Here is a 112,889-nt window from a genome sequence, read left to right as displayed (position 1 = left end):
AGGTGTCCGCCGCCTGCGAGCTGGAGGGCACCACGGACTACTTCCTGCGGGGCGTCGCCTGTGCGTTCGGTGAGGCGCTGGGCCGTCTCCGCGAAGAGCCGCCCGGGGTGCGGGAGCGAGGAACCGCACACGCCCTCGCTCCGGCCCCGGTGCTCTTCGCGGCCCGCGACGAGTGGCTGCCGGCCCGCGCCGCGTACGGCGGCCTGACCGCGCGCTTCCACCACGCCCACCTGGGCACCGGCCCCGCGCAGGCGGCGCTGACCGTGCTGCGGTGGCGGGACGACCCGTTGCTCTGCCTGGATTTCGCGCCCGCTGTGATCCAACGCGACGCGGCCGTACGCCTGGTGGCCGAGGTGCGCCATGTCCTGGAGGCCCTCGTGCGCGCCCGGGCGTGGGCGCCGGTGGACGACCTGCTGGCGCGCTCCGGCGCACCCGGCACCGCCCCGTTCCCGGCGGCCGGGACGGTGCCGCTCCCCCTGTGCTGAGGATGGCCCGGTGCGCGCGGCGGGGGACACAGCACGCACACCGGGGTCTGGGAGGGCGGTCAGCCGGCGAACTCCGCGAGCCGCTTCACGGTCTCGGCCGGCAGCGGCATGGAAGCGATCTCGTCGGCGACCTTGCGGGCACCGACCCGGGCGCTCTCGGAGGCGAGCAGGCCGCGCGCCGCCTCGGTGACCGCGTCGGCGGTCAGGTCCGGGGCGAAGACGACCTCGCCGGCGCCCGCGTCGCGCACCGCGCGGCCGTTGGCCGGGCCGTCCGCGCCCTGCGGCAGCACCAGCTGCGGGAGCCCGGCGGCGAGGGTGGCGAGCGTGGTGCCGGCACCGCCGTGCTGGACGACGAGCGACGCGCTCTCCAGCGCCTTGGCCTGGGCGACCCACGGCACGGCCACCACCCGGTCGGGCAGCTCGCCGAGCTCCTCGACGGGGACCACGGGGCCGGCCGCGACGAGCAGCGGCACGTCCAGCGGGAGCAGGCCCCGGACGACGGTGCGCAGCACGTCCGCCGAACCGAGCGCGGTGCCGAGGGTGACGTAGAGATACGGCTCCGAGCCGCTGCGGAACGGCTCGGGCAGCTCGCCCGGCTCCGCGTACGCGACCGAGCGCTGCTCGATGCGGGGCAGCGGCGCGGCCAGGAAGTGCGGGTCCTGAATGGACGGCGGGCAGATGTCGATGTACGTACGGGCCAGGGCCAGCAGCTGGCCGCCCGGCACGTCGACGCCGAGGTCGGCGGCGGTGGCGAGCAGCTTCTCCTGGACGGCCAGGTCCTCGGGGCCCTGGGCCATCAGCCCGACGCCGTGCGCGACGGCGGGGACACCCGCGAGGCGGGCGGCGAAGGAGGCGCCGGGGTTCAGCGCCTCGTAGACGACGAGGTCGGGGCGGAGCCGCTCCAGCTCGGGTGCCAGGTCGGCGGCGACCCAGCGGGGCAGCACGGAGCCGAACACCTCGACGTGCAGGGCCGCCAGGACCTCCGGCGGTACGTCCTGCGCGCCGAGGTCGCCGCCCTGGTGGCCCATGGCGCGTACGGCTTCCATGAACGCCTCGGGGACCGGGCGCCCGGCCTTGACCGGGTCGAGACCGGCCCGCACCAGGGCGGGATGCAGCTGCTCACCCGTGGCGAAGGAGACCTCGTGGCCCGCCGCCTTGGCGGCCGTCGCCAGGGGGATGAGGGGATAGACGTGGCCGAAGTTTCCGGCGCCGGCAAAGAGGATTCTCATACCGCCTCAGCATAGGGACGCCGACCCACGTTGTCTAGTGACGCTAGAAAATTTATCACTGACAACATCGCGCCATACAAAGTCGGTTGTTCGAGCCGGACTCAAGGACTCCTGTGGGGTCTCTCCAGCGCAAGCCCATCGCGACGGCCCATCGTCGTGCTGCGGCCGCCTGCCCCGGCTCGCGGGACACGGCATGGCGCTCGCGGGAAACGGCCTACCGAAGGAGCTCTCGATGACCATCACCCAGGCCGCGCCCCCCGGCGTCGCCACCAGCGCGGCGGGGCGGTTCACTCTCTCCGCCCAGGCCCTCGACAGCGCGGTGACACCGAACGCGGTGTTCCGCGACTGGTTCGACGCCCAGCGCCGTACCAACCGCTACGACGTACGCCGCATCCCGTTCTCCGAGCTCGTCGGCTGGCACTTCGAGGACGCCACCGGGAACCTCGTGCACGACAGCGGGCAGTTCTTCTCCGTGGAAGGGCTGAGCCTGCGCACCGAGTGGGACGGGCACGAGCACTCCTGGTCCCAGCCGATCATCAACCAGCCCGAGGTCGGCATCCTGGGCATCGTCGTCAAGGAGTTCGACGGCGTCCTGCACTGCCTGATGCAGGCCAAGATGGAGCCCGGCAACGTCGACACGGTCCAGCTCTCCCCCACCGTGCAGGCCACCCGCAGCAACTACACGGGCGTGCACAAGGGCGCCGCCGTCCGCTACATCGAGTACTTCACCCCACCGCGCGCCCGCTCCCGGGTCCTCTACGACTCCCTGCAGTCCGAGCAGGGCTCCTGGTTCCTGCGCAAGCGCAACCGGAACATGCTGGTCGAGGCCGTCGGGGACGTACCGCCGCACGAGGACTTCGTCTGGCTGACGCTCGGCCAGATCAACCAGCTCCTGTACGAGTCCAACGTCATCAACATGGACGCGCGCACCGTCCTCTCGATGATCCCGGCACTCACCGGCAGCGGCCCCTCGCTGCACTCCACCGAGCACGTGCTGAGCCGGCTTACCGAGATCAAGGCCCGCCGGCAGCTCGTCCAGCGCACCATCCCGCTGAACCGGGTCCAGCGCTGGCGGCGCACCGACCACGAGATCGTCCACGACACCGGGCACCACTTCACGGTCATCGCCGCATCCGTGGCCGCCGCGAACCGGGAGGTCAAGAGCTGGACGCAGCCGCTGCTCGCCCCCGCCGAACAGGGGCTCTCCGCGTTCCTGATCCGCCGGATCGGAGGCGTACCGCACCTCCTGGCGCACGCCAGGTCCGAGGCCGGCGTGCTCGACGTCGCCGAGCTGGGTCCGACCGTGCAGTGCCAGCCGGGCCGGGCGCTGTCCCTGCCGCGCCACCAGCAGCCGCGCTATCTGGACGTCGTCCTGGGCGCCGATCCCGGCAGGCTGCTGTACGACACCGTGCAGTCCGAGGAGGGCGGCCGGTTCCACCACGCGGGCAACCGCTATGTGCTGATGGAGGTCGGGGAGGAGTTTCCGCTCGACGTGCCCGAGGACTTCACCTGGGTGACCGCGAGCCAGCTCTCCGGCCTGGTCCGGCACAGCAACTATCTGAACGTCGAGGCCCGCACGCTGCTCACCGGCCTGCGCGCGGCCTGGTCACTGGGCGGGGTGTACGCGTGACGGGCGCACGGGTACTGCGGCTCGGGGTGCTGGGCTGCGCGGACATCGCGTTGCGGCGTACGCTGCCCTCGCTGGAGCGGCAGCCGCTGGTCGAGGTGACGGCGGTGGCCAGCCGCCGCATCGAGCGGGCCCGGGAGTTCACCGAGCGGTTCGGCGGCGCGGCCGTCGAGGGGTACGAACAGCTCCTGGAGCGCGACGACGTGGACGCCGTCTACATCCCGCTGCCGCCCGAGCTGCACGCTCGGTGGACGCTGCGGGCGCTGGCGGCCGGCAAGCACGTCTGGTGCGAGAAGCCGTTCGCAACGGACCTCGCGGAGGCCGAGAAGGCGGTGGCGGCGGCGCGCGAACGGGGGCTGCTGCTGCTGGAGAACTTCATGTTCCTCCACCACTCCCAGCACGCCCGGGTCCGCGAGCTGGTGGCGGACGGCCTCATCGGCGAGGTCCAGCTCTTCGCCTCGGAATTCGGCATCCCGCTCCAGCCGGCGGCGGACGGCTCCGGCGGGCTGCGGCGGGCCAGCACCCTGCCGGAGGTCGCCGCGTATCCGCTGCGCGCGGCCCAGCTGTTCCTCGGGCCGGGCCTGCGGGTCGCCGGTGCGCAGGTGCGCCCGGCGAGCGCGCACGGGCCGAGCCCGGCCGGCAGCGCGCTGCTCGAGTCGCCCGACGGGGTGGCCGCGCAGCTCTCGTACGGGGTGGAGCACGCCTACCGCAGCGGGTACGAGCTGTGGGGCAGCCGGGGGCGGATACGGCTGGAGCGGGCGTTCAGCACGCCCGACGAGTACACCCCCGTACTCAAGGTGGAGCGCGACGGGCGGGCCGAGGAGATCGCGCTCGCCCCCGACCACCACTTCACCAACACAGCCGGGATCTTCGCCCGCGCGGTGCTCCAGGGCCAGGACTTCGCCCCGCACGCCGACGCGATCCTGGCGCACGCGCGGCTGGTCGAGGAGGTCCAACGGGCCGCCGGCTGAACGCCATTACACGCGGGGCGGCCTCGATTATTACGGCGTAATAATCGAGGCCGCCCCGCGTGGTGCCGCCGTCCGACGGGACGTCAGGCGGCCGCGCCCTGCATGGCGTAGAAGTTGACGCCGAGCTGGTGGAACATGCCGCCCATGTCCAGCTGGTCCCAGTGCTCGGCCAGCAGGCCGTCCTCCACGCGCCAGATGTCGATCGACTGGAACGTCAGCGTGCGCCCGGTCGCCTCCACGCCGAAGAAGGCGCCCCGGTGGGTGCCCGAGTACTCGAAGCGCCCGGAGACGCGGTCGCCGTCCGAGATCACGTCGTGCACGGCGATCCTGATGTCCGGGAACGCGGCGAATATCTGCTTCCAGAACTCGGTGTTGGCCTCGATGCCGTCCTCGACCACGGGGTTGTGGTCGATGTGCCCGGGCGCGGTGTGCTCGCTCATCCGGCTGATGTCGTGATCGTTGATCATGTCGACGAAGGACTGGATGAGTGCGCGGTGGTCTGCCATGGGTGTGCCTTCCTCGTGCTCGCCTCAGGGAACGCTTCGAGGATCTGCACGGGTGGTCGAGCCGCCCTGGAGGCGGCCTGTTGGCGCGGCCGATCCCCCATCTGTTCTCAAGTGCCCGCTCCTAGCGTCGGGGCCATGAAGGCTCTCGTACTCTCCGGCGGGGCCGGAACCCGCCTGCGCCCCCTCACCCACACATCCGCCAAGCAGTTGGTGCCCGTGGCCAACAAGCCGGTGCTCTTCTACGGCCTGGAAGCGATCGCGGACGCCGGCATCAAGCAGGTCGGCATCATCGTCGGGAATACCGCCGACGAGATCATGGAGGCCGTCGGAGACGGCTCCGCGTTCGGCATCGAGGTGACCTACATCCCGCAGGAGGCACCCCTGGGCCTGGCCCACGCCGTGCTGATCGCACAGGACTTCCTCGGCGACGACGACTTCGTCATGTACCTCGGCGACAACTTCATCGTCGGCGGCATCACCGACCTCGTCGACGGCTTCCGCGCCGACCGGCCCGACGCGCAGATCCTGCTCACCAAGGTCTCCGACCCGAAGGCGTTCGGCGTCGCCGAGCTGGGCCCCGACGGCCGGGTCACCGGTCTGGAGGAGAAGCCCGAGCACCCCAAGAGCGACCTCGCCCTGGTCGGCGTCTACCTCTTCACGCCCGCCGTCCACGAGGCCGTCCGCTCCATCGAGCCGTCCCTGCGCGGCGAGCTGGAGATCACCCACGCCCTCCAGTGGCTCATCGACAACGGCCGCGACGTGCGCTCCACCACCATCTCCGGCTACTGGAAGGACACCGGCAACGTCACCGACATGCTGGAGGTCAACCGGTCCGTCCTGGAGACCTCGGAGCAGCGCATCGACGGCAGCGTCGACGAGAGCAGCGAGATCATCGGCCGCGTCCGGATCGAGGAGGGCGCCTGTGTCGTCGGCTCCCGCATCGTGGGCCCGGCGGTCATCGGTGCCGGCACCGTCGTCACGTCCTCGTACGTCGGACCCTTCACGTCCATCTCGCGCAACTGTGTGATCAGCGACAGCGAGATCGAATTCTCCATCGTGCTCGACGACTCCTCGCTCAACGGGGTCCGGCGCGTGGAGGCGTCGATCATCGGGCGGAACGTCGTGGTGACACCCGCCCCGCGGATGCCCGCGGCCCACCGTTTCGTCCTCGGCGACCACAGCAAGGTGCAGATCTCCTCATGACCGACACACGCATCCTCGTCACCGGCGGCGCCGGCTTCATCGGCTCCCACTACGTCCGTACGCTGCTGGGCCCCGAGGGCCCCGGCGACGTCACCGTGACCGTCCTCGACAAGCTCACCTACGCGGGCAACCCGGCCAACCTGGACGAGGTCCGGAGCAACCCCCGTTTCTCCTTCGTCCCGGGCGACATCTGCGACCGCGAGCTCGTCGCGAGGGTGGTGGCCGGGCACGACCAGATCGTGCACTTCGCCGCCGAGTCGCACGTCGACCGCTCCATCCAGGGCGCCGCGGAGTTCATCACGACCAACGTCCTGGGCACGCAGACCCTCCTGGACGCGGCGCTGCGCCGGCCGGGCGGCCCGGCCCGGTTCCTGCACGTGTCGACGGACGAGGTCTACGGGTCGATCGACGAGGGCTCCTGGCCGGAGACGGACCCACTGCGCCCCAACTCCCCGTACGCCGCCTCGAAGGCCTCCTCCGACCTGGTCGCACTGTCGTACCACCGCACCCACGGGCTCGACGTCCGGGTGACCCGCTGCTCGAACAACTACGGCCACCACCACTTCCCCGAGAAGGTCATCCCGCTGTTCGTCACCAACCTCCTGGACGGGCACAAGGTGCCGCTGTACGGGGAGGGGCTGAACGTGCGGGACTGGCTGCACATCGACGACCACGTCCAGGGCCTGGAGCTGGTGCGCACCGGCGGCCGCCCGGGCGAGGTCTACAACATCGGTGGTGGCACGGAGCTGAGCAACAAGGAGCTGACCGAACTGCTGCTGGAGCTGTCGGGCTCCACCTGGCAGAGCGTCGAGCACGTGGCCGACCGGCTCGGACACGACCTGCGCTACTCGGTCGACTGCACCAAGATCCGCGAGGAGCTGGGCTACCGGCCGCGCAAGGACTTCACGCAGGGGCTGCGGGAGACCTTCGACTGGTACCGGGACAACCGCGCCTGGTGGGAGCCGCTGAAGAACAAGGCCGCCCTGTGACCCGCTGGCTGGTCGCGGGTGCGCGGGGGCTGCTCGGCCGGGAGCTGCTGCCGGCTCTCGACCGGGCGGGCCGGCCGTACGTCGCCCTGGGCCACGAGGACCTGGACGTGACCGACCCCCGTGCCGTACGGGCGGCGATGACCGCGCACCGGCCGGGGGTCGTGGTCAACGCCGCCGCGTACACGGAGGTCGACGCGGCGGAGGCCGAGCCGGCCAGCGCCCTGCGGGTCAACGGCACGGGCCCGCGCCGGCTGGCCGCGGCGTGCGGGGAGTTCGGCGCGCTGCTGCTGCACGTCTCGACGGACTACGTGTTCTCCGGCGAGGCCCGCACGCCGTACGCCGAGGACGCCCGCCCGGCCCCGCTCGGCGCGTACGGCCGCTCCAAGCTGGAGGGCGAACGCGCGGTCCTGCAACTCCTCCCGTGGACCGGTTACGTGGCCCGCACCGCCTGGCTGTACGGGGACGGCGGCCGGGGCTTCGTCGGCACGCTGATCCGCCTGGAGCGCGAGCGGGAGTACGTCGAGGTCGCGGACGGGCAGTGCGGCCAGCCCACGTGGAGCGCGGACGCGGCGGACCGGCTGGTCGCGCTCGGCCTGGCGGCCCTGGGCGGCGCGGCGGCCCCCGGTGTGTACCACGCGACGAACGCCGGCTTGTGCACCCGCGTCGAGCTGGCCCGCGAGGTCTTCCGCCTCCTGGGCGCGGACCCGTCCCGCGTCCGCCCGGTCCCGGCCGCGTCCTTCGCGGCGCCCGCGCCCCGGCCGCGGTTCTCCGCGCTGGGCCATGCGCGGTGGGAGGCGGCGGGGCTGGGGGCGATGCGGGACTGGCGCGAGGCGCTGGCGGCGGCGTGGCCGGCGCTGCGGGCGGGGGTCGCGGTCGCCGGGTGAGGAGGCGGCGGGCCGGCCGCCGTCGCCGGGTGAGGTGGTGGCGTGGTGGCCAACTCGGCTCAGTACAGGCTGAGTCGGTGACCGGACCGCACTCCCCTGGTTAGGGTGCGCCCATGGCCACCGCGCGCGCCCACGAACCCGCCCTGCTCGATCCCAAGGGCCCGGGGATCACGGCCATCGCCTGCACCGTGGGCGCGATCCTGCTGCTGGGCGCCGGCGGGGCTGCCGTCTACGTCGCGGTCCGTACCGTCTCCGAGATCGGTGAGACCGGCGCCGGGTGGACATGGGCGGGCGCCGGTCTCTTCCTGGTCGCGGCGTTCGTCGCCTGCGTCGGTTGGTCGACCCTCTTCTCCGCCCGCTGGGAACGCCGGCTCACCGTCCGGCTCGCCGTCACCGGTGTCGATGCGACCGCCCTGGTCCTGTCGGTCTCCTCCGCCCCGCCGTCCCCGGCCGACGACCGGCAGGTCCGGCTGCTGATGCGTGTCGACGGCCCGGGGTTCGAACCGTTCGAGTGCACCTGCGACGTCCTGGCGTACCGGTTCGGAGACGCCGCACAGGGAACGGCGCTGTCGGCCCGAGTCGACCCGGTGACCCGCGTCTTCACCCTCGAACGAGCGCCCGCGCCGCCGGGCCCCGGCGCCGGGGGTGGCTGAGCCCGCCACGCGTACGGCGGGACGGTCACGGCCGCTGGAAGGTGACCTCCGGGTTGACGGCCGTCGGCCCGGCGAGCAGCGGCTGCGGTACGCCCTTGAGGTGCAGGTCGAAGAAGGCGGCGACGTAGTCGCGGGTGATGTCGCTGGAGCGGTCGGCGGGCAGCGGGGCCGAGGGGTCCTCGATGCCCAGTTCCGCGCCGAGGACCGGCATGTCGGTGAACGTGAAGTGGCCCGCCCCGGCGACGGTGAGCCACCGCTTCCAGCCGTCGAGGCGCTTCCAGTCCCGGTCCCAGGTGGTGTCGAAGGTACCGCCGGACGCGTGGTCGATGTCGGTTCCGAGCATCATGAACGGCCGGCCCCGGAGCCCCGCCGCGGGGACCGGGTCGTAGAAGGTCCCGTCCATGTTCACGCCCGCGCGCACGCGCCGGTCGGCGGCCATCGTGGACGCGGCGGAGTCACCGCCGATGGAGTGCCCGGCCATGCCGACGCGCCGCCGGTCGATCATCGAGGCGTGCCGCCAGGCGGGGTGGGCGCCCGTCAGCCGGTCCAGCAGGAACGACACGTCCTTCGCCCGGCCCCGGGCGACCTCCGCAAGGCCCGCGTCACCGACCCGCTCCACGTAGTCGCAGGCGGCACAGGGCAGGACGCGCCCTCCGGGGAAGACGGTGGCGACGGACTCGTGGGCGTGGTCCACCGCCGCGACGACGTAACCCCGGGAGGCCAGGTCCGTCGCGAGGGACGTCAGCGTGAAGCGGCTCTGCCCGAACCCGGGCGACAGCACGACGAGCGGGAACCGCCCGCGCGCGGGCGCCGCGCCGATCCGCGCGCGCGTCTCGGTGGCCGCGACCACCCCGGGCTCGACGAGCCTGCCGAAGCCCCGGGACTCCAGCAGTAGTTCCGCCTCCTTCGCGCTCATGTACGGCGCGGGCACCCCGCTCCCGGCGCGTGCCGGGTAGAACACGGACGCCAGCAGCTCGCGTGCGCCGGCCTCCGGTACGTACGGGTCGGCGCGGCCGGTGTCCCGCAGGTGCAGGGTGTTCTCGCCGACGGCGTACGGCCCGCTCGGCGCGGGCAGCCGAAGCTGCGGGGCGGTGGCGGTGTGCGCGGTCCTGCTCTCGGCGGGTGCCGGGGAGGAGGCGACGGCCGGGGCGACGGCGGTGGCACCCAGGGCGAGGACTAGGAGCGAGGCGGCAAGGCCGCGGTGACGAGTTCTCATGATCGGAACGCTAGGCGCGGACCGGGTACCTCAACGTCCGCCCACAGGCTGCCGTTTGGTACCTCCGTGGTCGCATGTACGCGGCTGCGCGTCGTACCACGGGCCTACCGGCGGCCCGCGTAGTACGCGTGCAGCGCGGCCTCGCTGCCGGAGCCCAGGGCGGTCATGATCCGCTGGTAGCGCGCGGAGCGGAGGTCGCCGGCGACGAGGACGCGGGGGTGCTGGTCGGCGGGCGGGCAGTACCCGTCGGCGCCCCGGACCAGGTCGCCTGCCGGGGCGGCGGGCGCGCTGCCGAGGCTGAGGTACACGGCGTCCGCCGCGAGCCTCCGCCGTACGCCGTCCGCGCCCACCGCCTCCACCGCCCCGCTGTCCGCGAGCGTCAGGTGCTCCACGGGCAGGAGCGTGACCCGGGGGTCCTCGCGGATCTCCTCGGTCTTGTACGCGTCGGCCGCCGGGTACGCCACGAGGAGCCGGGTGCCGGTGTCCGGACGGGCGCGCAGGAAGGTCCCGATCGGGCGGTCGCCGCCGAGGACGAGGAGGGTGAGGCCCTCTTCCGCTTCGGCCTGCCAGAGCGGCGGCAGCGTCAGCCCCTCCGGTGCGGTGATCCAGCCGGCGTCGCGCGGCTGGAGCGGCCCGACCCCGGTGGCGTGATCCAGCCGGCGTCGCGCGGCTGGAGCGGCCCGACCCCGGTGGCGACGACTGCGTACGGGGCGGTGATCCGGCCCCCGCTGTCGAGCGTCACGGCCACGTGGTCGTCGTAGGCGCGAAGCTCTCTGACGCGCCGCCCCAGTTCGACCCGGCACAGCTCCGTGCCCCTGGTCGGTGTCGTACAGGTGCCAGTCCACTGAGGCGCGTCCACTCTGCGGGTCGGCCGGGTTGTGGGCAGGCGCTGTCGTGGGCCTGGAGCGGGTCCACTCGGTCACTGCAACTCCTCGCGGGCAGAAAGCTCGATCGCGTCGGCAACCCTGGTCAGAACCTCAGTGCTCGCCGGGACGTCGTGGTTGAGCCTGACCGCTCGGTGCGGCAGCCCAGCGAGCCGCGCCGCGACCTCGGCTCTCGCGCTCTCACGGCCGCCGGCGTCCACGCCCTGCGCCTGCCCGAAGACGTCGGGGTACCGGTCCTCGGTCGCCCCCGACATGAAGTCCGCCTCGCTCAGCGTTCGGGTGCCGGCGGTGGTGTCCGGGGACGCGTCGGCGTCGATCCGGGGGAAGAGGAGGCCGGCTGCCCGGCCGCCGGTGGCCAGCGGCACGCCGAACAACCCCGGGAACTGGTCCGGGAACACCTGGACCTTCCGTTCCCGCTTCACGTTCTCCCACAGCGGCGTGTGATCGCCGGCGAGCAGCGCCTCGGTCACCGACTTGTGCTGAGTCGGGTGGAAGCTGCCCCCCTTCTGCAGTTGCTCCCGCGCGGTGACGTCCCAGCCGAGCGAGTGCAGCAGCCCCAGGCCGACCGCGGCAGCGGACGGCCACGGCACCACCTCGACGCCCTTCTCCCCGCTGGGCCGGACCCATACCCGGTCGTTGGCGAGGAGCTGCCAGCCGCATGAGGCAAGCAGCAAAGCCGTGGTGGTCTTCCCGGCCCCCTTGCCGCCCAATGTGAGGAGGGTCGCGCCGTCCTCGGGCCGCACGACGGCTGACGAGTGGAGCACGGCCCACCCATCGCGGAGGAGCTGACCACGGATCGCCTCCCGCGCGATGCGCGCGGCGGCCAGAGCGAGCGGCTGAACGTCGATACCGGCCAGAACGAGACGGCCCGACGACGGTGTGCTGCGGTACGCGATGCCCTCGCTCGACGACATCGCGACGATGTCCTCTCCGTCCTGCGCCACCAGCAGCTCGTGCTTCGCGTAGTCGACCGTGTGCGTGGGCCGGCCGTCGTTGACGAGGCAGGCGACCGCCTCGTCCGCGGGGTCGCTGCATCCTCCAGAGCGGCCCGAAGCGCCGCTGCGTCGGTGAGGAGCCTGTCGTCCACCGGACCGACCCGCCAGTGCGGGCCAGGCCCGGAGGTACGTCTCGGAGGCGGGAATACGACATGAGCGCCAGGCCCGAGGATTCGGGCACCAGGCACATCGGAGGGCTTCCATGTGGCCGCCGACCCGGGGGTGATGAAGAAATACATGCACCCCTCGTGCGGGTCCTGAAGGGCTGCTCCGACGCGGCTTCCAAGGACGGAGACCGCGTCACTGCCAACGCTCCGTGGCACGCGGACCGCGTCCCAAGTCTGGCCGGCACCTTCTAACCGGCAGCTCTTGATGGTGGTGGTCATGGACGACAACTTGGCCTCCTGGCAGCTGAGCGACCGTCCTAGGTTGGCGGGTCCCCCTCTCAATTCCGAGGACTCCCAGAGGACTCTTCTCGTCATAAAAGAGGGCCTTCATGCACCCTTCCGGGGAAGGGTGGTCAGCCAGGAGGGCTTGGTGTGACACTGGCAGCATTGCCGTGAGGGAGGACTACCATGCCACCGAAGCCCAGCAACATCCGCCTGAAGTCTGCTCGCCTCGCCGCCGGCTACCACTCCCAGCAAGCCCTCGCCACTGCGCTCGGCGTCGGTGTGCGGCAGGTACGCCGGTGGGAGTCCGAGAACCCGCCCTGGCCACACCCCGACCTCGGGGCAGCCCTCACGCGGACCCTCGGTCAGGACCTCGACGCGCTGGGGTTCACCCCTCCCGGCGGACGCGAGGGCCCAGGCGCAAGGCGCCGCGGCCTGGCAGGGGCCCAGGTCGGCCTTACCACCGTTCCCTCCCAAGCGACCGCCACCATGCAACCAGCCTCCGTTGCCGCCGACTTCGAGGCCGTGACCCGGTCGCATCGACGCCTCTACTGGTCAGTCGCCCCGGCCACCCTCCACCCGGCCGCAATCGCGCATGCCAACCTCGGCTGTGCTCTTCTTCCAGAGGCGGCTGGACAGACCCGCCAAGCTGTGGCGACGGCGCTCGCAGAGACGTGGCTGCTGGCGGGGCGAATCGAGTTCTTCGACCTATGCGAACCGGACCGAGCGAGCACTACCTACCTTCGCGCCCTTCAGGCCGCGGGCGAGGCCGACGCCCCTCTGCTCGGCTCCGCCGTCCTCGCTCACACCGCTTTCATCCCGGCTTGGGCCGGCAAGCGGGACGAGGCGGCAGAGCGGATGGTCGCCGCCCGGACCTACGCCCGTCGTGGTGCGCCGTCAGCGGAGTTCCTGGCATGGCTGGACGCGGTCGAGGCCGAGTGTGAGACCCGGTGCGGCAACACCAGGACGGCTCTCCACCTGATTGGCCACGCAGAGGACGTGCTCGCCGCAGGGACCGAACACCCGTCGCCCGACTGGCTGGACTGGTTCAGCCCGGTGCGCCTGGCTGCCTTCAAGGGGAACACCCAGCTGAGGGCCGGCCACCTGCCGCAGGCCCGGACGACGCTCCTCGGGGTTCTCGCTGAAATGCCGGCCGCCGAGGACAAGCAACGCACCGTGGTCTACGGAGACCTGGCCGCGGTCGAGGCGGCGGCGGGGAACCCCGACGGTGCGTGCGAGTACGCCCGGCGCGCCCTCGATCAGCTGGAGGCGACCTGGTACGCGACAGGAATGGACCGGGTGCGGGAAGTGCGACGGGCACTGGCCTCGCACCAGCACGAGCAATGCGTACGTGACCTCGATGACCGGTTGTACGGGTGGTCGACGACGGTCAGCGCCCTCGCGCGTTGAACTCCGCGATCTTCGGCGAGAGTTCAAGGAGGGATTCTACGCGGAACGTTGGAAGGTCGAGGGCCTCGTCGGTGTTCCACTGGATCGTCGCCCACGGGCCACGATGCACCAGTGCGGTGAGCATCCCGGCAGACGCGCCGGGGCGCAGATCGTTGTCCACGCGATCTCCGACGTAGAGGATCTCCCCAAGGGCGGCGGGCACTGCCTCGGCCACGCGGTGGAAGAAGGCCGGGTCGGGCTTGCTCGCGCCCCAGTCGTCGGAGGTGCCGATCAGGTCAACGTCCTTGGAGAACAGTTCGCGAAGGATGGTGCCGGCCCGGACTGTCTGGTTACCGGCAACGCCGAGCCACAGACCGTCGGCTCGCAGAGTGCGCAGGGCGCCTCGGACATCGGGGTACAGGTCTTCCTCCCCGAAGTGTTCCGGCTTGCCGGCTTCGGCGCGGCGCTCGCGTTCGGCGTACAGGTCGAAGCCGGGCCGGAACTCCTGGAAGACGTCTCGGTAATCGCGGCCTTGGGCGATGACGGCCCCGAACATGGCCGCGAAAGTATGACGCGGGACGTCAAGCCAGTCGGCCCAGGTCCCGTACTCGCGGGTCTCGTCAACCAGACACTCACCGACGTCGAATACGACTGCGCGAATCATGCGCCGATCCTACGTGGGCCGATTGTCAGCTCGGCATACGTCACTCAGCCTTCGAGGCAACGGTCAAGCTTCGGCGACCAGAGCACTGTGGCGTCGCAGGGCAGGTCCGCGCCGCGCCTGCAGCTCACTCGAACATGGGCACGACACACTGCCGCCCGATCCGCTTCCCCACCCTGCACACCTGACGCGCCATGTGGCTGACGCGCCTCGCGGGCGCGTGCGGCGGGACGCTCTCCAGCACCAGCGACCTCAACCGGTTCCTGACCGCCCTCCAGGATGGCCGGCTGCTGAAACCGGCGCAGTTCAGGAGGATGATGGGGAGGCGGTCTGTATCTCTGCGGTGGCCTGGGACCGGGATGTCTTAGCACCGGCCACGCCCACGTCGATGGTCCGGGGGTCGACGGCTTCGAGCGGTGAGCCGACCGCGTAAGGGCCATCGGGGTCGTCGGGTCGGTTGGGGCGGTCGTGCGGCAGGAGGTAGAAGGTACGGCGGACGAACAGGCCGCTGTCTGGCAATGCCCGCGCCTTCGGCGTGAGGTTGGTGTAGCCGACGAGCCGGCCGTCGCGTTCGTAGCGGGGCCTGCCCCGGCGAGTGGTGACCTTGTCGAGGGCCTGACGAACGTAGTCGAGATCCTCGGTGTTCTCCAGCCAGACGACTTCGGCTTCCTGGGCGAGATCGCCTTCTCTCGGGATCGCGCTCACGTCGCCTCCTGATTGTCCACGGCCGGCTGCCCGCCGCCTGGGGTTGCGTTCATACCACCGCACCTTCGGTGGAGCGCGCGGGAGCGCTGATGACGATCCCATCCATCGTACGGTTGTTCTTCCCTCAGCCTTGGAGTGCCGGTCGTCGTCATTGCGGTGTTCCGTCCTCGTCGCCGCTCTCCGTGAGGAGGGCGAGGCCGGGGTAGAGCTTGGTCGCGTTGTTCTTGATCATGTCCGCCGGTGAGGCCAGACCGAGCTCCTGGCGGATGCGGGCGGCGAAGGCCCGGCTCGTGGAGGGGCGGATCATAGCGAAACTTATCGGCGTAGAGCCGGGCGAACAGCTTCGCGTTGCCACGGTCGGTCAGCGCGCCCGGCAACACCCGCTCGTCCGGGGCCGGATAGCGGCCTTCCAGTTGCTGGGCGGGCAGCACCGGCTGCTCCGCCACCAGGTCGCGGTCGCGCTCAAGGATTTGTTCGGCTGCGCGCTGCGCGTCGAAGCGGTCCGGCTCGGCGTTCATGACCGTCCTCGGAGATGGACTCGGTGCTTGGCTTACGCGCACGGCACTCGACGGACGGTCCTGCCCCCTGAAGGCCCGGGCCAACGACGTGGCCGGAAGGTGCTTCCGACCAGCAGCGCCGTCGTCCGGCACGGCGGGAACCGTCGACGGAGTTCCGGGCTGAGGGTGCAACGGCTGTCCTTGTCGCATACGTGCTGGGCCGTGTCGCCCCGACGCAACCCGCCTGCCACGGCCTCACTGGGAGGTGCGGGCTCAACGGGACTGACGGGACTGAGCTGTCGGCATTGCGAAAGAGAACGTAGTCCACTTCCCCGACCTCGGAAGTGCTCCTTCCTCAAGTCCCGGAACTTGAGTCCCGTCAGCCGCTGAGGACTTCAGTCCCGTTCCACATCGATACAGGTCAGGAACTTGTGGACCTCCCGTACGGGACTGACGGGACTGAATGCGTCAGTTATGAGCTACACAGAGCACTGCTCGTATGTGCGCGCCCGCGCGTACACGACAGTACATATGTGGGTGATAACCCCCAGGCTCAGCCCCGTCAGTCCCGTGGATGAGGTGGTTACCTCAGCTGACCTGGCTTTTCTCCGTACGGGACTGAACGGGACCGAAGCGTCACGGGAGCGACCACGCTGCTTTCCGGCCCGTACGGTGCCCCCGCCGGCACAGCCTGATGGACGACCTCGCGGTGGACGCACCGGTGCCCCTGACCATGACCAGTCCGGGGTACCGGGCCCGGGACTGCAACATCAAGCGGGCGCTGGTCCGCCGTATGGCAGGCCACCGGCACAGGCATCGCCTACGCTGCCCCGCATGCCCGAAATCACCGCACCCGTGCCGCGCGACGACCGTCCCGAGGACTCCCGGCGGGAGCGGCTGCGGCGGACGTTCGACGAGGACGCGGAGCTGTACGACCGGGCCAGGCCGGGATATCCGCCGGCGCTCTACGACGACCTCGTGGAACTCGCGGGGGCCCGTCCCGGCAGCCGCGTGCTGGAGGTGGGCTGCGGGACCGGTCAGGCGACGGTGCCGCTGGCCGGGCGGGGCTGCCGGATCACGGCCGTCGAGGCGGGGCCGAGCATGGCCGCGGTCGCCCGGCGCAATCTGGCCGGGGCGGCGGACGTGGAGGTGGTGACGGCAGAGTTCGAGAGCTGGCCGCTGCCCGCGGAGCCGTACGACACCGTGCTCGCGGTGACCTCGTTCCACTGGATCGACCCGGCGGTGCGCGCGTCCAGGGCCGCCGACGCGCTGCGCCCCGGCGGGGCGCTCGCCGTGGTGCGCACGCAGCATGTGGCGGGCGGCACCGGGGAGTTCTTCACCGAGGTCCAGCGCTGCTACGAGCGGTTCGACCCGGACACGAAGCCCGGGACCCGGCCCCCGCGGCCGCCGAGGTCGGCAACGCGGACCACGCGGAGGAGGTGGCGCGCAGCGGCCGCTTCGGCCCGACGGTCTTCCGGCGCTACGAGCACGACGTCACGTACACCGCGGCGGAGTACCTGGACGTGCTGCGGACGTACTCGGGCCACCGGGCCCTTCCGGAGGACGCCCGTCGCGGGCTGCTGGACTCCATCGCGGAGCTGATCGACGAGCGCCACGGGGGGGCAGGGTGACGAAGCGTTACCTGTTCGAGCTGGGAGTCTCCCGCAGGCGGTAGCCGCTAACCGCTCACGCCCGCGATCCCCCAGCCCCGGCGGGCGGCCTGGGCCAGGACCTCGCCCCAGCCGGTCAGGAGGCGTACGAACGCGTCGAAGTCGGGGATCCACCCCTCGGGCAGGGCGGCGTGCTCGTCGAAGGGCGCGCGCAGCTCGTCGAGCCGGGGCCGTACGCGCTCCCAGGTCGCGAGCAGTTCCCGTACGCGCTCCGGCGAACACGCCACCAGCACGCTGTCGTGGGAGAAGAAGGCGCGGTCCTCGCTCTCCTCGTCGTCGAAGTCCGGCCCGTCCCAGGTCAGCCCGCCGAGCAGAGCGTCCAGCTCCGCCCGCACAGTCGGGCCGACGTGCTCGCGCGTCCTCTCCCAGCCCTCCCCCACCCAGAAGTGCGGCTTGAACGAACCGGCGGTGCCGGGGAACTCGTACACGCCGAAGCGCGCGCGGTGCGGCCCGCGCGGCCACTCCCAGCCGCCGTCGGTCCCGGGCGCCTCGTCGTCCCACAGCCCGGTCTCGTCGCCGTACCAGGCGTTCCGCAGCCGCGACAGCCGCTCCCGGGGCGGGACCTCGGCCAGCCACGGCCAGTCGGCGATCAGCGTGGTGATGTCGAGGCCCATGCGGTGAGCCTATCGACCGTCAGGCCCCCTCCGACGAGGTCACCCGAGCCAGCACCACGCCCCCGATGATCAGGGCGAGGGCGGCGACGCCTTCCGGGCCGCCGCCGACGCCTCGCGGGACGCGTCGGTGACGCCGGACCGGGCGAAGGCTGCGCCGGGATAGCTGCGGGGTGACGGGGCGCAAACGTCAACCAGTCGCAGCTTGATAGATCTGACGATTTACCCCGATCGGGGCCAATTGGCCCGTTTCACCGGGCTACCGGCCGGGCGGCGTGGATGATCCCGGACGAGGTGCCCTCCGCCCCGGAGGAGCCGACCGGCCCCGGGGCGCCCTTCGCCCACCCTGGAGAAACCATGCGACACCGTGTGTCCCGCCTGCGCACGCGCGCCCTGGCCGTCGGGCTCGCGCTCGCGGCGTCCGCGCTGATGCCCTCCGGCTCCGCCGGTGCGGCCGACTCGTACGAGTGGGCCGCATTGGGCGACTCGTACACCGCCGGCGTCTTCGTCGGGACCCCGCAGCCCGCGCTGGGCGACGCCTCACGCGACGGCTGCGACCGGACCACGGACGCGTACCCGGACGTCGTGGACCGGGAGCTCGCCGAGTTCCCGCCGGGCAAGCCCGTCCACCTGACCAACGTCAGCTGCGGCGCCGCCGTCATCTCCGACATCACCAAGACCCGGCAGACCCCGATCAGCCCGGTCCAGCCGCCCGCCGCCGGCTGGCCGTCGGTGGACCCGCAGATCCAGCGGGCCGCCCTCAGCGAGAGCACCGACGTCGTCACCATCGGCGTCGGCGGCAACAGCCTGCCCTTCGGCGGCATGCTGCTCAAGTGCCTCGAACAGGGCGCGGCCGGCACGTCCTGCCGCGACCACTACACCAACCCGCCCGCGGGCGAGGAGAGCATCAACGAGAAGCTCGCCCGGGTCCAGGACGAGTACATCGAAATGCTGGCCGAAGTACACCAGGCCGCGCCCAACGCCAAGGTCGTCACGGTCGGCTACCCGGCCGTACTCCCCGACAACAGCGGAGACTGCAACCGCCTGTCGCTCACCGAGCTGGGTTCGATCAGCCACTCCGACATCGACTGGCTCCGCGAGGACGTCCTCAAGCAGCTGAACAGCACGATCCAGCGGGTAAGCAACTTCTTCGGCGACCGCTACGTGGACGTCTACGCCTCCAGCGTGGGCCACGACGCCTGCCAGCCGGCCGGCACCAAGTGGGTCGAGGGCATCTGCGGCGACGCCGAGGCCTACTGGCCCGCCAAGCTCCCCGGCACCCTGCTGAACTGCGGCATCATCAACAAGCGCGCCACCCTGGTCCACCCCAACGCCGCCGGCCACGCCAACACGGCGGCCCACGTCGAACGCGCCATCCGCATCGCTCTCCTCGAACGCTGACCGTGCGGACGTGACGGTGGCTTCTCACTTCCCTCTCCTCGGTCCGGGGCGGAGGGAGCCACCGTCGGCGGTGAAGTACTGACGCGCCCTACGGGCCTTCGATGCCGATGACCGTGCCGAACGGGTCGCGCAGCTGGGCGATCCTGCGTCCCGGTTCGATGGTCAGCGGCCCCCGATGGTGCGCGCACCCGGCCGCCAGCAGCCGCTCGCGTACGTGATCGAGGTCCTCCACGCCCCAGTACACGACGGGGCTGCCGCCCCGGGGATTGCGCTCGTCGTCCACGGGGTGGAACCCGAGCTCGACTCCACCGACCACCACCCAGGCGTAGACGGCCCCGCCTTGACCGACGTCCTTCTCCACGGGTACGCCGAGGAGCTCGCCCCACCAACGGGCCGATGCTTCGGGGTCGACGGCGAAGGTCATCACGGTACGGACGGCGCTGAACAACGGCCTACCTCGTCAGTGCTCTGCGGATCGCTGGGGGCGGAGGATCACTTCGCTGCCGATCGGAGTGAATCCGCAGGCCAGGAAGGCGCGGAGCGATCGGGCGTTGCCGGGGGACACGGCGGCGAAGAGCGGTTCGCCCGCCGGAACGAGCGTGAGGGCGTCTGCGAGGAGCCCGCGTCCGTGGCCCTGGCTGTCGTGGTGCGGAGCGTGCAGTTCGATGCTCAGTTCACGCCGTCCGGCGAGGCCGTCCGCCAGCGTGATCAGCCCCCGTTCGTCGCCGTAGACCTTGATGTCGGTCCTCAGTTCGCGGGCGTGCAGGACGCGTGGGTGATCGTGTGCTTCGTCCCCCAGTTCGGCCAGTCGTGGCGTTCCGCCGGTGCCGCGGGCCGTCAGGGTGGCGTCGGTGACGCCGATCGTCCCCTCGGGGCCTGCGAGGTGGCGGAGGAAGTCGGGGGCCAGGGAGGCACCGAAGCCGTCTGGCCTCAGGGCGAGCACTTCCGCGGCGCCCAGGGCGGTGGCGATCACCGCGTGTCCCGTGAAGGCGACGGAGGCCTCCAGGCCGTCGAGCAGCGGCGGCAGCACCGTCACGCCGCCGTCGCAGGGCGGGAAATGACCGTTGGCGGCGTCGGTGAAGCAGGCCAGGAGCGGGTGCGGCTCAGCCACGGGTGGCCACCCGGGCGGTGAGGAAGTCCAGCAGAGCGGCGTTGAAGGACTCGGGCTGCTCGGCGCCGGGCAGGTGGCCGGCCTTCTCGATGACGGCCAGAGTCGCGTCGGGTACGAGGCCGCGGATCGCCTCGGCGTCCGCGACCGGGGTGTACGCGTCGTCCGCGCCGACGACGACCAGTACCGGCTTCCGGACCGCCGCCAGCGTGTCCCGGTAGTCGGGGCGTTCGGCCCGCCCGCGCAGGGCTGCCGCCGCGCCGTGGGGGTCCGTGGCGCGCATCATGCCCAGGACGCGCTCGGCGACGTCGGGCATCGCGGTGACGTTGTACCCGGCGAGCATCTTGCCGATCACCTCGCTCGCGTAACCGTCCATGCCCTCGGCGAGGAGCCGGTCGGCCAAGCGGTTGCGGAACTCCTTGCCCTCCTCGGTCTCGGCGGGGGCGGAGGTGTCGGACAGGACCAGGGCCTCCACCCGCTGCGGGTGGAGACGCTGGAACTCCATGCTGATCTGACCGCCCATCGAGACACCACCGACCACGGCCCGCTCGATACCCAGGTGGTCGAGGAGCGCGGCGAGGTCATCGGCGAAGTCGGACAGGAACACCTTTCCCCCGGTGACGCTGCTGTGGCCGTAACCACGCAGATCAGGGGTGATGACCCGGTATCCCGCCTCGGCCAGAGCCCTGCCCTGGGGTGCCCACAGAGTGCGGTTGAACGGATGGCCGTGAACCAACAGGACCGGCAGCCCGGCCGAGGGACCGAAGTCGTCGTAGTGGATCGTGGCTCCACGCACCGCTATCGCGTTCATGGCCGGCACCTTAGCCGCCCTGAGCCAGGCTCGGCGCCGCGCAGCAGCCTGGGATTCAGCACCCCTTTCGCTACTCGCCCGGCCCGCCACCTAATGCGCCTCCGAGCCCGTCGTGACGGCCGGGGGACGCCAGCCGTTGGCCAGCATGTCGAATACTTCCTCCACGGCTGCCCTGCGGTCCTTCTGCCGTTGAGCCAGGACAGGGACCTCCAGAACGAAACGGGCCAGAACCGCACAGGCGAGGTCGTTGTGATCCACGCCGTACTCGTCAGCGATGGCCGCGCTGAGGGTGTCGGTGTGTCGAGTCCACATGCGTTCGGCGTAGGCGCGCAGCGCCGGGGTGGTGTTGACCAGGCGGAAGAACTGTGCCGACTGGGGGTGCGCGGCGATCGGCAGCCAGGTGGAAATCACATGCTCGCGCAGAGCGTCGAGGACGGTCTGGTCCGCACGCCGTCCTCGCACGGCCGCGGCCAGGTGCGCGTCCGTGCTCTCCTCCTGGTCGAACACCAGGGCTTCTTTGCCGGTGAAGTGCTTGAAGACGGTGGCAGTGGAAACGTCCGCCGTTTCGGCAATGTCCTTGATGCTCACATGGTCGTAGCCGTGCTCCAGAAACAGCTGAAGTGCGGCGTCGGCGATCGCCTGCCTGGTGGCGGCCTTCTTGCGCTCGCGGCGGCCGAGAGTGGGCTGAGTCATGCCACCAGACTATCCGAACGTACTATCCGGCAAAACGTTTACACATTCTACTTTTCTCTGTACTCTACTTTTGGATGTTGCGAGGCGACCGTTGTGAGGCGACCGCCATCCTGCGGGTCGCTGCCCTGCGCGGACGAGACGCCGCGCGGTCCGACCGCGGCAACCGATCCGCCGATCGCCCCCACCGTGAGACGTCGAGCCTCACCGCGCTTCGGCTCCGCCGCCACCTCTCCACCCATCCCTCAGCGAAGGACGAACACATGGCTTCCCCCAACCCCGCTCATGCCCGGATCAGCATCGTCGGAGCCGGACCGGGCGGGCTGACCTGCGCCCGCATCCTTCAGCAGCACGGCATAGCGGTCACCGTGTACGACCGCGACGCCGGCCCCGACGCACGCGACCAGGGCGGCACCCTGGACCTGCATGCCGACAACGGCCAGATCGCCCTGCGCGAGGCCGGCCTGCTCGACGAGTTCCTCCGGCTGGCTCGCCCCGAAGGGCAGGAGATGCGCCAGATGGATCCGTCGGGCACGATCACCTCGCATCAGATCCCCGAGGCCGGAGAACTGTTCAAGCCGGAGATCGACCGCGGCCTGCTTCGCGACCTGCTGCTCGACTCCCTTCAGCCCGGCACAGTGCGCTGGGGCCACAGTCTCGATCGCGTCGGCGGACCCGCGAGGGGGCCGCGCCTGCTGCACTTCGCAGACGGCACCACCGTCGAGACCGACCTGGTCATCGGAGCCGACGGCGCCTTCTCCCGCGTACGCCCGGCCATCTCGCCGGCCGTCCCCGAGTACAGCGGGATCAGCTTCCTGGAAGCATGGTTCTCGGACGTCGAAGCCCGCCACCCGGACATCGCCGAACTGGTCGGCCAAGGTGGCGCGCACGCCGCCGATGGTGAGCGCGGTCTCTTCGCCCAGCGCAACAGCAATGACCGCATCCGTGTCTACCTGATCCAGCGCGTCCCGGCCGATTGGATCGTCGCGAGTGGCCTGACGTCCGCGGACACCGGCGCCATCCGCGCCTTGCTCCTGAAGCGTTACGCCCGCTGGTCGCCCCGCATGAACCAGATGATCACCAACAACGAGGGCGCCTATGTGGACCGCCCGATCTTTGCGCTACCCGCGCCGCACCACTGGGAGCACAGTCCGACGGTGACCCTCCTCGGCGACGCCGCCCACCTCATGCCGCCCTTGGGCGTCGGCGTCAACCTCGCCATGCTCGATGCAAGCGACCTCGCGCTGGCTCTGGCAAGTGCGGCGACCGTCGACGACGCCGTCCACACCTACGAGAAGACCATGCTCGCCCGCTCGGCCGAGATGTCCCTGGCCCTCGAAGGCGGCGCGGAACACCTTCTCGCCACCACGTTCCCCGACTTCAGCGACGACGAACCCCCGCGCTGAACCCGATGACCGTGCCGAACGGGTCGCGCAACTGGGCCATCCTGCGCCCCGGTTGGGCGGTCAGCGGCCCACGATGGTGCGCGCACCCGGCCGCCGGCAGCCGCTCACGTACCCGGTCGAGGTCCGCCACACCCCAGTACACGGCGGGGCCGACGTCCTTCTCCACGGGTGCGCCTTACGGGTGATCAAAAGGGATGAGGCCGGGCGGACGACCGGAAGCAGTCAGGAACCGCACTGATGCAGCACACGTCTCCCACCTCATGACCTCCGACGAGCACCAAGAGCACGCGAGCGCCACCCGGCCCACCTCGTCGTCCGCGGTGACTGTGGATCCACCGAAGGTCAACGACTACAACGGCTTCGCCGAGGCGTACACGGCCGAGAACGAAACCAACCTCCTCAATGCCACTACGAGCGGCCCGCGATGCTGACCCTCGCCGGCGAGGTGTCCGGCCGGCGCATCCTCGACGCCGGCTGCGGCTCCGGCCCCTTGTCCGAGGCGCTGCGCGAGCGCGGCGCCGTTGTGAGCGGCTTCGACGCGAGTGCCGGGATGCTGGAGCTGGCCCGGCGACGACTCGGCGACAGCGCGGACCTTCAGGTGGCGGACCTGGGTGGCCCGCTCCCCTATTCCGATGACACGTTCGACGATGTGGTCGCCTCACTGGTGCTGCACTACTTGGAGGACTGGGGTCCGGCACTGGCCGAGCTGCGTCGCGTACTCAAGCCCGGCGGACGACTGATCGCATCCGTCGACCACCCCTTCGCCATCAACCTCATGCACCGCCAGGCCGGCCGGGAGGCCGAGTACAACTACTTCGACACCACGAACTGGTCCGAAGAGTGGACCATGGCCGGCCGCACCGCGCTCATGAGCATCTGGCACAGACCGCTGCATGCGATGACCGAGGCGTTCACGGAGGCCGGTTTCCGGATCACGGTCATCAGCGAGCCGGAACCCGATCCAGCCGCCCGCAAGCTGTTCCCCGAAGCCATCGCGGCCCGGCCGCGCTTCCTGTGCTTCCTGTTCTTCGTCCTGCAGGCGGAGTGACACCCGGATACGCCCACAAGAAGCGGGCGGCGGCCCCTCTCCGGCTCAGAGGGGCCGCCCTTCTCGGGTCCGGATCAGCGATCAGCTGCTGAGATCGGTGGTGAAGGCGGTCCATGCCGCCTCCGAGACGTTCAGGCCGGGGATGGCGATGTCCTTGGAGTCGCGGACGCGAACCGTGGCATCGGCGGTGGCAAGGGCGACCTCGACGCAAGCACCACCGGAGTCGTTGCTGTACGAGGACTTGAACCAGGCGGGCTCGGCGGACATGGCGGGGTTCATGGCATGTGTATTGATGGCTATTTCCACTCTCGCGCTAGTTGTTGCAGATATCCGGCTGTGCGTGCCGGAGGCAGGGCGCTGTCGCGCATGGCATCGAAGCGGCGGATGTTCCGCTGCACGTCGAACCGCTCGTCGGTGACACTGATCGTGTTCCACATGTCGACCTGGACCACGGGATCGAGTGCGCCCGCGAAGTCGAGCAGGATGAAGTTGCTCTCGGAGCGGTAGGTGACCACGTCGTGCGTCAGGATCTGGATCGTGACGTTGTCCAGCTCCCCGAGTTCCGCGATCTCCTTGTACTGGCCGAGCATGACTTCCTGGCTCCCGACCATCCGTCGGACAGCCGTCTCGTCCATGATGACGCGAAGCTCCAGAGGGTCTTCGGAGCGGTTGATCAGCGGGTTGAGACAAGAAGCCCGACCACCCGGTTACCAGCCCTTCGCGACCATGTCGTCCTACCGGCTCGGGAACGGTTCGGCCTCGGCCACAGAACGGAAGCTCAGATATGAGTTGACTGGGCACCGGCATGCGGAGGTACCTGAGCCGTTCGGCCCCCGGGCCGGACGGCGGAACCCGGCAACATCACCAGCCACTCCTGCTGCTGCTTGTCCGTCACGGTCCGGGCCACCCGAGACTCAGAGCCGCTGATGCCCCCTACGGCCCGTACGGGCTCACCGGCCCGCACGCGAAGCAGCCGCAACCAGGGCAGCCCGGGGGCCAGACCGGCCCGAGGGCAGCAGCGAAGCCGCGGCGTGTCGGTGCTTGATCGTGGATGTTCTGAGCGGTATCACGCGCGCGCACGCTCTATAGAGAAGAGTCGGGCGTTTTCGCAGGTCAGAGCGTTGGAAGCAAAAAGATATGTCAGCCCTGGACTGACATATCTCGGGCTGGACGTCAGCTGTTCCTGACCCATCGACAGCGTTTCGTGGCACTATTGCCACGGAACTCCAGGAGGTGTGTCAGCGGCCAGTCAGGCATGGAGCTGATTTCCGAACCACTTTCGTGTCATCACTGCTGGGTTTTTGTGTCAGAAGCGCCACGAATCTCTTAGAGTCCTGACGTCACGTTGACCAAGGAAGGCAGCGACCCCATGAGTTCAGGGCCCCTGGACAACAGCTCGGCGCCAAAGCTGCCCGGTATGCCGTCCCCGCGCCGACGCCGCCCGAAGCCTCCGCCTACCGCATACAACCGAACCTTGGGTTCCACGATCGACTTACCGGCCGGGCATGCCGCCCAGGTCTACCCGATCGGGGCCAGTACCGGCTTCATCGGCGAGGCGTTCTCCATGGACAGTCTGGAGTTCATGCGCTGGGCCGCTGTGCACTACGACAGCGACCGATTCGTGCTCGTGGTCCTGTTCACCCTCATGGGATCTCAGAAGCCAGGAGGACTGATCGAGGCAACCCACGAGGACGTTGCCAACGTCCTCGGGTACAGCCGCCCCCATATCAGCCGAGCCTTCGGGGTCCTGGAAGACGACGGGGCGATCCGACGGCTTCAGCGGGGCTGCTACCAACTGAACCCCGCCGCTTCGCTCAGGGGAGGCCTCAGGGAGCCGCGCGAGGGCGAGAAGAAGCGCTCCAAGGCAGGTATGGGCGACAGGGTGGAGCAACTCGACCTGCTGCGCGAGATCATGGATGATCCGGACATCCCCGGCGCGTTCCGGGCGATGGCCGCTCCCGGCGCGAAACTTGAGGCGCGCAAGGGATCGGACAGGGAAAGGAAGGCCACGTCATGATGCCCGCTGCCGAGGAATGGGTTCCGCGTCGCAACGTGCTGTGGGGCAGCTTCAACGGTCTCGCCTACGTGCCCCGGCTCCCTCCCACCGCGTACACCCTGCTCCTGCACATGATGACCGAGCAGGAACCCGGCGGACTCGTGGCTGCCACGCACGAAGAGTTCGCAGTCGGCCTCGCCATGGAGCGCGGCATGATCAGCCGCGCCATGCCGCACCTCGTCGCCGCCCGCCTCGTCACCGTCATCCGCCGTGGACGGTTCCAACTCCACCCGATGATCGCCGCGTTCAACGACCCCCGCGAACAACAACGCGCCATCAAGGCCACGCCGGACGACATGCGACTGGACCTGGGCGACTTCGAGGACGAATACGAACGCCGCTTCCAGCTCCACCTGGACGAGAAGGCTCGCAAAGCCGAAGCCAGAGCCAAGGGAAACGTCACGCCCATCAATAGGCGAAGCCACCTCAAGCCCGTCGACTGACATCGGCCACGCGGCCGTTCGCGCGCTGGTTCATGACGAGACGGAGCGCGGGACGAGCTTCACGAGGAGTCGTGATGAAACTCGGAGTTCCTGTGCGACGCCAACTCGTCAGGTGAAGCGTCGGTCACATGTGGCTGATTCCCAATCGTCGTCGTCAAGCAGTCGAAGTGTGGTGCGGGAGGACGAGCTCGTGATCAGGGACGTGTGCCGTGGTGGTCCTCCGTGCCAAGGCCGAGAGCGGTTCGGGCATCAGCCAGACGCTCCTTGGACTCGGCTATCCACTCCTCGCGCATGTCGAGCGGCACGGAGACGACGATCTGGGTGCCGCTGCCGTCATGGACTTCGACCACGTAGGGGTCGTCGGCAATGAATCGGAGGTAGGCAGTGCGGCCGGATCGGGGCCAGTCCGCCGTGAACGGCTCGTCAAGGTCGGCCTCCTGTTCGGCTTCCTCGATAGCGTCCAGAAGCCGACCCCAGTCTGAGAGGTCATCGGAGTCGAACCCGAGATAGACGGTTCCGTTCACGAAGCCGCTTGTGACGACGGCTTCCGCGTCGTAGTACCGGACGCCCAGGCTTTCGAGGGTGGGCTCGGTAGAGCGCAAGCGAACGGCGACGCTCTGGCAAGGGTCGGCCAACCGGATCAGCTCAATCGCATCGGGCTGTATGTTCGTGTCCATGGGCGGGAACCTACGGCAGACGCTCAGCAACGACTCCGACGGGTGTGTGTTCCGCGTCCGCTGACAAACACGTGATTGTCATGCCGCGGCTGGTATCGGTTGCGGCGGCTGGGCTATCCATTGGCGTTGGTCGTGGATGAGTGCCCACAGAACGTCGAGACGACGGCGGGCGAGCGCGAGAATCGCCTGCTTGTGGCTCGTGCCCTCGGCTCGTTTGCGGTCGTAGAAGGTCTTGGACATAAGACAGAAGCGGGCAGCGATCTGGGCCGAGAGATAGAAGACGCGCAGGAGGTGGCGGTGGTAGCGGTGTGGTCGGCGCATGTTGCCGCTAACGCGACCGGATTCCCGTGGAACCGGAGCGAGACCGGCGACGCCAGCGAGCCGGCCCGCGCTGCCGAAGGCGTCCATGTCACCCCCAGTGCAGGCGATGAACTCCGCCCCCAGCAACGGGCCCATGCAGGGCATGCTGAAGGAGCGCTTCACCTGACGGCCATGGCGGGGAGGGGGCGCCAGTCGGCGGGGACGTCGCGCATGATCAGGGCGCAGTCCAGGGTTGCGGTCCCTGGTGGGAAGCGGTCCGGGTCGTCGAAGAAGGATGACGCGGCGGAGCGAACCCGGCCGGCTTCCACGTGCCAGGCGTCGGTGTGCAGTTCCATGCCGTCCAGGTGGCGGCCGGAGCGGGTGGCCGAGTAGCCCTTGGCCCCGTCTTGGAAGAAGCGGGAGGCCTCGGCGAGATCGGCGAAGAGTTCGCTGCCTCGCAGCTCGCGGGACGGCTCGACGGTGACGTCCACCCGGGTGTCGCCGTCCCCCGTCGCGAAGGCGACACGTATCTGGCCGGGTGTCTCACGCACCTCGAAACCGGCGTGGCCGTGTTGGCCGGGGAAGATACGGCCTCCGGCCCAGACGTTGAGCCGCGAGGCGGTGTCGCGACGCGGGATGTAGACGCCGGTCTCGACGCCGTCCGGCCCGTCCCATTCGACGGCGATCCGGTGCGCCGCGTTCTCGCTGCGCAGCCCGAGTGCCTTGGGGACCCGGACCGGCCGGACGCTTCCCAGCCGCAGGAGGCAGATGCCTGCGACCGCGTGGCCGTGCACCAGTTGCGGGCGCAGCGGCGGGGGAAGCAGGCGTGCCGCAGTGTCCGGGTCGACTCGGTAGTTCACCAGAAGCCGTCGTTCAACGACGCTGGAAAGGCGTGGTTGTCTCATGATCCCTCGCTCTGCGCCCCGGGGCGGCGCCATGTGGTGTGGCGCAGGACGATCTGCTCGGGGCAGACGGCGCTGAGAAACCGGCCGATGCTCGTGGCCAGGCGGTCCTCGGCCAGGGTGTAGAGGATCCGGTTGCCTTCCCGGCGCTCGGTGACCAGTCCGGCTCCTTTGAGCACGCCGAGATGCCGTGAAATGGACGGCGCGCTGATCGCGAACCGGCTCGCGATCTCCCCCGCCGCGAGCTCACCACCTCTGAGGTCTTCCAGGATCTGGCGCCTCGTGGGATCGGCGAGAGCACGGAAGGCCCCCGCCTCATCCTGAGCTTCTGTCATGTTAGGTGTTTAGCATATGAGCTAAGTACCTAACAATGGTTCGGACGGTCTGTGCCGGCATCGCCGCAGCGGTCGCCGACCTCTTCTCGCAGCGCTCCGCTCGCCGAGTCTGTCGCTCACGGTCACAGCACCCATCCCGGCACCCAGGCCCCCTCCGCCCCGTACTCCCCCGTCGCCGCCAGGTACGCCCGCAGCGCCCCCAGCCCCGGGTGCGGGTTGTCGCGGTGCCAGAGGAGGGAGTGGGGGTAGACCGGGGTCGGGGCCGTGACGGGGATGCGGCGGAGGTCGTGGTCCGTGGGCCAGATGAGGCGGGAGTGCTTGCCCATGAAGGTGGCCAGGGACGGGGTGTCGGCGATGGTGTCGAGCAGGGCGTCCGAGCCGAAGTTGGGGCCCGTCGCCTCGATGGTGAGGCCGAAGTCGGCGACCAGGTCGTCGTAGTAGGCGCCCCACTCCGTACCGGGGGCGATGCCGGGCATCCAGATGCGGTGGCCGGTGAGGTCGGTAAGGGTGACCGCGCGGGCGTCCGCCAGGGCGTGGGCGGGGCCGGTGAGGAGTTCGAGGGGTTCGTCCAGGACTCGGGCGGACTCGATGTCGTCGGGGAGGGGGCGGCCGGGGGCCGTCACCGCGCGGAACGTCGCGTCGAGTTCTCCGGAGCGGAGGGCGGCCACCGCCGTTTCCATGCTGACCAGCATCATCACGTCCAGGGCGACCTCGGGGTGCGCGCCGTGGAAGCCGCGCATCGCGCTCGACTGCGCCGTGCGTGAGGCGATCACGTCGACGCGGAGCGCACGGCTGCCGGGGCGTACGGACGCGCTCGCGCGCTCGGCGGCGCGCAGGAGTTCGCGGGCGTGCGGCAGGAACGCCCGGCCGTCGATGGTGAGCTCGGCGCCGCGCGGGGCGCGGGTGAACAGCCGGACGCCGAGGGTCTGCTCCAGCGCGGCGATCCGCTTGGAGACGGCCTGCTGGGTGACCGACAGGTCGGCGGCGGCCTTGAGGAACCCGCCCGCTTCCGTGACGGCGACGAAGGTGCGTACTGCTTGGAGGTCCACGTCGGCCCACCTTAGGGAACGTTGCGCGCAGACGGCGCCCGGGAGGGGAGCGCCACAGGGTGGCGCTCCCCTCCCGGGCGCCGGCGAGGGCGGGACCCGTCGTCATGCGGCCGTCGTGAGGGACTTCCCGGTGTCGGCGGCGGAGGCCGGTGCCGCCGCGGACGCCCGCTTCGCCGCTCGGCGGCCGTACACGTTGTTGGCGATCACGGCCGCGAGGGTCAGCGCGACACCGGCGAGTTCTGCGGTCGTGGGCCGGTGGCCGCGTACCGCTTCGATGGCGAAGGCCGTGATCGGGACCAGGTTGATGAACAGGACGCCGTTCGCGGGGCCGAGGGTGCGGGTCGCGTGGTTGAAGGCGAGGATCGCGACGGCGGTGGCGGGGATGGCCATGTACAGGATCTGCCACCAGTCGGCCGCGTAGTCGGCGGCGGACGGGGTGGGGATCCAGTCCGCGGCGCCGGCGGTGAGGGTGACGACCGCGATGGTGACGGTGCCCAGGACGCTGGTGAGGGCGGTGTAGCGCAGGACGGAGAAGGCCGGGAAGGCGGCGGCGCCCGTGGTGTAGACGACCCAGCCGATCACTCCGGCCAGGATGAGGAGGCCGCCGGCGCCGATGCCGCCGGTGAGGACGACGAGCGGGTTGCCGTTGCCCAGGACCATGGCGACGCCGGTCAGGGCGAGCAGGACCAGGCCGAGGGTGATACCGGTAGGGCGCTTCCCAGTGCGGGCCCACATCACGATGACGGTGATGGCGGGCATCGCGGCCATGATCAGCGAGGCCGTGGAAGCCGGGGTGGACTGGAGGCCCACGTACGTGAGGAGGTTGAAGGCCGCGAAGCCGAGCGAGCCGAGCCCCCAGAGCTTGAAAAGCCTGCCTTCCGTACGCAGCGCCCCGCGGCCCTCGACGGCCAGCAGGGCGATCACGAAGATCGCGGAGCCGAGGGCGAAGCGGGCCAGGGTGAGGTGGAAGGGATCCACGTGGCCGAAGGCGGACTTGGCGACGGCGAACATGCCGCCGAAGGCGAGGGCGGTAACCAGGCCACCGGCGGCTGCGGCAGCGGTCTTCATCTCGGCCATGAGGGTCTCCCAGCGTGCGGAAAGCACGGATTCGTCAGTTCGGGTGTTCGCTTATTGGCGAACACGTCGGCTAACGTATACACAGGATCGAGAGCCGGTCAACCGGTGTTCGCCAACTAGCGAACACACGCCTCACGAACACATCGCGTCCGACCCGGGAGAACAGCACCGTGAAGCCGCTCCAGCACCCCCGCGCCGCAGACATCAACATCTACGCCGTGCTCCACGCACTGGCAGAACCCGCCCGGATGCAGATCGTGCGGACCCTCGTCGAGGCCGGCGGCAAGCCGTGCGGGACCTTCGACATCAACCTGAGCAAGTCAACGCTGTCCGCGCACTTCAAGGTGTTGCGCGAGGCCGGGATCATCCGCCAGGAGACCGCAGCGGGCAACTCCCGCGTCAACACCCTGCGCCACGAGGACCTCGACGCCCGCTTCCCCGGTCTGCTCACCGCCGTCCTCGTCGCGGTCGAGCGGACCGAGGCCGCGCTGCCGCCCCTCTGAGTCCTCCGGCCATTGGGTGCCGTGTCCACCGGGCATGACAACCAATGGTTGTGACCGTTCGGCGCGTCGGTTGTTTGACCTGCCCTTCTCCTGAGCGATTGGCTCTCACCGGACAATTCCGAGTTGTATGGGTGAGGTGTGGTGGGCAGAAGAGCGCTGGGCCGGCCGTTCGGTTGGCTGTGGGCGGCGTACGCGGTGAGCGCGTACGGGTCCGGGCTGGGGTTCGGGGCGTTGCCGCTGCTCGCCGTGCTGGTGCTGGACGCCGGGGCCGCCGAGGTGTCCGCGTTGTCCGCCGTGGGGCCGGCGGTGGGGGTGCTGATCGCGGTGCCGCTCGCACCGTGGGTGGAGTTCCGGCGCAAGCGGCCGGTCATGATCGGGACGGACCTGGTCCGGTTCGCGGCCATGGCGTCGATCCCGGTGGCGTACGCCTTCGGGGTGCTCGGGTTCGTCCAGCTGCTGGTGGTCTCGGCGGTGATCGCAGCGGCGAAGATCGCGTTCGGCGCGGCGAGCGGCGCCTATCTGAAGGCGCTCGTACGGCCGGAGGACCTGCTCGTCGCCAACACCCGCTTCGAGTCCACGAACTGGAGCTCCATCGCGGTCGGCCCACCCCTCGGCGGCGCGGCGATCGGGCTGTTCGGGCCGGTCACGACCGTGGTGGCCGACGCGCTCAGCTATCTGCTCTCCGCGCTCGGCATCACCGCGATCCGGGGCAAGGAGGAGGCGCCACGTCCCAAGGAGGAGCGCCCGCTCGGGGCGGGCGCGCTGCTCGCCGGCTGGCGGCACATCCTGGGGCACCCGGTGCTGCGGGCGCTCTACCTCAACCAGGTCCTCGTCGCCGGTCTGATCATGGCGACCGAACCGCTGCTGGCGGTGCTCCTGCTGCGCAGGCTCGGGTTCCCGCCCTGGCAGTACGCTCTCGCCTTCGCCGCCCCGTGTCTCGGCGGGCTCATCGGCTCGCGGCTGGCCCGCCGGGTCGTCGCCCGCTACGGCCGCGACCGGGTCTTCCGGACCGTGGGCACCCTGCGTGCGGTCTGGCTGATCGGGCTGGTGTTCGTACGGCCGGGTGTCGTCGGGCTCGTCACGGTGATGGCCGTCGAGCTGGCGATCATCGTCAACATGAGTCTGTACGGGCCGGTGCTCTCCACGTACCGCCTCGAACACACCCCGAAGCACCTCGTCGCGCGTACGCTCACGGCCTGGTCGATCGGGCAGCAGGCGTCGATCGCCGTCCTCACCGCGCTCGCCGGGCTGCTCGCCGACGTCACCGGTCCGCGCACGGCGCTCGCGGTGGCGGGGGTGCTCATCCTGGCCACGCCGCTGCTGCTGCCCGGGCGACGGGACCGCGCGCCCCGGCAGGAACCGGAGGCGGCCCCCAGCCGCTCATGAGGAGCGGGAGGCGGGCCGGAATTCCAGCAGCCGGCCGACCAGCCCGTCGACGTACTCCGGGCCGAGCGGGCCCATACCGAACAGGACGCGGATGTACATCGGGGCCAGGACGTGGTCCAGCACCTCCAACGCGTCGGGTGCGTCCTCGCCGCGTTCGCCGGCGCGGTCGAGCATCGACTGCAACTGCCGGGTGCGGTCGGCGCGGAGGCTCTCCTGCGCCCGCACGCCCTGCTCCCCCGTGCCGGACAGGGCGACGGCGAGGTGCAGCAGCACCGGGCCGTCGGGTCCGGTGATCTCGCGGGCCACCTGGGCCGCGTACGTACGCAGGTCGCCGGCCAGGCTTCCGGTGTCGGGCATCGGCGACCGTACGTTCAGCCGGTTCAGCACCACGTCGCTGAGCAGCGCCTCCAGGTTGCCCCACCGCCGGTAGATGCTGCTGTCGGCCACGCCCGCGCGGGCCGCCACCTCGCCGACGGTGAAGTTGCCGTAGCCGCGTTCGCCGATCAGTTCGGTGACGGCCTGGTGCACCTGCGCGCCGACGCGGGCACTGCGCCCGCCGGGCCGCCGGGCCCGCTCCTTCTCGTTCATGCCGCCACTCTAACGCAGTTCCCACTTGCGTTTAAGAGGCGACCCGCCTTACAGTCACCAAACGCAGTCACTGGCTGCGTTAAAGCGTCGGGTGTTCCGCCGGGCGCGCATGTCCGTCGATCGAGAGGAATCCCCATGGCGGCTTCATCCGCGGCCGTAGGCAGCCGTTCGCACCGGGCCGTGCTGCTCACGGTGACCTGCCTGGGCCAGTTCATGGTCCTGCTCGACAACACGATCGTCGGAGCGGCGCTGCCCGACATGCAGCACGGGCTTCACATCGAGCTCACCGGTCTGCAGTGGATCGTCGACGCGTACGTCCTGCTCGTCGCGATGCTGCTGCTGTCCGGGGGCGTCTTCGCCGACCGGTTCGGCCGCAAGCGGGTCTACCTGACCGGCGTCGTGGTGTTCACCGCCGCCTCGGCGCTCTGCGCCCTCGCGCCCTCGCTCGGCTGGCTGATCGTGGGCCGGGTGCTCCAAGGTGTCGGAGCCGCCGCGCTGAGTCCGGCCTCGCTCGCCCTGCTCGCCGCCGCGTATCCCGTGCCGCAGGAACGCATGAAGGCGATCGGGCTGTGGGCCGGGCTCAGCGGGATCGGGCTCGCCGCGGGCCCGGTGGCCGGCGGCGCGCTCACGGACGCGTTCGGGTGGCCCGCGATCTTCCTGGTCAACCTGCCGATCGGCGTGATCCTGCTGGTGGCCGGTGCGCGCAGCCTGGACGAGAGCGGCAACCCCAAGGCCCCCGCGATCGACGTCCCGGGGACGGTGCTCTCCGTCCTGGGGGTGGGCACGCTGACCTACGGGATGATCGAGGGCGGTGCCCGCGGCTGGACGTCGCCGCTGATCCTGGGCAGCTTCACGGCCGGGGCGCTCCTCCTCGCGGCCTTCGTCGCCGTCGAGGCGCGCCGCTCCGCGCCGATGCTGCCGCTGCGGCTGTTCCGGGAGCGCCTGTTCACGGTGTCCAACACCGCGATGGTGGTGGTCGGGTTCGCACTCATGGGCTCGTCGTTCTTCTTCTCCCAGTTCTTCGTGTACGTCCAGGGCAGCTCGATCCTGCGCGCCGGTCTCCAGACGCTGCCGATGTCCCTCGCGATGGTGGTCGTCAGCCCGTACGCGGGCCGGCTCGCCGCCCGGTACGGTTTCCGCGTCGTGGTCACCGCAGGGCTGACCCTCGCCGGCCTCGGGTTGCTGGCGCTCGGCGCGGTGCACGCCGACACCGGTTACGGGACCGTGTGGTGGCGGCTGGCCGTCGTCGGCACCGGCTTCGCCCTGACCATGTCCCCGCTGACCGGGGCCGCCATCCAGGCCGTCAGCGCACAGGAGGGCGGCCTCGCCTCGGGCATCAGCAGCACGACCCGGCAGATCGGCGCGGTGCTCGGCGTGGCCCTGCTCGGAGCCGTCGTCCGCACCCGGCAGTCGGGCGGCGCGTCCTTCGAGGCCGGCCTCGACAGCGCCTTCACGGCGGCCGGGGCGGTCACCCTGGCCACGGCCGTGTTCACCGGCCTGTGGCTGGCGAAGTCCCGGCCCGCGGAGGCCGCTGCGGCCCCGGAGGAGGCCGCCGCCTCGCTGGAGGTCTCCGCGCCCGGCCGGAGTTGAGCGCTTCCCCGAGGCGGCGGGCGCCGGTCAGCCCACCAGCGCCTTTTCGAGCAGCGTGAACGACTTCGGCGTACCGCCCGGCTGCGGCTTGCCCTCCTTGCGGCCGACCACCCGATAACCGGCGTCGAGGTAGTACGCGGTCAGGGGCTCGTTGCCGGCCAGGCAGTCCAGGCGTACCAGCGTCCGCCCCGCCTCGGCCACGCAGCGCTCGGCGGCACGCAGGAGCCGGCGTCCCGTGCCGGGCGGGGCGCAGGCGCGGTCCACCATCAGCCGGTGCACGTAACCGGCGGGCACCCGCTGCGGTCCCCAGGCGTCCTCGTCCTGCCACCACAGCTCCCAGGCCCCAACGGCCCGGCCGCCGGCCTCCGCGAGCCACACCTCGCCGGTCTCCATGATCCGGCCGAAGTGGTCCTCGCCCAGCTCACCGGGCTGCCACTGACCGGTGACGCCCAGGGCGTGCAGCCAGCGGGCCGCGTCGTCGCGCAGCCGTACGAGGGAGGCGAGGTCGGCGTCACGGGCGAGGCGGAAGCGCAGGTCGTCGAGGCGCGGGTTCACGTCGTTCACGGCGTGATCTTCGCACGCGTGTACGTGTACGGGGCCGGCCGCGCGGAGAGGCGGGGGCTCGCCGCGCGCCCGGTCACCTCAGGCCGAGCCCTCCCGCGGCTTCGGCGCGATGACGGAGAACGCCCCGCCCTGGGGGTCGGCCAGAACCGCCATGCGGCCGGCGACCATGTCGAAGGCGGGGGCGAGGACCTGGCCCCCGGCACGGACGGCGGCGGCCTGGATGTCGTCCACGCTGTCCACGTTGAAGTACGGCTGCCAGTTCGGCGGGACGCCGGGCGGCATCTTGCTCATGTCCATCATGCCGCCCACCGCCCGCCCGTCGACCTGGAACTCGACGTAGCCGTCGGCGCCCTCCATCTCGGAGCGCGCCGTCGTCACCGGCAGGACGGCCGAGTAGAACGCGGAGGCGGCCGCCAGGTCGGGCGCGGTCAGCTCGCTCCAGATCAGCGCGCCGTGCTCGTTGACGATGGCCGCCCCGTCGAACGTGCCGGGCTGCCAAAGGCCGAAGACGGCGCCCGCCGGGTCGGAGATCACGGCCATCCGGCCGAGGTCCATGACGTCCATCGCGGGCACGACGATCCGGCCGCCCGCGTCGGTGACGGAGGCGACGGTGGCGTCGATGTCGTCCGTCGAGAGGTACGTCGTCCACGCCGTCGGCGGCATGGGGTCCGGCACCGTACCGTCCGGGTTCATCGCCTTCATGATCCCGGCGACCGCCTTTCCCTTCAGCGTGCAGACGGTGTAGCCGCCCTGCTCGGGCGGGCCCACCTCGCCCTGCCAGCCGAAGAGGTCGCAGTAGAAGTCGATGGCGGCCTGCTGGTCGGGGACCATCAGGTCGATCCAGCAGGGGGTGCCTGGCTGATAAGGGCTGTTCACTTCGGGCACGTTTGCCTCCGGGAGGCGCTCGGGGACGGACGGGCCGTCCTTACCCGCACCGTGCGCGAGCGGAATCGGGCCGTACGGGTGATGCGCGAGTGGCCCCGGGAATCAGCCCGCGGTCCCCGGTTACCAGGTGGTGCCGGCGGGCTCCTCGATGGTGGTGTTGATGCGGTTGAAGGAGTTGGTGAGGCTGATCATCAGGATGATCGCGGAGAGCTGTTCCTCGTCGAAGTGGTCCGCGGCCTCGTTCCATACGTCGTCGGGGACGGCCTTGCCGGAGCGGTCGGCGATCCGGGTGACAGCCTCGGTCAGGGCCAGGGCCGCGCGCTCCTCGTCGGAGAAGAACGGCGCCTCGCGCCAGGCGGCCACGGCGTGGAGGCGTTCGTCGCTCTCGCCGTGCTTCTTCGCGCCCGCCACACCGGCGAACACGCAGGCGCTGCAGCCGTTGATCTGGCTGGCCCGCAGATGGACCAGTTCCAGGGTCTGCGGGGAGACACCGCCCTGGCACATGGCCTGGGCCTGACCGCCTGACCGGCCCCCCGTATCCGGCAGGCTGGGCCCATGCCGAAGAACCCGCATGAACCGATGCGCCACCTGTCGGACGGCCCGCCGGCCATCCGGGTGCCGACGGGGCTCGTCGTCCTCGTCGGCCCACCGGCGTCGGGCAAGACCAGCTTCGTCCGGGCCCTGATCGCGCGCCGGCAGATCGAGGCGGAGGCCGTGGTGTCCAGCGACGAGATCCGCGCGGAGCTCTTCGGCAGCTCACCCGCGGAGGCGGAGTCCGACGCGGCGGACGCGCGGATCTTCGAGGAGCGCGACCGCAGGATCGTCGCCAGGCTCGCCGCCGGGCACAGCGCGATCGCCGAGTCGACCAACGTGACACCGCAGGCACGCGCACGCCTCATCGCCCTCGCCAGGCGCTTCGACGCCCCGGTGACCATGCTGCGCTTCGATCCCGATGTCACCGGCCTCCTCCAGCAGTACGCCGAGAGAGGCCGCACGGACCTCACCGCCACGGACGTCCGTGCCTACGCCGCCCTCATGGCCCGGGACGCCGGCGCCGAGCAGCTCCGCTCCGAGGGCGCGACCGCCGTCCACGACGTCCCCGGCCGGCACCGGGCAACCACGCCCGCGGAGGCCGCCGCGCACTTCTGCTTCGCGTGACAGCTCTCAGTACCAGGGCCGCGCGTCCGCCGTGGGCAGCGGCCGCAGTCCCGGCCAGCGTTCGAGGAGGCGGGTCGCCAGGGCGGAGCCGAGGCGGCCGAGCGCGTGCAGGTGGTCGTGGCCGCGGGTCAGGCCGGCGACCACACCCAGGCGGTGGACGAGGCGTTCGCGGGCGGAGACGTAGCCCCACTCGAAGTCCTCGACGGGTACCCGGGCGAGCTGGTCCGCCGTGCCCCGGTGGGCGCGTTCGACGAGGGCGTCGCCCTGGATCAGCCAGCCCGCGCACGCGTCGGCCAGGTCGCCCGGGACGTCCGTGCCGGTGACGTCGCGCCAGGTAGTCCGGTAGACGGCCTCGACCTCGGTGAGCGGGGCCGCGGTGACCGAGAGGGCGCACCAGCAGGTGGGGAAGCCGATGCGGAAGTAGGCGAGCTCCATCAGGCCGTTGCCGAGCGAGGCCCGCTCGAAGTCGACGAAGCGGACGCCGTCGGCGGTGCGCAGGTCGTTGCCGGGGCAGGGGTCGCCGTGCAGCAGCGCGTGGTGGCCGGTGGGGTCGAGGCGTTGGAGGAGACCGGCGAGTTCGTCCGGGACAGCGGCCGGTACGGGCACGTCGAGCGCGGCGGCCAGGGCGAGGAAGGACTCCGCATCGGCGGCCGTCGGGCCCGTCCAGGCCGGGAGGGCGCCCGCGTCGCCGGGCCCGGTCAGGGCGTGCAGCCGGGCGAGCGCGTCGGCGTACCCGGGCATCCAGTCGTCGGTCCGGCCGAGGTCGTCCACGTACTCCAGGACCAGCACCCGCGCGGCCGGGTCCGCGGCGAGCAGCGCGGGGGCCACGGAGCCGCGGCCCGCCAGGCGCAGTCCGGCGAGCTCCCGCGCGAAGCGGGCGTCCGCGTCGGCGCCGGCGTCCCCGTCGTCGGTGATCTGCTTGACGATCACCGGCCGCCCGTCGGCCCGCCGCACCCGCCAGACCCGTGACCGGGGGCTGCTGTCCAGGGGTTCGGCCTCGGCGGGGACACCGCCCACGGCGGAGAGCAGTATGTCGGTCGACGGGAGCGTGTGCGGCATGGGGAGGAGCCTACGACCTGCTCAGCGGCTCCGGGCCCGCTCGACGAGCACCGCGACCCCGTCCAGTAGGCGTTCGAGGCCGAAGGAGAAGAGCATGTCGAGTTCGAGGTCGAACCCCTCGTCGCCGAAGAGCGTGGACAGGGTCGGGAAGGAGCTGGTGATCTGGATCGTCTCCATCCGGGTCTCGTGGGTGGCCAGCCACTCCTCGGGCGTCATCCCGGTCTCCTGCCACGCCTGGGACTCCAGCTCGACGGCCGCCGCGATGCCCTGCGCGTAACCGAGGAGAGCCAGGTGTACGTGGATCATCTGGGTCGGCGTCAGGCCCAGGCCCTTCAGGGCGCTGAGGACCCGTTCGGTGTAGCGCATCGCGTGCGTCGAGGCCGTCGGGCGGGTGAGGGCGGACAGGACTCGCGCCATCCACGGGTGGCGCACGTACAGGCTCCACAGCCACCGCACCTCCCGCTCCAGCCGTGCCCGCCAGCCTGGCGCGCACGGCCCGGACGGAGCGCCCTCGAACACCGCCTCCGACATCAGCCGTACGAGTTCGCCCTTGTTCGGGACGTGGCGGTAGAGCGCCATCGTGGAGACCCCGAAGTCGGTGGCGATCCGGCGCATGGAGAGCGCGGGGAGTCCTTCGACGTCGGCGAGGGCGATCGCGGCGTGCACGATGCGGTCCCGGGTGAGGCCGTGCTGCGGGGCCGCGGGCCGGGTGCGCCCGGACTCGGCGACGACGGTGCCGACGCCGGGGACGGCGCGTACCAGGCCCTCCTGGTTCAGGGCGGCGAGCGCCTTCGTCGCGGTCGCCATGGCGACGCCCCACTCCTGCGTGATGCGCCGGGTGGAGGGGACGCGGTCCCCGGGGGCGAGCTCGCCGGCGGCGATGCGGCGGCGGATCTCCCCGGCGATGCGGAGGTAGGGCGGTTCCTTGGGCACGGCCGTACTGTACTAGTGCGCTGGGGAGCCAACGGGCCCCTGGACAAGGGCTGAACCCCGGTGCACTAGGCAGCCGCTTGCGGTGTACGCGGGCGCATCGCTTCCCTGCCGGTCATGGAAACCAACACATCCCGCCCCCGCGCGGGGCGCAAGGAATGGACCGCCCTCGGCGTCCTGATGCTGCCGCTGGCCCTCGTCTCGATGGACGTCTCCGTCCTGTACTTCGCGATTCCGTACATCAGCCAGGACCTGGAGCCCAGCGCCACCCAGCAGTTGTGGGTCCTCGACATGTACGGCTTCGTGCTCGCCGGGCTGCTCATCCCGATGGGTGCACTCGGTGACCGCCTCGGGCGGCGCAAGCTGGTGCTCGTGGGAGCGGCCCTCTTCGCGGTGGCCTCGGCGGCTGCCGCGTACGCGCACACGGCCGAACTACTCATCGCCGTGCGGGCGTTGCTCGGTGTGGGCGGCGCCGCGCTGATGCCGTCGACCCTCGGCGTGATCCGCAACCTCTTCCACGACGCCCGGCAGCGCGGCCGGGCGGTGGGCCTGTGGACCGCCGTGATGACGACGGGCATCTCGCTCGGGCCGGTCGTCAGCGGTCTGCTGCTGGAGCACTTCTGGTGGGGATCGGTGTTCCTGATCAACGTGCCCGCGATGGCGCTGCTGCTCGTCCTCGTGCCGTTCCTGGTGCCGGAGTCCCGGGCGGCGAGGAGCGCGCGCTTCGACCTGCTGAGCGCGGTGCTGTCCCTGGGGGCGCTCCTCCTGGTCATCTACGGCATCAAGGAGTGGGCCCGGCACGGTTACGAGCCGCTGCCCGCGCTCGCCGTCGGTGCGGGGCTGGTGCTCGGTGCCGTGTTCGTACAGCGGCAGAGGCGCGTCCCGCATCCGATGATCGACCTCGGCCTGCTCGGCCGGCGGGCCTTCGGCGGGCCGGTGCTCGCGAATCTGCTCGCGATGTTCGCCACGGTCGGGATGGCCGTCTTCGTCACCCAGTACCTGCAGTCGGTCCTCGGCCTGAGCCCGTTCCGCGCCGCGCTGTGGAGCCTGGTGCCGTCCGCCGGAGTGGCGGTCGCCGTCCCGGCCGGAGCGGCACTCGCGCGGCGTGCCGACCGGGCGTACGTGATGGGAGGCGGGTTCCTCGTCTCCGCCTGCGGGTTCCTCTGGCTGTCCCAGGTCCGGACGGACTCGGCTCTGTGGTTCGTCCTCGCCGGCGCCTCCGTGTACGCGGGCGGCCTGGTGGCCTCGATGACGCTGGCCAACGAACTCGCCCTGGGCGCGGCCCCGCCGGAGCGCGCGGGGTCGGCGGCGGCCGTGCTGGAGTCGGGCCAGGAGCTGGGCGGCGCGCTGGGCATGGCGATCCTGGGGTCCGTCGGGGCCGCCGCCTACAGCCGGGACATGACCGGCGCGTTGCCCTCCGGCGTACCGCAGGCCGACGCCGTACGCGAGACGCTGGGCGGTGCCACGGCCGTGGCGGCACACCTGCCACGCGCGTCGGCCGACGCCGTGCTGGCGGCGGCGCGCGACGCCTTCACGCACGGGATGAGCATCGCGGCCGTCGGCGCGTCCGCCGTCATGGCCGGGGCGGGCCTGCTGTCCCTCACGTGGCTGCGGGGCGCGGGGAGGACGGCGGACGCGGGCGCGGAGCGGGAGCCGGCCACGGCGGCGTAGCGCCGGTGCGCGGTCGGTGGAGGTAGAACAACTCCGGGTCGTCCTCGTCGAGGCCGTGGAGCAGTCCTGCCGGGCTCCAGCCGGCCCGCTGGAGGAGGCGTTGCATCGGCTGGTTGGACACGTTGGTCGACGTGAACAGCTTGGGAGTGGTGCACGAGGCGGCCACGGCGTCCAGCAGCCGGTGCCCCACGCCCTGGCCGCGGGCCTCCGGGGCGACCATCAGCATGGTGACGAAGCCCTGCTCGAAGAACGCGTACTCGAGCACGCAGTACGCGAGCGACCCGGTCGCGCCCTGCGCCACGTACGCCAGCCCCTGCTCGCACCACTTCACGATGCTCGCGCGCCGCCCGGCGTCTCCCCCGGCCGCGACCGGGTCGATCTCCACGAGGGCGCCCGCTTCCGTGGGGAGCGCCCGGCGCACCACGATCCCGCTGTTCGAAGTGCGCGGCGAGTCCGTGCCGCGCGACCGGGAGCGGGCGATCCGTGACGCGCCCACGGCCCACGGGCCATGGGCGCGCTCCGAGCAACTCACCGGGGTGCGTTACGCGATGCCCACGCATCCGCACTCACCCGAACGGGCGTAAACGCAAGTTCGACGCCTGTGACATAGACCGTTCGGCGACGGGCCGTCAATGGGTTTCGCCTGCACTGCCGTTCGGCATATGCCACGGCTGATACGGAACCCATGGCTAGGATCTTTGTCCAGACAGCAGAACGACCCCCGATGCTTGGCGGCAGGGGGTCGTTCTTCAATCCGATGCCCCGAGACTATCCGTTCCGGCGCCTTGTGGCGAGCCGACAGGTCGCGCGAGGGGCGGAACGGGAGTGCTCGCATGCCCAGAACTCACGACGATCGGTCCACGGATCGTCGCTCGCGTCGGCCGGTCGTGTCCCCTGAGGCAGAGAAGGGCGAGTACGCCTTCGACCCGGGCGCAGCGATCATTCACCACGAAGAACCCGGAAGCTTCTCCATGACCCCGCTCTGGGTCATCGTGCGCTGCCGGAACGAGGTTTGGCTCTACGACTTCCTGCGTGCGCGGTACGGAGGGCTACACACCGCCTTCCCCGGCATCCAGAAGGTCGCCGACGAGATGGGCGTCTCCCGCAGGACCGTGGAGGCCACGCTGGCCAGGCTCCAGGCCGCAGGCGCGGTGGAGGTCGTCAACCGGTACCGGGAGGACGGCGGCCAGACCTCCAACGAGTACCGCACGTACTTCACGCCTCCGGAGGAACGTGGAGCATCCCGGAACTGAGACGTCCCCAGCACGAGGGCCCCCGGCGCACTGTCGCCGGGGGCCCTCGTGCTGCGCGGTCGAACCCGGCATTCGCGGTTCCTTTGGCCCGCAGGGGGGTGCGCAGGATTCTGCGCACCCCCCTGCGCAGGATTCTGCGCACCCCCCTGCGCAGGATTCTGCGCACCCCCTGCGCAGAATCCTGCGCACCCCCTGCGCAGAATCCTGCGCACCCCCTGCGCAGAATCCTGCGCACTATATAGATAGAAGTTAAGTAGATAGAAGAGAGCCAAAGAGACGTGAAAAAAGAGAAAATCGTGTTTCACGCTCATCGACTGCCGGGGGCTAACCTCGATCTTTCTTGACGGGCTGCCGACGGAGTCGGTGGCCCGTTTTTGTGCTGTGAGCTGAGGGTGGGCAGGCTGAGGGCCCGAGTGTCGTCTCGGGGTGGCGCCGGGTTCCACTGCTCCGGTTGGTGAAGGGCTGTCGTGGGGACGGGTGAGTTCGCTGGTCAGCCGGGGTTCGGCAGGAGTGCGAGCCGTTCGAGTGCGGCGGTGATGTGGCCGGTCCAGGGCCAGTGCCGGGCCAGGCGGAGGATCCGCCGGCGGCCGGTGGTGACGAGTTGTCCGGCCGCGGAGAACAGGCGGAACCGCAGACGGCGGGGCTCCCAGAGCCGGGCTGTTCCGGTGAGGGCGAGCATGGGCATCCAGGCCAGCAGGTCGAGAGCAATCTGGACGATCTCGAGCCAGACCTTGTTCTGGGCTGTGGTGTGCAGGGGCAGGTTGCGCAGGCCGGTGGCCCGGGCGGCCCGGATCCTGTCCTCTGCCCGGGCCCGAAGCCGGTGACGGAGCTCGAGTTCGGCGATCGGCCGGCCGGCGGTGTTGGTCGCGAAGCACGTGATCCGCATCCCGTCCGCGTCCGTGATCCTCAACTGGGCACCGGGGTGCGGCCGTTCTCTTCGGACGATCAGCCGCATCCCCTTCGGCCAGCCGTCCAGCAGCTTGCCGGTGAGCTCGGCGACCCAGGCCCCGTCACGGACCTCACCATTGGTCTCGACGGCCGCCGTCCAGGCCGAGGCGGGGACCTTCAGCACGTGCTCGTGGACCTGCTCGGTGACCGTCATGCCGACCGAGTAGGACAGCCATCGCCCTCGCCGGGCGAGCCAGGACACGAAGTCGTGAGTGCCGCCCGCGGAGTCCGTGCGGATCAGCGTCTGCCGCCCTCGCCGGTAGCGCTTGGGCAGCTGGGCCAAGGCGAGCTGGGCGGTGGTGATGTGGTCGGCTGCTGTGTTGGAGCCCGCGTTCCCCGGCCTGAGGAGGGCGGCCACGGGCTCACCGGTTCCTCCCGGTCCGTGGTCCACGAAGGCCGTCAAAGGGTGATGGCCGTAGGTCTTCTTCCAGGTCGCGGCCGCGTCCTGTTTGTCGGAATGCGCGACCACGAGGACACCGTCAAGATCGACGACGACCTGGCCGTCGGTGTCCGGGGCGTTCTCACCGGCCAACGACCAGACACGGTGACGGACTTCGGAGCGTGCGGACCGGATCGCCTGCAACGCCTTCTCGTCGGAGGCGGCGAGGGTGCCGATCAGGCGGGAGACGGTCGGGTCGGAGGCGACCGGACCGAAAACGGCCGGCTCGCACCGCAGCAATGCGACGTCCGCGAGGCAGTCCCCGCCCAGTGCGACCGCCAAGGCCACGTCCAGGAGGACCTTGCCGGGATCGTGGACGGCCCGCGGCTTGCGCCACGGCGCCAGAGCTGCCGATATGGCCTGGTCAAGACCGGTCTTGCGGACCGTTTCCACGAGCAGGACCGACCCGGCCTGGGAGACGACCTGGCGACCGCCGTCCTGGACGCGGACACGGGGATAGGACCCGATAGAGTGCTTCACCTGGGAAGTGCCTCCGGCGGTGGCAGGAACAAGGACCTCGACAATCCTCATTCTTGCTGGTCAGAGGCACTTTCTGCTTTCCTGCCCGCCTGCCGGACACCCCGCTTCATGAAAGCGCGAGGCTAACGCCGCCCCCGGCCACCCCGCGCCAGCGCCTTGGATGCGCTGGACCATCCCCAGGTCAACGATCTGCGCTTCGCGCACCACTCCAGGCCCTGGGGGCCTTCCGTTGATCGTTGCCCCTTGAGACAAGAAGCCGGTCGCCGTCGTGGCCAGGAACCCACCTGCGGCAGTAACAGCAACCACAGGACGCGCGCGCGAGGCCGAACCGGCCCGCCCCGGCCCGTCGGCGCCTCAGTGGGCGATCGCCAGGCTGAACGGGGCCATGCCGTGGCGTCTGATGATCGGGCCCAGCATCACGTAACTGGATTCCAGGGCGCGGGCCGCCGTCAGGGGGCCCAGGTCCAGGAGCCAGTCGTCGTGCCAGCCCACGTCGTGCAGGAGGGCGGTGACGGCGGCCTTGGCGGCCGGGTCGTCGCCGGCCAGGAAGGCGGTGGGCGGGGTCGGGAGGACGGACGGGTCCGTCATGACGCGCTGGTCCATCGTGTTGAGGGTCTTGACCACGCGGGTGCCGGGAAGGGCGCGCTGGATCTCCTCGGCCACGCTGGTGTCCGGGTCCAGGGGGCCCGTCGGGAAGCCGTCCGGACCGCGTACCGCCGCGTTGGAGACGTCCGCCAGAACCCGGCCGCGCAGGGCGGCGGCGAGGCCGCCCAGGAACTGCGCGGCCACCTCGCCCGGGGTCGCGTTGAAGACGACGTCCGCCGCCCCGGCGGCGTCCGCGTGGGCGACCACGCGGACGCCGGTGCCGGTCAGAGCCTCCTGCGGGCGGTCCGGGTGGCCCGAGCCGGCCAGCACGGTGTGGCCGGCGCGGGCGAAACCGGTGGCGAGGGTGATGCCGACGATGCCGGTGCCGAGGACGGCGACCGTGCTCATGCGCGGGCCTTCCCTGCCGGGACGTACGAGGCGCGGGCCTGCTCGTAGGTGGGCAGCAGGCCCTGGGCGACGGCCTCCGAGAGGGTGGGGGCCGCCGCGTCCTTCTCGGATCTGATGAGGGGCTCCGTGGTGTTCCACGGGATGCCCAGCGCGGGGTCGAGCGCCTGGATGTCGACCATCGTGCCGGGCACGTACTCCTCGGTGCACAGGTAGTTCATGCACGTGTCGTCGGTGAGCGCCAGGAAGGCGTGGCCCAGGCCGTCGGCGAGGTAGACGCCGATGCCCGAGCCCGCCTCCTGGAGCGTCGTGTCGAACATGCCGAACGTCGGCGAGCCGACCCGCAGGTCGACCACGACGTCCAGCGCCGCGCCGCGCACGCACGTCACGAGCTTCGCCTGCCCCGGGGGCAGGGTCGTGCCGTGGATGCCGCGCAGTGTGTTCCGCTTGGAGACCGAGTAGTTGACCTGCCCCACCGAGAACGTCTGGCCCGTGGCGTCGGTCAGCTCGCTGAGCCGCCACGCCTCGAAGAAGAGGCCACGGTTGTCCGACAGCTGCGACGGCGTGATGCGGAAGGCGTCGCGGACCTTCATCTCCTCGATAGCCATGCTTGCTTCCTCGGTACCTCTCGGGAGGGGGCAGGGGGTCGGCCGCTTCGGTCAGCGGGACTGCGTCGCCGGTTCCGGTTCCGGGGCCGGGGCCGGCTCCGGGGTGGCGGCCACGGGCGCCGCCTTCGCCGCCACCGCGGTCTCCGCCGCACGGCGGCCGGGGGCGATGAGCATCGAGAACGTGGCCAGGGCGACGGCGACCGCGCCGACCCACATCGCCGGCACCAGGCCGTCGACGAAGTTCTGCGGGGAGGCGTAACCGCCGTTGGCGCTGAAGATGGACGCCAGCAGGGCGACACCGAGCGCGGCGCCGACCTCACGGGTGGCCGCGGTGACACCGGAGGCGATGCCCTGCTCGTGCTCCGCCACCGAACCCATGGTCAGGTTCATCAGCGGGGCGTAGAACATGGCCATGCCCGCGCCGCAGATCATCAGGGACGGCAGCTGGGCGACGTAGCTGACGCCGGGGTCGAGGACGAACGCCCACCAGACCATGCCCGCCGTCATCAGGGCGAGGCCGAGGGTGACCACCGGCTTGCCGCCGATACGGTCGGAGACCATGCCCGCGATGGGCGCCACGACCATCGGCATCGCCGTCCAGGCGAGCAGCCGTACGCCGGCCTCCATCGCCGTGTAGCCCTGGATGTTCTGCAGGAACTGGGTCATCAGGAAGATCGCGCCGAACATGCCGACCGACATCAGCGTGCCGGCCAGGTTGATCGCGGTGAACGCCCGGATGCGGAACAGGCGCATCGGGACCATGGGGTGCTCGGTGTGGTTCTCCCACACCACGAACGCGGCCATGACGACCGCGCCGCCGATCAGCGCGGACAGGGTGAACGCGGAGGTCCAGCCCTTCTCGTGGCCCTTGATCAGGCCGAGGACGATGCCGAACAGGCCGGCGCTCGCCAGGATCGTGCCGATCGCGTCGAGCCGGGAGTTCGCGATCCGGCTCTCCTTGAGCTTGGCCCAGGACAGCGGGGCCAGGGCCAGGCCGATGGGCACGTTGAGCCAGAAGATCCACTGCCAGGAGATGTGCTCGACGATGGCACCGCCGACGAGCGGGCCCGCGGCGATCGACAGGCCGTTGACCGCGCCCCAGATGCCGAGCGCGGCACCGCGCTTCTCGGCGGGGACGGCGGCCGTCAGCAGCGTCACGGACAGCGGCATGATGATGGCCGCACCGGCACCCTGGACGGCGCGGGCGGCGATCAGCTCGTTGACTCCCGGGGCGAGCGCGGCGGCCGCGGAGGCGGCTGTGAAGAGCAGCAGGCCGAGGGAGAAGACCTTGCGCCGGCCGAAGCGGTCGCCGAGCGCGGCGCCGAACATCATGAGGACGGCGAAGGACAGCGTGTACGCGTTGACCGTCCACTCGAGGTCAGTGAGGCTGCCGCCCAGCTTCTCGCTGATGGTGGGCAGCGCGGTGATGATGACCAGGTTGTCCAGGCCCGCCATGAAGGAAGCGACACTGGTCGTGAGGATGGCCCAGAAGACCACCCCCTGCTTCCCTGTGGCCGGAGTTGGGGGGTTAGCGGTGCTCATCCGAGCATCCTTTCTGAGTGCGGTCACGGGCCGACTCGGCCGAGGCTATGGACGGCCGCTCGACGCGCGCTCGAATCCCGCCTGACCCCCGGTGGAGCCGCCGCGCCGCACACAGCACCGCGGGGCCCGGCGTCCTTGCCGGGCCCCGCGGTCACCGGGCGTGCGCAGCCGTCAGCCGAGCTGGCGCTTGAAGGTGTCGACGTCGAAGTAGAGCGTCTCGTCGATCAGCACGTCGCCGTCGAAGTGGAAGAAGACCGCCACGGGCGCGTCGATCGACTTGCCCTTGTTGGGTATGTCGCGCCAGTCGGCCTCCTGCTTGCCGCGCGCCTGCGCCTCCAGGATCACCGCGGTCGGCGTGTGGTGCACGTGGTGCAGCTCGTGCTCCAGGTTCGGGAACGCCGCCTGCATGTCGTTGAAGTAGCCCTTGCGGATGGCTTCCTCCCCGACGAACGGGCTCTCCTCGAACGCCTGGACGCGGTAGACCGCGCCGCGCGGGAAGGTGGCCATCACACCCGGGATGTCCCAGACCGTCTCCGCGATGGTGTGTGCGGCGACGACCGCCTCACGCCGGGCACGCAGGTCGGCGTCGGGCGCCGGGAGATCCGCGCCGGGGAGAGTGAATCCGTGCTCTTCGCTGGCCATGTCCGATTCCTCCACGCGTAGCCGTGTCCGTTGCCGCAGACGCTAGGGAGCACGCCTCGCTTCCCCCTCGCGCGCGACTGGAGAAATCGGCCACCGGCCGGAATCAGACGGACTGGTGTGCCCCCCGACGGCCGGCCAGGTGGTCCTCCGGGTGCTGCTCCGGACGGTACGAGGAGCGGTAACCGCAGGCCAGCGATACGGGGGCGAGCGCCGCGCACAGTGCCATGTCGACCAGGAACGGACGCCCGGTCACCACCCGGTACTCGTCGCGGAAGCCCAGCGCCAGCAGCGGCATCTGGAGACGGGGGCTGCCGTCGGGACGCAGCCGGCCCTCGTTGGTCAGGCCCCACAGGGTCTCGAAGACGGTCTCGGTGCGGTAGGCGGGGGTGGTGCGCCAGACGATCCGGGTGTGCTCGGGGCCCGGGTTCCACAGCGAGTGGACGGCCCCCGGCGGAATGTGGAACTCGTCGCCCGCCTCGTACTCGTGGAGCTCGCCGTCGAGCAGCAGGTTCAGCCGGCCGCTCCGCACCTGCATCCGTTCGGTCTGCTTGGGGTGGTAGTGGGCGGGCGGCTTGATGACGGCCGGTGCGTAGTCCACCGCCACCTCGACGTAGGCGCCGCCCGACTGGGCCGCGGTGGTCAGGAAGGTGAGCCGGTCGTCGCCGAGGCGCAGTACGTCTCCCGGGCTGGCCATGGAGATCTCCTGTCGTTGTGGGGTCGGGCGGTCTGCTCGTACGGGGTTCAGGCTGTCCGCGCCCCCGCGGGCGCGCGCCGTCGGCCGGGCAGGCCGACGAGGGCGTTGAGGAGGTTCAGTACGGCGATGCCGGCCGCGATCCAGAAGCCCAGGTGGAGTCCGTCGAGCCAGGCGGCGGCCGGGGCGGTGCCGTGGGCGAGTTCGCCGGTGGTACGGGTCATGGCGCTGGTGGCGATGGTGGCGACGCCGAGCGACGCGCCGACCTGGAAGGCGGCGGTGAGCACGCCGGACGCGATGCCCTGCTGCTCCTGCGGGACGTCGGACACGCCGTGGACGTTGACGGGGATGGTGCAGCACTGCATGGCCGCGCCCAGCAGGAGCAGCGCCGGCAGCAGGTCGAGCAGGTAGCTGCCGTGCTCGGGGGCCCGGGTGAGCAGGATCAGGCCGAGGACGGAGCCGACGCCGCCGGCCAGGTAGACGGGGCGCGGTCCGGAGCGGTGCATGACGCGGGTGGCCGGTGCGGTGATCGCGATGGCGATGACCCCGAGCGGCAGGAAGGCGAACCCGGCCTTCAGGGTGGAGTAGCCGAGGGTGCGCTGGAGGTAGTAGCTGGCCAGGAAGAGCACGGCGGCCTGCACGGCGCTGGTCAGGACGCGGCCGACGGACGCGGTGACCAGGGATCGGGTGGTGAACAGCCGCATCGGCATCAGCGGGTCGGAGGCGCGCAGTTCGACCAGGACGAATCCGGCGAGCAGCGCGACGGAGGCCACCGCGGGCACCACGACGTACGCCGCCGAGTCCCAGCCGTGCTCCTGGATGTTGACGATGGCGTACACGAGGGCGGCCAGGCCCCCGGTGACGGTGACGGCGCCGAGCACGTCGGGGCGGGATGCGGTGGCAGAACGGCTCTCGGCGCGGCCCCGGGAGAGCAGGACGACACCGGCGACGGCGACCACGCCGAACGGGATGTTGATGTAGAAGATCCAGCGCCAGCTGAGGCTGTCGGTGATCAGGCCGCCGGCGACGACGCCGAGCGTGCCGCCGAGGCCGGCGAGGGCCGCCCACACCGCGAGGGCGGTGGTGCGCTCCTTGCCCTTCGGGAAGCTGGTGGTGACCAGGGACATCGCGGCGGGCGAGAGGAAGGCCGCGCCGCAGCCCTGGACGGCGCGGGCGGCGATGAGCACACCCGTACCGCCGGCGACGCCGCACCACAGGGAGGCGCCCGTGAACAGGGCGGCGCCCAGCAGGAACGTACGCCGGCGGCCCCAGCGGTCGGCGGTGCGGCCGCCGAGGAGCATCAGTCCGCCGAAGCAGAGGATGTATCCGGTGAGGATCCACTCCACGCCGGTGGCGCTCGCCCCGAGGTCCGCCTGGATGGCGGGCAGGGCGAGGTTCACCACCGTCGTGTCCAGGAGGACCATGAACTGTGCGAGTCCGACGAAGGCGAGCAGGCGCCAGCGCCGGGGGTCCGGCGGCGCGCTGTCGGAGGTGTCCTTCGACAGGCTGGTGCCGGGTGCGGTGTGGTCGGTGTTCATGGCGTCCTCTCGGGCGGTCCCGTCAGGCGGCCTGTGCCTCGATGTAGCTCAGGGCGTTGTAGATGGTGCGGTCCGGATCGGTGATGGCCCGGCGGCCGTGCATGACGCGGGTGTTGTCGATGACGGCCGCGTCGCCGTGCTGCCAGTCGAGGTTCTCGGTGACCAGGGCGGTCACCGTCTCGATCTCGGCGAGGAGTCCGGAGGAGAACTCGGTGCCGTCGGCGAAGGTGATCCGCGGCTTCTCGTAGTTGAAGGACGGGCCCAGGATGCTGTTCGCGAAGGACGGGCGCGAGCCGAACACGGTGGAGTCTGCCGCCGGGGTACGGAAGGCGTAGCGGATGCCGCCGTCCGCCTCCGGGGTGATCGTGGTGCCGGCGAGCTGCTCGGTGAGGGCGAGCAGCTCGGAGACCTCGATCTCCTCGGCGGGCTTGGTGCCGCCGAGCAGGTGGTGGGCCATCGCGCGCCACTGCGGCTCGGCGACGTAGCGGCTGTAGACGATGTCCTGCGCGGCGAACGCCTCGCGGGCGGCCGGGGACAGGGCGTCCCAGACGCGGTAGCCGTCGCAGACGGTGGTCTGGGAGCCGGAGGAGGCGGCCTTCTCGCAGAAGAACCAGGCGAGGTGGGAGCGGAAGGGGCTGTTGCCGTTCTCGGTGTGCAGTCCGACCTCGTCGAAGCCGGCGTCGACCTTCTGGGCGACCTCGGAGTAGAAGTCGCGGGCCGGGTCGAGGGTGGTGGAGACGGAGGTGTTCTGGACGAGCGCGGTGAACGACGCCATGTCCGAGTCGAAGCCGCGCAGCAGCAGGAAGCCCGCCTCGGCCAGCAGGTCGAGGAGCTCCTTGCGGTCGACGTCGGCCAGCGAGCCGCCGGCGACGGGTTCGACCAGCAGGCCGCTGCCGGTGCCGTAGGGGGTGGTCTTCACGGTGGTGCTCATACCTTCTCCTCGTGGGGCGTCGGTACGGCCGGCGTGCGGCCGGTCAGTACGTGGTCGCGGATGACGTCGCGGCGCGGGCGGCCGGTGACGGTGAAGCAGTGTGCGTAGTCGGGGTCGTCCTCGGTCATGAGGTGGACGACGGCGGCGCGTTCGATGGCGGAGAGCCGTTCCCGGCCGAAGGCGTCGATGCGTTCGCGGGCGGTGTCCGGGTCGAGGCCGGCCTCGACGACGAACAGGCCGTGGACCTCCTCCAGGGCGTCGGCGACGATCGCGGACTCACGGACGAAGCCGAGTTCGCGGTAGCGGGCCTCGACCCATTCCGGGGACACGTTGCGTCCGCCGGCGGTGATGATGAGGCTCTTCTTGCGGCCGGTGATCCGGAGGTAGCCGTCCTCGTCGATCTCGGCGAGGTCGCCGGTGTGCAGCCTGCCCTGTTCGTCCACGACGACGCTGGAGGGGTCCTCGCGGGTGTAGCCGGCGAACAGCGAGGTGCTGCGGATGAGCAGTTCGCCGTCCTCGGCCAGCTCGACCTGGACGTGGTCCAGCGGGCGGCCGACGGTGCCGAACCTGACCTCGCCGGGGAAGTTCCAGGAGACGACGGAGGAGTTCTCGCTCAGCCCGTAGCCCTCGTGGACGGTGAGTCCGAAGGCGTCGAGGCGCTGGAGGATCTCGGCGGGCACGGGCGCACCGCCGCAGGCGATGAACACCGGGCCCTCGTGGCCGAAGATCCGCAGGTGCCGCTCGGTGACGCTCTCCCCGGGCGCCTCCTCGCACAGCGCGAGGAACAGCCCGGCGACGGTGGGCGGAACGACGAGCGCGGTGGGCCGGGCCTGGCGCAGCAGCGCGAGCATCCGGGGTCCGGCGTCGGCGGCGGTGCCCACCAGGGCGGTGCCGGGCGGCAGGAAGGAGACCGAGCCGCCCGCGAGGAACGGCATGTAGAGGCCGGCGACCTGCTCGATGAGGAGGCTGAGCGGGACGATGGAGAGGTACCGCTCGAACAGCGCGGTGCCGGTGCGGGCGCGCAGCGAGGTGAGCAGGGCGTCCAGGCCGTGCCGGCGGATCTGCACGCCCTTGGGCGCGGAGGTGGTGCCGGAGGTGTGGATGACCTTGATGACCCCCTCATCGCCGGAGGGGTTGCGCAGGTCGGCGGGCCGGAACGCCTCGGCGAGCAGGGCGGGCAGGTCGACGGGGCGCACCTCACAGCCGCCGGGCAGCACCTTCACGGCGGATGTGCCGGCCCACCGGGCGAGGGCGCGGGTGCCGGCGTCGTCGACGAGGCAGAGGTCGGCGGACTCCAGGAGCGAGGCGGCCTGCTCTGCGGCGAAGGCGGTGGGGACGGGGATCTCGACGGCCCCGGCGAACAGGGCGGCGAGGTCGGCGACGACCCACTCGGGCGAGTTCTCCGCGAGGAGCCCGACCCGGGCGGGCCGGCCGTGCTCGGCGGCCCACTGCCCCAGGCGGCCGGCGAGGCGCAGGGAGGCGCCGATGATCTGGCGGTAGGTCCATTCGGCGGGGGCGCTGCCGGCGGGGGCGTCGTCGGGGAGCAGGACCCGCAGCATCACGGCGTCGCTGTCGGCCTGCCGCAGGAGTCCGGCGGTCAGGCTGGTGCGCTCGGTGTCAGGCAGCACGGGTCAGCACCTTCTGCTCGGGGCGGTTCGCGACGAACCGCATGTCGACCGATTCGAAGCAGTAGCGGCCGATCGCGGCGAGCAGCAGGGTGCTCTGCTCGGCGGCCTCGGCCCAGCCGACGACCGGCCGGGTGTCGTAGTACGAGCCCCACTGGTCGGCCTCCTCGGCGGTGAGGCGGTCGCGGGAGGCGTCGACGAGCGGGTGGAAGACGCAGCCGAGGCGTTCCATCAGCTGGGCGAGCCGGCCGGTCATCGTCATCACCGCGTACGGGCGGCCGAGGCAGGCCATGATCAGGGGGATGGCCCTGATGATCTCGCCGCCGGCGCTCGCCCGTACGGAGGCGACGTTGCCGATCTGCATGACCTGCGAGCGCTTGACGGGGACGCCGGCCTCGGCGCTGAGGACGTCTTCGACGGACCGGTCGAGATAGCGTTCGAGCAGGAGGGGGGTGTCCCCCTCGGGGAAGGAAAGTCCGGCGCAGGCCAGGGCCTGTTCGGTGCCGTCCTCCGCCTCGTCGAAGAACGCCAGGAACCCGTCGGGGTCGGGCCGGACGCTGGCCCGGTACTGCTTGGCGAAGACCTGGTGGGCGAGCTCGGAGGCGATCTGCCAGTCCGGTTCACCGCGCTGGGACAGTGTGATTCTCATGCGTGCACCCCCCTTGCTGGGTCGGGTTACAGGATGGAGGCGGACGGCTCGGGCGCGGTCTTCCCGCGGGGCGCGGGGGCGGCCGACGGCCGGGCGCGCAGGGCGAGTTCGGCGGCGCGCAGTCCGCTGTTGATGGAGGTCTCGGCGAGGATGCCGGGGGCGGCGACGCTGTCGCCGATGAGGTAGACGCCCTCGCCGCGGTCGATCGCGGGCCGGTCGCGCCAGCTGAGTCCCGGCAGGTCCAGGGCGCCGGTGCGGCCGCGCGAGACGCCCTCGCGGCGCCACAGGGTGCGGTCCTGCCAGCCCGGGGTCGTCAGGTCGAACAGCTTCTCCAGGCGGGCGATGGCCTGGGCCTTGTTCTCGCCGGGGCGGATCGGCATCGCGCCCTGGAAGAGGGCGTGGCCCTCGGGCGCGAGGGAGGGGTCGTGGTCGGAGTACTGGGAGGTGAAGCCGCCCTCGTCCATGTCGAAGGAGACGTTGCCGTCCTTCTTGGAGCGGGTGACCGCGAGGTCGACCAGGGCGGAGGTGCCGCTCGGCCACTCCAGCGTGGTGTCCTTCAGCAGGCCGCGGGCGGCGGCGAGCGAGGTGGCGACGATGACCGGGCCGTCCGTGGGCAGTTCGGTCAGGCGGGAGTTGGTCTCGATGACCACCCCGTTGCTGCGGGCGACGCGGGCCATGCGCTCGACGAGCGTCCCCCAGCCGCCGATGAAGTAGCGGCTGGGCAGCGGGAACTTCGGGGTGCCGACCCGCAGCAGCCGCTCCCAGACGAAGGCGGCGGACAGCCGGCCCGGGTCGCCGTCGAAGAGGATCGGGCCGAGGAAGCCGAGGGCCTCGTCGACGGTCTGCTGGGGGAAGTTCTCGCTCGCCCAGTCCTGGAAGGAGCGGTCGACGGGGACGGGCCGGTCCCGCTTGAGCAGCGTCATCTTCATGTAGCCGGGCGGCAGGGTCATGCGCAGCTTGCCCTGGTGGCGGAAGCGCATGCGCGTCCACTCGTGGAAGGACAGGCGCACATAGCGGCCGGCCACCCCGCGCTGGATGAGCCACTGCCAGGCGGGCCCGTTGTTCATGATGGTGTGCGGGCCGTCGTTGGTGACGTAGGGCCCGTCCGCCGAGCGGGCGCGGCCGCCCAGGTGGGAGTGCGCCTCGTGGAGAGTGACGCGGGCGCCTTGCTCGGCGGCGGCGATCGCCGCGGTCAGGCCGGCCAGCCCGCCGCCGATGATCGTGATGTTGGCCATGGTCGGTACTCACTCACCTTCGGGTTTCGCGGGCGTGTCAGCCGTCGAGCGTGGCCATGGCGCCGGCGGGGTAACGGTCCCCCACGGTCGATCCGTGCGGGGCGATCGCGTCCAGCGCCGCGAGGTCGTCGGCGCTCAGCCGTACGTCGGATGCGGCGACGTTCTGTTCGAGGTAGCCGACGCGCTTGGTGCCGGGGATGGCGACGACGTCCTGGGAGAGGACCCAGGCCAGGGCGAGCTGTCCGGGGGTGATGCCCTTGGCCTCGGCGAGCGCCTCCAGGCGTTCGACGATGCTCAGGTTGGCGGCGAGGTTCTCCGCCTGGAAGCGCGGGACGACGCGGCGGAAGTCCTGTTCGGCGAGGTTGTCGACGCTGCGGATGGCTCCGGTCAGCAGGCCGCGGCCCAGCGGGCTGTAGCCGACGAAGCCGATGCCGAGCTCGCGGACGGTCGCGAGGACGCCGTTGTGCTCGACGTCCCGTGTGGACAGCGAGTACTCGGTCTGTACGGCGCTGAGCGGGTGCACCGCGTGGGCGCGGCGGATGGTGGCGGCGGACGCCTCCGAGATGCCGAGGTGGCGCACCTTGCCCTCGGCGACCAGCTCGGCGAGGGCGCCGAAGCTCTCCTCGACGGGCACGTCCGGGTCGACGCGGTGCAGGTAGTACAGGTCGAGCCGGTCGGTGCCGAGCCGCCTCAGGGTGCCCTCGACGCAGCCCCGGATGTACTCGGGGCGGCCGTTGAGCCGGCCCGTGATGCTGCCGTCGGGGGCGACCTCGTTGCCGACCTTGGAGGAGACGACGATGTCGTCGCGGCGGCCGGCGATGACCTTGCCGACGAACTCCTCGTTGGTGTGCGGGCCGTAGAAGTCCGCGGTGTCCAGCAGGGTGACGCCGAGTTCGAGAGCCCGGTCGGCGGTGCGCAGGGCCTCCTTGCCGTCGACCGGACCGTAGGCGAACGTCATGCCCATGCATCCGAGCCCCTGCTCGGAGACGACGAGCCCCTGGCTGCCGAGCTTTCGTTGCCGCATCATCGGTTCCTTCCGGATTTATCGTCGATAAAAATTCTAGCACTGACAGTTTCAGGGAACCAGTGAGCGACGGTGTCCCGTACGAAGGGGGGTGACGCGGCTTCAGTCGCGGACGAGCTCGCTGTTGACCGAGGACCACACGTGACCCGGCTCCGCGGCCTTGCGCGCGGCCAGCTCGGCCCACGGGTCGGCGCCGAACGCGTCGAGCGCCGCCGTCCGCAGCCAGGAGTCGAACTCGTCCGAGGACTCGCCCAGCCGGCGCGCGGCCAGGGCCGGGTCGCGGGCCTCCACCCGCAGCACGACGACCTCGCGCCCGTCGAACTCCTGCACGGTCAGGGACTCGTGGACGACGCCCGCCCGGCGCCGGGACGCCTCGTACGCGCGCAGCCGCGGCCCGGTCAGCTCGGCCTCGACCGCCTTCCAGCGGGCGGCGGCACCCTCGGTGGCGGGCACCAGGACCGATGCGGGGCGCACCTCGCGGCGGGCCGTGGCACGGGCCGCGCCGCGCGAGGACGGGGCCAGCCGGCGCATGCCCAGCTCGGAGAGCATGTTGGAGTCGACGCCGACACCCCAGCGCTCCGCGATCAGGCCGTTCTCCAGCAGCCGCCACACGACGACGCCCTTGAACTCGATGACCCGGCCGGTGGGCTCCATGCCCAGGAACTCGCCGAGGTGGGTGCCGCGCCAGGTGTTGTGGACGACGACGTGGTCGGCGTGCGCGCTGATGTCCTCGATCGTCACGTGCAGGTCGGGGAAGCCCTCACGCAGCCCGGCGATCGTGTAGCGCACGCCCTCCAGGCCCTCGGGGGCGCCCGGCAGCGGCTGGTGGTCGACCATGTCCGGGCTGTAGATCCTGTCGACGAGGGAGAAGTCGCCCTTGTTGACGAAGGTGTGGAAGACCGCGCGGATGGTCTCCTTGTTCCGCTCCTCCACGCTCCGGCCGGTGTGCACCATCTGCTGTGTCGACACGTTTTCGTCCTTCTCGGTAGGGGCGCCCGCGAGGCGCGGTGGTGGGCGGCAGCCGCCGGGGGGAAGCGGAGATCACTTCCCCGGGAAGGGCGCCTCCCAGGTGAGGGTGAGACCCGCGTACACGTAACGGCTGGCCTCGATCGCCAGGAGCAGCACCTTGTGGCCCGGCCGGATGCGGCCCTCGGCCCAGCCGGCGTCAAGGGCGAGCGGTACGGCGGCGGAGCCGGTGGCTCCGACGTCCGTCAGGTTCTCCACGATGGTCTTGCTCAGCACGGCCTGGTCCTCGTCGGACAGCCCGGCGGTGCCGTACTCGCTCGCGAAGTACTCCGCGTTGCCCTCGGGCAGCACGCACGCGTCGAGGTCCGACAGGGCGAGCCCGGAGCGCTCCAGCATGTCGTGGATGCCCCGTACGAAGACCCGCGGCCCGAACTGGGCGGTGCCGGGGATGTCCAGCTTGATGTCCATCAGCCGCTTGCGGCCCTGCTGTTCGGCCAGCGGTACGTCGGTGCCGCCGCCGACGATGAGCATGCCGGGCTTGCGCGCCCCGCCCATGGACTGGGTGGCGAAGACCTGGCGGCTGCCCTCGTGCGCGGAGCCCTCCTCGCCGGCCCGCAGCACGACCGCGCCCGCCCCGTCGCCGAAGGTGTAGACGGTGAGCCGGTCGCGCATCCGCACCCGCTCCGGGTCCTGGCCGAGGAAGACCGGGGCCAGCAGCGGTGAGACGGACTCGGTGCCGATGACGAGGGCGGTGCGGTAGGTGCCGTCGGCCAGATTGCGGCGGGCGATGTCCAGGCCCTGCACGGCGCCCACACACCCGGCCCGCACCTCGATGACCGCGCAGCTCTCCAGGCCCAGCTGCTCCTGTACATAGGTGGCGGCGACCGGGAGCAGATAGTCGGGGCTCGCCGTGGAGACGACGATCAGGTCGACCTCCTCCGGCTCCACACCGGCCCGCTCCAGCGCCTGCCGGGCGGCGGCCGTGGCCATCGCCGAGGTGCTGGTGAGGTGCTTGCCGGTGGCCGGGTCGATCATCCAGTGGCGGCGCTGCACCTGGATGCCCTCGAGGACGTCGTCGGGCAGCGGCCCGCAGATCCGGGCCAGGGCATCGTTGTCCAGCGGCTCGCCCGGCAGATGGGCGCCGGTGGCGAGGACGGACACATGGCGGTCGGAACTCGATGACATGGTCACTTCTCCGTAGCGGGACGCAGGACGAGGCTGATGTGGGTGCCGCCGAGCGAGGAGCTGTTGATGAGGACGGGCCCGCTCGCCATGCCCCGCTCCCAGCCGGTCACCGCGAGCAGCGCGGACAGCTGTGCCCCGGCGCCCGCCGGCTCGCCGAGGACCTGCTTCGGGGTGTGGACCGGGGTATCGCCGGGCGCGGCCAGCCGGTCGGTGGCCAGGGCCTCCGGCGCGTCGGCCCGCTTGAGGCCCGCCGCGTTGGCCCAGATGCCGGTCAGCTCGGCGGGCTCGACACCGGCCTGGTCCAGCGCCTGGCGCATCGCCCGCTCCACGCCGCCGCCCTGCGGGTCCCAGCGGCCGATGCCCCGCGCGTCGGACGCGGTGCCGTGGCCGGCGAACTCCGCCAGGATGCGGGCGCCCCGGGCCTTCGCGGTGGACTCCCGCTCCAGGACCAGGGCGATGCCCGCCTCGGCCAGCGTGTAGTCCGGGGAGTCGAAGAGCGGCAGCTGCCGGTACGCCTCCAGGACGCCCGGCGACAGGTCCTCCACCGCGGGGCACAGCACCGCGTCCGCCCGGTGCTGGAGGAGCAGGTCGTGGGCGACGGTCAGGGCGGACGCCCCGGCCGCGTGACCGGTCGTCACGGTGGACGTGGGGCCCTTCGCCCCGACGTTCATCGCGACCTGGCCGGCCGCCGCGTTGAAGACGGTGTTCGGGAAGACCGCGGGGCTGCCGTGCGCGGGGCAGCCCGCCAGCACCGGGAGCAGGAACTCCTCGATGGAGCGCATCGGGCCGAGGCCCGTGCCCAGCACCACGCCGACCCGGTCGTCCGCGGTGAGCCCGGCGTGCTCCAGGGCGCCCCGGCACGAGGCGACGGCGAGCTGGCCGAGCGGGTCCATCCGGCGCCGGTCCCGGGCGCTGATGTACTTCTGCGGGTCGTAGTCGGCGCGGGCGACGCGCAGCCCGTCCTCGTCGGTGCCCAGGACCCGGCCCTCGCGCCACGCCTCCCACACCGCGTCCGCGCCGTCCCCGGCCGAGGTGATCGCGGCGAAGCCGGTGACCACCACCTTCTCCGGGGGCGGGGCGTCGGCAGGGGTGAAGGAGCTGCCCGGCCGCGCGAAGGCGACGCAGGCGTTGGCCCCGGCGAACGCGAAGTTGTTGGACAGCGCCACGTCCATGGTGTGCGCACGGCCCGGGTCCGGCACCGCGTCCAGGCCGCACTTCGGGTCGAGCTCCGTGAAGTTGGCGGTCGGCGGGGCGACCTGGTCGACCAGCGCCTGCACGGTGACGATCGCCTCGACCGCGCCGGCCGCGCCGAGCAGGTGCCCGACCATCGACTTGGAGCTGCTGAGCGCGGTGGACTCGGCGGCCTCGCCGAGCGCGGCCCGTACGGCGTTGCTCTCGGCCGTGTCGTTCTTCGGGGTGCCCGTGCCGTGGCCGTTGATGTAGCCGACGTCCTCGGGGGTGATCCCGGCGGCCTCCAGCGCGGAGCGGATCGCGCGCGCCGCGCCCTCGCCCTTGGGGTGCGGGGCGGTGGCGTGGTAGCCGTCGGCGGACAGGCCGTAGCCCAGCACCTCGGCCAGGATGGGGGCGCCGGCGGCCCGCGCCACCGACTCCTCGGCCAGCACCAGCATTCCGGCGCCCTCGCCGAGCGAGAGGCCGTCGCGGTCCTTGGAGTACGGGGCGGCGGGCTTCGTCGACAGCGACTGGAGGCTGGTGAACCCGGCGAACGCCGTCTCCGTGAAGGCGTCGCTGCCGCCCACCAGCATCGCGTCGACCCGGCCCGCGCCGATCGCCTCGGTGGCGTGCGCGATGGCGTGCGCACCGGAGGCGCAGGCGGTGTTGACCGAGACCGAGGGGCCCAGGAGCCCGAAGGCGCTGCTCAGCGCCTCCGCTATCGCCTGCGGGGAAACCAGCAGGTAGTGCCGCCCGTCGTCCGGGCCCGACGTCTCGGTCTCCGCGCGGCGCGCCAGCTTCTCGGCGCTGCGCAGCCCGCCGTTGCACGACCCGAAGGCCACGCCCCAGCGGGCGCCGGGCACGTCGCCGAGGCCGGCCTGCCGCATCGCTTCCTGTGCGGCCACCAGGGCGAAGTCCACGGCCGGTTCCGGCTCGTTTCCACCGAAGGAGGCGAGGTAGTCGTAGGCGGGGGTGCGCGGGTCGCTGACCTCGCCGCCGATCTCGGTGCCGTAGCCCTCCATCGGCATGCCGCGTACGGGTCCGATGGCGGACCGGCCGGCCTTGACGCCCTCCCACAGGGCGGTGACGTCGTCGCCGTGGGCCGTCACCGCGCCCACACCGCAGACCACGACGGTCCGCCGGGACCGAGCCCCGCTGTCCGGCGAAGTGCCGGTGCCGTGCTCGCCGTTGCTCATGTCGCGACTCCTTTCGGGTTGTGCGTTGCGTCCATCAGGACCGCTCCATCGCTATGGCCACCGCCTGGCCCTCCAGGCCGCGGGCGAGTGCCAGGGCGTTGCCGGGGCGGGTCTCGCGTGGTGTCAGGGGTACGTAGTCCAGATCGCAGTCGTCCGCGGGGTTGTGGAGGTTCTGCGTGGCCGGCACGACCCCGGAGTCCAGGGCGAGCGCGGCGACCGCCGCGTTCAGCGCCCCGGCGCCGCCGACCAGGTGGCCGGTCTGCGGTTTGACGCTGCTGATGAGCGCCGCCTTCGCGCTGGTGCCGAGCGCGTCGTGCAGGGCCAGGGTCTCGCTCGCGTCGCCCTGCCGGGTGGCGCAGCCGTGGGCGGCGATGTAGCCGCCGTCCGCGAAGCCGTTGCCGGAGTCGGTGAGCGCCCGCCCGATCGCCCGGGCCAGGCCGCGGGCGCGGGCCTGCGGGCTCGGCGGGCGTACGCAGTCGTTGCCCGAGCCGAAGCCGGTGACCTCCGCGTAGACGTGCGCGCCGCGTGCCAGGGCGTGTTCCCGGTCCTCCAGGACGAGCAGGGCCGCGCCCTCCCCGAACACCGAACCGCTGCGGTCCCGGTCGAACGGGCGGAACGCCTCGGCGCCCAGCTCCGTACGCGTCGACAGCACGCCGAGGCCGTCCATCTTGGACATGGCCCACCAGCCGGTGGCGTCGTCGTAGCCGCCGGCCACGATCACATCGGCCTCGCCGCGTCGGATGGTCCGCATGGCCCGGCCGATCGCCATCGCGCCGGAGTCGGCGGTCCCGGCGAAGTAGGAGTTGGCGCCCCGGATGCCGTACTTCTCCGAGATGTGGAAGCCGGCCGCGGGCTGCAGCCCCTCCACGAAGAACAGCGGCGCGACCACCGAGGAGGCCGACTGCCCCAGCTTGTGCAGGTCGGGGGTGCCGTCCGGGGCCCGGACCGCCTGGAGCTGGGCGATCAGCTCGTCCATGCGGGGCATTTCCTTGTTGCTGCCGAGGAAGAGCCCGCTGCGGTGGCCGAGGTCGCCGACGTCGTCGAGGCCCGCGTCGCGCAGGGCCAGCGTCGCCCCGGCCAGGGCCAGCTGGTCGCCCCTGCACAGCATGCGCAGGGTGCGCCGCTTCGCCCACTCGGTGGGGTCGAAGTCGTGGATCTCCGCGCCGATGCCGGTCCGCAGCGGCGCGGGGTCGTACGCCTTCAGCGGGCCGATGCCGCTGCGGCCGGCCAGCAGGTTCTCCCAGGTCTGTGCCGCGCCCTGGCCGATGGCGGTCATCAGTCCGATGCCGGTCACCACCACACGGCGTCCGCCGTCGCTCATGCTGTGTCCTTCCCGGCCCGGTCCGCCGCCGCCAGCGTCAGGGTGCGGGCGGTGGCGACCACCCGGTCCCCGACCCGGGCGGTGGCCCGTACCTCGGTCGTCTGCTCGGTGGTCTTCGTGACCTCGGCGGTGATGCGCACCTGGTCGCCCGGGCCCACGAAGTGCTTGAAGCGCACCGCGCGTACGGACTCCAGGCGCCAGGCCCGCTCGCCGCCCGCGGCCGCCTTCGCCAGGGCGGCCATGCTCTCCAGGAGCAGCACCCCGGGCAGGATCGGGTGGCGCGGGAAGTGGGTGTCGAAGAAGGTCAGGGTGTGGGGGACGTTGCGTACGGCCACGGCGCGGTCGCCCGGTACGAGTTCCTCGATGCGGTCGAAGACGGGCGCGGTGTCGGTGGCCCCGGTCGTGGCGGTCATGCGTCCTCCTTTGCGGCGCCGATGACGATGCTGGTGTTGCTGCCGCCGAAGGCGAACGCGTTGACCAGGGCCGCGCCCACCGGCATCGGGCGCGCCGTGTGCGGCACGTAGTCGAGGTCGAGGCCGCGGTCGTTCTTGTCGAGGTTGACCGTGGGCGGTACCAGCGAGTGCTTCATGGCGCCGATCGCGGCGAGCACGCCCAGGCCCAGGCTGGCCGATGTCAGGTGGCCTGCCATCGACTTGGGGGCGCTGACCACCAGTCCGTCGGCGTCGTCGCCGAAGACCTTCTTGATGGCGACGGTCTCGGAGTGGTCGTTGCCGTGCGTGCTGGTGCCGTGTGCGACGACGTAGTCGATGTCGCCGGTCTTCAGGCGGGAGTCCGCGAGCGCGCCCTCCATGGCCTGGATCGCGCCGGAGCCGTCGGGCGGCGAGTCGGTGATGCGGTAGGCGTTGAGCGTGGAGGCGTATCCCAGCACCTCGGCGAGGATCGTCGCGCCCCGGGCGCGGGCCGTGTCCATGTCCTCCAGGACGACGGCGACGGCGCCCTCGCCGACGACGAAGCCGGAGCGGTCCGCGTCGAAGGGCCGCGAGGCGTGCTCGGGGTCGTCGTTGTGCTGGTCGGTGAGCGCGCCCAGCAGGCTGAAGCCGAGGATGTCGAGCCAGGTCGTCAGGGAGTCGTAGCCCCCCGCGACCATGACCTTGGCGTCGCCCTCCTGGATGGCGCGGAACGCCTCGCCGATGGCGTGCCCGGATCCGGCGCAGGCGGTGCTGATGCCCATCATCGGGCCGGTGGCGCCGATCATCCGGGCCATGGCGGCCAGCGGCACGTTCTGGTCGTCCGTCAGCGTCACGGCGGGCGGCTGGCAGATGAAGGCGTCCGGGCGGCCGGTGGTGGCCCGCAGGTGCCCGATGTCCAGCAGTGTCCGCAGCTCGGGGCGGCCGACGCTGGCCCCCATCGAGACCCCGCGCTCCTCGGCCGGGTACACGTCGAGCGGCACCTCGTCGAGACCGGCGTTGCGCACCGCCTCCCAGGCGGCCGCCACGCCGAACTGCCCGACGCGCGAGAGGTGCTTGCGCCCGACGCGGGCCGGGATGGCGGCCTTCGCGTCGAAGTCCTTGACCTGGGCGGCGATCCGTACGGCGAAGCCCTCGGCGTCGAACGTCGTCAGCCTGCCGACGCCGCTGCGCCCGGTGGCCAGGCCCTCCCAGGTGGTGTCGGCGTCGTTGCCGAGGGGCGTGACGGCCCCCACCGCGGTGATGGCTACGCGTGTCATCCGACCGGTCCTCCGCCCTGGAGCTGGTGCGCCATGCGCCGGGTGTTCGCGGGGTCGTCGAGCCGTTCGGCGTCGATGAGGGCGCACAGCAGGCCGCTGACCTCCAGCACCTTCTCGCCGTCCACGGTGACGGTGCCGTCCAGGACGGCGGCGTCCTCGTTCATCGACTCGATCCTGGCCTCCATGTGCAGGACCTCACCGGGCTGCACGGGGCGCAGCGAGGTCGCCTCGCCGACGGCCAGGAGTGCGGCGCGCAGCCGGTGGTCGGTGCTGATCATGATCAGCCAGGTGGCGGCCTGGCAGAGGGCCTCCAGCGCCAGGCCGAAGGGCATGGCGGGCCCGTCCTGGGTGTGCTGCCAGTACGTCTCGTCGACCGAGGTGACCTTGCGGGCCGTGATGCGCTCGTTCGGCGCACACGTCTCGATCCTGTCGATCAGATGGAATCGCATCGTCGTCTCTTCTCCCGGTTCCCGTGGCCCGTCACGGCCGGCCGACGCCGAGCTGGGCGGAGAACCCGCCGTCCACACAGAGCAGTTCGCCCGTCGTGTAGCCGGAGTCGGGCCCGGCCAGGAACAGCGCGGCCGCGGCCACCTGCTCGACGGTGGCGAACCGGCGCATCGGGATCTGCCGCTTGATGCTCTTGCCGCCGTCCCGCTGCATGACCTCCCCGACCAGTTCGGTCGGGGTGAAGCCGGCCAGGACGGCGTTGACCCGGACGCCGAACCGCGCGAGTTCGACGGCGGCGCAGCGGGTGAAGGAGTTCAGGGCGCCCTTGGACGCCGAGTAGTTGGACTGCCCGATCCAGCCGCGCTCGCCCATCGCGGACGAGATGTTGACGATCGTGGCCTCGCCCTGCGCCATGAACTGCTCCATGACGGCGTGGGTGCAGTGGTAGGCGCCGCCGAAGTTGGTCTTCATGACGTTGAGCCAGGCGTCGGCCGGGGAGTCGTAGATCAGCCCGTCGTCGCTGACGCCGGCGTTGTTGACCAGCACGTTCAGGGGGCCCAGCAGGCGGTTGGCCTCCTCGACGAGGCGGGCCGCGTCCTGCGGGTCGGCGACGTCGGCGCCGATCGCCACGGCTTTGCCGCCCGCCGTCTCGATCTCCTTGACCACCGCGAGGGCGTCCTCCCGGCGGGAGCGGTAGTTCACGGCGACGGCCGCGCCCTGCTCGGCCAGTCCCAGGGCGATGGCCCGGCCGATGCCGCGGGAGGCTCCGGTGACCAGCGCGGTGCGGTCCTTCAGCTTCATCTGTCTCTTCCTGTTTCTGCCGGGAGATGGGCGGCACTCTCTGCCGGGAACGGGGCGGGCGGGGCCGGGTGGCCCTGCGAAGGGCCCTGGCCCCGCGGCCGGTGTCCGGGACGCCATCGGCCCGGACACCGGCCGCGGAGGGCGGCGGCGCGGGTCAGGCGGCCTTGGCCCGCTCGGTGAGCAGGTCGGTGAGGTTCTGGACGGTGAACAGCCCGAGCACGCCCTCGGCCGTCAGCGGCTCGGTCAGCTGGCCGCGGTCGAACTGCGGCAGCACCTTCTCCAGGTGGGTCAGACCGGTGTCGTTGACGACCTCGTTCTCGTCGCCGAACTCCTCGTCGGGGATGCCGCCCTGGAGCAGGTCCGCGATGTCGGCGACGGTGATCTTCACCTTGGTGGTGCGCTCCAGCCGGAAGAGGATGTCGAGCAGGTCGATCGACTCCGCGCCCAGCTCGCCCAGCAGGGTCGCCTCGGGTACGGCCTCGTCCTCGTCGATGCCGAGGGCGTCGGCGACGGCGGCCTGCACTGCGGAGAGGTAGTCGGTCGTCGTGGGGATCAAAGTTTCGGACACCGCTGGCTGCCTTTCGGTGGGTTGTTGCGTACGGGCCGGCGCCGGGGCCGGTCCGCCGGGTGCGGGGCGGGTGCCTAGGCGGCGGCCGCCGTGGTGATCTCCTGGCTCAGGTCGCGCAGGAGGGTGGTGATGCGGCGCGCGTCGTTGGTGCTGCGCACGTCGGAGCCGGGCGCGGTCCGCTTGGCGAAGCCGCTGAGCACCCGGCCGGGTCCGACCTCCAGGTAGCCGTCCGGGACGGTCTGCGCGGCGCCGGCGAGTACGTCGACCCAGCGCACCGGGCCGGCCAGCTGGCGGCGCAGCAGGTCGCGGGCGTGGGCGGCGTCGCGCACCAGGGTGCCGGTCACCGAGCTGTACACCGGGAGCCGGGGGCCGCGGAAGGTGACCCGGGCCAGCTCGGCGGCGAACTCGTCCTCGATGACACGCATGAGGGAGCAGTGGAAGGGCGCCGAGACCTTGAGCGGCACGGCGCGTTCGGCACCGGCCTCCAGGGCGAGCCGCATCGCCTCGGCGACGGCCCCGTCCTGCCCGGAGACGACGGTCTGGCCGGCCTCGTTGTAGTTGGCGACCTCGACCACGCCGAGCGCGGACGCCTCGGCGCAGATCTCGTCGATCCGTTCGGGCGCGAGGCCCATGAGCGCGGCCATGGCGCCGGAGACGCGCTGCGAGACTCCGGCCATCAGCTCACCGCGCCGGCGCACCAGGCGCAGGGCGTCGTCGGCGGCGAGTACGCCGCCGACGACGAGGGCGGTGTACTCCCCGAGGCTGTGCCCGGCGACGGCGCCGGGCACAAAGCCGGTCTCCTCGTGGAGCACCTGGTACACGGCGAGGCTGGTGGCGACGATGGCGGGCTGGGCGATCTCGGTCGGCTCCAGCTCCTCGGCCGCCGCGGTGGAGCACAGCTCCATCAGGGGCAGCCCGGTGGCCTGCTGCGCGTGGGCGAGGACGCGGCCCGCGGTGCGCGGGTGGTCGCGAAGCAGATGGGCGGCCATGCCGGCGCGCTGTGATCCCTGTCCGGGAAACATCGTGAAGAGGTTGTCGCTCATTCCCGTCCTGCCTCACTGGGGGGTGGGTGGTGGGTCATCGAGCCGTCGGCGAGGCGTTCTCGACTCCTGGAATGTCGCACCGCGCTCTGGCGCATTCCTCGAATGTGTCTCGATTCCCGCTGGCTACCAGGGCCTCTTGACGTGGTGTCACGCAGGCGTGAACTTGGGGCCATGGTCAGGATGAGTGCGCAGGAGAGGCGTGAGGTCGTCGTACGGGCGGCGCTGGTGGAGTTCGCCCGGGGCGGCTACCGCGGCACGTCGACGGAGACGATCGCGCGTCGCTCGGGGGTCTCGCAGCCGTATCTGTTCCGGCTGTTCCCGGGCAAGCAGGCGCTGTTCCTGGCCGCCGCGACGCGCTGCCTGGCCCAGATCACGGAGCGGCTGGTGGGGGCGGCGGACGGCCTGTCCGGCGAGGACGCGCAGCGCGCGATGGCGAACGCGTACACCCGGGTCATCGTCAAGGAGCCGGAGAACCTGCTGATGCAGATGCAGGTGTACGCCGCCGCTGCCGCGGCGGAGGCCGACGGGGACCACGCGTTCGCGGAGGCGGTCCGGGCGCACTGGCAGGAGCTGTGGGACGCGGTGCACGTGACGACAGGTGCGGACACGCCGGGCACGACGACGTTCGTGGCGCGCGGGATGCTCGTCAACACCCTGGTGTCGCTGGGCTTCCCGGCCGGGCACCGCGCGTGGGACGGCCTCGACCCGACGGTCGGCATCCGCGCCCTGCACGGGTTCGCGGACGGGGCGCGTACGCGGGAGGCGGGGCCCGGTGCACACGGCGACGGGCCCGCCGGCGGGGACGCGGCGGGCCCGTCGTGATCCGGCGGGGCGTCAGTCGGCGCGGCCGGTGACCGGCGCCCGGTCCTTCTTCGCCCAGCGCAGCCCATAGGCCACCTGGTCCTTCTCGGCGGCCGTGAAGGCACGGGTGTTCCAGTTCTTGCGCATGAACGCCTCGCGCACCTTGATCAGCAGCGGGTTCTTGACCGCGCCCATCTTGCCGATCATCCAGGCGATGTTCTGGAGCGGCCCGGTGCGCTTGCGGCGCTCCTCCTCGTACCGGCGCAGCGCACCGACCGAGTCGCTGTCCTCGGCGAGGTATTCGGCGAGGACGAGCGCGTCCTCCAGGGCCTGGCAGGCGCCCTGGCCGATGTTGAAGGTGATGGGGTGGGCGGCGTCCCCGAGGAGGGTGACCCGGCCCTTGCCCCACTGCTTCTCGGGCTTGCGGCCCTCGACGTCGCCACGCAGGATCCACTCCTCCGGGGTGGCGCGCAGGATGTCGGCGACCGGGCCGGCCCAGCCCTCGTGGCGGCGCAGCAGCATGTCGCGCACCCCGGCGCCGTCGCGGCCGCCCGGTGCCCCGTTGGCCACGCTCATCCAGTGGACGAGGCCGGGGGCGACGTCGTAGTACGTGAAGCGGGTGCCGGGCCCGAAGACCGCGTTGAACGTGCCGGGCGGGATGTCCGCGTGCTCCATCGGTGCCCGGCCGCGCCAGGCGATGTACCCGCTGAACCGGTTGCGGGCGGGCCCGAACATGCAGTCGCGCACGGCCCCGTGGATGCCGTCGGCGCCGATCAGGAGGTCGCCGCGCTCGCTGCCGCCGTCCGCGAAGTGCACGGTGACGCCGTCCGCGTCCTGGTCGAAGGAGACGACCTGGGCGCCGGTGCGCAGCGGGGAGCCCTCCAGCGCGTTTCGCAGCACGCCGTGCAGGACGGAGCGTTCGACGGCGATGGTGGGGGCGCCGTAGCGCTCGATGAAGTCGCCGACGGGCCAGGCGCCGAGGACGTCGCCGCGGGCGGTGGTGAAGTGGGCGGTGTGCTGGACGGGCGCGACCTCCAGGACCTGGTCGGCCAGGCCCAGGTAGTCGAGGGCGAGCACGCCGTTGCTCCAGATGTGCAGCCCGGCGCCGCCGTCTCGCAGCGAGTCTGCCCGTTCGAACACGACGACTTCGAAGCCCCTGCGCTGGAGCGCGAGGGCGGCGGCGAGTCCGCCTATCCCTCCGCCGGCGATGAGTATGCGACGGGCACGTCCTTTGGCCATCTGCGGGTCTCCTCGTGGCTGTCCGGGCGCTGGGGTCCGGGCGGTGGTCCGACGGAACGGTGTGCGGGGCGGGCTGGAACGCCAGGGAACAAGGGGGCGCCGGAACAATCTTCCTGTCAACGCTAGAACTTTAATCGATGAATTCTGTAGTGTCATCGATAGATGATGGAGCACCGACTGTAGACCGACGAAGGTGGTTGTTGATGGAAGCGCTCCTGCAAACGCTGGCCGTGGTGGCCACCATGGCCAACGCCGTCGTGTACGGAACCGATGTCTTCTCCGCCCTCGTGCAGCGCCCCGCCATGGCCCACGTCGACGACCGGGTCCTCACCAGCACCATGGGCCAGATCCACCGCTTCGGGGACCAGCGGATGCCGGTCCCCGGCGTGTTCGGCCTCGTCGCGACGGTCGGTACGGCGGTCGTCGCGGCCGTGGACGGCAAGGCCGTACCGGCCGTCGCGGCGGGCATCGCGGCGCTGGCCCTGGTGGTCTGGCTGACCGTCTACAACAAGATCAGCGCCCCGGTGAACAAGGAACTCACCGACGCCGCCCTGGACTGCCGCACCGCCCCCGACGCCCGCGGCCTGCAACGCACCTGGGACAGCGTCATCAACGCCCGCGTCCTCCTCCAGGCGGTCGCCCTGGGCGGAATGTGCGTGGCCCTGATGGGCGCCTGAACACCCGCCGCACGTACGGGAGGGGGCCCGCCGGCGACCGGTGGGCCCCCTCCCGTACGCCCCCATCCCCTACTGGAGCGCGATGTTGCCGAGGACCGACTCCTCGGAGTCCTGGTCCAGGACCGCGTCGAGGACGGGTTCGGTCTCGGTGTTCTGGGTCTGCTGGCTCTTAGCGGCCACGGGAGGGCTCCTTCGTCCTGGACGACACCTGTGGAACACCTGTGCGGAAGCACACGGTGAATTCTCTATCGAGATTCGCTGGCCCCCCGGTGGCCGTCAACCCGCCTTTCCGGGAATCGAGCACCGCTCAAGAAATGCACCGGCCATTTCCCCCGACGACCCGTTACGGAAATGTTCCACGAACCCGTCTCGTACGTTTCTGGCGCGACTCTCATGCGTTCCTCAAGCAGTTCTCCAGCGACTCGCGGGAGTCTTTCGATGGCCCGGTATGCGTCCGGGCGCCCTGCCCCGTTTCCCGTCCGCTGCCAGGGGGTCGACCGATGAGGCTCAGCGTGTGCTCCCCGTACGCACCCGGGAACGACGACCCGGAGGCCAGGTCCGACGAGGACATCGGCTGGCCCCGCTGAGCGGGAACGCCCGAAGGCCGCCCGACCGGTGAGGTCGGGCGGCCTTCGTCACCGCGGTCGTTCAGGCGTACGCGGGTGTCTTACGGGTCACCAGGTGCAGTTCGCCGTCGAGGTCGAGGTAGCCCCGGTCCCCCGTGGCGAGCCAGCCGTCGGGGTGCCCGGACGGCACCTGCGGTCCGCGTATCTCCACCTCGCCGTCGCTCCACACCGGCGCCGGCAGCCCGCTCACCGCGTCGACGACCCGGCAATCCGTGCCCGGCAGCGGCGCCCCCGCCGCCCCGCGCCCCGGCAGCGAGCCGGGGACCTGGGCGTGCGAGAGGGCGGCGAGCCCGCCGACTCCGTAGCCCTGGAGGACCGGCACCCGCAGGGTGTCCCGCAGCCTGCGGGCGATGCCGGGTTCCAGCGCGGCGCCGTCCGAGAACACCGCGCGCAGCCGGCCCCCGGGCGGGAGCACCCCGTGCCCGGCGAAGCGTTCGTCGTCGGTCAGCCGGGCCAGCCTGGCCGGGAAGCCGTAGTAGTGGGTGGCGCCCAGGCTCCGGCTGACGGTCATGCCCGCGCACGGGTCCGGGTCGGCGACCAGGACCTGCTCGGCCCCGGCGTGCACGGCCGCCGCCAGCAGCGAGGGGTGATACGCCTGCATGTGGTTGACGACCACGCTGTCCGCGTCGAGCCGGTGCGCGATCGCGGTCTGGGCCGCGTTGGCCAGCAGGTTGCGGTGGCTCAGGCGCAACTCCCGTACACCGGCGGTCGCATGGGCGACCCGCTGTACGCAGGCCACCGCGTCGGCGTCCGTGAAGGCCGGCGGCAGCGCGGGCCCCGCACCGGCGTCCAGCAGCACCTTCAGCGGGACGCTCCCGCCCCCGGCCGCCCCGTCCGTGGCGACCACGGTGTGCGGGCGCCCGGGGTCCCCGGCCAGCCCCTCGGCCGCCGGGGCGGGCAGGAACGCGAACTCCGCCCCGGTCCGCGCGCACAGGTCGCGCAGGGCCGCGGGGTCCGCCGCCGGGTCGGCGAGGGCCAGCACCAGGCCGCTGCGCACCGCACCGAAGTACACGGCGGGAAAGACCGCGTCCAGGGTGCAGGCGGCGACCACGGCCCCGTCGGCCCGGCGCGCGGTGCGCCGGATGCCGTGGGCGATCCGGTCCGCCTCACGGTCCAGACCGGCGAAGCTCAGGGTGCCGTCCGGGGTGGTGACGGCCGGGCGGTCCCCGTACCGCTCCGCGGCCCGGCGCAGGAGACCGTCCAGCGGACGGTCCAGGTGTCTGAGCACGGCCACGGTGACCTCCTGGCGCCGGGAACGGGGTGGGGACGAGCCCCCACTCTCCGCTCCGGCACTCGAAGGACCTTCGAGACGGAGTGGACGTCACGCGGCGAACAGATCGAACGTCGACGTGTGCCTCGGCCCCGCCAGTACGTCGAGCTGCGGGTCCACCGCCAGCATGGCCTGATGCAGCCGCTGGAGCTGGGGAGAGGGCTCCACGCCCAGCTCCTCGATGAGCCGCATCCGCAGCCGCCGGTACGCCTCCAGCGCCGAGGCCTGCCGGCCCGAGCGGTAGAGGGCCACCATCAGCTGCGAGTGCAGGCCCTCGTGCTGCGGGTGGCGGGCCGTCAGCTCGGTCATCTCCGCGATGAGTTCCGCGTGCCGCCCGAGCCGCAGCTCGGAGTCCACCCGCCGCTCCACCGTCATCAGCCGGCTCTCCTGGAGCCGGCGGACCTCGATGTCGAGGATCGGGCCGATCCGCACGTCCACGAGCGCCCCGCCCTGCCACAGGTCCAGCGCCGCCTTGAACCGGGCCGCCGCGACAGCGTTGTCCCCGGTCTCGAAGGCCGCCTGCCCCTCACGGACCAGACGCTCGTAATCGTGCACATCGACCGACTCCTCGGGGACCTGCAGCAGATACCCGCCGTGCCGGGTGACGAGAATGTCCTTGGCCCGGCCGGGGGCATCCGTCCCCATCGCCGTGCCCAGCCGTCTGCGCAGCTGGAGGATGTACGTCTGCAGCGTGGTCAGCGCGCTCTGCGGCGGCGCCGTCGACCAGATCTCCTCCATCAGGGTCGGTACGGGCATGACGCGCCCCGGGTACAGGGCGAGCAGCGCCAGAATCTGCCGCGGTTTCCCCGCGGACGGAACGATGGATCCCCCGTCGACCTCGGCACTCAACGGACCCAGAACCTGAATCCTCACGGTCTCCTCCGTACTCGTCGAGTTCCTTGTCTCGCTTTCCTTCCGGTGGCCTGAATTCTGCCTCCGCTGCAGGCAAACTAGCGGGATTCTCGAACATTCAGTAAATTCCTCAAGCGTCTCTCTAGTGAATTCCGGGCCCCCGGCGCGCATTCGTTCGAAGCCGTTACGGATCACGATGCACATGCAAAAAGAGGGCGACGCGGTTTGTTTTTCGCTAGGGAGGAATCGCTGTTCGTACGCGGTGTTCAGGCGGCCCGGCCGGCCGGCATCAGCCCGCCGACGGGCGGCGGCAGAGCGAACTGCCGGGGCGCCGACCTGCTCCACGGGAAGCCGAGGTTGAGGTGGACGGCCGTCTCGCCCTCCGCCGCCGGCACGGCCACGGCGACCAGCACCCCCGGCACGGGCTCCAGCTCGACGAACCGCCAGGGGCGGGCCTCGTCGTCGGCCGGTGGCGTGAAGGCGCGGACCCCGCGCTCGTCGTCCAGCGTGAACTCGAAGCTGTCGAACGGGATGCCGAGCCCCAGCCCGCGCGCCTTGGAGTACGCCTCCTTGAGCGTCCAGATCCGCAGCGCCCGCCGGTCCCGTTCGCGGCCGGGACCGGGTTCCTCCGCCCAGGCCCGCTCGGGCGCGGAGACGGCGTTGAGGATCGTGGCGACGGCCTGCTGGTCGCGGTCGTCGACCCGTTCGACGTCCACGCCGATCCGGGCCTGGCGCACGATGCCGAGCAGGTTGTAGCCGCCGGCGTGGGACAGGTTGAAGTCCAGCACCCCGTTGTCCTGCGAGAGCCGGTCGGTGGCGGGCCGCAGGAAGGGCCGGCCGCGCGCCGAGCGCCAGATGACGAGCTCGGCCTCCGCGTGGCCCGCCTCCAGCGAGAGGGCCCGCCGGACCAGGGTGTGCGCGACGAGGTACTGGAGCCGGTCGCGCTCGAAGAGGAACTTGTTCGCGGTCCGCTGCTCCTTGGCGTCCAGCCAGTGCCCGGCGAGCAGCCTGGCCGTCTCGGGGTCGAGGCCGTCGTTGGGGCACAGCCACAGCGTCACCGGCGCGGACGCCGGCCCACGCTCCGCCTCCGGCCCGGCACCCACGGCCTTCAGCTCAGCCGTCACGGCGCGCCTCCGGTGCGTCCGGCCCGTCCTCCGGCAGCAGGGCGCTCGTCGGCAGTTCGAGTACGGGGCCGGGCCGCCCGGTCCGGTCACCGGCCGGCACATCCGCACCCGCCAGCCACAGGCGCGCCAGCTGCTCGAACCGCCGCCCGCGCCACAGGGCCGCGAGGTAGTCACGGGTCTCGGGCAGCCCGTCCGCCAGCAGCGGTTCGCCCGCCGCCCCGCGCAGGTCCGCATCGCGCACCGGGCGGGGTGCCGACGCCGCGTCACCGTGCGCGAACGCGGCCAGCGCCCTGGCCAGTTCCGCCGTGTCGTGGACCACGACGGCCAGCCGGCAGTCGTGGACGGCGCGCCCGAGCCGCAGCTCCCGCGCCACCGCGCCGGCCCCGGGCGCCTGTGCGCACGAGGTGAGCCAGTCCGCGAGGCGCCCGGCCGTGGCGACCAGGTGCCGGGGCGTGGGGGCGGAGAGCAGCACCAGGTGCGGCCCGTCCTCCTCCTCTGGTCCCGGCGGGGCGGGCGGCGGCTCCCGCAGCGCGACGACGGCATGCGGTGCGTCGTCCTCGTACACCCCGGCCAGGGCGGTACGGGGCCCCGCGGGCCAGGGCTCGGGGCGCTCGCGGCCGGGTCCGGGGAGCAGCACACCGTGGCGCAGCTGGAGGACGGCGCGTACGAGGGCGGCCGCCCCGGCCCCTTCCTCGTCCAGGCCGGGAGCGGTGGCCGACACCCGCCGCCGCAGCCGTTCGCGCAGGGCGGCGGATGTACCGCGTCCGGGATGCCCGGCGGCGCTCGCGGTGAAGACGGCGTGCACCCGGTCCCCGGCGGCGCGCGCGGCGGTCAGCGGCTTGAGGAGCAGGACGGCCGTGCCCCCGTCACCGCCGGCGACCAGGGCGGCGGCGCACTCCCCGGTGCGCAGGGCGCGGAGCGCCTGGTGGACGGCGGTGAGGTACGAGGAGGTGCCGGTGTCGACGTTGTGGCCGGGGCCGCGCAGGTCCAGCACGCGGGCGAGCAGGGCCGCGGTGTGCGGGCGGGCGGCGGCCGTGAAGACGCCGACCGCACGGTGCTCGCCGTCCGGCCCGGTCAGCGCGTCGAGCCGGGCCCCGGCGTATCCGGCGCCCTCCAGCGCTTGCCAGACGCGGTGCAGCAGCAGCCGTTCGGCGGGGTGGAGCGCGTCCGCCTCGTCGGGGCCGATGCGCAGGGGCGCGGGGTCGAAGGCGTCGGTCCCGGCGTCGGTGTCCTCTGACCCTTCGGGTGCCGCGCGCAGGGCCGCCTCCCAGAAGCCGGCCGTACCTGCGGCGGCCCCGGGAAAGGCGCAGTCGACGGCGACGACGGCGAACCCCTCGGCGGGCGGGGGATGCACGGGGTTCTCCGCGGCGGGGGCTTCCGTGGCCGTATCCCCTGTGAGCAGTGCCAGGACCTGCTGCCGGTCCAGCGCACCGCTCTTGAAGCGCGTCAGGATTTCCCTGTTGTCCATCGGCTCAACGCGTCCTTCGCCTCAGGCGGTTCGGGTGTCGAGCAGTCCGGCCGCCTGGTCGACGCCGATCAGGCCGTCGCGGACCGCGTCGAGCAGGGCCTCGATCTCGGCCGTGGAGCGGGGCGCGGTGAAGGCTGCCGGGGCGGGCTCCCCGGTGCCGGCCGTGGCCGCGCGCTCCACGTAAGCCGTCAGGGAACCGAGGTCCGGGTACGTGTAGAAGAGCGCGGACTGCTCCTTGAGGCCCCAGGTCCGGTTGATGCCCTCGACGAACTGCGCGGCGAGGATGGAGTCGAGCCCGAGCACGGTGAACGGGGCGGTGGCGTCGATCGCCTCGGGCGCGCAGCCCAGGATTCCGGCGAGCTGCCCGCGCAGGGCGTCGGGGACGGCGCCGGTGCCCGGCGGGGTCACCCGTACGGCGGGGCGCGGCTGTTCGGGCACGACGGAGGTCGTCCCTTCCGTGCCGAGCCGGTCGGCCACATGCGCGGCCAGGGCCTGCGGCGTCGGGCAGCGGTACAGGGCGTCCGCCGGCACGGCGGTCCTGTAGCGGGCGTTCACCATGGCGAGGAACTGGGCGTTCAGCAGCGAGTCCATGCCCAGCGCCGCGAAGGTCCGCCCCGGGTCGACGGCGTGCGCCTCGACGTGCGTGAAGCCCGCGAGGATCGCGGTGACCTCGGCGAGCACGTCGGCGACGGGTGTCTGCGGGAGATGGTGCGCGGCGGTCATGGTGGGCGTCTCCAAGTGTCGTGTCTCGGGTGGCCGTCCGCGCATTGTGCTGCCGGGGCCCGCGCCGCCGCATCGCCGTACGGGGTGAACCGGTCCCCGGGGCCTCGCTCCTGGGAGGGAGCGGGGCCCCGGGCCGGGGGTCAGCCCGCGAGCAGGGAGACCCCCGGCAGTTCGGCGGCCGCGGCCTGCACGGAGTGCTGGAGCCGCTGGAGCCGGGGCGAGGGTTCGAGCCCCTGGTCGCGCAGGAGCGTGGTGCGCAGCCGTGCGTACGCCTGGAGCGCCTCGCCGCGTCGGCCGGAGCGGGCGAGGGCCACCATGAACTGGGCGTGGAGGTTCTCGTGGGCGGGGTGGCGGCTGGTCAGGACGGTGAGCTCGGCGAGCAGTTCGCGGTGGCGGCCCAGGTGCAGGTCGGCCTCGATGCGCTGGTCCAGCGCGCACAGCCGGCTCTCCTCCAGGCGCCGGACCTCGGTGCGCAGGAGCGGGCCGTGCTGGACGTCGGCGAGCGCGGTGCCGCTCCACAGCGCCAGCGCCTCACCGAGGCGGCCGGCCGCCTCGGTGAAGGACTCGGCGTCCATGGCCCGGTACCCCTCCCCCACCAGCCGCTCGAACCTGCTTACGTCGCTGTCGGCGCCGGAGACGAGCAGATAGCCGCCGGGCAGGGTCATCAGGACGTCCTTGGCGTCGCCCTGCTCGCCGAGGGCCCGGCCGATGCACTCGCGCAGTTGCAGTACATAGGTCTGCAGCGTCGTGCGGGCGCTGCGGGGCGGGCTGTCGCCCCACAGCTCCTCGATCAGGTCGGTGACCGGTACGACGCGGTCGGCGTTGAGCGCCAGCAGGGCCAGGACCTGGCGCGGTTTGGGTGCGGTGGGGGTGATGGACACCCCGTTCTCCCGCACGGCAAGCGCTCCGAGTACGTCGATGTCCAACGCCGTCTCCCTCACGTCCTCGGGTCCGTGCCCCGGCCCGACATCAAAACAGCACAAGCGGTCTGCAAAGAGCGTACCGGTCGTGCTGTTTTCTGTCAGCGCATCGAGATCACGGAACGGATCACATGAGGGAGACGGCAGGGGACACGGACTACTGCGGGGGGTTGCCGTGCTTGCGGGACGGCAGGTCGGCGTGCTTGGCGTGCAGCATGGCCAGCGACCTGACGAGCACCGACCGGGTCTCGGCGGGGTCGATGACGTCGTCGACGAGCCCCCGCTCGGCCGCGTAGTAGGGATGCATGAGTTCGGTCTTGTACTCCTTGACCATGCGGGCGCGCATGGCCTCGGGGTCCTCGGCCTCCGCGATCTGGCGGCGGAAGATGACGTTGGCGGCGCCCTCCGCGCCCATGACCGCGATCTCGTTGGTGGGCCAGGCGTACGTCAGGTCCGCGCCGATCGACTGCGAGTCCATGACGATGTACGCACCGCCGTACGCCTTGCGCAGGATCAGCGAGATGCGCGGCACCGTCGCGTTGCAGTACGCGTACAGCAGCTTGGCGCCGTGCCGGATGATGCCCCCGTGCTCCTGGTCGACGCCGGGCAGGAAGCCGGGCACGTCCAGCAGCGTCACGATGGGGATGTTGAAGGCGTCGCACAGCTGGACGAAGCGCGCGGCCTTCTCGGACGCCTCGATGTCCAGCACCCCGGCGAGCGACTGCGGCTGGTTGGCGACGATGCCGACGACCTCACCGCCCACCCGGGCCAGGGCGCAGATGATGTTGCGCGCCCAGTGCTCGTGGACCTCCAGGTACTCGCCGTCGTCGACCAGTTCCTCGATGACCTTGGCCATGTCGTACGGGCGGTTGCCGTCCACCGGGACCAGGTCGAGCAGGGTGTCCGAGCGGCGGTCGACCGGGTCGGCGGTCGGCGCCTTGGGCGGGTTCTCGCGGTTGTTCTGCGGGAGCATCGACAGCAGGTAGCGGACCTCGGCGATGCAGGTCTCCTCGTCGTCGTACGCGAAGTGCGCGACGCCTGAGGTGCCGGCGTGGACGTCGGCGCCGCCGAGACCGTTCTGCGTGATCTCCTCGCCGGTCACCGCCTTCACGACGTCCGGTCCGGTGATGAACATCTGCGAGGTCTCACGGACCATGAACACGAAGTCGGTGAGGGCGGGGCTGTAGGCCGCACCGCCGGCGCACGGGCCGAGCATCACGCTGATCTGCGGGATCACCCCGGAGGCGCGGGTGTTGCGCTGGAAGATCCCGCCGTACCCGGCGAGCGCCGAGACACCCTCCTGGATACGGGCGCCCGCGCCGTCGTTCAGCGACACCAGCGGCGCACCGGCCGAGATGGCCATGTCCATGATCTTGTGGATCTTCGTCGCGTGCGCCTCGCCCAGCGCCCCGCCGAAGATCCGGAAGTCGTGCGCGTACACGAAGACCGTCCGGCCATCGACCGTCCCCCAGCCGGTGACGACACCGTCGGTGTACGGCTTCTTCGCCTCCAGGCCGAAACCCGTCGCCCGGTGCCGGCGCAGCTGCTCCACTTCGTTGAACGACCCCGGATCGAAGAGCAGCTCGATGCGCTCGCGCGCCGTCAGCTTGCCCTTGGCGTGCTGCGCCTCGGTCGCCTTGGGGTTCGGTCCCCGCTCCGCCGCCGCACGGATCTCGTGCAGCTCCGCCACCCGGCCGCGGATGTCGGCCGGTTCGAGCTGGTCGGTCGTGGGAGCGATGGTGGTCATCGACATGTCGTCAGATCCCTTCCTGGGACGCGGGTCGCCGCGTCATTGCCAGCTGCGCGGAGCTCGGTAGGCAGGCTGTCGGCTCCACCGCTTGGAACCGCCGGCCGGGTCGCCCTCCGGCTGCTCCCCGGCGTCCGCCCGCAGCGCGAGCAGCACCACCGTGAGCGCGGCCAGCTCCTCCTCGGTGGCCCGTCCGCGCTCGATGCGCAGCGCGGGCTCTGCCAGGCCCGAATCACCCATGCCCCACCTCCAGCGTTTCCGCCACGGTCGGGCACAGCGCTAAAGAACCGCTCCTGCTCCGCTGGAGAAACGCTCAGCAGCAGCTCAAAGGCTCTTGGCCCGCACGGACTCGAGCCCGGTGGCGAGCGCCCTGGCGCAGTCCGGGCCGCTGCCGACCCCGGTCATGACGACGGCCGCGACCGTGTTGTCGCGGGCCGCGCCCGCGATCTCGTACGCGGCGGTGCCGCCCGGTCCCGCCCCGCACAGCACGAGCCGCCGCTCGCACGCCAGCAGCCGCAGCAGCGCGGAGGCGGGCGGCTCCCCGGGCCGCGTCACCCGCAGGCCGATGATGCGTTCCGGCCCCGAGTGATCCCGCACCAGCGCCTCGTACGCGCCCGGGGGCACGCCCGGCGTCGCCACCAGCACGATGGTGTCCGCGGCGGGGTCACCGGCGCGCAGCACCGACACGTCGGGCCCCTCCGGCTCGGGCGGGCGGGGCAGCACACGCGGCACCTCGAAGCCCTGGAGGAGTTCGAGGACGTGGCCCACCGTGGACTGCGGATCGCGGTGGTCGGGCAGCGAGCGCAGCAGCCGTACGCAGTGCGAGAGCAGCGCGGAGGCGTCCACGTCGCCCAGGCAGCGCCGGTCGTACATCGCGGTCAGCGTCAGCCCGCCGTCCGTGTCGTGCCGGGCCGCCAGCGCGAGCGGCAGCCCGGGGTGGGCGCTGATGCTGCGCGGGGCGTCGACCTCGATGCCCTGGCCGCGCAGCTCGGCGAGCAGCGCCTCGGGCAGCTCCGGGCGGCTGTCGAACTCGACGCCGGTCGCGAAGAGTTCCGCGTCCGGGTCCCGGCCGCTCCACACCCGCACCCGGTCGGCCGGCACCCAGGCGTGCCCGGACAGGTCGAGCGCGGCGTCCCGGGCCTGTTCCAGGAGACCGGTCAGCGGGTCCGCCGGGTCCACGGTCACCGTCATCGGCAGCGGGTTGCCCAGCAGCCCCGGAATGCCCCCGGCGCCCTCCATCGGCACGTCCCGCCCCGACAGGTGCACGCCGAAACTGACCGGGGCGGGCCCGGTCGCGTCCACCGCCCGGTACAGCAGCAGCGCCCACACGGCGTGCAGGGCGCTGGACTCCCCCGCCCCGCGCATCGCGGCCCAGGTCCGCAGCCGGGCGGTCTGCGGTGGCCGCAGACGCCGCTGGACCCGGCCCGCGCCGGTGTGCCCGGTCGGGGCGCCGCCGGCCAGGCCGGGGCGGACGATCGCCTCCGGCGGCGGGGCGGCCGTGGACCAGTAGGCGCGGGCCGCCCCGGTGTGCTGGCGGGCCAGCCACAGGGCGTGGTCGCGCACATCGGGGCGCCGGTCGCCGCCGGGCAGGACGCCGCCGCGCGCGTACGCCCGGTAGAACTCGCGCAGCAGCAGATGGACGCCGCGCTCGTCGAGCAGCGCCCGGTGGTACGTCAGCAGAACGCGGGTCGGGCCGCGTTCGCCGTCGGGGCCCGGCCGGCCGTCGAGGAGCGTCACCCGCAGCAGGCCCGGCCGGTGCGGGGCGAAGCTGCGCAGGCGGTCGCGCTCGACGAGGTCGCTCCAGGAGACGGCGGCGTGTTCGAGGTGGGCGATCTCGATCTCGGCCCACTCGTGCAGCACCAGCCGGGGCAGGTGCGTCCAGTCGAACGAGGCGCGCAGCACGGTCTCGCGGTCGGCTACGGACAGCCAGGCGTCGGCGAGCCGGGCGGTGTCGAGCGGGCCCGCCCAGTTCCAGGCGAGCTGCCCGACGTGCCCGTCCGCCGGGTCGCGGACCGCCGCCCTGATCAGGTCGCGCTGGTGGCCGGCGGCGGTGACCGTGTCACGCGCCCCGGCCGCCAGCGCCAGTACGTCGGCGAGGACCGCGGCCCCCGGGCGGGCCGGGGGGCCGTGCGCCTGGGCGATGCGCAGGGTGTGGCGGCCGGCCCCGGGGTCGTCAGCGGTGACCGTCCAGGCGCGGTGGCGCTGGGTCACCCGGGCCGCCACGGACTCGGCGCGGCCGGGGTCGAGCGGCCCGCACAGCTCCAGTTCGAAGGGCAGGCCGGAGGCGGCGGGCACCGGCTGGTGGACCACCGCGAGCACGAGGTCCGCCGGGCCTTCCGTCATCGGGCACCCGGACCTTCCGGCCCCGGCCCGGGGGCGCCCGCGGCCGGCGGGTCGACGTGGTGGTCCGGGGTGCCCGGGCCGTCGGGCGGCGCGGGGTGCCAGTCGGGGGCGCCGGGGTCGGGCAGCGGGGCCCCGGCGGCGCGCGGGGCGCGGTGGTGGGCGACACTCGCCAGGTACCGGCCCTGCACGACGTGGGTCGCGAAGTCCCAGCCGCCGGGCTCGTCACCGGCCAGCACCGTACGCCCCCGCTCGTCCCGCCCGAATGCGATCGAGGCGAAGCGGCGGCGCAGACCGTGCCCGAGCGCCTTGGTGTACGCCTCCTTCAGGGTCCACAGGTTGAGCAGGCGCAGCGCCCGTTCCGCCTCGGGCAGCGCGGCGAGGGCGTCGCCCTCCTCGGGGGTACAGACGTGGTCGCGCAGCAGCTCGAAGGAGACGGGCCGGGAAAGGGGTTCGACGTCCACGCCGACCGGGCCGGTGGCGCTGACACCGACGAGGATCAGGTCGTCGGTGTGCGCGAGGCTCACGTCCAGCTCCTCGCCCAGGCCGCGTAACCGGGGCCGCCCGCCGGGGCCGTGGGCCAGGTCCAGGGAGCGCGGCGGGACCTGGAGCACGGCCGCCGCGGTGTACCGCATCACCATCCGGGAGACGGCGAACCGGAAGCGGCCCGCCGCGGTCGGGGTGTGCAGGTAGCGCTGCCGTTCCCGGCCCAGCACGAGCCGCAGTTCCGGGTCGAGGAGGGCCGCGGTCAGCCACTCGCCCCACGTGGTGTGCACCAGGACGGGCCGCCCGCTCTCCAGCACCTCGCGCACCGGTTCCCACGGCCCGTCGGGACCGGCCACATGGAGCGGCGCCGGAAGCTCCGGGGCCGCGTCCGCGGTCTGTACGCCGTCGTCACGGTTCACGGCCCGCTCACCACAGCATTCGGGTGGCGTACACGTCGACGTCGACATGGTGGCGGACGCGGTGGGCGAGCACGGCCCACACGTCGCCGCGGGGGTCGGTGAGACCGGGCGGCAGCGGCACGCCGAGCCGTTCGGTGACCCGGGCGAGGGCCAGCAGCGCCCAGTCCGGCGCCCCGAGGTACGCGCCGGGCACGGCGGTGGCGGCCTCCCGCACCCCGAGCACGGCGGCGGCCAGCAGGAGCAGCGCCCTGCGGTCGGCCAGCGCCCGCACCGCGGGGTCGGCCGGATCGGCGTGCGCGGCCCGGAGCAACGGGATCCGCAGCGTGCGCAGTTCGGTGTTGAGCCGCCGTGCGGTACGGGCCAGCGCCACCTGCGAGGGCGGGCCCGCGACATGGATCCCCGCGGCGGCCGCCGGCAGCGCGGCCGCCAGCGCCTCCGCGCACCCGGTGGCCGGCAGGCCCTCGCCGAGCGGCCGCCCGAGCCGGAACAGCGGGTGGCCCGGGGCGCTCCCGGCCCGGAGCGGCGGGGTGTCGCCCGGTCCGTCCTGCGCGCGGACGAGGCGGGCCTGGTCCACGGTCGCGGCGACCCAGTCGAGCCCGGCGGGCGTCAGGTCCCCGGCGATCCGGGCAAGGGCCCGGGCCTGCGGGCTCGCCGGCCCGCACCCGGTCTCGTGCAGGACGAGGTCGAGGGCGCTGCGCACATCGGCGGCCAGCTGCGGCACGGCGTACCCGACGGCGGCGGTCAGCGCGGGCGCGGTGTCGCCGGGCACGGCGAGGGAGCGCAGCGCGACGGCCACCAGGCTCTCGCAGGCCAGCAGGTCCGCGAAGCACTCGGCGAGCGTGCCGTGCCACTGGCGTACGGCCGGTTCGTGGCGGCCGCGGGCGTCCACCACCCGCACGGCCTCGCGCAGCACACCGCCGGTCACCGCGGTCAGCGCGGCCGGTGCCAGCAGCGCGGCCAGCTCCCCGGCCCGGCCGGGCGCGCCGCCCGAACCGTCGTCCGCGACGAGCAGCGGGCGCACACCCCACGCCTGACCGAGCGCCAGGTCCCGGCGGAACAGCGGCCGCAGCGCCCGGGCCAGCTCCTCGCCGCCCGTGAAGTGCCCCCCGGCCGCCAGGGGCACGAACTCCTCGCGCAGCCCCTCGGGAACGGGCAGGTCATCGAGGGCGCCGCGGCCGGCGCGGCGGTAGGGGTTGTCCGCGTCGTCGGGGTCGCCGAGGAGCGCGTCGAGCCGCAGGGCCCGCGCCGCGGCGCCGGCCGCCGGCGGCAGCTCGGCGTACGCGCGCGAAGCGGCCCGCGGTGGTCTCCCCGGCACGGAAGGGGAGCCCGGGGCCGCGACGGGGGCCGGCCGGGTGAGGGTCATCGAAGCCTCCTGATCGTGGTCATCGCAGGCGGCGGACGGCGCTCTCCGCATGCCACTTGGCCAGGCCCAGCGCCTCGGTGCTCGCCCGGCCCAGCCACGTACGCACGTGATGCCGGGCGTCCGCGCCGGTGGCACGCCCGTCCGGCGTCCGGCCGACGGCCTCGTCCCTGAGCATCACCTGATGGGTGGAGACGACCCGCACGCCGGACTCGTCGGGCAGCAGCGCCCATTCCCCGCTGTGCGAGGCGATCGGATCGGGGGTGAGCGTCTCCTTGTAGACGATGCGCCCGGCGTGCGGGAAGCACAGCCGTACGCTCTCCACGGTGACGGTCTCGCCGGTGTCCCCGGCGCAGGTGTCCATGGCGGCGAGCTGCACACCGGGCTGGTCCTCGCGGACGAGGGTCCACTCGACGTGCGGGATCAGCTCGACCCAGTCCTCCATGCGGTAGAGGAAGTCGTAGACGAGCTCGCTGGGCCCCTCGACGTGGACGCTGTCCTCGAAGCCGACGAGGAGTTCGTCCAGCCGCTCCCAGCGCTCGGCCATCTCCCTGACCTGGTCGAGCAGGGCGGGCACCACGTCCGGGGCGTCGTCGCCGTCCCGGCACAGCGTGAGCACCGAGCCGGTGTCGCCGTCGCCGTCGGGTTCCACGCTCCAGCGCCCCGTGACGGGCGCGTCCGCCCGGACTCCGGAGCGCTGCTCGAAGTCGATGGCCCGGGCGGGCGGGTCGAGGGTGCGGCGGACGCGCGAGGAGCGGACCCGGTCGTCGACCAGGTCCCAGACGCGCAGCTGTTCGACGGTGCCGTCGAAGTCGATGCGCTCGACGTGCAGATGGGAGGGCAGGAAGAGCGGCCAGCGCACGGCGTCGGCGAGCATCCCGTAGACGACGCCTGCCGGGGCTGCCACGGACATGGTGCGCCGGGTCGAGTGCCCTCGCTCAGCCGACATGGCTGCCCTCCTCCTGATGGCCCCCAGGCTGCGGCGCGGATCCGGAGAAGCCCTTGAGCGCCGCCTGAGCGGGGCGCCGGCGCGGCGCCCGGGCCGGTCAGCCGATCTCGGCGAGCCGGACTCCGCCGGTCCCCGCGACGCCCTCGGGGCGGGCCATGAGGATGGAGCGCTGCAACTTGGCCAGCGCGGGCGAGGGTTCGAGCCCCAGGGTGCGCACCAGCGTGGACCGCAGCCGCTGGTAGGCGTCCAGCGCCTCACCGCGCCGCCCGGAGCGGTAGAGGGCCAGCATGTACTGGCCGCACAGGCTCTCGTGGGTGGAGTACCTGCTGAGCAGGACGGTCAGTTCGGAGAGCAGCTCGCGGTGGCGGCCCAGCCTGAGGTCGGCCTCGATGCGCTGGTCCAGCGCGCACAGCCGGCTCTCCTCCAGCCGCTTGATCTGGGTGTCCAGGTGGGGCCCGGTGTGTACGTCGGCGAGTGCCGGACCGCTCCACAGGGCGAGGGCCTCGCGCAGCAGCCGTGCGCCCTCGGGGTAGTCCTCGGCGTCCATGGCCCGGTATCCCATGCCGGCCAGGCGCTCGAACTCCCGGACGTCGTGGGCGCCTTCGCCGCCCTTCAGTAAATAGCCCCCGGGGACGGTGAGCAGGACGTCCTTGGCGGTGCGGGTGTCGTCGCCGTCCTGTTCGAGCGCGACGGTGATCAGTTCGCGCAGCTGCAGGATGTAGGTCTGCAGGGTGGGGCGGGCGCTGCGGGGCGGCTCGCTCCCCCACAGCTCCTCGGTGAGGGTGCCCACGGGCACCACCTCGTCGGCGTGCAGCGCCAGCAGGGCGAGCACCTGCCGGGGCTTGGGCGCGGTCGGTGTGATCGATGCGCCCTTTTCCCGCACGGCAAGCGTGCCGAGTACGTCGATGTCCACGCCGTCTCCCCGTCATCTCCCGGCCGTCTCGGACGGCCCGGAACTGTTGCTGACGCATCGATTTAAAAACAGCGCAGGCGGTATGTCAATACCAAACCGATCCGCCTGTTTCCTCTCATGTGCAGCCCCAGTGATCCTCCAGAGGAGGAATCAACCCACCACAAAACTGACGAAAGCGGGCAAAGGGGAGAGCGTTGAGCCCGTCATGGCACACAGATGACGTCCGCCCAAACAAACCGTGTGGACTGTTTTACGCGCCCGCGGTGGCCGACAACACGCACAGAAGTGCGCAGGTCGGGGCCCACGCGCCCGCTACTCCGCGGGGCTGAGCCGCGGCAGCGCGAACGACCAGAGCTGGGCCACCCGTTCCGCGGACTGCCAGTACCGGTCGGTCGCACCGAGGGTCTCCAGACCGAGCGTCGCCGCGACGACGACCACCGCCGCGTCCTCGGCCGAGACGTCCTCGGCCAGTTCACCGCTCCTGCGCGCCTGGATGAGTGCGTTGCGCACCCACTCGTACCACCAGTCGTGCAGCTTGGCCTCGCTCTTGCGGGAGGGGTCGCCGCCCAGCCGGAAGCCCGCGCGCACGACCGGGTCGTCGGCGACGGCGTCCATCAGCCGGCAGACCGCGGCCACGAGCGCCTGGAGCCGGCCGCCCTTCGCTGCCCTCGCGCTCTCCTCGGCCAGCGCGAGCGCGGATTGCGCGGCCGCGGTCTCCACCGCGGACGCCAGCGCCTCCTTGTTGGGGAAGTGGAAGTGGAGGGCGCCCGAACTCACCCCGGCCCGGCTGCTGATCGCCGGCAGCGTCGCCATCGCGTACCCGTCGGCGCCGAAGACCTCCGCGGCAGCCGAAATGAGGGCTTGACGTGTCACAGCCGCTCGCGCCTGCTTGACCATCATGTCCTCCTCCGGGCGGGGCCAGGACTTCGGCAATGCAGCCGTCCGATTCACCCTGGATTCTCCGTACTGACTCGTGCACACCTTAGCAAACCGCACGGCTGGTTGGTTTAGTGCTGCGACGTGCGATCCATCGAGTTCAGCTGATCATTTTGCATGTGAGTCGGCCGCCCGGACGGCCGGTGCACGGAAACAGTTGGTTTCTCCAGCCGTTCTCCCGGAGGAATGCACTCCGAACCCAGCAAAGGAAACCGTCCGATAGGTTTTTTCTGGTGGTCGTGCAGGCGCTCGCGTGCGAGGCTGCAGAAATGCGCAGGGCATATGCCCGATTTTATGGCCTATTGAGGAGGAACGCCGATCGATCCGAAGCGCTGAAACGGAATGAGATATTCAAGTAAACAGACGATCCTTGGTAAACCCTTTACTTTTGGGCCGATTGAAGAAAACCGGTAGGTCCGTATCTTAAGTGGCGTCGCCGAACACAGGTTTCAAGACGGGGGCCCCATGAGTCTCACCACTGCTGAAGCCAGAACCGCTCTCCCGGCCGCACCGCGGCTGACCACCACGGTCGCGAAGGAGTACGTGCACCGTGACTCCGTCGCCGAGGTGTTCCTCACCGGGTGCGACACCCAGGACGGGGTGAGCTTCTCGCTCACCGGCCAATGGCCGCGAGCTCACACCATGTTCCGGAGCCTCGACGGAGCGAGCCACGATCCGCTGCAGGTGGCCGAAACGTTCCGTCAGGCCGGCATCTACGTCTCGCACGTGGAGCTGGGCGTGCCGCTGGGCCACAACTTCGTGATGTCGAACATCACCTACACGACGGACACCGCCAGCCTGCGCATCGCCTCCGGCCCCACCGACTTCGATCTCGACACCCGGTGCACGGAGATCGTCCGGCGCAGGGGCGTGGCCAGCCGCATGGCGTTCGAGTTCGCGCTCCGCCGCAGCGGCCGCCCCCTGGCGGGCGGCACCGGGCAGATCTCCGTGATCCCGCCGGCCGTCTACAACCGGTTACGGCAGAGCCGCGTCGCCCAGCCGCCGGTCGCCGCCGAGACGTACCCGGACCGCACCCTGCTGCCGCCGTCGATGGTCGGGCGCACGTTCGCCACGGACGTGGTGCTCTCCGACGTACCCGGCTCCGGCGGTGTGAACCCGCGCTGGCTGCTGACCCCGGACCTCAACCACCCGATCCTCTTCGATCACAAGGGCGATCACGTGCCCGGCATGGTCCTGCTCGAAGCGGCCCGTCAGGCGGCCTGCGCCGTGATGGCGCCCCACTCCTTCACCCCCGCCGCCGCCTCGAACGACTTCCACCAGTACGCCGAACTCGACCGGCCCTGCTGGGTCGAGGTGACCAGGGTGTCGCACGAAGCCGGCAACATGGTGACGCTGGAGGTCGTGGGCCGCCAGGACGGCAAGGACGTCTTCACCTCGATGCTCACGGGCCCGGTCGACTGAGCCGGCGGTCCGTCCGCCGCCGGGGCCTCCCTCTCCCCCAGGAACAAACCGGATAGCCTGTTCTTGAGCGGTGAACAGCAGTCGGCTGTACGGGAAACGCCCCACGCACCTTGGGTAGCTGCCCCGGTCGCACACCGAACCAGCAGGTCACGCCCATGCACGCCGCGGGACAGCGACCGAAGCGACCGAAGACCCCGCTCGTACCTGTACGTGGGAGGCTCCGCCCCTGAAGGAGGGCGGGGCCTCCCACGTACAGGCGGAACAGCATCTCCCAACGGGCGCCATGACGCCCGGTCAGAGGTCGAACGCCACGTGCTCCAGGTCGGTGTACTCCACCAGGAGACCCTGCGCCCTGCGCCCGCCGTCCCTGAAGTAGATCTCCTGGAGCCCCTCGGCCGCGATCTCCTGGAGCTGCCGGTCGCTGCCGCCCTGCTCGCGCGTCTCGAAGAGCCGGGCCGCGTACGCCGGCGGGAGCGCCACGGTGAGGTGGCGCAGCCGGGCGTCGTCGGTGGAACCGGGGGCCGCCGTGTACCCGAACCGGGCCCGGGTGTCGATGACGATGCCGTCGGTGGTCGCCGCGGCCTTCCGGGCCTTCGCCTGGATCTGCGGCTGCCAGCGCCGCTTGACCTCCCGGTCCATCCGGGCGGCCAGGTCGGGCCGTGGCTTCTTGAGCTGGTTGCGCACGTACCGCTCGACCGTGCGCTGGGTGACACCCAGCAGTGCGGCGACGGCCCGGGTGCCCTTGAGCTGCTTGACCAGGTACCGCATCTGCGCACCGGCCGACTTGGGCGCGGGCCGGGTGAACGCCCGCTGGACCGCCTCGTCGAGACCTTCCCCGACCGTGTTCATCGGCTGGTTGCCCTACTCTCCGTCGTCCGCGGCGGTGACCGTGCCGTCCTTGATGTACCGGGCCAGGTTGAGCTCCGGACCGTACTCCTCCCGGACGGCCTCCGCCCACAGCGTGGTCTGCGAGCCCTCGTGCTTCACCATTCCCGGGCTGACCCCGAGACGGAAGCCCCCGGACATCGGCTTGCCGTCCCGGTACGGCAGGAAGTCCAGCGGCGAGGGCCCGTCGGAGGCGTACACCGCACAGTCCGAGAGCACCGCGACCGGGTACTGGCCGGTGGCGTCCGCGAGCCGGACCATCTTGCGGTGCATGTTGATCCGGGCCCGGGAAATGACGGCGGCGCGGATGTCGGGGCGCCAGGTCGGCCGGCTCAGCGCGGGCCACGGCTTGCCGGGGCGCCAGCCGCCACCGCGCGGGCGCTCCCGCAGCTTGCCGATGCCGCCCTTGGCCGTCGCCTTGATCGCGGACAGCACGACCGCCAGCTGCGGATCGCGGGCCCGGTAGCCGTCCATCGCCGCCAGGAACGCGTCGGGGGCCATGCCCTCGGTCACGCCGAGGTCGGCCATGGTCGCGACGTACGCGTCGCGCAGCCGCTTGTACCAGCCGTCCAGGTAGCGCCCGTTGGCCGGACGCACCCACGCCTCGACGGGCGTCACCTCGTAGCCGAGCTCCACCGCGTAGGCGACGGTCGGCGTCGCGTACCAGGCGGGTCCCTCCGGACGGTCGCCCTTCGGTGTGAACGGGCTGGGCAGCAGCTCCCCTTCGAGGCGACGCCACTGCTTGCCGATCACGACGTGCGACAGGTCGACGTGCGAGAGGTCCACCAGCCAGGAGCCGGGCAGCGCCGGATCGAACGCGGGCCCGTTCACATGCACGGGCGCCTCCAGGCCGACGGCCGCCCCGTTGGCGGCCGCGCCGAAGGCGAGGTTGACGTCGATGCCGACCAGGTGGCGCTTCAGGCACTCGTCGTCGGTGAGGGGCCGCGCCCAGTCGTAGGCCTCCTCGAACAGCATCTCGGCCGGGCCGCGCTGGTGGAAGCGCGGGAGGCCGGCGAGGAGCGGGTGCCCGTCGGGGGCCTCGCAGGGGGCGCACTCGACGGGTTCGGTGCCGAGCGAGCCGGGGTTGCGTTCGCTGTGCCGCTTGCCGTCCGCGTCGGGCGCGCTCGCCCGGGTCGGCGGGTGCAGCGACGTCATGAGTTCGAGCCCGGTGACGGCGGTGGAGCCCCGGGGCGTCATCACGCGCGAGGCGTACGTGCCCAGCAGCCGCACGAGTTCGGCGGCCGGGAGGTGCGCCGCGCCGTCCCAGTGCCGGACGTCGAGCGCGTTCCAGGACGGCACGCAGAGCTGGACGCAGCTGCGGCGCGAGCCCCGTGCGGGGCGGTAGATCCGGGCCCACGGCCCGAACCCGCGCCGGGTCAGCTTCCACTCCGCCCGCTCCAGCTGCTTGAGCGCCTTGTGCCCCTCGGGCAGTCTCCCCGCCAGGCTCTCCTCCCGGGACAGCCGTACGGGCAGCCCGAAGCGCTCGCACGCCGCTTCGGTGAGGACGAGCAGCGGGTCGGCGTCCTGCCCGTGGGGGTGCAGCCGGGGCGCCCCGAGGTCCGCCTCGTTCAGCGCCCACTCGACGAGGGCGGGCAGCGACTTGGCGGGCACGTCCAGCAGCAGACCGCCCACGCAGTACGCGGACACCTCGCCCCCGTCCACATCGACGACGGCGAGCGGGCCGTGCTCGTAGCGGGGGGCACGGGAGGCCTGCGGCGCGTGTGGCGCCTCGGCGTTCGCGGTCGTACGGGGCTCGTCAGCAGTCGCGGTGCTCTCGGTCGTACGGGGTCGCTGGGCGGGCCCGACGGAGGGCGCAGGCGCGGGGACGGCAGGGGCGACGGCCTCCGCAGCGGCGGGGGGCTCGACCGGCTCGACGGCTTCCGCCACCGGCTCCGGTGCACATCGCGCCGCAAGTCCTTCCAGCAGCCGGGCGTACGCGGCACGCTTCGGCGGCCGGGGCTCGCTGCGTCCGGACTCCCAGTTGCCGACCGACTCACGGCGGCTGCCGAGCGCCTTCGCGACCTGGTCCTGGCTCAGCCCGGCGGCCTCGCGCAGGCGCTTGCGTTCGGCCGGCGGCGGCAGCGGGTCCTGCGCGATCTGCTCCAGCAGCGCGTCCACCGCGCTGAAGAGCAGCTGCTCCTCGTGGGACAAAGCGATCACCTCTGGCGCCACCCTACCGAACCGCTCATCGAACGCCTCGCAGATGTCGCACGGATTGCGCATGTCCGTGGCCGGCTGCTGGAGACGTGCTTCAGACGGACTGGAGACGACCGGAAGGCTTTCACACGTTGAGCGACCGGACCGGAGCAGCCGGCCATTCGCTCAGTCGCTGTCATTCGCCGACAAGAACCGCAGGTCACAAGCTCGGCCGGAACACCGAGCGACCGAAGCGACCCAACGTTTAGGTATATGGAGCCATTGGCGTGCGTGCGCGTGTGCGTCATATATGGGGAGCTTCAGTCGCTTCAGTCGCTTCCCGGCCGGCCAAAACGCTGTGACCTGCGATCTTCCCAGCGAAACGGCCAACGGCTCAGCGACTCGGAGCCGCTCGCGACCAGGTCGCTGGGTAGCTGAGGTGTTTTCGGCGCTGGCACATCTGTTCTGACGCATGTACCTCTTCTCCCCCGGGGGTTTCGCTAATCTGATTTTGCGAGTTGAGTCGCTTCAGTCGCTGATGGGGGAAGTGAATGGCAGCTGAACTGCGGGTCTCGCGCGGCGACCCACGCCAGTTCAGGAGAGCTGCACCGGTCGCTGCGCAGCCTCTGACGACAGCCCGGCGGTGCGCGCGCCAGGGGTGGCCGGTTCAGCCCCTCGCGCCAGGGCCGCAGGCCCTCGGGGGGCGCGCGTGAGCGCGGACAAGAAGAGGGTGCTGCCGTCGGCCTCCTTCGACGCGCAGGCAGTGGCCGCGCAGATCCTCGCGCAGCCCGTCGCACCGCCCCGGCAGAACGCCCCGTACGTCCCGGCAGACGGAACGGCACCGGGCGGAGCCGAGGCGGACGGGCTGTTGCCCGACACCCTTACCGACCGGGGCAATGCCAAGTTATTCGTCAGGCTCTACCGCAACGACTACCGGCACGTGCCCGGCATCGGCTGGTTCCGCTGGGACGGCACCCGCTGGCAGTTCGACGAGGACGACACGGTGATGTGGTCGGCGGGCGACCTGGCGGAGTCCCTCGCCACCACCGATCCGCGCGGACTGTTCACCCCGGCCGCGCTCCAGCAGCACCGCAGGCGCACGCTCAGCACGAGCGGGATGAACGCGATGCTGACCCAGGCCAAGTCGGCGCCGGGCATGGTGCTCAACGCGGCGATGCTGGACGCCGATCCGTACGCGCTGTGCACACCGGCGGGCGTGGTGGACCTGCGCACCGGGCGCATCCGCCCCGCCGAGCCCACCAAGGACTTCCACTCCCGTACCACCTCCGCCGCGCCCCGGACGATGGCCACACCGCGCTGGGACCGCTTCCTCGCCGACACCTTCGGCGAGGGCCCGGACGGCGAGGAGATGATCTCCTTCCTGCAGCTGCTGCTCGGCTACTCCATCACCGGGGACGTCGGCGGCCAGGTGATGCCGTTCCTGTTCGGCTCCGGCAAGAACGGCAAGTCCGTACTGCTGGACGTCCTGATGAAGCTCCTGCGGGACTACGCGGACGCGGCGCCGCCCGGTTTCCTGATGTCACGCCCGTACGAGGGCCACCCCACGGACCTCGCCGAACTGCACGGCCGCCGGGTCATCGTGTGCAGCGAGGTCAAGCCGGGCGACCGGTTCGACGAGGCCCGGGTGAAGCTGCTGACCGGCGGGGACCGGATCAAGGCCCGCCGGATGCGGCAGGACTTCTTCAGCTTCGAACCGACGCACAAGATGTGGCTGCTGGGCAACCACCGCCCCGAAGTCGGCACGGGCGGCTTCGCGTTCTGGCGGCGCATGCGACTCATCCCGTTCGAGCGGGTCGTCTCCGACGACCGCAAGATCGACAACCTGGCGGACATCCTGGTCACCCAGGAGGGCCCGGGCATCCTCAACTGGCTGATCGAGGGCGCCCGCCGCTACCTGGGCGGCGACAAGGACCTGTCCGGCCCTGAAAGGGTGCGCATCGCGACGACCGTGTACGCGGAGACCGAGGACCACACCGGGCGCTTCGTCGGCGAGACGTGCCGGCTCGACGCCGGGCTCCGGGCCGAACAGGCCCAGCTCTACGCGGCGTACAAACGCTGGTGCCAGAATGAGGGCGTTCCGGCGATTTCGTCGCGAGCCTTCGCGGCGCACATCCGGGAAGTGGTGGGGCTGGCGTCACCGAAAGAAATGATCTTTTCCAACCAGCGCAAGTACTACCCGGGCATCGGCCTGCTCGCGGACGAGGAGACAGTATGAGCGCCCTCATCGCAGAGGACGAGATCGTCCACGAGGTGGACCTCGTGTGGCTCGAGGACATCAGCGTGCTCGACTACGTCCGCCAGAGCCTGGACCGCCTCCCGACCCGCCGCGGCAGGCCCGCCTACCACCGCGACGGCAGAATGGTCGGCTACGCCCTGCTCGGCCCGAAGGCCAAGCCGTCCCGCTCCTCGGGCACCTTCCGCCGCCGGGTGTTCTGGCTGCTCCCCCACGACCGGGACAGCGAACCCGACGGTCTGTACGCCCGGGGCGCACCGGCCGAGGCCGTGGACGTACGGACACTCGCCCCGGGCAGCAAGGGGCACAAGACCGAGCGCTCGGAGGGCGGCCCGATGTCCTCGTCCGCTGCCCGGGAGTTCCGGCCGTAGCAGTACTTCCACATCAGGATCGGGCGCCTGCCGGGATGGATAAGAAACAGCGCGTCCGGTATATTTCTGTCGTCGGTAAGAACCGTGGACAGAGAGGCGCCACCGTGCAGGGGGAACATCCCATCCGGGCCCAGGTGCTCGTGGCCGGCGGAGGCCCGGTCGGCATGCTCGTCGCGGCCGAACTCGCCGCGTACGGCGTGGACACCGTACTCCTGGAAACCAGGACCGAGGTCTCCGACCAGCCCAGGGCGACCACGCTGCACGCCCGCGCGGTGCAGTCACTGGCCCGCCGGGGCCACCTGCCGGGCCCACCCCACCCCTCCTACGCACCGGAACCGACCTCCAGCGCCTTCCACTTCGCGGGGCTCCCCGGCCTGACCATCACCGCTCCCCCGCACGAACCGGAACCGGTGCTCAAGTGCGCCCAGGCCGACCTGGAACGGCACCTGGAGACCCGGGCACGTGAGGCCGGGGCACGCATCCTTCGCGGCCACCGCGTCACCGACGTCGAACAGGACGGAAGCGGTGTACGGGTCACGGCCGAAGGCCCTCATGGCCCGGCCGTCCTCCGCGCCGGGTACGTGGTCGGGGCGGACGGCGCCCGCAGCACGGTCCGCACCCGGTCCGGCATCGAGTCCGACACGGTCCCGGCGACGGTGTCCGCGCTGATGGGAACCGTCACACTGGCCGATCCCGGGGACCTGCCGAAGGGCTGGCACCGCACCCCGCGCGGCTGGATCGTCGCCAAGCACGACGGCGGCCGCACCCACCTCCGTACGCTCAACTGCGCCGGACCCCACGAGGACCGGCGACGCCCCGTCACCCTGGACGAGCTCCACGGCGAGGTGGCACACATCGCGGGCCGGGACATCGCGATGCACTCGCCGCACTGGCTCAGCCGGTTCAGCGACTTCGCCCGCCTGGCCCGCACGTTCGGCCGGGGACGGGTCTTCCTCGTCGGCGACGCCGCTCACGTGCACTTCCCGATCGGCGGCCAGGGCCTGAGCACCGGGGCGCTCGACGCGCTGAACCTGAGCTGGAAACTGGCCCACGCGGTGCACGGCACAGCGGGCACCGAACTGCTGGACAGCTACGACGCGGAACGCCGCCCGCTCGCCCGCCGTGTCATCGACGGCACCCTGGCCCAGCTCGCCCTGATGCGCCCCGGCCCCGAAGCGGAGGCGCTGCGCACGGTGTTCACCGGTCTCCTCGCGGCGGAGAGCGGAAGCGGCCACCTCAGTGGCCTGATCAGCGCCCAGGACACCGTCCTGCCCGACCCCACCGGCGCGGGCGGCCCGGCCGCAGGGACGTACCTCGCCAACACCACGCTCAGCACCCCGGACGGGGACACCGACGTCATCCGCCTTCTGCACGACGGGCGGCCGCACCTGCTGCTCCTGGGAGAGAAGGCGGCCCGCCACCAGGAGGCGGCCCGGGCATGGGAGGGCATCCTGCACACCGTCGAGGCCAGGCCCGCCCCCGCCGCACCGTACGAGGCGGCACTGCTGCGGCCCGACGGCCATCTCGCCTGGGTGCCCGGCGACGGCAAGCTCGGGCAGGTGCTGACGGCGTACTTCGGACCGGGCGCCCCTGCCGGCTAGACCGGCGGAATGCGGGGCGCCCCGGCGCTGTCAGCTCGCGGTCTCCAGGACGTCGCGCAGGTCGGCCGCCTTCAGCGCCTCCGCGTACACCTTGGCGCCCCGGCCCTCGGACAGGTCCAGCGAGGCCAGCACCGAAGGCATTACCGCACTGGGCAGCAGATGACGCATCAGCGCGGACACCCGCACCACCAGGTCGCGGTACTCGCACACGGCCTGCGACATGGACTGGATACCGGCGAAGGAGCCCACGATGACCTCGGCCGTCTCGGGCGGCGAGATGTGCGGCAGCAACTCGCCCTGGGCCTGCGCCTGCTGGAGCAGGTCGAGCCCGACCTCGCCCCACCGCAGGAACGGACCGCTGCGGTCGAGGTTCTGCGTCTGCTGGTCCATCGACAGCCGGACACCGGCCCGCACCATCGGGTCGGTCTGCAGGCGGTGGGCGTGCAGCATGACGACGTCCACGATCTCCTGCATCTTGGACGCCCGCAACGGCACGATGATGCGCTGGTCCTGCTCGGAGAGAACGCCCTGGGCGAGATCTTCCTTGGAGTGGAAGTGGAAGTACAACGCGCCCTTGGTCACCCCCGCCTCGGTGAGGATCTGGGAGATCGTGGCTGCTTGGTACCCCTGTTCCTCGAAGATCTTGGCCGCCGCCGAAAGAATCGTCTGCCGGGTGCGGATAGCCCGTAGCTGCTCAGCCACTCTGCCTCCTCCCTCCTCAGGGTGGTCGATCGTGGGGAGTGTAAATAAACCGTCCAGTTCGTATCTTACAGGCCGGCCCTTTCCCTCCGCCCTGGTCGGGGAAATGTCCGGCAGGAAAGGGAAACCATGATCCTCGTCACGGGCTCAACCGGGACGATCGGCCGTGAAGTGGTCCGCCTCCTCCCCGTCGGCCCGGCCGTACGCATCATGGCCAGGCACCCCGCACGGGTCGCCTGCGCCACCCGGAACGCCCAGATCGTCCACGGTGACTTCACGGACCCCGCGTCACTGACGAACGCTCTGCACAACGTCCACACCGCCTTCTTGGTCACCAACCCCGACGGGGACGACGACGCGCGCTTTCTCGAGCCAGCCCGCGCCGCCGGCGTCCGGCACATCGTCAAACTCTCGGCGGCCGCCGTCATCGACCCCCGGGCCGATGATCTGATCACCCGCCACCAGCGCCGCAACGAGGAGCTGCTGCGCGCCTCCGGCATGGACTGGACCCTGCTGCGACCCCGCGCCTTCATGTCGAACACCCTGTCCTGGGCCCGTTCCATCCGCGCCGACCGGGTGGTGCGCGCGCCGTACGGGACCTCGGTGAACGCCTGCGTCGACCCGCGTGACGTGGCCGAGGCGGCTGTACGAGCCCTGACGGGGGCGGCCGGGGACCATGCGGGCCGGGCCTACACCCTGACCGGGCCTCAGGCCCTCTCCGCGGCCCAGCAGACGGCCCAGCTCGCCGGCCTCCTCGGCCAGGAGCTCCGGTTCGAGGAGCTGAGCCCCCAGCAGGCCCGTACGGCCCTCGAAGCGCGCCACCCGGCCGGTATCGCCGACGCCCTCCTGGAGAGCGCCAGACGGCAGCACAGCGGCTCCAAGGCGGTCGTGGACCCCACCCTGCCCGCCCTGCTCGGGCGCCCCGCCCGGACGTTCCGCGACTGGGCCGCCGACCACCTGGACGCGTTCTGCCCGGCGCCGGACGCGAGGGACTGAATTCCGTTCAGTCCCTCCTCATTCGGTCCCTCTTCAGCCCCTCCAGCAAAACCGCAGGTCAGAGGCTTGCGTTTCCGAAGAACCAGGGTCTGAAGGGACTGAAGGGACTCAAGGTTGGCAGTTATAACCGATTATGCAGGCGTGTGTATGCGCACGTGCGTAGAACAACCCTATATATCCCTTTGTACTTACTACTCTGTTCCTGAAGCGCTGATAACTACCGACCTTGAGTCCCTTCAGTCCCTCCGTTTTCCGCCTGCAAGCCCCTGACCTGCACTTTCACCCGAGGGACCGAAGAGGGACCAAAACTTCCAGTCCCTCCGCTCCGCGTTCAGTCCCTCCCTTTCGGTCCCTCCCCGCCGCGCTCGGCACAGCTGCCCGACACGCCCGGCCCGGACACACAACTCCTCCCCGGGCAAGGGACCGAAGGGACTCGCGGAACGAAGACTCCCGCCCACCGCGGGACGCCTGTTGTAGGCTCTGATCCGAATCTGAAAACTCAGTCCCTTCAGTCCCTCAGCCCAGTAGTGGAACCGCGCTGACCTGGGCTTTTCTTAAGAGGGACTGAATCGTTCAGGACTCAACGACCTGTTGGCCCCTCGGCAAGGACGATCAGCGTGCCGCGTCAAAGAGAGACCAGTGGCCCGCATGCGGCGGGACCCACGAGTCCCTTCGACATGGCCCGGTGGTGCGCGGCGAACGGCTGGCCCGTCCACCCCTTGGCCGCTGGGCGCAAAACCCCCGCGGGCAACTGTCCGGCCTGCCGCGAGGACCCCCACCGCCCCGCGGACTGTGCCTGCCTGCCCGCAGGCAGGTGGTGCCACGGCTTCCACGCCGCGACCACCGACCCGAAGCTCCTGGCCGCCTGGTGGGGCGTCAACCCGGCCCTCGGCGTCGGCGTCTCGTGCGGCCCGGCCGGCCTCGTCGTACTGGACGTCGACGCACACAGTGCCGAAGTCCCGCACCGCGACCGGCTACTGCCCGGCATCCCGATCCACGAGAACGTCAACCTGACCGGCCTGGCCTCCGGCTTCGACACCCTCGCCCTCCTCGCCGCCCTGCGCGGCGCCCCCAGCCCCGCGGACGACGAATCGACCCTCCGCGTCCGCACCCCGTCCGGCGGCCTCCACGTCTGGTACCGCACTGCTCCCGGAGCACCGAGCTACCGCTCTTCGGTGGGCTCCAGCCCCAAGGTCGCCCTCGCCTGGCAGGTCGACGTCCGCGCGGTCGGCGGCTACATCGTCACCCCGGCCACCCGGACCCCGGCAGGCACCTACACCCCAGTCGGCGCCGCCCGCCTGCCCGCACTCCTGCCCGACTGGCTCGCCGCCGAACTCAGCCGCACCGGCCACGCCCCGCAGCCCGCACCGGCACGTGTCCCAGCGCCCCGGCCTGTACGCGCGGTACGCGGTACCTCACGGGCACTCCGGCTGCTCGAACCCCTGCTCGCAGAGGTCCGGGCCTGCGCGGCGGCAGCCGAGGGCATGGCCTTCACCGAGAAGCTCAACCGCGCCGCCTACACGGCGGGTGGCCTCGTCGCGGCCGGGCACCTGGCCGAACCCCGCGCACAGGACCTGCTCACCGACGCCGCCGACGCCGCCCGCCCGCACCGCCACCGGCACAGCCTCACCGTCATCGCCTCAGCCCTGTCCGCCGGCGCAGCCCGCCCGCTCCATCCCGAAGGACGCCCATGAGCAGCGCCGACAGCAGCCCGCGCTTCGACGCCACTGCCGCAGCGCAGCAGATGCTCGCCCTCGAAACCGAGGGCGGCCTCCCCGGCCTGCCCGCGCAGCAGAACGCCCCCGTGGTCCACGAGCCCCCGCCCGAGGGCCGGTTGCCGGCGCTCCTGACCGACCGGGGCAACGCCAAGCTGTTCGCCGTCATGTTCGGTGATCAGTTCCGGCACGTCGAGGGCCTGGGCTGGTACCACTGGGACCAGTACCGCTGGAAGCGCACCGGCGGCGAGAAGGCCGCCGTCTGGGCCGCGGGCGACCTGGCCGAACAGATGCCCCCCACCGACCCCACCGGCCAGTACAACGACCGGGAAGTGCGCGCGCACCGGCGACGCTCCATGTCGACCCCGGGCATCAAGGCCATGCTCACCCAGGCGAAGGCCTCCCCCGCGCTCGCCCTCGACCCGGACGTCCTGGACGGCGACCCGTACGCGCTGTGCACCCCTGCGGGCGTCGTCGACCTGCACACCGGGTACCTGCGCAAGCCCGACCCCGAGGGCGACATGCACTCCCGGGCCACCAGCGTCGCGCCCGAGGCGACGCCCACCCCGCGCTGGCACCGCTTCCTGCACGACACGTTCGGGGACGACGCCAAGGGCGAGGAGACCATCCACTTCCTCCACCTGCTCCTCGGCTACTCCGTCACCGGCGACGTCGGCGCCCAGGTGCTCCCGTTCCTGTACGGCACCGGCGCGAACGGAAAGTCCGTCCTTCTGGACGTCATGACGCAGATCCTCGGCGACTACGCGCAGGCGGCCCCGCCGGGCTTTCTCATGGAGAAGGGCAAGTTCTCCGAGCACTCCACCGAGCTGACCGAACTGCACGGGCGCCGCATCGTCGTCTGCTCGGAGCTCAAGCCGAACGACAAGTTCGACGAGTCCCGGGTGAAGCTGCTGACCGGCGGCGACCGCATCATGGCCCGCCGGATGCGGCAGGACTTCTTCAGCTTCAACCCCACCCACAAGCTCTGGCTGCTGGGCAACCACCGCCCCGAAGTCGGCACCGGAGGCCACGCGTTCTGGCGCCGCATCCGCCTCATCCCGTTCGAGCGCGTCGTCCCCGCCGTCCGCAAGATCGACAACCTGGCCAAGGAGCTCGTGCAGAGCGAGGGCCCCGGCATCCTGCAGTGGCTCATCGAGGGCGCCAAGCTCTACCTGGCCACCCGCGACCCACTCGACGGCCCCGCCACGGTGCGCTCGGCCACCGCGGCCTACGCCACCACCGAGGACCACATCGGCCGCTTCCTCGCCGAGTGCTGCACCACCCACACGTCGGACCTCCGCGTGGAACAGGGCCTGCTCTACGCCGCGTACAGCAGCTGGTGCGGCGCGGGCGAAGGCATCCGTCCCGCGACGGCCCGCGCGTTCGCAACCCGGGTCCGCCAGGAACTCTCCCTCGCCTCGCCCGCCGACATGATGAAGTCCAGCGGCAAGAAGTACTACCCCGGCCTCGGACTCCTCGCCGACGACGACTCCAGGACCGGCCATGCCTGACCCACGCACCCGGCGCGCACCCGCCGGTCCGGCCTACCATGAACACGGTGCCCCCACCAGGGAACGTGCTCACACCCACCCCGGCCTCCTCCCGGCCGGCCGACACACAAAGGGGCTGCAGCCATGAGCTCGCTGCTGAACGAGAGCGACCTCCACCACGAGAACGCCGTGGTCTGGCTGGAGAACCCCGACAACCTCGACTACGTACGCCAGGCGCTCGACAAGACCACCCGCCGCCGCGGGAAGCCCCGCTACGAACGTGACGGGCGCATGGTCGGCTACACCGAGCTGGAGGCCCACACCGAGGCCGACCCCGACAGCGGCCTCCACCTGCGCCGGGTCTTCTTCCTCCTCCCCCACGACCGCGACGCCGACCCCGACGGTCCGTACCACGAGGGCGCACCAGGCGAAGCGGTCGACCCGAGCACCATTGAGCCGAAGCGCGTCGGCGACAAGACGCCCCGCTCGCAACGCGGCCTGGCCGCGACGGCGGAGACCGGCAGCTGAGCGGGGTGGGGGGATTATTACGCCGTAATAATCCCCCCACCCCGCGCCGACTTATTACGCCGTAATATCCGCCCCGGATCCCCTCCCCGGAGCCCTCCAGCCCGACTCCACGGCCACTCCGGAGCCGGGCTCTTGAGTGACCCTCAAACAAAAAACAGGCAGAACTAACGCGCCGATACCAAAAAGGATCATCGGAGTTAGTAAGGTGCTGCCATGACTTCGCCCTCCCCAGGCGACCGCGAGAAGGTCGTCTCCAAGCTGCCCTCGGTGCTGCAGCAGGACCTGAAGATCCGGGCCGCCCAGCACAACATCGACATCCAGCACGCCGTCGAAGCAGGCATCGAGGCCTGGCGGCGACTCGGCTCCAACCTCTCCCCCATCGATACCGCCGGGGCCAAGTCCTTCGCCACCTTCCTGCCTGACGGCCAGTGGGACGGCTTCCGCGCCGACTGTGCCTCCCGCGGCCTCTCCCTCATCCAGGGCCTCGCCCAGTCCGTCGTGATGTGGCTGGAGACGAACCCGGCGCCCACCGTCGTACGCCCCGAACACCCCAAGCGCATCATCACGTGCAACCAGAAGGGCGGCGTCGGCAAGACCGCCATCGCCGCAGGCACCGGCGAAGCCCTCGCCGAGGACCCCGGCGCGCTCCACCCCGTCCGCATCTCCAAGCACTTCGCGGCCGCGCTCGCCGAGGACGCGGACCCCTCACCCCTCGACTACGAGGACCTCCCCGGCCTCGGACTGCGCGTCCTCCTCGTGGACTTCGACCCCCAGTGCCACCTCACCAAGCAGCTCGGCCACCAGCCGCTGCCCATCGAGGGCGACAGCCTCACCAAGCACATGGCGGGCGAGGCCAAGGGCCGCCTCACCGACCTCGTCGTCCCCATCGAGGACCCCCGCTTCGGCGACCGCCTCCACCTGCTGCCCGCCTGCACCGACGCCTTCCTCCTCGACGTCAAGCTCTCCGGGGTCCGGGCCCGCGAAGCAGCTCTGGAACGCGCCCTGTCCGCGATCGAGGCCGACTACGACGCCGTCATCATCGACTGCCCGCCCAGCCTCGGCCTCAGCATGGACGCCGCCGCCTACTACGGCCGCCGCCGCCAGGGCGAGGCCCCGGGCAACTCCGGCGTCCTCGTCGTCGTCCAGGCCGAGGACAGCTCCGCCGACGCCTACGGACTCCTCACCTCCCAGATCGAGGACCTCCGCGACGACATGCACCTCGAACTCGACTACCTCGGCATCGTCGTCAACCACTACGACGCCCGCCGCGGCTACATCGCCACCTCGTCCCTCGACTCCTGGATGGAGATAAAGGACCCCAGGGTCGTCGGCGTCATCGGCGACCTCAAGGAACAGAAGGAGGCCGTACGCGTGAAGCAGCCCCTGCTCGCCTACTCCCCCCGCTGCGACCAGGCCGTCGGCCTGCGCGCACTCGCCCGGGAGATCTCATGAGCAAGGCATCCCGGCTCGGCGCCGGCTCCTCCTTCGGCCAGACCCAGTCCATCAGCGCCCGCCGCGCCGCCATCAACCAGGTCGCCGCCGCCCCCACCGAGGGCGCCCCACCCCCGGTCCAACTCCCCGTCGATGCCATCAGCCTGAACCCCGACAACCCCAGGACGGACCTCGGCGACCTCACCGACCTCGGCAACAGCCTCCGCGACCACGGCCAGAAGACCGCCATCAGCATCATGGGCCGCTTCGCCTACCTCGAAGGCAACCCCGACCGCGAGGACGACCTCGAACCCGGCACCAAGTACGTCGTCATCGACGGCAACTCCCGCCTCGCCGCCGCCCGCGAAGCCGGCCTCACCGAGATCAAGGTGATGCTCGACGACAAGCTGGGCAGCAACCCCGACGAGATACTGGAATCGGCCCTCGTCGCCAACATCCACCGCCAGGAGCTCAACCACCTCGACGAGGCCAAGGCCCTCGAACAGCTCCTGAAGATCCACGGTACCCAGGAAGCCCTCGCCGCCCGCCTCCACCGCTCCCAGGGCTGGGTCTCCCAGCGCCTCGCGCTGCTGACCCTGACCCCCTCGCTCAAGGAAAAGCTCCAGTCGGGCGAGGAGTCCGCGGCCACACTGCGTCTGGTCGGCAAGAAGAAGGCCGAGGACCAGGAGGCCCACCTCGAGCACCTGAAGGCCACCAGAACCCAGAAGCCCCGCACCCCCAAGCAGGAGCGCCAGTCCGCCGCGGAGCCCCCCACCCGCCTGCCCTCGACCGACGCCTACACCCTGGCAAGCCTGATCATCGCCGAGCTCGACGTCCCATCCCGCCGCAAGCTCACAGAGCTGCTCGTCGACTTCAAGATCGAGGAGTCGAAGCGGATGAGGGCGGAGACGTAGCCCACCGCAGAGGGCCGGGCACGGATTATTACGCCGTAATAATCCGTGCCCGGCCCTCACTTATTACGGCGTAATAAGTGAGGGCGCTCGGCCAGAGGGCGCGCCCGCCACTCCGTCCGCTCGCAGTATTACGCCGTAATAATCGGGGGCAGCCGACCGACGACGGCGGTTGTACGAGACCGTCACGGCCGCGAGCAGCGGCCCCCAGGCGACCAGCGGCAGATAGAGCAGCCCCACGACCAGGTTGCCGCGCACGGTCAGGTCGGAGTGGGGGAGAGCCCACCAAGCGACGAGCGGCGTCCACAGGACCGTCAGCACAAGGGCCCCCAAGGCAGCCGGGACGACAACCGCGAGGCGGGGGAGCAGCCGCCCGCCAAGCAGGGGAACCCAGCCGGGGACAACCTCGCCCCACGGCCGTACGAGTCCGAGAGCGAGAAGCCCGACCGCCTCGCTGACGAGGCTGAGACCGATGACGTAACCCGCACCCCACCCGGTGAAGTCCATCGCCGCGTAGCCCGCATCGGTGTAGCCGGCCTGGTGGCCCGTCGCCAGAAGCAGGCGCCAGAGGCCGGTCGGCAGCGTGACGAGCGCACAGAGGTGGGCGGCCCGGACTGCCCAACGGGGCGGTGTGGAATTCATATGCACCATCATGTCGACGCGCCAGCCCACAGTCGTCGGCTCCGCGTACGAGCTTCCTCAGGTCCGGAAGGCGACTCCGCCCCCACCGTCTCCCTCGCACGGGGGAGACCCGCCTCCTCCTACGGACCGCCCGCATTATTACGCCGTAATAATGCGCTGCAGCCCCGTCCCTCAGACCCCACCGCCTCGCCGGCGCGAGGCGAGCACCACCGCACCACCGCACCACCTGCGATCGCAAGCCCCGAGAGGACTACACCGAACACCGTGGCGGCACCGGTCAGCCCCACGCCGTCGCTGAGATACCCGACGTACACGGACAGCAGCCCCGCCGGCACGTAACCGCCCGCGTTCAGAGCGGCATTGGCCTCTGCGAGGCGCCCGGGCGGAACGCTCGAGTTGAGCAGCGAAAGACCGCCGAGCTGCCCCATGCCTTGTCCCGCCCCGGCTGTCGTTTCGTGGGGCTGAACCGTTCCGGGTTCGGTAGAGACTCGTTTCCGTGAAGGGATCGAGTTATGGCACGTCCTTCTTCCTATCTTGTTGGGCTCCGCCGTCGTGCGGTGCGTATGGTCGCTGAGGTGCGCGTTGACTATCCGAACGGGTCGGCCGTGGTGCAGGTGGTCGTGGACAAGCTCGGGATCGGTTCGGCCGAGATCCTGCGGAACTGGGTGAAGCGGGACGAGGTCGACTCCGGGAAGGGTCCGGGGACGACCACGGAGGAGTCCGCGCAGATCAAGGCGATGAAGAAGGAGATCGCCGAGCTGAATCGGGCGAACGACATCCTGAAGGCTGCGGCGTCTTTCTTCGCGGCCGAGCTCGACCGGCCACACACACGCTCGTGGCGTTCATCGGCGAGCACCGGGCCCGCTTCGGCGGTGTCGAGCCGATCTGCCGCGTGCTCACCGAGCACGATTGCAAGATCGCCCCCTCCACCTATTACGCCCACCGCAAGCGACTCCGGGCCCCGTCGGCCCGCACGGTCCGCGATGCCGAGCTGAAGCCGCTCATCCAGCAGATCTTCGACGTCAACTACCGTGTCTACGGGGCCAGGAAGGTCTGGCGCGAGCTGCACCGCCAGGGCCACGTCGTGGCCCGGTGCACGGTCGAGCGCCTGATGCGCGAGCTCGGCGTCACCGGCGCGGTTCGCGGATTGATGATCTGCGAGTTTTTGTCGGTGGTGGTTCGGCGTTTTGATGTCAGTGGGTGAGTAGCGGGCTCTCTGCTGCTCTGTGGGTTGTTGTGGGTGGCTCGGTTGTTGTCAGGAATGCCGATCCGGTGCTGACGTTTTTGGTGATGGTGCGGGTCAGTTTGTTGCCGGTTGGTACAGATGGGTGGGTGTTGTTGCTGGTCACGGCCGTGCGGCGGTGCCGGGGCGTTGCTGGCCGAAGGTGGTAGGCATGGCCTTTTACGGCATGGGTTTCAGGTGGTAGCGGATCCCTGTTGCGGCGCGGGTGAGTTGTTCGCCGTTCTGGACTGTGATGAGTGGGAAGAGCGGACTGTCGGCGGTACGGCCCTTGAGGTGTCCGTGAATGCCGGCGGCGCGTATGAGCTGGTGTGTCCAGGTGGGGAGTGGGTGGACCTGGCATCTGCGGTGGGCGGTGCTGTCGTGGACTTTGACAGCGGTTGCTGCTTCGTTGATGTCGATGCCGCGGATGAGAGCGAGCCGGGTGAGGTCTGCTCCGGTGACCGCGTGGATGGTCAGCGCTGTTGCGTGCAGGGGGTGTGCCACCGTGGCCAGCCGTGCGACGAGGGCGTCCGTTGGTAGGTGGTGACGCTCTCGCGCGGGTGGTGCGTTGTTCGTTGTCGGGGCGAGTACGGGGGCGCCCTGGCACTGCGCCCGTTTCGGACGGCCTGTCACCGTGCCGTTGGACGGTGCGGGTGGGGTGATCCACTGTCCGTCGTCCTTGATGTGCCGGTGGTGCCAGTGTCCCGTGTTTCTGGTGCTGGACGCTGAATGCCCGGTCTGGGTCAGCGCGTTCCGGGCTCGGGGGAGGGCGTCGATGAGTCGGTATGGGGTGGCTTCGAGGAGTGTTGTCAGGGCGGGGGTGACGGGGCGGTGCCACAGGAGGGTGAGGCGGATGCCGCATTGTTCCCGCAGGGCGAGGAGTTGTTGCCGGCGGGCGTGTGTGAGGCGGTCGGTGCGGCAGACGATGAGGTGTCCGATGTGGTGGGTGAGGATCCAGGTGGCGACGGCGTCCCAGGCGGGGCGCTGGGAGTCGGCCCACGTCCCGTACGTTTCTCCGCCTGGGGGGAGTCGTTTGCCCAGGGCATAGAGAAGGTCGTGGGCGAGGGCGGCGGGTGCTCCGTTGGCGGGGCTGGGGTCGATGGTCAGGCGTCCGAGGCCCGGGTGATGCGCGTGGTGAGCGGCGGTCGTCCAGTCGGGGTGGTCGTGCTTGTCGATGACGACGGTGACGGCTGGGAGACTGCCGGCTGTCATTACATGCCGCCGATTTTGCTGTAGACCCAGCGCACGAGGTCTTCGTCGACCTTATTGAGGTGCAGTTTCTTCATGCCGGCCAGGATGTGGGTGGTGATGTTGGCCCAGTTGCGGAAGCTGCCATGGGCGGCCTGCTTGTCGATCGCGTCGATCAGCGCGGTGTCCACATCGGCCCAGACAGGATGGAAGGCGGGAATCGTCTCCCTCACTTCGTCCTTGGACATGCGGGTGAACTCCTGCCAGATGAAGATCCGGGAGGCCAGCATCGGCTCGCGGCGCAGAACCTTGTAGCAGCCGTCGCCCCCGGCGAAGATCACCGCGATGTTGGTGCGCTTGTCGTCCCACAGGTGGCGCCAGAACTCGAACCCGGTCTTCTTCATCCACTGCGCCTCGTCACAGACCAGGACCCTGAATTCCTCGGCGAGTGCCTCTTTGAGGAGGGTGTCGAACTCGATCGGGCGGGCCGGCGGCTCACCGGGCAGTCCCAGTGCCTGGAAGAGACCGTGCCGAATGTCTCGCGGGGTCGGTCCGGCCCGCAGTTCCAGGCGGTGGGTGATGTCCGGTGCGAGGTGGCGCAGCGCGGAGTTCACCGACATCGTCTTGCCGGATCCGGCCGGCCCGTAGACGCACATCATGGCCTTGGCCTCGATGACGGCTTCGATGTTGTCCCGGGTGGTCAGGAGCGTATCGGTGCCCACCAGTTGCGCCTGCTCCAGGCCCAGGAAGTGGTCTTCGCTCTCGTCGGGCAGCAGCCCGTAGTCCAGCTCAGTGATCATCGGCTCGGTCCTTGTCAGGAGTGGGTGTGCGTGGCGGCCTGGGACGGGCCCAGGTGTCGGGCGCTGGGCCGTGCGGTACGAGATCGGGACGAGCCAGCGCACGGCGGTCCGTCTGAGCCGCCGCACCGAGCTCCTCTTCGGCCTGCGCAGCGGTCGAAGAGGTGAGCGCCCTGGGTGGGGCTGCGGTGGTGGAGGCTTCGAAGCGCCGGCGGCGCAGCTTTTCCGCGGCTTTCAGATCAGCCTTGAGCCGCCGGGCTGCTGCGGTACGTGCGGCTTGGACGGAGCGGATCTGCTCACGGCTCGCCGCGGCGGCCAGGAACGCCGAACCGAGATGGCGGCCGGTATCGGCGTCGAAGACTTCGATGGTGTCGTCGTGATGGGGCAGGTGCCGTACCGAGACTCTGGTGCCTGTGCGGCCGTTCATCCACGGGGCGAGGTAGTCGCGCCGGCGCCACCGCACCCCGGACGTGCTGATCGTGTACGTGCGCCCGTTGTCCTCCAGCACGAACGTCGCCAGCTGCCCCGCGGACACATCCGTGAGCGGAGTCGCGTCGGCCTGCCACGCCTGGAGGGGGGTCTGCCCGTGCAGCGCGGACGGCTGGTGGCGGGTGTTCCACCAGGTCACCCAGTCCAGCAGCAGTCCCACGAACGCCTCGTACGTCAGGGGCGGGGCTTCGGGGTCGGCGGTCCGGCCGCCGGTGAGTTTCTGCCGGCCGGTGTAGCGGGGGAGCGAGACGAGGAACATCTCCTCCACCGCGTCGTTCAGCGCCTCGATCGTCCCTTTCAGGTGTGGGGTGTAGGCGGGGAGGTCGGTGACGGGGACGGCGAGCGCGCCCATCGCCGCGGTGACCGCCCGGCACAGGAACTCCTTGCCGCGGTCGACCCGGATCTGTCCCGGCAGTCCGCCGAGGGGGCCGAACGGTGCGCTGCGGGTGATTGCGATGCGCAGGGAGGCCAGCACCGCGTCCCGGCTCGGAGGGTGGGCGGTGACGGCCACCCCGGTGATGGCCCTGGTGGCGCAGTCGATGAACCAGGTCACCCACGGAGTGGCCAGCTCACCCTCGACGTCCACCTCGACGGGTACGTGCTTGTGGTCGCCCTCCCATACCGCGTTGCGGTGTGTGGCCGGCCGCTGTCCGAACACGTCATGCGCGCGCCGGGCGGATTCCCCGCTCCTGAGTCCGGCCCGCTCCCCGCGGGTCAGGTCCCGCCGGATCGCCCGGTGCAACGTGGACAGCGACGGGACTGGGGGCGCGTCCGGATCCTCGGCTGCCCGCTGTGCCAGCTCGGCATGGACCCGGGAGGCGTTCCCGCCCCACAGCGCCAGCAGCCGCCGGACCTCCGTGGTGACCGTGAAACGGGACGACTCCACCCGAGCGAGACGGTGATCCTTCCGGGCAGCGGCCAGCCACCGCCATACCGTCCGCTCCGACTTCCCCAACGCCTGCGCCACCAGGCGCACATGCGCGGCCGTCAGCTCTCCACGCCCGTCGAGGTCCAGCAGCCGGGGCATGGCCGCAGCACGCCCCGACGCGGGCGGGAACACGGCCATCGAGGCGTCCGCGGGAATCTCACCACGGCTTCCCCGCATGTACGGCCCCTCTCTGCCGAGTCCGAGACGGCACCCCGCCGTCCTGGACCCAGGTATCCCAGCTCCTCGGTACCGGGCTGACCGGAATCGGCATACGGCTGACAGCGACCGTTGCCATCCGTTACGGCCGCGCCGTTGCGAAGCCGCGTCCGACCGCTGGAGCCGTCTGGCAGATCGCTCCGCATTCGACAGACCGACCGAGGCACTGGAATGCCACGGCATCATGGCTCGGCACGCCGTTGCTGCTCAGGTTCGCATCTCCGCTGGTCAGAGCAGGATGAAGGCCCTAGTGGGAGCGCGTGGAGAACGAGTTCGTCTGCAGCATCGTGTCCGGCGAGCAGCAGGGTGCTTGCGGTAATTACCAGTACCTTGGCCCGCCAGCGGCACAGTGCTTGTGGCAGCCCGGATTGGGCCGTAGGACTGTCAGTGGCATGTGGGAATCTTTGAGCATGACCTTCCGGGGGAAGTATTCATATCGAAGGCATTCCGACGCATATGGGCGGTGTTCCATGGGTGATGGGCGGACGATACGCGTACATCGCAAGGACCTGCCTTCCCCTGACGGATGCCGCTGGTGTGGCGATGACCAGGGCCATCACGGCTCACAGTGGGTAGCTTCGGTCGGCCTGCACACGTGGGAGGCGCCGACGCGTGAACAACGACTCAAGCGTATGAAGGTACGGCGCGCGGCACGTCAGGCTGGCAGCGCGACGTCTACCACAGATGCGGCCCCGCGTTCTGCGCGCGATCGATCAGGGAGTTGAAGATTGCTGAGAGCGCAGCAGGGATGCGGTCCTTACCAAGGTGCGCGGCGATGCCTACCATGAGGTCTTCCTTGTTCTGAGGTCCATCGTCCGAGCCGGCCTTGAACAAGCCCAGCAGCTGAGAGCTGAACTTTCCGGACCGCAGTGCCTCGATTTCCGCAGGCTGCCAAGCCTCGCGCTCGGTGTTCGGCTTCCACAGCGCGTTGGCCGTATCGGCCCAGTCGCCGTCGGTGAACAGGTCTTCGAGCTCGTTGGGGGAACCGAGGTAGAAGCACTCCTCGGTGGGGTCGAAGCCATGCTCTTTGAGCTTGGCGTCCCGGAAGACGTGCTTCTGGTTCGCACGGCTGTCCTTGTCGACGACGAACGCAACGTCGCGGCCGTGTTCCTTGAGGAACTTGGCAAATCGCAAGGCACCCTCATTGCTTCCCCCAGCCCACAGGCAGATACCAGCGGACTGAATGGGGTACCCGGCGTGCTTGCGGAACAAGATCGGGAACGCGGATGTTTCGGACACCCCCTCCACCGCGACGAAGAACCGCTCGTGTAGCAGAACACTGTTGCGGAACCCCAGCGTGGTCGCGATTGTCGACAGGTGGCGGCGCACATCAATGTCTGCGCTGTCCTCGCTCAGGACTTCCGCCCGAACCTGCCCCTCGTGGGTGCGTAGGTGCACCACGGACGAGATGTCGACTCCGTCGATCAGGTTGAGTGAGTGCGTCGCCACAATGACGCGCGCGTTCGGCCGTGACGACTGCAACTGGATCAATGCCATGATCCGCCGCTGGTGGGAGTAGTCCAGGTGGGTGTCAGGCTCGTCGTAAACGAACACGACATCCGAGGCAGGTCCTTCCTGCGCCTGGTCCTGTCCCAGGTCGTTGCTGCTTTCCCACAAGGCCAGCGAGATACGGCGCGAGCGACCAGTCCCGGCCGACGAGAGCGGAAACCGCCTCCCCTGCGAGTCCACAATGTTCAGTTCCACCCCGACTAGCGCAGGACGCACCTGCACCTGAGGGTCCAGTTCCACCGAAGGCAGGGCACACCGCTGCGCGATGTGCCCGCGGATGCTGTCGATGTCGGGTGTCAGCGACTCGGCAAGATAGCCCTCAAGATCCGCCACTCGCTTAGCCACCTCATCGGCGCGCGTGTACTCGCGCAGCCGGGAGTTGAGCAGACTCTGGACCACAGCCTCAGGCGCCTGGACCGAGTCGCCCTTGAAATACACCATGGACGGCATCGCAGCAGCTACCTCGGAGTCCGCCGCCACCCACGCATCGACCTGCTCCATCCGCTGGGCCAACTCCCGGAGGGGCTGCTCCCAACTGTTCCGCGCATTCAACTGCCCGACGGGCTCGACCCCGTGGGTAGCTGCGAGTTCCCTAAGGCCCGCCAGCTTCACCGCTTCCAAGTCGCGTAGCTCAGGGATCCGGCAGACGCGGCGGCGGATCTCCAGGAACGCACCCGCTTCCGGGCGGAAGCGACGGCGAATCTGTACCCGCTCAGGCAGGGCGAAATGCTGCTGCTCGTTGGCGCTGAGGGTGAAATCGCCCATCACGGTGGTCTGAGGCACCCGCGCGTGCGGCGCGACCGCGTCCTCGCTGTGCACCGGTTCTTGCACGACCCCATCGCTGACATAGGTGAGATCGCGCTCGCTCAGCGCAGTCCCATGAAGCAGGAAGTCCAGCGCGTCCAGCAGAGCACTCTTCCCACCCTCGTTCTGACCAGTCAGAACCGTCTGCGGCAGGACAGGAACATTGTTGATGTTCGCCAGGCAGCGGAAGCCCTCAACAGAAACGGAGCAGATCTGCACGCATGCCTCGACTCGACAACGATGGAGCGGTTTTGGAACAACTACCGGGCTGTCAGCCCGAAATCAAACGGTACCGATATCGGCCCTTCACGAACTGGGCTAGGTAACCGCCCTTACCGGAGGACATCATCAACGCCACGTGCACCTCTGCGGGCACGTTCTCGTAGCGATACAACCCTCCACCGTGAAAGGCGACCTCAAGCACACGCTCCGCCTGGTCGTAGCCCACCGATCGGAGGTTGGAGGAGCGGACCGGCTCATGCAACAAGGCGCCTCCTACAGCTAACGTGCCAAGCGTTGCACGATTGACCGAAATGATAGCGCGGTACTCGGCTGTGCCAGCGAGGTTCCGAAGCCTCTCGTTCTCGTAGAACAGCAGGGCTGCCCAGACCTGCACCTCACCGCTTGAGAACCAGCAGTACAGTCCGTCTCCACCCCTACGCCGCCCACTCCAGCCCCAAGCCGGCGAGGGTGGTGAGTTGGTCGTCGCTCAGTCGGTCCCGCCGGCTCTTGTGGTTGCTGAGAAATACGCCCAGGCGCACCGACGTCCCGTCCGGCAGCTCTTCGACATGCTGCCTTCCGACGGTGGTCTTTCCTTCCCGTGCGATGTATTGCTGCAGGGCTTGTACGCCCCGTTGGAAGGCTTCGGAGCCCTTCCCAGCCCCAGCCTTCGCCGCACCCCGCGCGGGGGCCTTCTGCGCTCGTACAACCGCCCGTGGCCTTACACCCAGCTCCTCCAGTCGCCGCCGCTGCTCCGCGTTCAGCTGCGCCCAGTCCCGTGTCTGTCGGGTGGCCCAGCGGCCGATGTCGTCGCCCCGGTAGGTCACGCCGGGCTGGACGTTCTCCAGCGTGTTCCCGGCGTCCAGGAGGGCGGCCAGGCCGACGTAGCAGCGTTGCCAGTCCACAGTCCATCCGAGGAGCCGCGGGTTCCAGTCCGGATCGATCGCGGCGAGCTGCTCCGCCCGCCGCTGCGCCCGACCGGTGTCCTTCCCGAGTCCGCCTGGCCGGCGGAGGTTGGTGAGCCATTGCCCGACATGCCGGTCGAGGGCGGTGGCGTGCCGGGGCGCGGCCAAGGTGCCGGCCTCCTTGAAGTAGGCGCGGGCGGCGGCGAGATTCTCTTCGAAGGCGGCGTCGGCGGTGTCCCACACCATGCCGAGCTCCTCCAGCTCGTCGGCGCGCTCGCCGTTCATGGTCCCGGCGCGGTAGGCACGCCGCTGGTCGGACAGCCACCTCCCGAGCGGGTAGGCGCCCTCGGTGTGCTCGTAGGGCACGTCCAGGTCGCCTTCGCGCTCGTAGTAGCGGCGGGCGGCGTCGTAGCCGCGCTGCCAGTCCTGGCGTTCGGTGCTGATGACGTTGAACCGTACCCACTTCGCGATCACCACCGGATCCCTGGGGGCGGCGAACCGCAGCAGCGGCCGCGTGTCCTCCTGACCCTCCTCCGGCGGGGGACCGATCGGAGGCGACGGATCAACGACCGCCTTCCGCTGTTCCTGAGGAATGGCCAGCAGCTCGATAGCACGCTCGTCGTGTGCCCGAAGCCCCTCCAGAACCTTCACCAAGGGCCGATACGAGTTGGAGGTGAGCATGTCTTCGGGCTTTTCATCCGGTGCGAGGAAGACGGGCACGATCAGGGTCGCCATTTTCCCCTGTCCGGGTTTTTGCCGCAGTGCCCGGCCGATGGCCTGGACGATGTCGACGGCTGATCCCTTGGGGTCGAGGAGGGCGACGGAGTCGACGGCTCGGATGTCGAGGCCTTCGCCCAGGACGCGGCAGTTGGAGAGCACGGCGCGTCCGGCGCGGCGGCCGAAGTCGGCGAGGACCTGGCGGCGGTGGTCGGGCTCGTGGTCCCCGCACAGCCAGTTCGCCCACACCCGTTTTGGATACCGCTCGGAGTCTGCGGCGTGGAGCCGCTTCGCGACCCGGCCCAGCCCTCCGGCGAAGGCGGCTGCTTCGATGGTGCGGTGGTGGAAGGTGATGGTGGTCTGCAGCCCGTGTTCGGCCATGGTCTCCAGCAGTGCGGCCTGGAGCGCGCCCATGCGTTCGCCGCGGACGTCCTCGTCCCGCTTCTCCGGTCTGGCGAGCCGGGCTGGGGTGACGACCGGGTCCGTCAGTTCCACGACGACGATCTGATACCGCGCCAGCAGGCCCCGGGAGACGGCTGATGCGAGTGACAGCTCGTAGACGACGGGGCCGAAGACCTTGGGATCGTCCATGGAGCAGGCCATGTCCTGCGGCAGCGGGTCCCACAGCTGACCGGCCCCGGCCTGCCGCTGCGCCCAGGAGGGCCGGGGCGGCCGCTCCTTCCAGATGCGGGGCGTCGCGGTCATGTAGAGCCGGCGCATCGCAGGGATGATGTCCTGGTCGTGAACCGCGGCCCACGCCTTTCCTGCCGAGCCACTTGTTCTGTGGGCCTCGTCGACGACCACGAGGTCGAAGACGTCCATGGGCAGCCCGTATGCGCCCTCGTGGGCTTCCGCGAGGACGGGCAGGGAGGCGTAGGTGGCGTAGACGGTTACCGGTCCGCGTCCGTGCCACAGGGCCAGCTGCGGTGCGGACGTTGTGGAGCGGACCTTGAGGTCCCACAGGTGCGGGTCGTCCTCCAGCGAGCAGACGGCGACGGCGGGTCCGTGGTGGCCGGCGGCCCGCCATTCCCGCACGGTCTGCGTCAGCAGATCGAGAGTCGGCAGCAGGACCAGGACCCGCCCGTTACGGGCCAGACGGAGCGCGGAGTGCGCGGCGATGAACGTCTTCCCCGTGCCGCAGGCCGCCACCACGGTGGCCCTCAGACCGGCCCGTGGGATCTTCTTCCCCGGAGGGATATCAAGGCCGCGCACGACAGCGTCAACGGCCTCGATCTGGTGAGGTCGGAGCGTGAATTTCTCTGTACTCGGCATATCGGATCTCCGGAAATCCAGGAATGAACAGGTGGCCATCAGAGGAAGTGGCGATCTGTTCGGGATACTACACAGCACATCAGTGACGCACGATGCGATGCACATGCGGGTGATGCACAGGTACCATCGTAGCGGGACGATGGTACCCAGGGGGAGTTTCAGGCCACCTCGTCCCGGCGCTGGAGTCACCCCCGGAAGCGACTGATGGCCTGTCTGGTGCGGGGGAGCGAAGCGGAATCCGCACCCACGGCCCGGGGCCGGCACTCGGGCCAGGATGATGGAGTGTCACGGTTCGGGGGTGGCCGTTTTCTCGGGATACTACACAGAACAGCAATGATGCACCGTCATCGTGTAGCCAGCCGTTCCGGCGGAGCCGGAACCGGGCGGGGGAGCGAAGCGGACCCGCCCCGCAGTTCGGGCTGGAGCGGAGCGGAAGCCCGCGGATGGAGCGAAGCGGAAATCCGAAAGGCGCGAAGCGGCTTTCCAAACACTTCGTCACGAACCGCGAAGCG

105 protein-coding genes and 6 pseudogenes (1 of these 111 running past the window's edge) are annotated in these 112,889 nt (G+C 71.2%); 33 read left to right on the top strand and 78 right to left on the bottom strand.

The features are described from left to right. On the top strand, positions 1 to 485 hold the final stretch of the coding sequence (locus OG242_RS32415) for a condensation domain-containing protein (RefSeq protein ID WP_331738979.1). 1,042 nt of this gene lie to the left of the window's left edge; 485 of the gene's 1,527 nt are visible here — the last part of the coding sequence; its start codon lies off the left edge, out of view; the stop codon is at positions 483 to 485. Between the two features lie 59 nt (positions 486 to 544). Here the strand turns inward: OG242_RS32415 and OG242_RS32410 are convergent, their stop codons facing one another. Then, complete coding sequence (locus tag OG242_RS32410; protein ID WP_331738976.1) at positions 545 to 1,714, bottom strand: glycosyltransferase; 1,170 nt, start codon at positions 1,712 to 1,714, stop codon at positions 545 to 547. Between the two features lie 232 nt (positions 1,715 to 1,946). On the opposite strand from OG242_RS32410, the gene OG242_RS32405 reads away from it, so the two are divergent. Together OG242_RS32405 and OG242_RS32400 are read left to right on the top strand one after the other, a co-directional pair. Further along, on the top strand, positions 1,947 to 3,344 hold the full coding sequence (locus OG242_RS32405; protein ID WP_331738972.1) for an NDP-hexose 2,3-dehydratase family protein: 1,398 nt from the start codon (positions 1,947 to 1,949) through the stop codon (positions 3,342 to 3,344). Next, complete coding sequence (locus OG242_RS32400; RefSeq protein WP_331738969.1) at positions 3,341 to 4,312, top strand: Gfo/Idh/MocA family oxidoreductase; 972 nt, start codon at positions 3,341 to 3,343, stop codon at positions 4,310 to 4,312. The genes OG242_RS32405 and OG242_RS32400 overlap by 4 nt, the downstream gene beginning before the upstream one ends. An 83-nt stretch (positions 4,313 to 4,395) precedes the next feature. Here OG242_RS32400 and OG242_RS32395 read toward each other — a convergent pair whose 3' ends face one another. Then, complete coding sequence (locus tag OG242_RS32395; RefSeq protein ID WP_331738966.1) at positions 4,396 to 4,818, bottom strand: ester cyclase; 423 nt, start codon at positions 4,816 to 4,818, stop codon at positions 4,396 to 4,398. Positions 4,819 to 4,953: 135 nt separating this feature from the next. Here OG242_RS32395 and OG242_RS32390 point away from each other — a divergent pair, with 135 nt between their 5' ends. The 4 genes from OG242_RS32390 (at position 4,954) to OG242_RS32375 (ending at position 8,547) form a co-directional block, all read left to right on the top strand. Further along, on the top strand, positions 4,954 to 6,021 hold the full coding sequence (locus OG242_RS32390) for a glucose-1-phosphate thymidylyltransferase (protein WP_331738963.1): 1,068 nt from the start codon (positions 4,954 to 4,956) through the stop codon (positions 6,019 to 6,021). After that, positions 6,018 to 7,010, top strand: coding sequence for a dTDP-glucose 4,6-dehydratase (rfbB, locus tag OG242_RS32385; RefSeq protein WP_331738960.1), 993 nt, complete (start codon positions 6,018 to 6,020; stop codon positions 7,008 to 7,010). Before OG242_RS32390 ends, rfbB begins: the two co-directional genes overlap by 4 nt. Further along, positions 7,007 to 7,894, top strand: coding sequence for a dTDP-4-dehydrorhamnose reductase (gene rfbD / locus OG242_RS32380; RefSeq protein ID WP_331738957.1), 888 nt, complete (start codon positions 7,007 to 7,009; stop codon positions 7,892 to 7,894). Before rfbB ends, rfbD begins: the two co-directional genes overlap by 4 nt. A gap of 113 nt (positions 7,895 to 8,007) precedes the next feature. Beyond that, positions 8,008 to 8,547, top strand: a complete 540-nt coding sequence (locus OG242_RS32375; RefSeq protein ID WP_331738954.1) for a hypothetical protein — start codon at positions 8,008 to 8,010, stop codon at positions 8,545 to 8,547. A 25-nt stretch (positions 8,548 to 8,572) separates the two neighbouring features. On the opposite strand, the gene OG242_RS32370 is transcribed toward OG242_RS32375, so the two are convergent. From OG242_RS32370 to OG242_RS32360, 3 genes and pseudogenes are all read right to left on the bottom strand, one after another. Next, a complete protein-coding gene (locus OG242_RS32370) occupies positions 8,573 to 9,763 on the bottom strand; it encodes an alpha/beta hydrolase (protein ID WP_331738951.1) in 1,191 nt (396 codons plus the stop codon). A 104-nt stretch (positions 9,764 to 9,867) separates the two neighbouring features. Then, positions 9,868 to 10,577 (bottom strand): annotated as a pseudogene (locus tag OG242_RS32365) (FAD-dependent oxidoreductase); the annotation flags it as partial. 105 nt (positions 10,578 to 10,682) lie between these two features. Then, positions 10,683 to 11,591 carry a hypothetical protein gene (locus OG242_RS32360; RefSeq protein ID WP_331738948.1) on the bottom strand — a complete coding sequence of 303 codons (909 nt, stop codon included), beginning with the start codon at positions 11,589 to 11,591 and terminating at the stop codon, positions 10,683 to 10,685. A 626-nt stretch (positions 11,592 to 12,217) separates the two neighbouring features. Between OG242_RS32360 and OG242_RS32355 the strand changes: the two genes are divergently transcribed. Beyond that, complete coding sequence (locus OG242_RS32355) at positions 12,218 to 13,441, top strand: helix-turn-helix transcriptional regulator (protein ID WP_331738945.1); 1,224 nt, start codon at positions 12,218 to 12,220, stop codon at positions 13,439 to 13,441. Here the strand turns inward: OG242_RS32355 and OG242_RS32350 are convergent. The 3 genes from OG242_RS32350 to OG242_RS32340 all read right to left on the bottom strand — a co-directional run bounded on the left by OG242_RS32350 (position 13,422) and on the right by OG242_RS32340 (position 15,093). Beyond that, positions 13,422 to 14,084 carry an HAD family hydrolase gene (locus OG242_RS32350; RefSeq protein ID WP_331738942.1) on the bottom strand — a complete coding sequence of 221 codons (663 nt, stop codon included), beginning with the start codon at positions 14,082 to 14,084 and terminating at the stop codon, positions 13,422 to 13,424. The two genes, OG242_RS32355 and OG242_RS32350, sit on opposite strands and share 20 nt — an antisense overlap. A gap of 303 nt (positions 14,085 to 14,387) precedes the next feature. Beyond that, positions 14,388 to 14,786, bottom strand: a complete 399-nt coding sequence (locus OG242_RS32345) for a DUF6009 family protein (RefSeq protein WP_331738939.1) — start codon at positions 14,784 to 14,786, stop codon at positions 14,388 to 14,390. A 148-nt stretch (positions 14,787 to 14,934) separates the two neighbouring features. Continuing rightward, positions 14,935 to 15,093, bottom strand: a complete 159-nt coding sequence (locus OG242_RS32340) for a hypothetical protein (RefSeq protein WP_331738936.1) — start codon at positions 15,091 to 15,093, stop codon at positions 14,935 to 14,937. 1,024 nt (positions 15,094 to 16,117) lie between these two features. On the opposite strand from OG242_RS32340, the pseudogene OG242_RS32335 reads away from it, so the two are divergent. Continuing rightward, a pseudogene (locus tag OG242_RS32335) lies at positions 16,118 to 16,958 on the top strand (class I SAM-dependent methyltransferase). A 3-nt stretch (positions 16,959 to 16,961) separates the two neighbouring features. Here the strand turns inward: OG242_RS32335 and OG242_RS32330 are convergent. Beyond that, entirely contained in the window at positions 16,962 to 17,567 is a 606-nt protein-coding gene (locus tag OG242_RS32330) for a hypothetical protein (RefSeq protein ID WP_331738933.1), read from the bottom strand. A 354-nt stretch (positions 17,568 to 17,921) separates the two neighbouring features. Between OG242_RS32330 and OG242_RS32325 the strand changes: the two genes are divergently transcribed. Then, a complete protein-coding gene (locus OG242_RS32325) occupies positions 17,922 to 18,965 on the top strand; it encodes an SGNH/GDSL hydrolase family protein (RefSeq protein WP_405901797.1) in 1,044 nt (347 codons plus the stop codon). Between the two features lie 88 nt (positions 18,966 to 19,053). Here OG242_RS32325 and OG242_RS32320 read toward each other — a convergent pair whose 3' ends face one another. The 4 genes from OG242_RS32320 to OG242_RS32305 form a co-directional block, all read right to left on the bottom strand. Continuing rightward, a complete protein-coding gene (locus OG242_RS32320; RefSeq protein ID WP_405901796.1) occupies positions 19,054 to 19,413 on the bottom strand; it encodes a VOC family protein in 360 nt (119 codons plus the stop codon). Between the two features lie 12 nt (positions 19,414 to 19,425). Further along, positions 19,426 to 20,076: a hypothetical protein gene (locus OG242_RS32315; RefSeq protein WP_331738924.1), complete on the bottom strand. Its 651-nt coding sequence runs from the start codon at positions 20,074 to 20,076 to the stop codon at positions 19,426 to 19,428. After that, a complete protein-coding gene (locus OG242_RS32310) occupies positions 20,069 to 20,884 on the bottom strand; it encodes an alpha/beta fold hydrolase (protein WP_331738921.1) in 816 nt (271 codons plus the stop codon). The genes OG242_RS32315 and OG242_RS32310 overlap by 8 nt, the downstream gene beginning before the upstream one ends. A gap of 90 nt (positions 20,885 to 20,974) precedes the next feature. Continuing rightward, entirely contained in the window at positions 20,975 to 21,577 is a 603-nt protein-coding gene (locus tag OG242_RS32305) for a TetR/AcrR family transcriptional regulator (RefSeq protein WP_331738919.1), read from the bottom strand. A gap of 260 nt (positions 21,578 to 21,837) precedes the next feature. Between OG242_RS32305 and OG242_RS32300 the strand changes: the two genes are divergently transcribed. Beyond that, the gene (locus tag OG242_RS32300; RefSeq protein ID WP_331739143.1) at positions 21,838 to 22,980 is read left to right on the top strand and encodes an NAD(P)/FAD-dependent oxidoreductase; all 1,143 of its coding nucleotides are present in this window, start codon (positions 21,838 to 21,840) and stop codon (positions 22,978 to 22,980) included. Here the strand turns inward: OG242_RS32300 and OG242_RS32295 are convergent. Then, positions 22,955 to 23,146, bottom strand: coding sequence for a hypothetical protein (locus OG242_RS32295; RefSeq protein WP_331738916.1), 192 nt, complete (start codon positions 23,144 to 23,146; stop codon positions 22,955 to 22,957). The genes OG242_RS32300 and OG242_RS32295 overlap by 26 nt on opposite strands. Before the next feature lie 94 nt (positions 23,147 to 23,240). Between OG242_RS32295 and OG242_RS32290 the strand changes: the two are divergent. Beyond that, positions 23,241 to 24,028, top strand: a pseudogene (locus OG242_RS32290) (class I SAM-dependent methyltransferase). Positions 24,029 to 24,109: 81 nt separating this feature from the next. Here the strand turns inward: OG242_RS32290 and OG242_RS32285 are convergent. Continuing rightward, positions 24,110 to 24,307, bottom strand: coding sequence for a DUF397 domain-containing protein (locus tag OG242_RS32285; protein WP_405901795.1), 198 nt, complete (start codon positions 24,305 to 24,307; stop codon positions 24,110 to 24,112). A 17-nt stretch (positions 24,308 to 24,324) separates the two neighbouring features. Beyond that, complete coding sequence (locus tag OG242_RS32280; protein WP_405901804.1) at positions 24,325 to 24,681, bottom strand: Scr1 family TA system antitoxin-like transcriptional regulator; 357 nt, start codon at positions 24,679 to 24,681, stop codon at positions 24,325 to 24,327. 821 nt (positions 24,682 to 25,502) lie between these two features. Here OG242_RS32280 and OG242_RS32275 point away from each other — a divergent pair. Together OG242_RS32275 and OG242_RS32270 are read left to right on the top strand one after the other, a co-directional pair. Continuing rightward, the gene (locus tag OG242_RS32275) at positions 25,503 to 26,045 is read left to right on the top strand and encodes a helix-turn-helix domain-containing protein (protein ID WP_331738915.1); all 543 of its coding nucleotides are present in this window, start codon (positions 25,503 to 25,505) and stop codon (positions 26,043 to 26,045) included. Further along, positions 26,042 to 26,527 (top strand): hypothetical protein, encoded by a 486-nt coding sequence (locus OG242_RS32270; protein ID WP_331738914.1) that lies wholly within the window; start codon positions 26,042 to 26,044, stop codon positions 26,525 to 26,527. The genes OG242_RS32275 and OG242_RS32270 overlap by 4 nt, the downstream gene beginning before the upstream one ends. A 194-nt stretch (positions 26,528 to 26,721) precedes the next feature. Here OG242_RS32270 and OG242_RS32265 read toward each other — a convergent pair whose 3' ends face one another. The 6 genes and pseudogenes from OG242_RS32265 to OG242_RS32240 form a co-directional block, all read right to left on the bottom strand. Continuing rightward, the gene (locus tag OG242_RS32265) at positions 26,722 to 27,204 is read right to left on the bottom strand and encodes a DUF5959 family protein (RefSeq protein WP_331738913.1); all 483 of its coding nucleotides are present in this window, start codon (positions 27,202 to 27,204) and stop codon (positions 26,722 to 26,724) included. Positions 27,205 to 27,282: 78 nt separating this feature from the next. Further along, positions 27,283 to 27,672 (bottom strand): annotated as a pseudogene (locus OG242_RS32260) (transposase); the annotation flags it as partial. Positions 27,673 to 27,683: 11 nt separating this feature from the next. Continuing rightward, positions 27,684 to 28,409: a DUF2071 domain-containing protein gene (locus OG242_RS32255; RefSeq protein ID WP_331738911.1), complete on the bottom strand. Its 726-nt coding sequence runs from the start codon at positions 28,407 to 28,409 to the stop codon at positions 27,684 to 27,686. Beyond that, positions 28,406 to 28,741 carry a metalloregulator ArsR/SmtB family transcription factor gene (locus OG242_RS32250; RefSeq protein WP_331738909.1) on the bottom strand — a complete coding sequence of 112 codons (336 nt, stop codon included), beginning with the start codon at positions 28,739 to 28,741 and terminating at the stop codon, positions 28,406 to 28,408. Before OG242_RS32250 ends, OG242_RS32255 begins: the two co-directional genes overlap by 4 nt. A gap of 122 nt (positions 28,742 to 28,863) precedes the next feature. Further along, a complete protein-coding gene (locus OG242_RS32245; RefSeq protein WP_331738907.1) occupies positions 28,864 to 29,790 on the bottom strand; it encodes a LysR family transcriptional regulator in 927 nt (308 codons plus the stop codon). A gap of 102 nt (positions 29,791 to 29,892) precedes the next feature. Beyond that, positions 29,893 to 30,867, bottom strand: coding sequence for a DMT family transporter (locus OG242_RS32240; protein WP_405901794.1), 975 nt, complete (start codon positions 30,865 to 30,867; stop codon positions 29,893 to 29,895). A gap of 170 nt (positions 30,868 to 31,037) precedes the next feature. Here OG242_RS32240 and OG242_RS32235 point away from each other — a divergent pair, with 170 nt between their 5' ends. After that, positions 31,038 to 31,370, top strand: a complete 333-nt coding sequence (locus OG242_RS32235) for a helix-turn-helix domain-containing protein (protein ID WP_331738903.1) — start codon at positions 31,038 to 31,040, stop codon at positions 31,368 to 31,370. A 138-nt stretch (positions 31,371 to 31,508) separates the two neighbouring features. Beyond that, positions 31,509 to 32,756 (top strand): MFS transporter, encoded by a 1,248-nt coding sequence (locus OG242_RS32230; RefSeq protein WP_331738901.1) that lies wholly within the window; start codon positions 31,509 to 31,511, stop codon positions 32,754 to 32,756. Here OG242_RS32230 and OG242_RS32225 read toward each other — a convergent pair. After that, positions 32,751 to 33,344, bottom strand: a complete 594-nt coding sequence (locus OG242_RS32225; protein ID WP_331738899.1) for a TetR/AcrR family transcriptional regulator — start codon at positions 33,342 to 33,344, stop codon at positions 32,751 to 32,753. The genes OG242_RS32230 and OG242_RS32225 overlap by 6 nt on opposite strands. 135 nt (positions 33,345 to 33,479) lie before the next feature. On the opposite strand from OG242_RS32225, the gene OG242_RS32220 reads away from it, so the two are divergent. Then, entirely contained in the window at positions 33,480 to 34,934 is a 1,455-nt protein-coding gene (locus tag OG242_RS32220; RefSeq protein WP_331738897.1) for an MFS transporter, read from the top strand. A 27-nt stretch (positions 34,935 to 34,961) separates the two neighbouring features. Here OG242_RS32220 and OG242_RS32215 read toward each other — a convergent pair whose 3' ends face one another. From OG242_RS32215 to OG242_RS32205, 3 genes are all read right to left on the bottom strand, one after another. After that, complete coding sequence (locus tag OG242_RS32215) at positions 34,962 to 35,498, bottom strand: GNAT family N-acetyltransferase (RefSeq protein WP_331738895.1); 537 nt, start codon at positions 35,496 to 35,498, stop codon at positions 34,962 to 34,964. A gap of 78 nt (positions 35,499 to 35,576) precedes the next feature. Beyond that, positions 35,577 to 36,374 carry a VOC family protein gene (locus OG242_RS32210; protein WP_331739136.1) on the bottom strand — a complete coding sequence of 266 codons (798 nt, stop codon included), beginning with the start codon at positions 36,372 to 36,374 and terminating at the stop codon, positions 35,577 to 35,579. Positions 36,375 to 36,503: 129 nt separating this feature from the next. Continuing rightward, positions 36,504 to 36,956, bottom strand: coding sequence for a carboxymuconolactone decarboxylase family protein (locus OG242_RS32205; protein WP_331738893.1), 453 nt, complete (start codon positions 36,954 to 36,956; stop codon positions 36,504 to 36,506). Here OG242_RS32205 and OG242_RS32200 point away from each other — a divergent pair. Then, on the top strand, positions 36,939 to 37,541 hold the full coding sequence (locus tag OG242_RS32200; protein WP_331738891.1) for an ATP-binding protein: 603 nt from the start codon (positions 36,939 to 36,941) through the stop codon (positions 37,539 to 37,541). The genes OG242_RS32205 and OG242_RS32200 overlap by 18 nt on opposite strands. 6 nt (positions 37,542 to 37,547) lie before the next feature. Here OG242_RS32200 and OG242_RS32195 read toward each other — a convergent pair whose 3' ends face one another. Both OG242_RS32195 and OG242_RS32190 read right to left on the bottom strand, forming a co-directional pair. Beyond that, the gene (locus OG242_RS32195) at positions 37,548 to 38,600 is read right to left on the bottom strand and encodes a phosphotransferase (protein WP_331738889.1); all 1,053 of its coding nucleotides are present in this window, start codon (positions 38,598 to 38,600) and stop codon (positions 37,548 to 37,550) included. 21 nt (positions 38,601 to 38,621) lie between these two features. Beyond that, complete coding sequence (locus tag OG242_RS32190) at positions 38,622 to 39,533, bottom strand: TetR/AcrR family transcriptional regulator C-terminal domain-containing protein (protein ID WP_331738887.1); 912 nt, start codon at positions 39,531 to 39,533, stop codon at positions 38,622 to 38,624. 114 nt (positions 39,534 to 39,647) lie between these two features. Between OG242_RS32190 and OG242_RS32185 the strand changes: the two genes are divergently transcribed. Continuing rightward, complete coding sequence (locus OG242_RS32185; protein ID WP_331738885.1) at positions 39,648 to 41,201, top strand: MFS transporter; 1,554 nt, start codon at positions 39,648 to 39,650, stop codon at positions 41,199 to 41,201. On the opposite strand, the gene OG242_RS32180 is transcribed toward OG242_RS32185, so the two are convergent. Next, entirely contained in the window at positions 41,131 to 41,697 is a 567-nt protein-coding gene (locus OG242_RS32180) for a GNAT family N-acetyltransferase (RefSeq protein ID WP_405901793.1), read from the bottom strand. The genes OG242_RS32185 and OG242_RS32180 overlap by 71 nt on opposite strands. A 391-nt stretch (positions 41,698 to 42,088) precedes the next feature. Here OG242_RS32180 and OG242_RS32175 point away from each other — a divergent pair, with 391 nt between their 5' ends. After that, entirely contained in the window at positions 42,089 to 42,454 is a 366-nt protein-coding gene (locus OG242_RS32175; RefSeq protein ID WP_331738881.1) for a hypothetical protein, read from the top strand. A 490-nt stretch (positions 42,455 to 42,944) separates the two neighbouring features. Here the strand turns inward: OG242_RS32175 and OG242_RS32170 are convergent, their stop codons facing one another. From OG242_RS32170 to fabD, 22 genes are all read right to left on the bottom strand, one after another. Next, entirely contained in the window at positions 42,945 to 44,321 is a 1,377-nt protein-coding gene (locus OG242_RS32170; protein WP_331739134.1) for an IS1380 family transposase, read from the bottom strand. 354 nt (positions 44,322 to 44,675) lie between these two features. Next, on the bottom strand, positions 44,676 to 45,314 hold the full coding sequence (locus tag OG242_RS32165; RefSeq protein ID WP_331738879.1) for an NAD(P)-binding domain-containing protein: 639 nt from the start codon (positions 45,312 to 45,314) through the stop codon (positions 44,676 to 44,678). Beyond that, a complete protein-coding gene (locus OG242_RS32160) occupies positions 45,311 to 45,919 on the bottom strand; it encodes a dTDP-4-dehydrorhamnose 3,5-epimerase family protein (protein WP_093711008.1) in 609 nt (202 codons plus the stop codon). Before OG242_RS32160 ends, OG242_RS32165 begins: the two co-directional genes overlap by 4 nt. Positions 45,920 to 45,970: 51 nt before the next feature. Further along, on the bottom strand, positions 45,971 to 47,461 hold the full coding sequence (locus tag OG242_RS32155; RefSeq protein WP_331738877.1) for a DHA2 family efflux MFS transporter permease subunit: 1,491 nt from the start codon (positions 47,459 to 47,461) through the stop codon (positions 45,971 to 45,973). A 171-nt stretch (positions 47,462 to 47,632) separates the two neighbouring features. Next, positions 47,633 to 48,103: a nuclear transport factor 2 family protein gene (locus tag OG242_RS32150; protein WP_093711010.1), complete on the bottom strand. Its 471-nt coding sequence runs from the start codon at positions 48,101 to 48,103 to the stop codon at positions 47,633 to 47,635. Between the two features lie 103 nt (positions 48,104 to 48,206). Then, positions 48,207 to 48,797 (bottom strand): cupin domain-containing protein, encoded by a 591-nt coding sequence (locus OG242_RS32145; RefSeq protein WP_331738875.1) that lies wholly within the window; start codon positions 48,795 to 48,797, stop codon positions 48,207 to 48,209. Between the two features lie 47 nt (positions 48,798 to 48,844). Continuing rightward, positions 48,845 to 50,332: an MFS transporter gene (locus OG242_RS32140; protein ID WP_331738873.1), complete on the bottom strand. Its 1,488-nt coding sequence runs from the start codon at positions 50,330 to 50,332 to the stop codon at positions 48,845 to 48,847. 22 nt (positions 50,333 to 50,354) lie between these two features. Continuing rightward, a complete protein-coding gene (locus tag OG242_RS32135; protein WP_331738871.1) occupies positions 50,355 to 51,263 on the bottom strand; it encodes a TauD/TfdA family dioxygenase in 909 nt (302 codons plus the stop codon). Further along, the gene (locus OG242_RS32130) at positions 51,260 to 52,891 is read right to left on the bottom strand and encodes an AMP-binding protein (protein WP_331738869.1); all 1,632 of its coding nucleotides are present in this window, start codon (positions 52,889 to 52,891) and stop codon (positions 51,260 to 51,262) included. The genes OG242_RS32135 and OG242_RS32130 overlap by 4 nt, the downstream gene beginning before the upstream one ends. Next, the gene (locus OG242_RS32125) at positions 52,881 to 53,537 is read right to left on the bottom strand and encodes a thermostable hemolysin (protein ID WP_331738867.1); all 657 of its coding nucleotides are present in this window, start codon (positions 53,535 to 53,537) and stop codon (positions 52,881 to 52,883) included. Before OG242_RS32125 ends, OG242_RS32130 begins: the two co-directional genes overlap by 11 nt. Before the next feature lie 26 nt (positions 53,538 to 53,563). Then, complete coding sequence (locus OG242_RS32120) at positions 53,564 to 54,772, bottom strand: FAD-dependent oxidoreductase (protein WP_331738865.1); 1,209 nt, start codon at positions 54,770 to 54,772, stop codon at positions 53,564 to 53,566. A 37-nt stretch (positions 54,773 to 54,809) separates the two neighbouring features. Next, positions 54,810 to 55,796, bottom strand: coding sequence for an aldo/keto reductase (locus OG242_RS32115; RefSeq protein ID WP_331739132.1), 987 nt, complete (start codon positions 55,794 to 55,796; stop codon positions 54,810 to 54,812). Between the two features lie 102 nt (positions 55,797 to 55,898). Then, on the bottom strand, positions 55,899 to 56,765 hold the full coding sequence (locus OG242_RS32110; protein ID WP_331738863.1) for an ester cyclase: 867 nt from the start codon (positions 56,763 to 56,765) through the stop codon (positions 55,899 to 55,901). Positions 56,766 to 56,837: 72 nt separating this feature from the next. After that, positions 56,838 to 57,947: a 3-oxoacyl-[acyl-carrier-protein] synthase III C-terminal domain-containing protein gene (locus tag OG242_RS32105; protein WP_331738861.1), complete on the bottom strand. Its 1,110-nt coding sequence runs from the start codon at positions 57,945 to 57,947 to the stop codon at positions 56,838 to 56,840. Between the two features lie 2 nt (positions 57,948 to 57,949). Further along, positions 57,950 to 60,313 carry a beta-ketoacyl-[acyl-carrier-protein] synthase family protein gene (locus tag OG242_RS32100; protein WP_331738858.1) on the bottom strand — a complete coding sequence of 788 codons (2,364 nt, stop codon included), beginning with the start codon at positions 60,311 to 60,313 and terminating at the stop codon, positions 57,950 to 57,952. A gap of 34 nt (positions 60,314 to 60,347) precedes the next feature. Then, a complete protein-coding gene (locus OG242_RS32095) occupies positions 60,348 to 61,634 on the bottom strand; it encodes a beta-ketoacyl-[acyl-carrier-protein] synthase family protein (RefSeq protein WP_331738855.1) in 1,287 nt (428 codons plus the stop codon). Further along, positions 61,631 to 62,047 carry a hydroxymyristoyl-ACP dehydratase gene (locus OG242_RS32090; RefSeq protein WP_331738852.1) on the bottom strand — a complete coding sequence of 139 codons (417 nt, stop codon included), beginning with the start codon at positions 62,045 to 62,047 and terminating at the stop codon, positions 61,631 to 61,633. The genes OG242_RS32095 and OG242_RS32090 overlap by 4 nt, the downstream gene beginning before the upstream one ends. Continuing rightward, positions 62,044 to 63,321 (bottom strand): beta-ketoacyl-[acyl-carrier-protein] synthase family protein, encoded by a 1,278-nt coding sequence (locus tag OG242_RS32085; RefSeq protein WP_331738848.1) that lies wholly within the window; start codon positions 63,319 to 63,321, stop codon positions 62,044 to 62,046. Before OG242_RS32085 ends, OG242_RS32090 begins: the two co-directional genes overlap by 4 nt. Continuing rightward, positions 63,318 to 63,770: a 3-hydroxylacyl-ACP dehydratase gene (locus OG242_RS32080; RefSeq protein ID WP_331738845.1), complete on the bottom strand. Its 453-nt coding sequence runs from the start codon at positions 63,768 to 63,770 to the stop codon at positions 63,318 to 63,320. Before OG242_RS32080 ends, OG242_RS32085 begins: the two co-directional genes overlap by 4 nt. A gap of 31 nt (positions 63,771 to 63,801) precedes the next feature. Beyond that, on the bottom strand, positions 63,802 to 64,569 hold the full coding sequence (locus OG242_RS32075; protein ID WP_331738842.1) for a 3-oxoacyl-ACP reductase family protein: 768 nt from the start codon (positions 64,567 to 64,569) through the stop codon (positions 63,802 to 63,804). A gap of 154 nt (positions 64,570 to 64,723) precedes the next feature. Next, on the bottom strand, positions 64,724 to 65,125 hold the full coding sequence (locus tag OG242_RS32070; protein ID WP_331738840.1) for an acyl carrier protein: 402 nt from the start codon (positions 65,123 to 65,125) through the stop codon (positions 64,724 to 64,726). Positions 65,126 to 65,211: 86 nt separating this feature from the next. After that, complete coding sequence (gene fabD, locus OG242_RS32065; RefSeq protein WP_331738836.1) at positions 65,212 to 66,180, bottom strand: ACP S-malonyltransferase; 969 nt, start codon at positions 66,178 to 66,180, stop codon at positions 65,212 to 65,214. Positions 66,181 to 66,351: 171 nt separating this feature from the next. Between fabD and OG242_RS32060 the strand changes: the two genes are divergently transcribed. Then, positions 66,352 to 67,002 carry a TetR/AcrR family transcriptional regulator gene (locus tag OG242_RS32060; protein ID WP_331738833.1) on the top strand — a complete coding sequence of 217 codons (651 nt, stop codon included), beginning with the start codon at positions 66,352 to 66,354 and terminating at the stop codon, positions 67,000 to 67,002. Between the two features lie 12 nt (positions 67,003 to 67,014). On the opposite strand, the gene OG242_RS32055 is transcribed toward OG242_RS32060, so the two are convergent. After that, positions 67,015 to 68,220, bottom strand: coding sequence for an FAD-dependent monooxygenase (locus OG242_RS32055; protein ID WP_331738830.1), 1,206 nt, complete (start codon positions 68,218 to 68,220; stop codon positions 67,015 to 67,017). A 203-nt stretch (positions 68,221 to 68,423) separates the two neighbouring features. Between OG242_RS32055 and OG242_RS32050 the strand changes: the two genes are divergently transcribed. After that, positions 68,424 to 68,897 (top strand): DUF1772 domain-containing protein, encoded by a 474-nt coding sequence (locus OG242_RS32050; protein WP_331738828.1) that lies wholly within the window; start codon positions 68,424 to 68,426, stop codon positions 68,895 to 68,897. Between the two features lie 648 nt (positions 68,898 to 69,545). Here OG242_RS32050 and OG242_RS32045 read toward each other — a convergent pair. The 14 genes from OG242_RS32045 to OG242_RS31980 form a co-directional block, all read right to left on the bottom strand. Next, positions 69,546 to 70,757: an AMP-binding protein gene (locus tag OG242_RS32045; RefSeq protein ID WP_331738825.1), complete on the bottom strand. Its 1,212-nt coding sequence runs from the start codon at positions 70,755 to 70,757 to the stop codon at positions 69,546 to 69,548. Between the two features lie 87 nt (positions 70,758 to 70,844). Then, positions 70,845 to 71,666: an AfsR/SARP family transcriptional regulator gene (locus OG242_RS32040; protein ID WP_331738822.1), complete on the bottom strand. Its 822-nt coding sequence runs from the start codon at positions 71,664 to 71,666 to the stop codon at positions 70,845 to 70,847. Positions 71,667 to 71,911: 245 nt separating this feature from the next. Beyond that, positions 71,912 to 72,769, bottom strand: coding sequence for a 4'-phosphopantetheinyl transferase superfamily protein (locus tag OG242_RS32035; RefSeq protein WP_331738819.1), 858 nt, complete (start codon positions 72,767 to 72,769; stop codon positions 71,912 to 71,914). Then, entirely contained in the window at positions 72,759 to 74,237 is a 1,479-nt protein-coding gene (locus tag OG242_RS32030; protein WP_331738816.1) for a beta-ketoacyl synthase N-terminal-like domain-containing protein, read from the bottom strand. Before OG242_RS32030 ends, OG242_RS32035 begins: the two co-directional genes overlap by 11 nt. 21 nt (positions 74,238 to 74,258) lie before the next feature. Then, entirely contained in the window at positions 74,259 to 74,960 is a 702-nt protein-coding gene (locus OG242_RS32025) for a phosphopantetheine-binding protein (protein WP_331738813.1), read from the bottom strand. A gap of 140 nt (positions 74,961 to 75,100) precedes the next feature. Further along, on the bottom strand, positions 75,101 to 75,886 hold the full coding sequence (locus tag OG242_RS32020; RefSeq protein WP_331739130.1) for an AfsR/SARP family transcriptional regulator: 786 nt from the start codon (positions 75,884 to 75,886) through the stop codon (positions 75,101 to 75,103). A gap of 151 nt (positions 75,887 to 76,037) precedes the next feature. Beyond that, a complete protein-coding gene (locus tag OG242_RS32015; RefSeq protein WP_331738810.1) occupies positions 76,038 to 77,633 on the bottom strand; it encodes an acyl-CoA carboxylase subunit beta in 1,596 nt (531 codons plus the stop codon). Between the two features lie 36 nt (positions 77,634 to 77,669). Then, the gene (locus OG242_RS32010) at positions 77,670 to 77,867 is read right to left on the bottom strand and encodes an acyl-CoA carboxylase subunit epsilon (protein WP_018521711.1); all 198 of its coding nucleotides are present in this window, start codon (positions 77,865 to 77,867) and stop codon (positions 77,670 to 77,672) included. An 84-nt stretch (positions 77,868 to 77,951) separates the two neighbouring features. Next, positions 77,952 to 79,970 carry a condensation domain-containing protein gene (locus OG242_RS32005; protein ID WP_331738806.1) on the bottom strand — a complete coding sequence of 673 codons (2,019 nt, stop codon included), beginning with the start codon at positions 79,968 to 79,970 and terminating at the stop codon, positions 77,952 to 77,954. Next, entirely contained in the window at positions 79,967 to 80,872 is a 906-nt protein-coding gene (locus OG242_RS32000) for a 4'-phosphopantetheinyl transferase superfamily protein (protein ID WP_331738803.1), read from the bottom strand. Before OG242_RS32000 ends, OG242_RS32005 begins: the two co-directional genes overlap by 4 nt. Positions 80,873 to 80,879: 7 nt before the next feature. Beyond that, positions 80,880 to 82,235 (bottom strand): hypothetical protein, encoded by a 1,356-nt coding sequence (locus tag OG242_RS31995; protein WP_331738800.1) that lies wholly within the window; start codon positions 82,233 to 82,235, stop codon positions 80,880 to 80,882. Positions 82,236 to 82,254: 19 nt separating this feature from the next. Further along, entirely contained in the window at positions 82,255 to 83,181 is a 927-nt protein-coding gene (locus OG242_RS31990) for an SRPBCC family protein (RefSeq protein WP_331738797.1), read from the bottom strand. 97 nt (positions 83,182 to 83,278) lie between these two features. After that, on the bottom strand, positions 83,279 to 84,094 hold the full coding sequence (locus OG242_RS31985) for an AfsR/SARP family transcriptional regulator (protein ID WP_331738794.1): 816 nt from the start codon (positions 84,092 to 84,094) through the stop codon (positions 83,279 to 83,281). Positions 84,095 to 84,406: 312 nt separating this feature from the next. Beyond that, on the bottom strand, positions 84,407 to 84,991 hold the full coding sequence (locus tag OG242_RS31980) for a ScbR family autoregulator-binding transcription factor (RefSeq protein WP_405901803.1): 585 nt from the start codon (positions 84,989 to 84,991) through the stop codon (positions 84,407 to 84,409). 504 nt (positions 84,992 to 85,495) lie between these two features. Between OG242_RS31980 and OG242_RS31975 the strand changes: the two genes are divergently transcribed. Beyond that, positions 85,496 to 86,452 carry a ScbA/BarX family gamma-butyrolactone biosynthesis protein gene (locus OG242_RS31975; RefSeq protein ID WP_331738788.1) on the top strand — a complete coding sequence of 319 codons (957 nt, stop codon included), beginning with the start codon at positions 85,496 to 85,498 and terminating at the stop codon, positions 86,450 to 86,452. Between the two features lie 294 nt (positions 86,453 to 86,746). Here OG242_RS31975 and tpg read toward each other — a convergent pair whose 3' ends face one another. Further along, complete coding sequence (tpg, locus tag OG242_RS31970) at positions 86,747 to 87,301, bottom strand: telomere-protecting terminal protein Tpg (RefSeq protein ID WP_331738785.1); 555 nt, start codon at positions 87,299 to 87,301, stop codon at positions 86,747 to 86,749. A gap of 12 nt (positions 87,302 to 87,313) precedes the next feature. Then, a complete protein-coding gene (gene tap / locus OG242_RS31965; RefSeq protein WP_331739129.1) occupies positions 87,314 to 89,488 on the bottom strand; it encodes a telomere-associated protein Tap in 2,175 nt (724 codons plus the stop codon). A 715-nt stretch (positions 89,489 to 90,203) separates the two neighbouring features. On the opposite strand from tap, the gene OG242_RS31960 reads away from it, so the two are divergent. The 3 genes from OG242_RS31960 to OG242_RS31950 all read left to right on the top strand — a co-directional run bounded on the left by OG242_RS31960 (position 90,204) and on the right by OG242_RS31950 (position 93,699). Next, on the top strand, positions 90,204 to 91,709 hold the full coding sequence (locus OG242_RS31960) for a phage/plasmid primase, P4 family (protein WP_331739128.1): 1,506 nt from the start codon (positions 90,204 to 90,206) through the stop codon (positions 91,707 to 91,709). Then, on the top strand, positions 91,706 to 92,098 hold the full coding sequence (locus tag OG242_RS31955; protein ID WP_331738782.1) for a DUF6009 family protein: 393 nt from the start codon (positions 91,706 to 91,708) through the stop codon (positions 92,096 to 92,098). The genes OG242_RS31960 and OG242_RS31955 overlap by 4 nt, the downstream gene beginning before the upstream one ends. Before the next feature lie 104 nt (positions 92,099 to 92,202). Next, positions 92,203 to 93,699 (top strand): FAD-dependent monooxygenase, encoded by a 1,497-nt coding sequence (locus OG242_RS31950; RefSeq protein ID WP_405901792.1) that lies wholly within the window; start codon positions 92,203 to 92,205, stop codon positions 93,697 to 93,699. Between the two features lie 30 nt (positions 93,700 to 93,729). Here OG242_RS31950 and OG242_RS31945 read toward each other — a convergent pair whose 3' ends face one another. Beyond that, complete coding sequence (locus tag OG242_RS31945) at positions 93,730 to 94,401, bottom strand: ScbR family autoregulator-binding transcription factor (protein WP_331738776.1); 672 nt, start codon at positions 94,399 to 94,401, stop codon at positions 93,730 to 93,732. Between the two features lie 126 nt (positions 94,402 to 94,527). Between OG242_RS31945 and OG242_RS31940 the strand changes: the two genes are divergently transcribed. The 6 genes and pseudogenes from OG242_RS31940 to OG242_RS31915 all read left to right on the top strand — a co-directional run. Beyond that, entirely contained in the window at positions 94,528 to 95,394 is an 867-nt protein-coding gene (locus OG242_RS31940) for an NAD(P)H-binding protein (RefSeq protein WP_331738773.1), read from the top strand. Positions 95,395 to 96,071: 677 nt separating this feature from the next. Continuing rightward, positions 96,072 to 97,088 carry a bifunctional DNA primase/polymerase gene (locus OG242_RS31935; RefSeq protein ID WP_331738770.1) on the top strand — a complete coding sequence of 339 codons (1,017 nt, stop codon included), beginning with the start codon at positions 96,072 to 96,074 and terminating at the stop codon, positions 97,086 to 97,088. Beyond that, positions 97,085 to 98,620 (top strand): phage/plasmid primase, P4 family, encoded by a 1,536-nt coding sequence (locus OG242_RS31930; RefSeq protein WP_331738766.1) that lies wholly within the window; start codon positions 97,085 to 97,087, stop codon positions 98,618 to 98,620. The genes OG242_RS31935 and OG242_RS31930 overlap by 4 nt, the downstream gene beginning before the upstream one ends. Positions 98,621 to 98,743: 123 nt before the next feature. Next, positions 98,744 to 99,127, top strand: coding sequence for a DUF6009 family protein (locus OG242_RS31925; protein ID WP_018521694.1), 384 nt, complete (start codon positions 98,744 to 98,746; stop codon positions 99,125 to 99,127). Positions 99,128 to 99,340: 213 nt separating this feature from the next. Beyond that, the gene (locus tag OG242_RS31920; RefSeq protein ID WP_331738762.1) at positions 99,341 to 100,579 is read left to right on the top strand and encodes a ParA family protein; all 1,239 of its coding nucleotides are present in this window, start codon (positions 99,341 to 99,343) and stop codon (positions 100,577 to 100,579) included. Further along, positions 100,576 to 101,286: pseudogene (locus OG242_RS31915) on the top strand (ParB/RepB/Spo0J family partition protein); the annotation flags it as partial. The gene OG242_RS31920 and the pseudogene OG242_RS31915, both read left to right, overlap by 4 nt. Before the next feature lie 249 nt (positions 101,287 to 101,535). On the opposite strand, the gene OG242_RS31910 reads toward OG242_RS31915, so the two are convergent. From OG242_RS31910 to OG242_RS31900, 3 genes and pseudogenes are all read right to left on the bottom strand, one after another. Next, entirely contained in the window at positions 101,536 to 102,111 is a 576-nt protein-coding gene (locus OG242_RS31910) for a hypothetical protein (protein ID WP_331738760.1), read from the bottom strand. Positions 102,112 to 102,230: 119 nt separating this feature from the next. Beyond that, positions 102,231 to 102,557 (bottom strand): annotated as a pseudogene (locus OG242_RS31905) (hypothetical protein); the annotation flags it as partial. Positions 102,558 to 102,697: 140 nt separating this feature from the next. After that, complete coding sequence (locus OG242_RS31900) at positions 102,698 to 102,889, bottom strand: hypothetical protein (RefSeq protein WP_331739152.1); 192 nt, start codon at positions 102,887 to 102,889, stop codon at positions 102,698 to 102,700. Positions 102,890 to 102,946: 57 nt separating this feature from the next. Here OG242_RS31900 and OG242_RS31895 point away from each other — a divergent pair, with 57 nt between their 5' ends. Next, complete coding sequence (locus tag OG242_RS31895; RefSeq protein ID WP_331738757.1) at positions 102,947 to 103,315, top strand: IS3 family transposase; 369 nt, start codon at positions 102,947 to 102,949, stop codon at positions 103,313 to 103,315. Between the two features lie 198 nt (positions 103,316 to 103,513). On the opposite strand, the gene OG242_RS31890 is transcribed toward OG242_RS31895, so the two are convergent. The 6 genes from OG242_RS31890 to OG242_RS31865 all read right to left on the bottom strand — a co-directional run bounded on the left by OG242_RS31890 (position 103,514) and on the right by OG242_RS31865 (position 112,377). Then, the gene (locus OG242_RS31890; RefSeq protein WP_331738754.1) at positions 103,514 to 104,545 is read right to left on the bottom strand and encodes a hypothetical protein; all 1,032 of its coding nucleotides are present in this window, start codon (positions 104,543 to 104,545) and stop codon (positions 103,514 to 103,516) included. Beyond that, positions 104,545 to 105,321 (bottom strand): AAA family ATPase, encoded by a 777-nt coding sequence (locus OG242_RS31885; RefSeq protein ID WP_136207106.1) that lies wholly within the window; start codon positions 105,319 to 105,321, stop codon positions 104,545 to 104,547. The genes OG242_RS31890 and OG242_RS31885 overlap by 1 nt, the downstream gene beginning before the upstream one ends. Then, complete coding sequence (locus OG242_RS31880; protein WP_405901459.1) at positions 105,311 to 106,834, bottom strand: Mu transposase C-terminal domain-containing protein; 1,524 nt, start codon at positions 106,832 to 106,834, stop codon at positions 105,311 to 105,313. The genes OG242_RS31885 and OG242_RS31880 overlap by 11 nt, the downstream gene beginning before the upstream one ends. A gap of 792 nt (positions 106,835 to 107,626) precedes the next feature. Beyond that, a complete protein-coding gene (locus OG242_RS31875) occupies positions 107,627 to 109,483 on the bottom strand; it encodes an AAA family ATPase (protein WP_331738744.1) in 1,857 nt (618 codons plus the stop codon). A 52-nt stretch (positions 109,484 to 109,535) separates the two neighbouring features. After that, positions 109,536 to 109,748 (bottom strand): KTSC domain-containing protein, encoded by a 213-nt coding sequence (locus OG242_RS31870; RefSeq protein WP_405901802.1) that lies wholly within the window; start codon positions 109,746 to 109,748, stop codon positions 109,536 to 109,538. Positions 109,749 to 109,920: 172 nt separating this feature from the next. Then, positions 109,921 to 112,377 (bottom strand): Helicase associated domain protein, encoded by a 2,457-nt coding sequence (locus tag OG242_RS31865; RefSeq protein WP_331738736.1) that lies wholly within the window; start codon positions 112,375 to 112,377, stop codon positions 109,921 to 109,923. Positions 112,378 to 112,889 lie beyond the last annotated feature (512 nt).

The organism is Streptomyces sp. NBC_00727 (assembly GCF_045161745.1).
GTDB lineage: Bacteria > Actinomycetota > Actinomycetes > Streptomycetales > Streptomycetaceae > Streptomyces.
This window is presented reverse-complemented; position numbering and strand designations above follow the sequence as displayed.

Coding starts and splice junctions, on each gene's coding strand:
- OG242_RS32025 (WP_331738813.1), bottom strand. CDS start 74,960: ATGACCGCCGCGCACCATCTCCCGCAGACACCCGTCGCCGACGTGCTC.
- OG242_RS32075 (WP_331738842.1), bottom strand. CDS start 64,569: ATGAAGCTGAAGGACCGCACCGCGCTGGTCACCGGAGCCTCCCGCGGC.
- OG242_RS32050 (WP_331738828.1), top strand. CDS start 68,424: ATGGAAGCGCTCCTGCAAACGCTGGCCGTGGTGGCCACCATGGCCAAC.
- OG242_RS32005 (WP_331738806.1), bottom strand. CDS start 79,970: ATGACGGAAGGCCCGGCGGACCTCGTGCTCGCGGTGGTCCACCAGCCG.
- OG242_RS32085 (WP_331738848.1), bottom strand. CDS start 63,321: ATGACACGCGTAGCCATCACCGCGGTGGGGGCCGTCACGCCCCTCGGC.
- OG242_RS32120 (WP_331738865.1), bottom strand. CDS start 54,772: ATGGCCAACATCACGATCATCGGCGGCGGGCTGGCCGGCCTGACCGCG.
- OG242_RS32405 (WP_331738972.1), top strand. CDS start 1,947: ATGACCATCACCCAGGCCGCGCCCCCCGGCGTCGCCACCAGCGCGGCG.
- OG242_RS32305 (WP_331738919.1), bottom strand. CDS start 21,577: ATGACTCAGCCCACTCTCGGCCGCCGCGAGCGCAAGAAGGCCGCCACC.
- tpg (WP_331738785.1), bottom strand. CDS start 87,301: ATGAACACGGTCGGGGAAGGTCTCGACGAGGCGGTCCAGCGGGCGTTC.
- OG242_RS32265 (WP_331738913.1), bottom strand. CDS start 27,204: ATGGACACGAACATACAGCCCGATGCGATTGAGCTGATCCGGTTGGCC.
- OG242_RS32105 (WP_331738861.1), bottom strand. CDS start 57,947: ATGTCATCGAGTTCCGACCGCCATGTGTCCGTCCTCGCCACCGGCGCC.
- OG242_RS32115 (WP_331739132.1), bottom strand. CDS start 55,796: ATGCGGCAACGAAAGCTCGGCAGCCAGGGGCTCGTCGTCTCCGAGCAG.
- OG242_RS31910 (WP_331738760.1), bottom strand. CDS start 102,111: ATGAATTCCACACCGCCCCGTTGGGCAGTCCGGGCCGCCCACCTCTGT.
- OG242_RS32225 (WP_331738899.1), bottom strand. CDS start 33,344: ATGAACGAGAAGGAGCGGGCCCGGCGGCCCGGCGGGCGCAGTGCCCGC.
- OG242_RS32330 (WP_331738933.1), bottom strand. CDS start 17,567: ATGGGCCTCGACATCACCACGCTGATCGCCGACTGGCCGTGGCTGGCC.
- OG242_RS32240 (WP_405901794.1), bottom strand. CDS start 30,867: ATGGCCGAGATGAAGACCGCTGCCGCAGCCGCCGGTGGCCTGGTTACC.
- OG242_RS32340 (WP_331738936.1), bottom strand. CDS start 15,093: ATGATCCGCCCCTCCACGAGCCGGGCCTTCGCCGCCCGCATCCGCCAG.
- OG242_RS32390 (WP_331738963.1), top strand. CDS start 4,954: ATGAAGGCTCTCGTACTCTCCGGCGGGGCCGGAACCCGCCTGCGCCCC.
- OG242_RS31920 (WP_331738762.1), top strand. CDS start 99,341: ATGACTTCGCCCTCCCCAGGCGACCGCGAGAAGGTCGTCTCCAAGCTG.
- OG242_RS32255 (WP_331738911.1), bottom strand. CDS start 28,409: ATGAGACAACCACGCCTTTCCAGCGTCGTTGAACGACGGCTTCTGGTG.
- OG242_RS31975 (WP_331738788.1), top strand. CDS start 85,496: ATGAGTCTCACCACTGCTGAAGCCAGAACCGCTCTCCCGGCCGCACCG.
- OG242_RS32030 (WP_331738816.1), bottom strand. CDS start 74,237: ATGGACAACAGGGAAATCCTGACGCGCTTCAAGAGCGGTGCGCTGGAC.
- OG242_RS32155 (WP_331738877.1), bottom strand. CDS start 47,461: ATGAGCACCGCTAACCCCCCAACTCCGGCCACAGGGAAGCAGGGGGTG.
- OG242_RS32055 (WP_331738830.1), bottom strand. CDS start 68,220: ATGGCCAAAGGACGTGCCCGTCGCATACTCATCGCCGGCGGAGGGATA.
- OG242_RS31940 (WP_331738773.1), top strand. CDS start 94,528: ATGATCCTCGTCACGGGCTCAACCGGGACGATCGGCCGTGAAGTGGTC.
- OG242_RS32100 (WP_331738858.1), bottom strand. CDS start 60,313: ATGAGCAACGGCGAGCACGGCACCGGCACTTCGCCGGACAGCGGGGCT.
- OG242_RS31880 (WP_405901459.1), bottom strand. CDS start 106,834: ATGCCCCGGCTGCTGGACCTCGACGGGCGTGGAGAGCTGACGGCCGCG.
- OG242_RS31995 (WP_331738800.1), bottom strand. CDS start 82,235: ATGACCCTCACCCGGCCGGCCCCCGTCGCGGCCCCGGGCTCCCCTTCC.
- OG242_RS31865 (WP_331738736.1), bottom strand. CDS start 112,377: ATGCCGAGTACAGAGAAATTCACGCTCCGACCTCACCAGATCGAGGCC.
- OG242_RS32310 (WP_331738921.1), bottom strand. CDS start 20,884: ATGAACGCGATAGCGGTGCGTGGAGCCACGATCCACTACGACGACTTC.
- OG242_RS32010 (WP_018521711.1), bottom strand. CDS start 77,867: ATGGGTGATTCGGGCCTGGCAGAGCCCGCGCTGCGCATCGAGCGCGGA.
- OG242_RS32325 (WP_405901797.1), top strand. CDS start 17,922: ATGCGACACCGTGTGTCCCGCCTGCGCACGCGCGCCCTGGCCGTCGGG.
- OG242_RS32145 (WP_331738875.1), bottom strand. CDS start 48,797: ATGGCCAGCCCGGGAGACGTACTGCGCCTCGGCGACGACCGGCTCACC.
- OG242_RS32125 (WP_331738867.1), bottom strand. CDS start 53,537: ATGAGAATCACACTGTCCCAGCGCGGTGAACCGGACTGGCAGATCGCC.
- OG242_RS32150 (WP_093711010.1), bottom strand. CDS start 48,103: ATGGCCAGCGAAGAGCACGGATTCACTCTCCCCGGCGCGGATCTCCCG.
- OG242_RS32015 (WP_331738810.1), bottom strand. CDS start 77,633: ATGTCGATGACCACCATCGCTCCCACGACCGACCAGCTCGAACCGGCC.
- OG242_RS31885 (WP_136207106.1), bottom strand. CDS start 105,321: ATGATCACTGAGCTGGACTACGGGCTGCTGCCCGACGAGAGCGAAGAC.
- OG242_RS32165 (WP_331738879.1), bottom strand. CDS start 45,314: ATGAGCACGGTCGCCGTCCTCGGCACCGGCATCGTCGGCATCACCCTC.
- OG242_RS31890 (WP_331738754.1), bottom strand. CDS start 104,545: ATGACAGCCGGCAGTCTCCCAGCCGTCACCGTCGTCATCGACAAGCAC.
- OG242_RS32300 (WP_331739143.1), top strand. CDS start 21,838: ATGGCTTCCCCCAACCCCGCTCATGCCCGGATCAGCATCGTCGGAGCC.
- OG242_RS32250 (WP_331738909.1), bottom strand. CDS start 28,741: ATGACAGAAGCTCAGGATGAGGCGGGGGCCTTCCGTGCTCTCGCCGAT.
- OG242_RS32080 (WP_331738845.1), bottom strand. CDS start 63,770: ATGCGATTCCATCTGATCGACAGGATCGAGACGTGTGCGCCGAACGAG.
- OG242_RS32270 (WP_331738914.1), top strand. CDS start 26,042: ATGATGCCCGCTGCCGAGGAATGGGTTCCGCGTCGCAACGTGCTGTGG.
- OG242_RS31935 (WP_331738770.1), top strand. CDS start 96,072: ATGGCCCGGTGGTGCGCGGCGAACGGCTGGCCCGTCCACCCCTTGGCC.
- OG242_RS32135 (WP_331738871.1), bottom strand. CDS start 51,263: ATGAGCACCACCGTGAAGACCACCCCCTACGGCACCGGCAGCGGCCTG.
- OG242_RS32395 (WP_331738966.1), bottom strand. CDS start 4,818: ATGGCAGACCACCGCGCACTCATCCAGTCCTTCGTCGACATGATCAAC.
- OG242_RS32220 (WP_331738897.1), top strand. CDS start 33,480: ATGGCGGCTTCATCCGCGGCCGTAGGCAGCCGTTCGCACCGGGCCGTG.
- OG242_RS31900 (WP_331739152.1), bottom strand. CDS start 102,889: ATGTCGTTCGCCCGATTCAGCTCGGCGATCTCCTTCTTCATCGCCTTG.
- rfbB (WP_331738960.1), top strand. CDS start 6,018: ATGACCGACACACGCATCCTCGTCACCGGCGGCGCCGGCTTCATCGGC.
- OG242_RS32160 (WP_093711008.1), bottom strand. CDS start 45,919: ATGGCTATCGAGGAGATGAAGGTCCGCGACGCCTTCCGCATCACGCCG.
- OG242_RS32375 (WP_331738954.1), top strand. CDS start 8,008: ATGGCCACCGCGCGCGCCCACGAACCCGCCCTGCTCGATCCCAAGGGC.
- fabD (WP_331738836.1), bottom strand. CDS start 66,180: ATGAGCGACAACCTCTTCACGATGTTTCCCGGACAGGGATCACAGCGC.
- OG242_RS32195 (WP_331738889.1), bottom strand. CDS start 38,600: ATGCCGCACACGCTCCCGTCGACCGACATACTGCTCTCCGCCGTGGGC.
- OG242_RS32285 (WP_405901795.1), bottom strand. CDS start 24,307: ATGAACCCCGCCATGTCCGCCGAGCCCGCCTGGTTCAAGTCCTCGTAC.
- OG242_RS32200 (WP_331738891.1), top strand. CDS start 36,939: ATGCCGAAGAACCCGCATGAACCGATGCGCCACCTGTCGGACGGCCCG.
- OG242_RS32350 (WP_331738942.1), bottom strand. CDS start 14,084: ATGATTCGCGCAGTCGTATTCGACGTCGGTGAGTGTCTGGTTGACGAG.
- OG242_RS32410 (WP_331738976.1), bottom strand. CDS start 1,714: ATGAGAATCCTCTTTGCCGGCGCCGGAAACTTCGGCCACGTCTATCCC.
- OG242_RS32355 (WP_331738945.1), top strand. CDS start 12,218: ATGCCACCGAAGCCCAGCAACATCCGCCTGAAGTCTGCTCGCCTCGCC.
- OG242_RS32095 (WP_331738855.1), bottom strand. CDS start 61,634: ATGAGCGACGGCGGACGCCGTGTGGTGGTGACCGGCATCGGACTGATG.
- OG242_RS31990 (WP_331738797.1), bottom strand. CDS start 83,181: ATGTCGGCTGAGCGAGGGCACTCGACCCGGCGCACCATGTCCGTGGCA.
- OG242_RS32185 (WP_331738885.1), top strand. CDS start 39,648: ATGGAAACCAACACATCCCGCCCCCGCGCGGGGCGCAAGGAATGGACC.
- OG242_RS31955 (WP_331738782.1), top strand. CDS start 91,706: ATGAGCGCCCTCATCGCAGAGGACGAGATCGTCCACGAGGTGGACCTC.
- OG242_RS31930 (WP_331738766.1), top strand. CDS start 97,085: ATGAGCAGCGCCGACAGCAGCCCGCGCTTCGACGCCACTGCCGCAGCG.
- OG242_RS32140 (WP_331738873.1), bottom strand. CDS start 50,332: ATGAACACCGACCACACCGCACCCGGCACCAGCCTGTCGAAGGACACC.
- OG242_RS32090 (WP_331738852.1), bottom strand. CDS start 62,047: ATGACCGCCACGACCGGGGCCACCGACACCGCGCCCGTCTTCGACCGC.
- OG242_RS31980 (WP_405901803.1), bottom strand. CDS start 84,991: ATGGTCAAGCAGGCGCGAGCGGCTGTGACACGTCAAGCCCTCATTTCG.
- OG242_RS32370 (WP_331738951.1), bottom strand. CDS start 9,763: ATGAGAACTCGTCACCGCGGCCTTGCCGCCTCGCTCCTAGTCCTCGCC.
- OG242_RS32205 (WP_331738893.1), bottom strand. CDS start 36,956: ATGCGGGTTCTTCGGCATGGGCCCAGCCTGCCGGATACGGGGGGCCGG.
- OG242_RS31925 (WP_018521694.1), top strand. CDS start 98,744: ATGAGCTCGCTGCTGAACGAGAGCGACCTCCACCACGAGAACGCCGTG.
- OG242_RS32060 (WP_331738833.1), top strand. CDS start 66,352: ATGGTCAGGATGAGTGCGCAGGAGAGGCGTGAGGTCGTCGTACGGGCG.